General features: G+C 71.5%; 108 protein-coding genes and 4 pseudogenes (2 of these 112 cut by a window edge). 62 read left to right on the forward strand and 50 right to left on the reverse strand.

Translation table 11 applies throughout. The features are described from left to right. Positions 1-1046, forward strand: the 3' portion of a protein-coding gene (locus tag QF037_RS41350; RefSeq protein WP_307034365.1) for a galactose-binding domain-containing protein. 1009 nt of this gene lie to the left of the window's left edge; only the last 1046 of its 2055 coding nucleotides appear in the window; its start codon lies off the left edge, out of view; its stop codon occupies positions 1044-1046. Positions 1047-1066: 20 nt separating this feature from the next. Then, a complete protein-coding gene (locus QF037_RS41355) occupies positions 1067-1666 on the forward strand; it encodes a TetR/AcrR family transcriptional regulator (protein WP_307034367.1) in 600 nt (199 codons plus the stop codon). Here the strand turns inward: QF037_RS41355 and QF037_RS41360 are convergent. Continuing rightward, positions 1663-3042, reverse strand: coding sequence for a Tat pathway signal sequence domain protein (locus tag QF037_RS41360; RefSeq protein WP_307034368.1), 1380 nt, complete (start codon positions 3040-3042; stop codon positions 1663-1665). The genes QF037_RS41355 and QF037_RS41360 overlap by 4 nt on opposite strands. Before the next feature lie 208 nt (positions 3043-3250). On the opposite strand from QF037_RS41360, the gene QF037_RS41365 reads away from it, so the two are divergent. After that, positions 3251-3793: a hypothetical protein gene (locus tag QF037_RS41365; RefSeq protein WP_307034370.1), complete on the forward strand. Its 543-nt coding sequence runs from the start codon at positions 3251-3253 to the stop codon at positions 3791-3793. Here the strand turns inward: QF037_RS41365 and QF037_RS41370 are convergent. Next, positions 3780-5237, reverse strand: coding sequence for a glyceraldehyde-3-phosphate dehydrogenase (locus tag QF037_RS41370; RefSeq protein ID WP_307034373.1), 1458 nt, complete (start codon positions 5235-5237; stop codon positions 3780-3782). The two genes, QF037_RS41365 and QF037_RS41370, sit on opposite strands and share 14 nt — an antisense overlap. Before the next feature lie 152 nt (positions 5238-5389). Beyond that, positions 5390-5803 carry a SpoIIE family protein phosphatase gene (locus QF037_RS41375; RefSeq protein WP_307034375.1) on the reverse strand — a complete coding sequence of 138 codons (414 nt, stop codon included), beginning with the start codon at positions 5801-5803 and terminating at the stop codon, positions 5390-5392. Positions 5804-6271: 468 nt separating this feature from the next. Here QF037_RS41375 and gndA point away from each other — a divergent pair. The 9 genes and pseudogenes from gndA (at position 6272) to QF037_RS41420 (ending at position 14875) form a co-directional block, all read left to right on the forward strand. Beyond that, positions 6272-7712, forward strand: a pseudogene (gndA, locus tag QF037_RS41380) (NADP-dependent phosphogluconate dehydrogenase). A 101-nt stretch (positions 7713-7813) separates the two neighbouring features. Beyond that, complete coding sequence (locus tag QF037_RS41385) at positions 7814-8320, forward strand: MarR family winged helix-turn-helix transcriptional regulator (protein WP_307034377.1); 507 nt, start codon at positions 7814-7816, stop codon at positions 8318-8320. Between the two features lie 148 nt (positions 8321-8468). Further along, positions 8469-10526 (forward strand): xanthine dehydrogenase family protein molybdopterin-binding subunit, encoded by a 2058-nt coding sequence (locus tag QF037_RS41390; RefSeq protein WP_307037626.1) that lies wholly within the window; start codon positions 8469-8471, stop codon positions 10524-10526. Between the two features lie 10 nt (positions 10527-10536). Further along, complete coding sequence (locus QF037_RS41395) at positions 10537-10989, forward strand: (2Fe-2S)-binding protein (RefSeq protein WP_307034379.1); 453 nt, start codon at positions 10537-10539, stop codon at positions 10987-10989. 47 nt (positions 10990-11036) lie between these two features. Next, positions 11037-11510 carry a hypothetical protein gene (locus tag QF037_RS41400; protein WP_307034381.1) on the forward strand — a complete coding sequence of 158 codons (474 nt, stop codon included), beginning with the start codon at positions 11037-11039 and terminating at the stop codon, positions 11508-11510. A gap of 79 nt (positions 11511-11589) precedes the next feature. Further along, positions 11590-13081: pseudogene (locus tag QF037_RS41405) on the forward strand (purine-cytosine permease family protein). Further along, positions 13078-13626 carry a cysteine hydrolase family protein gene (locus QF037_RS41410; RefSeq protein WP_307034383.1) on the forward strand — a complete coding sequence of 183 codons (549 nt, stop codon included), beginning with the start codon at positions 13078-13080 and terminating at the stop codon, positions 13624-13626. The pseudogene QF037_RS41405 and the gene QF037_RS41410 overlap by 4 nt, the downstream one beginning before the upstream one ends. 7 nt (positions 13627-13633) lie before the next feature. Continuing rightward, positions 13634-14290: a hypothetical protein gene (locus QF037_RS41415; protein WP_307034385.1), complete on the forward strand. Its 657-nt coding sequence runs from the start codon at positions 13634-13636 to the stop codon at positions 14288-14290. 177 nt (positions 14291-14467) lie between these two features. Further along, entirely contained in the window at positions 14468-14875 is a 408-nt protein-coding gene (locus QF037_RS41420; protein WP_307034387.1) for an SseB family protein, read from the forward strand. Between the two features lie 167 nt (positions 14876-15042). Here the strand turns inward: QF037_RS41420 and QF037_RS41425 are convergent, their stop codons facing one another. The 10 genes from QF037_RS41425 to QF037_RS41470 form a co-directional block, all read right to left on the reverse strand. Next, the gene (locus QF037_RS41425; RefSeq protein WP_307034389.1) at positions 15043-16029 is read right to left on the reverse strand and encodes an AraC family transcriptional regulator; all 987 of its coding nucleotides are present in this window, start codon (positions 16027-16029) and stop codon (positions 15043-15045) included. Between the two features lie 86 nt (positions 16030-16115). Continuing rightward, positions 16116-17492, reverse strand: coding sequence for an FAD-binding oxidoreductase (locus QF037_RS41430; protein WP_307034391.1), 1377 nt, complete (start codon positions 17490-17492; stop codon positions 16116-16118). Next, positions 17489-18595 (reverse strand): acyl-CoA dehydrogenase family protein, encoded by a 1107-nt coding sequence (locus tag QF037_RS41435; protein WP_307034393.1) that lies wholly within the window; start codon positions 18593-18595, stop codon positions 17489-17491. Before QF037_RS41435 ends, QF037_RS41430 begins: the two co-directional genes overlap by 4 nt. Then, on the reverse strand, positions 18592-19590 hold the full coding sequence (locus QF037_RS41440) for an ABC transporter substrate-binding protein (protein WP_307034395.1): 999 nt from the start codon (positions 19588-19590) through the stop codon (positions 18592-18594). The genes QF037_RS41435 and QF037_RS41440 overlap by 4 nt, the downstream gene beginning before the upstream one ends. A 10-nt stretch (positions 19591-19600) precedes the next feature. Then, a complete protein-coding gene (locus QF037_RS41445; protein WP_307034397.1) occupies positions 19601-20704 on the reverse strand; it encodes an LLM class flavin-dependent oxidoreductase in 1104 nt (367 codons plus the stop codon). Positions 20705-20719: 15 nt separating this feature from the next. Next, positions 20720-21688, reverse strand: coding sequence for an aliphatic sulfonate ABC transporter substrate-binding protein (locus tag QF037_RS41450; protein ID WP_307034400.1), 969 nt, complete (start codon positions 21686-21688; stop codon positions 20720-20722). Continuing rightward, positions 21685-22401 (reverse strand): ABC transporter ATP-binding protein, encoded by a 717-nt coding sequence (locus tag QF037_RS41455; RefSeq protein ID WP_307034401.1) that lies wholly within the window; start codon positions 22399-22401, stop codon positions 21685-21687. Before QF037_RS41455 ends, QF037_RS41450 begins: the two co-directional genes overlap by 4 nt. 2 nt (positions 22402-22403) lie before the next feature. Next, complete coding sequence (locus QF037_RS41460) at positions 22404-23258, reverse strand: ABC transporter permease (protein WP_307034403.1); 855 nt, start codon at positions 23256-23258, stop codon at positions 22404-22406. After that, positions 23255-24094, reverse strand: coding sequence for a sulfurtransferase (locus QF037_RS41465; protein ID WP_307034405.1), 840 nt, complete (start codon positions 24092-24094; stop codon positions 23255-23257). Before QF037_RS41465 ends, QF037_RS41460 begins: the two co-directional genes overlap by 4 nt. Then, entirely contained in the window at positions 24091-24780 is a 690-nt protein-coding gene (locus QF037_RS41470) for an alpha/beta hydrolase (RefSeq protein WP_307034407.1), read from the reverse strand. Before QF037_RS41470 ends, QF037_RS41465 begins: the two co-directional genes overlap by 4 nt. A 338-nt stretch (positions 24781-25118) precedes the next feature. Here QF037_RS41470 and QF037_RS41475 point away from each other — a divergent pair, with 338 nt between their 5' ends. Continuing rightward, on the forward strand, positions 25119-25970 hold the full coding sequence (locus tag QF037_RS41475; protein ID WP_307034409.1) for a LysR family transcriptional regulator: 852 nt from the start codon (positions 25119-25121) through the stop codon (positions 25968-25970). On the opposite strand, the gene QF037_RS41480 is transcribed toward QF037_RS41475, so the two are convergent. Next, the gene (locus QF037_RS41480; RefSeq protein ID WP_307034411.1) at positions 25939-26580 is read right to left on the reverse strand and encodes a TetR family transcriptional regulator; all 642 of its coding nucleotides are present in this window, start codon (positions 26578-26580) and stop codon (positions 25939-25941) included. The two genes, QF037_RS41475 and QF037_RS41480, sit on opposite strands and share 32 nt — an antisense overlap. 164 nt (positions 26581-26744) lie before the next feature. Between QF037_RS41480 and QF037_RS41485 the strand changes: the two genes are divergently transcribed. Next, the gene (locus tag QF037_RS41485) at positions 26745-27158 is read left to right on the forward strand and encodes a nitroreductase family deazaflavin-dependent oxidoreductase (RefSeq protein ID WP_307034413.1); all 414 of its coding nucleotides are present in this window, start codon (positions 26745-26747) and stop codon (positions 27156-27158) included. A gap of 6 nt (positions 27159-27164) precedes the next feature. Here QF037_RS41485 and QF037_RS41490 read toward each other — a convergent pair whose 3' ends face one another. The 7 genes from QF037_RS41490 to QF037_RS41520 all read right to left on the reverse strand — a co-directional run bounded on the left by QF037_RS41490 (position 27165) and on the right by QF037_RS41520 (position 32770). After that, positions 27165-27554: a MarR family winged helix-turn-helix transcriptional regulator gene (locus tag QF037_RS41490; protein WP_307034415.1), complete on the reverse strand. Its 390-nt coding sequence runs from the start codon at positions 27552-27554 to the stop codon at positions 27165-27167. Positions 27555-27606: 52 nt separating this feature from the next. Next, positions 27607-27951, reverse strand: coding sequence for a VOC family protein (locus QF037_RS41495; protein ID WP_171140046.1), 345 nt, complete (start codon positions 27949-27951; stop codon positions 27607-27609). 412 nt (positions 27952-28363) lie between these two features. Then, complete coding sequence (locus QF037_RS41500; protein ID WP_307034417.1) at positions 28364-28588, reverse strand: hypothetical protein; 225 nt, start codon at positions 28586-28588, stop codon at positions 28364-28366. A gap of 3 nt (positions 28589-28591) precedes the next feature. Continuing rightward, on the reverse strand, positions 28592-29623 hold the full coding sequence (locus QF037_RS41505; protein ID WP_307034419.1) for a LacI family DNA-binding transcriptional regulator: 1032 nt from the start codon (positions 29621-29623) through the stop codon (positions 28592-28594). Next, positions 29620-30525: a carbohydrate ABC transporter permease gene (locus tag QF037_RS41510; protein WP_307034421.1), complete on the reverse strand. Its 906-nt coding sequence runs from the start codon at positions 30523-30525 to the stop codon at positions 29620-29622. Before QF037_RS41510 ends, QF037_RS41505 begins: the two co-directional genes overlap by 4 nt. Beyond that, positions 30522-31445, reverse strand: a complete 924-nt coding sequence (locus tag QF037_RS41515; protein ID WP_307034423.1) for a carbohydrate ABC transporter permease — start codon at positions 31443-31445, stop codon at positions 30522-30524. Before QF037_RS41515 ends, QF037_RS41510 begins: the two co-directional genes overlap by 4 nt. After that, positions 31442-32770: an ABC transporter substrate-binding protein gene (locus QF037_RS41520; protein WP_307034426.1), complete on the reverse strand. Its 1329-nt coding sequence runs from the start codon at positions 32768-32770 to the stop codon at positions 31442-31444. The genes QF037_RS41515 and QF037_RS41520 overlap by 4 nt, the downstream gene beginning before the upstream one ends. A 183-nt stretch (positions 32771-32953) precedes the next feature. On the opposite strand from QF037_RS41520, the gene QF037_RS41525 reads away from it, so the two are divergent. The 14 genes and pseudogenes from QF037_RS41525 to QF037_RS41590 all read left to right on the forward strand — a co-directional run bounded on the left by QF037_RS41525 (position 32954) and on the right by QF037_RS41590 (position 46483). After that, positions 32954-34975: a beta-galactosidase gene (locus QF037_RS41525; RefSeq protein ID WP_307034428.1), complete on the forward strand. Its 2022-nt coding sequence runs from the start codon at positions 32954-32956 to the stop codon at positions 34973-34975. Between the two features lie 129 nt (positions 34976-35104). Continuing rightward, positions 35105-36664 (forward strand): glycosyl hydrolase 53 family protein, encoded by a 1560-nt coding sequence (locus tag QF037_RS41530; protein ID WP_307034430.1) that lies wholly within the window; start codon positions 35105-35107, stop codon positions 36662-36664. A gap of 151 nt (positions 36665-36815) precedes the next feature. Continuing rightward, positions 36816-37013: pseudogene (locus QF037_RS41535) on the forward strand (MGH1-like glycoside hydrolase domain-containing protein); the annotation flags it as partial. 126 nt (positions 37014-37139) lie between these two features. Further along, positions 37140-37427 carry a helix-turn-helix domain-containing protein gene (locus QF037_RS41540; RefSeq protein ID WP_307034432.1) on the forward strand — a complete coding sequence of 96 codons (288 nt, stop codon included), beginning with the start codon at positions 37140-37142 and terminating at the stop codon, positions 37425-37427. 45 nt (positions 37428-37472) lie between these two features. Then, positions 37473-38441 carry an SMP-30/gluconolactonase/LRE family protein gene (locus QF037_RS41545; RefSeq protein WP_373463879.1) on the forward strand — a complete coding sequence of 323 codons (969 nt, stop codon included), beginning with the start codon at positions 37473-37475 and terminating at the stop codon, positions 38439-38441. Positions 38442-38500: 59 nt separating this feature from the next. After that, the gene (crcB, locus tag QF037_RS41550) at positions 38501-38956 is read left to right on the forward strand and encodes a fluoride efflux transporter CrcB (RefSeq protein ID WP_307034434.1); all 456 of its coding nucleotides are present in this window, start codon (positions 38501-38503) and stop codon (positions 38954-38956) included. After that, the gene (locus tag QF037_RS41555; protein ID WP_307034436.1) at positions 38953-39333 is read left to right on the forward strand and encodes a DUF190 domain-containing protein; all 381 of its coding nucleotides are present in this window, start codon (positions 38953-38955) and stop codon (positions 39331-39333) included. Before crcB (QF037_RS41550) ends, QF037_RS41555 begins: the two co-directional genes overlap by 4 nt. Beyond that, the gene (crcB, locus tag QF037_RS41560) at positions 39330-39692 is read left to right on the forward strand and encodes a fluoride efflux transporter CrcB (protein ID WP_307034438.1); all 363 of its coding nucleotides are present in this window, start codon (positions 39330-39332) and stop codon (positions 39690-39692) included. The genes QF037_RS41555 and crcB (QF037_RS41560) overlap by 4 nt, the downstream gene beginning before the upstream one ends. Positions 39693-39765: 73 nt before the next feature. Continuing rightward, on the forward strand, positions 39766-40602 hold the full coding sequence (locus QF037_RS41565; RefSeq protein WP_307034440.1) for an undecaprenyl-diphosphate phosphatase: 837 nt from the start codon (positions 39766-39768) through the stop codon (positions 40600-40602). 158 nt (positions 40603-40760) lie between these two features. Continuing rightward, positions 40761-41444: a FadR/GntR family transcriptional regulator gene (locus QF037_RS41570; RefSeq protein WP_307037632.1), complete on the forward strand. Its 684-nt coding sequence runs from the start codon at positions 40761-40763 to the stop codon at positions 41442-41444. Then, a complete protein-coding gene (locus tag QF037_RS41575) occupies positions 41441-42895 on the forward strand; it encodes an amino acid permease (RefSeq protein ID WP_307034442.1) in 1455 nt (484 codons plus the stop codon). Before QF037_RS41570 ends, QF037_RS41575 begins: the two co-directional genes overlap by 4 nt. A 32-nt stretch (positions 42896-42927) precedes the next feature. Then, the gene (locus tag QF037_RS41580) at positions 42928-43944 is read left to right on the forward strand and encodes an asparaginase (RefSeq protein WP_307034444.1); all 1017 of its coding nucleotides are present in this window, start codon (positions 42928-42930) and stop codon (positions 43942-43944) included. A 144-nt stretch (positions 43945-44088) separates the two neighbouring features. Beyond that, positions 44089-45504 carry an aspartate ammonia-lyase gene (aspA, locus tag QF037_RS41585; protein ID WP_307034446.1) on the forward strand — a complete coding sequence of 472 codons (1416 nt, stop codon included), beginning with the start codon at positions 44089-44091 and terminating at the stop codon, positions 45502-45504. A 55-nt stretch (positions 45505-45559) separates the two neighbouring features. Continuing rightward, a complete protein-coding gene (locus QF037_RS41590) occupies positions 45560-46483 on the forward strand; it encodes a glutaminase (RefSeq protein WP_373463880.1) in 924 nt (307 codons plus the stop codon). Positions 46484-46799: 316 nt separating this feature from the next. Here QF037_RS41590 and QF037_RS41595 read toward each other — a convergent pair whose 3' ends face one another. The 4 genes from QF037_RS41595 to QF037_RS41610 all read right to left on the reverse strand — a co-directional run bounded on the left by QF037_RS41595 (position 46800) and on the right by QF037_RS41610 (position 50754). Continuing rightward, complete coding sequence (locus QF037_RS41595; protein ID WP_307034448.1) at positions 46800-47972, reverse strand: D-alanyl-D-alanine carboxypeptidase family protein; 1173 nt, start codon at positions 47970-47972, stop codon at positions 46800-46802. 83 nt (positions 47973-48055) lie between these two features. Continuing rightward, a complete protein-coding gene (rho, locus tag QF037_RS41600; protein ID WP_307034450.1) occupies positions 48056-49195 on the reverse strand; it encodes a transcription termination factor Rho in 1140 nt (379 codons plus the stop codon). A 241-nt stretch (positions 49196-49436) separates the two neighbouring features. Beyond that, positions 49437-50264, reverse strand: a complete 828-nt coding sequence (locus tag QF037_RS41605; RefSeq protein WP_307034452.1) for a class I SAM-dependent methyltransferase — start codon at positions 50262-50264, stop codon at positions 49437-49439. A gap of 88 nt (positions 50265-50352) precedes the next feature. Further along, complete coding sequence (locus QF037_RS41610) at positions 50353-50754, reverse strand: nuclear transport factor 2 family protein (protein WP_307034454.1); 402 nt, start codon at positions 50752-50754, stop codon at positions 50353-50355. 97 nt (positions 50755-50851) lie between these two features. Between QF037_RS41610 and QF037_RS41615 the strand changes: the two genes are divergently transcribed. Then, positions 50852-51574: a class I SAM-dependent methyltransferase gene (locus tag QF037_RS41615; RefSeq protein WP_307034456.1), complete on the forward strand. Its 723-nt coding sequence runs from the start codon at positions 50852-50854 to the stop codon at positions 51572-51574. A gap of 87 nt (positions 51575-51661) precedes the next feature. Here QF037_RS41615 and QF037_RS41620 read toward each other — a convergent pair whose 3' ends face one another. Beyond that, positions 51662-53734, reverse strand: coding sequence for an ATP-binding protein (locus tag QF037_RS41620; RefSeq protein ID WP_307034457.1), 2073 nt, complete (start codon positions 53732-53734; stop codon positions 51662-51664). Between the two features lie 107 nt (positions 53735-53841). Here QF037_RS41620 and QF037_RS41625 point away from each other — a divergent pair, with 107 nt between their 5' ends. Both QF037_RS41625 and QF037_RS41630 read left to right on the forward strand, forming a co-directional pair. Beyond that, positions 53842-54723, forward strand: coding sequence for an MEDS domain-containing protein (locus QF037_RS41625; protein ID WP_307034459.1), 882 nt, complete (start codon positions 53842-53844; stop codon positions 54721-54723). Continuing rightward, positions 54720-55652, forward strand: a complete 933-nt coding sequence (locus QF037_RS41630; protein ID WP_307034461.1) for a sensor histidine kinase — start codon at positions 54720-54722, stop codon at positions 55650-55652. The genes QF037_RS41625 and QF037_RS41630 overlap by 4 nt, the downstream gene beginning before the upstream one ends. On the opposite strand, the gene QF037_RS41635 is transcribed toward QF037_RS41630, so the two are convergent. The 3 genes from QF037_RS41635 to QF037_RS41645 all read right to left on the reverse strand — a co-directional run bounded on the left by QF037_RS41635 (position 55588) and on the right by QF037_RS41645 (position 58699). Continuing rightward, positions 55588-56343, reverse strand: coding sequence for a GntR family transcriptional regulator (locus QF037_RS41635; RefSeq protein ID WP_307034463.1), 756 nt, complete (start codon positions 56341-56343; stop codon positions 55588-55590). The two genes, QF037_RS41630 and QF037_RS41635, sit on opposite strands and share 65 nt — an antisense overlap. A 121-nt stretch (positions 56344-56464) precedes the next feature. Next, positions 56465-57631 carry a serine hydrolase domain-containing protein gene (locus tag QF037_RS41640; protein ID WP_307034465.1) on the reverse strand — a complete coding sequence of 389 codons (1167 nt, stop codon included), beginning with the start codon at positions 57629-57631 and terminating at the stop codon, positions 56465-56467. A 99-nt stretch (positions 57632-57730) separates the two neighbouring features. Continuing rightward, complete coding sequence (locus QF037_RS41645; RefSeq protein WP_307034467.1) at positions 57731-58699, reverse strand: acetylxylan esterase; 969 nt, start codon at positions 58697-58699, stop codon at positions 57731-57733. Positions 58700-58799: 100 nt separating this feature from the next. Here QF037_RS41645 and QF037_RS41650 point away from each other — a divergent pair, with 100 nt between their 5' ends. Continuing rightward, positions 58800-60158: an 8-oxoguanine deaminase gene (locus tag QF037_RS41650; protein ID WP_307034469.1), complete on the forward strand. Its 1359-nt coding sequence runs from the start codon at positions 58800-58802 to the stop codon at positions 60156-60158. Between the two features lie 31 nt (positions 60159-60189). Here QF037_RS41650 and QF037_RS41655 read toward each other — a convergent pair whose 3' ends face one another. The 3 genes from QF037_RS41655 to QF037_RS41665 form a co-directional block, all read right to left on the reverse strand. Then, positions 60190-60777, reverse strand: a complete 588-nt coding sequence (locus tag QF037_RS41655; protein WP_307034471.1) for an Rv1733c family protein — start codon at positions 60775-60777, stop codon at positions 60190-60192. A 119-nt stretch (positions 60778-60896) separates the two neighbouring features. Beyond that, positions 60897-61670: a ferredoxin reductase gene (locus tag QF037_RS41660; protein ID WP_307034473.1), complete on the reverse strand. Its 774-nt coding sequence runs from the start codon at positions 61668-61670 to the stop codon at positions 60897-60899. After that, complete coding sequence (locus QF037_RS41665) at positions 61663-62268, reverse strand: sulfite oxidase-like oxidoreductase (RefSeq protein WP_307034475.1); 606 nt, start codon at positions 62266-62268, stop codon at positions 61663-61665. The genes QF037_RS41660 and QF037_RS41665 overlap by 8 nt, the downstream gene beginning before the upstream one ends. A gap of 151 nt (positions 62269-62419) precedes the next feature. Here QF037_RS41665 and QF037_RS41670 point away from each other — a divergent pair, with 151 nt between their 5' ends. Both QF037_RS41670 and QF037_RS41675 read left to right on the forward strand, forming a co-directional pair. Further along, positions 62420-63346, forward strand: a complete 927-nt coding sequence (locus QF037_RS41670) for a quinone oxidoreductase family protein (protein ID WP_307034477.1) — start codon at positions 62420-62422, stop codon at positions 63344-63346. Then, positions 63343-64080, forward strand: coding sequence for a GNAT family N-acetyltransferase (locus QF037_RS41675; RefSeq protein WP_307034479.1), 738 nt, complete (start codon positions 63343-63345; stop codon positions 64078-64080). The genes QF037_RS41670 and QF037_RS41675 overlap by 4 nt, the downstream gene beginning before the upstream one ends. A 4-nt stretch (positions 64081-64084) precedes the next feature. Here the strand turns inward: QF037_RS41675 and QF037_RS41680 are convergent, their stop codons facing one another. Next, positions 64085-64480, reverse strand: coding sequence for a MarR family winged helix-turn-helix transcriptional regulator (locus QF037_RS41680; protein WP_373463986.1), 396 nt, complete (start codon positions 64478-64480; stop codon positions 64085-64087). A 134-nt stretch (positions 64481-64614) separates the two neighbouring features. Here QF037_RS41680 and QF037_RS41685 point away from each other — a divergent pair, with 134 nt between their 5' ends. Beyond that, complete coding sequence (locus QF037_RS41685) at positions 64615-65400, forward strand: putative protein N(5)-glutamine methyltransferase (protein ID WP_307034483.1); 786 nt, start codon at positions 64615-64617, stop codon at positions 65398-65400. Here QF037_RS41685 and QF037_RS41690 read toward each other — a convergent pair. Together QF037_RS41690 and QF037_RS41695 are read right to left on the reverse strand one after the other, a co-directional pair. After that, positions 65390-66064 carry a hypothetical protein gene (locus QF037_RS41690; RefSeq protein WP_307034485.1) on the reverse strand — a complete coding sequence of 225 codons (675 nt, stop codon included), beginning with the start codon at positions 66062-66064 and terminating at the stop codon, positions 65390-65392. The genes QF037_RS41685 and QF037_RS41690 overlap by 11 nt on opposite strands. Positions 66065-66161: 97 nt before the next feature. Next, positions 66162-68240 (reverse strand): SpoIIE family protein phosphatase, encoded by a 2079-nt coding sequence (locus QF037_RS41695; protein WP_307034487.1) that lies wholly within the window; start codon positions 68238-68240, stop codon positions 66162-66164. A 303-nt stretch (positions 68241-68543) separates the two neighbouring features. On the opposite strand from QF037_RS41695, the gene QF037_RS41700 reads away from it, so the two are divergent. Further along, positions 68544-68906 carry a hypothetical protein gene (locus QF037_RS41700; protein WP_307034489.1) on the forward strand — a complete coding sequence of 121 codons (363 nt, stop codon included), beginning with the start codon at positions 68544-68546 and terminating at the stop codon, positions 68904-68906. A gap of 79 nt (positions 68907-68985) precedes the next feature. Here the strand turns inward: QF037_RS41700 and QF037_RS41705 are convergent, their stop codons facing one another. Both QF037_RS41705 and QF037_RS41710 read right to left on the reverse strand, forming a co-directional pair. Further along, positions 68986-69399, reverse strand: a complete 414-nt coding sequence (locus QF037_RS41705; RefSeq protein WP_307034490.1) for a M20/M25/M40 family metallo-hydrolase — start codon at positions 69397-69399, stop codon at positions 68986-68988. Between the two features lie 10 nt (positions 69400-69409). Beyond that, positions 69410-70153 (reverse strand): M20/M25/M40 family metallo-hydrolase, encoded by a 744-nt coding sequence (locus QF037_RS41710; protein ID WP_307034492.1) that lies wholly within the window; start codon positions 70151-70153, stop codon positions 69410-69412. Positions 70154-70271: 118 nt separating this feature from the next. Here QF037_RS41710 and QF037_RS41715 point away from each other — a divergent pair, with 118 nt between their 5' ends. Further along, a complete protein-coding gene (locus QF037_RS41715) occupies positions 70272-72287 on the forward strand; it encodes an NADPH-dependent 2,4-dienoyl-CoA reductase (RefSeq protein ID WP_307034495.1) in 2016 nt (671 codons plus the stop codon). A 23-nt stretch (positions 72288-72310) separates the two neighbouring features. After that, positions 72311-72859, forward strand: coding sequence for a PadR family transcriptional regulator (locus QF037_RS41720; RefSeq protein WP_307034497.1), 549 nt, complete (start codon positions 72311-72313; stop codon positions 72857-72859). Here QF037_RS41720 and QF037_RS41725 read toward each other — a convergent pair. Both QF037_RS41725 and QF037_RS41730 read right to left on the reverse strand, forming a co-directional pair. Next, on the reverse strand, positions 72847-73371 hold the full coding sequence (locus QF037_RS41725; RefSeq protein WP_307034499.1) for a hypothetical protein: 525 nt from the start codon (positions 73369-73371) through the stop codon (positions 72847-72849). The genes QF037_RS41720 and QF037_RS41725 overlap by 13 nt on opposite strands. Before the next feature lie 166 nt (positions 73372-73537). Continuing rightward, complete coding sequence (locus tag QF037_RS41730; RefSeq protein WP_307034501.1) at positions 73538-74488, reverse strand: fibronectin type III domain-containing protein; 951 nt, start codon at positions 74486-74488, stop codon at positions 73538-73540. A gap of 431 nt (positions 74489-74919) precedes the next feature. On the opposite strand from QF037_RS41730, the gene QF037_RS41735 reads away from it, so the two are divergent. Beyond that, positions 74920-75621, forward strand: a complete 702-nt coding sequence (locus QF037_RS41735; RefSeq protein ID WP_307034503.1) for a glycoside hydrolase family 75 protein — start codon at positions 74920-74922, stop codon at positions 75619-75621. Between the two features lie 2 nt (positions 75622-75623). Here QF037_RS41735 and QF037_RS41740 read toward each other — a convergent pair whose 3' ends face one another. From QF037_RS41740 to QF037_RS41755, 4 genes are all read right to left on the reverse strand, one after another. Next, the gene (locus QF037_RS41740; RefSeq protein WP_307034505.1) at positions 75624-76034 is read right to left on the reverse strand and encodes a PTS-dependent dihydroxyacetone kinase phosphotransferase subunit DhaM; all 411 of its coding nucleotides are present in this window, start codon (positions 76032-76034) and stop codon (positions 75624-75626) included. Continuing rightward, a complete protein-coding gene (gene dhaL / locus QF037_RS41745; RefSeq protein ID WP_307034507.1) occupies positions 76027-76626 on the reverse strand; it encodes a dihydroxyacetone kinase subunit DhaL in 600 nt (199 codons plus the stop codon). Before dhaL ends, QF037_RS41740 begins: the two co-directional genes overlap by 8 nt. Before the next feature lie 47 nt (positions 76627-76673). Beyond that, positions 76674-77666 carry a dihydroxyacetone kinase subunit DhaK gene (gene dhaK, locus QF037_RS41750; protein WP_307034509.1) on the reverse strand — a complete coding sequence of 331 codons (993 nt, stop codon included), beginning with the start codon at positions 77664-77666 and terminating at the stop codon, positions 76674-76676. 111 nt (positions 77667-77777) lie between these two features. Then, positions 77778-78143 carry a DUF6479 family protein gene (locus QF037_RS41755; protein ID WP_307034511.1) on the reverse strand — a complete coding sequence of 122 codons (366 nt, stop codon included), beginning with the start codon at positions 78141-78143 and terminating at the stop codon, positions 77778-77780. 106 nt (positions 78144-78249) lie between these two features. Between QF037_RS41755 and QF037_RS41760 the strand changes: the two genes are divergently transcribed. Next, the gene (locus QF037_RS41760) at positions 78250-78624 is read left to right on the forward strand and encodes a ferredoxin (protein WP_266896596.1); all 375 of its coding nucleotides are present in this window, start codon (positions 78250-78252) and stop codon (positions 78622-78624) included. A gap of 12 nt (positions 78625-78636) precedes the next feature. Here QF037_RS41760 and QF037_RS41765 read toward each other — a convergent pair whose 3' ends face one another. After that, on the reverse strand, positions 78637-79209 hold the full coding sequence (locus QF037_RS41765; protein WP_307034513.1) for a histidine phosphatase family protein: 573 nt from the start codon (positions 79207-79209) through the stop codon (positions 78637-78639). Positions 79210-79496: 287 nt separating this feature from the next. Between QF037_RS41765 and QF037_RS41770 the strand changes: the two genes are divergently transcribed. The 6 genes from QF037_RS41770 (at position 79497) to QF037_RS41795 (ending at position 86603) form a co-directional block, all read left to right on the forward strand. Further along, positions 79497-79718 (forward strand): CbtB domain-containing protein, encoded by a 222-nt coding sequence (locus QF037_RS41770; protein ID WP_046259334.1) that lies wholly within the window; start codon positions 79497-79499, stop codon positions 79716-79718. A 25-nt stretch (positions 79719-79743) separates the two neighbouring features. Further along, positions 79744-80505: a CbtA family protein gene (locus tag QF037_RS41775; protein WP_307034516.1), complete on the forward strand. Its 762-nt coding sequence runs from the start codon at positions 79744-79746 to the stop codon at positions 80503-80505. Positions 80506-80645: 140 nt separating this feature from the next. After that, entirely contained in the window at positions 80646-81827 is a 1182-nt protein-coding gene (locus QF037_RS41780) for an acyl-CoA dehydrogenase family protein (protein ID WP_307034518.1), read from the forward strand. A 10-nt stretch (positions 81828-81837) separates the two neighbouring features. Further along, complete coding sequence (locus QF037_RS41785; RefSeq protein ID WP_307034520.1) at positions 81838-82680, forward strand: oxygenase MpaB family protein; 843 nt, start codon at positions 81838-81840, stop codon at positions 82678-82680. A gap of 57 nt (positions 82681-82737) precedes the next feature. Further along, the gene (locus QF037_RS41790) at positions 82738-84975 is read left to right on the forward strand and encodes a serine/threonine-protein kinase (RefSeq protein WP_307034523.1); all 2238 of its coding nucleotides are present in this window, start codon (positions 82738-82740) and stop codon (positions 84973-84975) included. Between the two features lie 62 nt (positions 84976-85037). After that, positions 85038-86603, forward strand: a complete 1566-nt coding sequence (locus tag QF037_RS41795; protein WP_307034525.1) for a phytoene desaturase family protein — start codon at positions 85038-85040, stop codon at positions 86601-86603. A 203-nt stretch (positions 86604-86806) separates the two neighbouring features. Here QF037_RS41795 and QF037_RS41800 read toward each other — a convergent pair whose 3' ends face one another. Continuing rightward, positions 86807-88564, reverse strand: a complete 1758-nt coding sequence (locus QF037_RS41800; RefSeq protein ID WP_307034527.1) for a serine hydrolase — start codon at positions 88562-88564, stop codon at positions 86807-86809. An 85-nt stretch (positions 88565-88649) separates the two neighbouring features. Here QF037_RS41800 and QF037_RS41805 point away from each other — a divergent pair, with 85 nt between their 5' ends. Beyond that, positions 88650-89759, forward strand: a complete 1110-nt coding sequence (locus QF037_RS41805) for an NAD(P)H-dependent flavin oxidoreductase (protein WP_307034528.1) — start codon at positions 88650-88652, stop codon at positions 89757-89759. Then, positions 89756-91309 (forward strand): acyl-CoA synthetase, encoded by a 1554-nt coding sequence (locus QF037_RS41810; RefSeq protein ID WP_307034530.1) that lies wholly within the window; start codon positions 89756-89758, stop codon positions 91307-91309. Before QF037_RS41805 ends, QF037_RS41810 begins: the two co-directional genes overlap by 4 nt. 99 nt (positions 91310-91408) lie before the next feature. Here QF037_RS41810 and QF037_RS41815 read toward each other — a convergent pair whose 3' ends face one another. After that, entirely contained in the window at positions 91409-93802 is a 2394-nt protein-coding gene (locus QF037_RS41815; RefSeq protein ID WP_307034532.1) for a penicillin acylase family protein, read from the reverse strand. Between the two features lie 107 nt (positions 93803-93909). Between QF037_RS41815 and QF037_RS41820 the strand changes: the two genes are divergently transcribed. Then, positions 93910-95409 (forward strand): acyl-CoA synthetase, encoded by a 1500-nt coding sequence (locus QF037_RS41820; RefSeq protein WP_307034534.1) that lies wholly within the window; start codon positions 93910-93912, stop codon positions 95407-95409. 206 nt (positions 95410-95615) lie between these two features. Here QF037_RS41820 and paaK read toward each other — a convergent pair whose 3' ends face one another. Beyond that, on the reverse strand, positions 95616-96911 hold the full coding sequence (gene paaK, locus QF037_RS41825) for a phenylacetate--CoA ligase PaaK (RefSeq protein ID WP_307034536.1): 1296 nt from the start codon (positions 96909-96911) through the stop codon (positions 95616-95618). Positions 96912-97108: 197 nt separating this feature from the next. Between paaK and QF037_RS41830 the strand changes: the two genes are divergently transcribed. Further along, the gene (locus QF037_RS41830) at positions 97109-97963 is read left to right on the forward strand and encodes an alpha/beta fold hydrolase (RefSeq protein WP_307034538.1); all 855 of its coding nucleotides are present in this window, start codon (positions 97109-97111) and stop codon (positions 97961-97963) included. Positions 97964-98000: 37 nt separating this feature from the next. Beyond that, complete coding sequence (locus tag QF037_RS41835; RefSeq protein WP_307034540.1) at positions 98001-98717, forward strand: alpha/beta fold hydrolase; 717 nt, start codon at positions 98001-98003, stop codon at positions 98715-98717. On the opposite strand, the gene QF037_RS41840 is transcribed toward QF037_RS41835, so the two are convergent. Continuing rightward, the gene (locus QF037_RS41840; protein ID WP_307034542.1) at positions 98695-100449 is read right to left on the reverse strand and encodes a sulfatase; all 1755 of its coding nucleotides are present in this window, start codon (positions 100447-100449) and stop codon (positions 98695-98697) included. The genes QF037_RS41835 and QF037_RS41840 overlap by 23 nt on opposite strands. 145 nt (positions 100450-100594) lie before the next feature. Further along, positions 100595-102205: an acyl-CoA synthetase gene (locus QF037_RS41845; RefSeq protein ID WP_307034544.1), complete on the reverse strand. Its 1611-nt coding sequence runs from the start codon at positions 102203-102205 to the stop codon at positions 100595-100597. Between the two features lie 165 nt (positions 102206-102370). Here QF037_RS41845 and QF037_RS41850 point away from each other — a divergent pair, with 165 nt between their 5' ends. The 11 genes and pseudogenes from QF037_RS41850 (at position 102371) to QF037_RS41900 (ending at position 112409) form a co-directional block, all read left to right on the forward strand. Further along, entirely contained in the window at positions 102371-103171 is an 801-nt protein-coding gene (locus QF037_RS41850; RefSeq protein WP_307034546.1) for a crotonase/enoyl-CoA hydratase family protein, read from the forward strand. Between the two features lie 139 nt (positions 103172-103310). Next, positions 103311-104252: a Zn-ribbon domain-containing OB-fold protein gene (locus QF037_RS41855; RefSeq protein ID WP_307034548.1), complete on the forward strand. Its 942-nt coding sequence runs from the start codon at positions 103311-103313 to the stop codon at positions 104250-104252. Continuing rightward, positions 104249-105292, forward strand: a complete 1044-nt coding sequence (locus tag QF037_RS41860; RefSeq protein WP_307034550.1) for a thiolase domain-containing protein — start codon at positions 104249-104251, stop codon at positions 105290-105292. The genes QF037_RS41855 and QF037_RS41860 overlap by 4 nt, the downstream gene beginning before the upstream one ends. Further along, complete coding sequence (locus tag QF037_RS41865) at positions 105289-106455, forward strand: thiolase domain-containing protein (RefSeq protein ID WP_307034552.1); 1167 nt, start codon at positions 105289-105291, stop codon at positions 106453-106455. Before QF037_RS41860 ends, QF037_RS41865 begins: the two co-directional genes overlap by 4 nt. 107 nt (positions 106456-106562) lie before the next feature. Next, positions 106563-106805 (forward strand): DUF397 domain-containing protein, encoded by a 243-nt coding sequence (locus QF037_RS41870; protein ID WP_307034554.1) that lies wholly within the window; start codon positions 106563-106565, stop codon positions 106803-106805. A gap of 128 nt (positions 106806-106933) precedes the next feature. Next, positions 106934-107869 (forward strand): universal stress protein, encoded by a 936-nt coding sequence (locus tag QF037_RS41875; protein WP_307034556.1) that lies wholly within the window; start codon positions 106934-106936, stop codon positions 107867-107869. Between the two features lie 30 nt (positions 107870-107899). Beyond that, positions 107900-108499 (forward strand): CGNR zinc finger domain-containing protein, encoded by a 600-nt coding sequence (locus QF037_RS41880; protein ID WP_307034559.1) that lies wholly within the window; start codon positions 107900-107902, stop codon positions 108497-108499. 172 nt (positions 108500-108671) lie between these two features. Next, positions 108672-109115, forward strand: a pseudogene (locus tag QF037_RS41885) (ATP-binding protein); the annotation flags it as partial. A 33-nt stretch (positions 109116-109148) separates the two neighbouring features. Continuing rightward, positions 109149-109322 carry a helix-turn-helix transcriptional regulator gene (locus QF037_RS41890; protein WP_307037637.1) on the forward strand — a complete coding sequence of 58 codons (174 nt, stop codon included), beginning with the start codon at positions 109149-109151 and terminating at the stop codon, positions 109320-109322. Between the two features lie 152 nt (positions 109323-109474). After that, positions 109475-109972 (forward strand): hypothetical protein, encoded by a 498-nt coding sequence (locus QF037_RS41895; protein ID WP_266831526.1) that lies wholly within the window; start codon positions 109475-109477, stop codon positions 109970-109972. Positions 109973-110180: 208 nt separating this feature from the next. Then, complete coding sequence (locus tag QF037_RS41900; RefSeq protein ID WP_307037638.1) at positions 110181-112409, forward strand: glycoside hydrolase family 95 protein; 2229 nt, start codon at positions 110181-110183, stop codon at positions 112407-112409. Between the two features lie 54 nt (positions 112410-112463). On the opposite strand, the gene QF037_RS41905 is transcribed toward QF037_RS41900, so the two are convergent. Next, positions 112464-113216, reverse strand: the final stretch of a protein-coding gene (locus QF037_RS41905) for an N-acetylmuramoyl-L-alanine amidase (protein ID WP_307034562.1). 1203 nt of this gene lie beyond the right edge of the window; the window shows 753 of its 1956 coding nt (coding positions 1204-1956); its start codon lies off the right edge, out of view — the gene reads right to left on this strand; the stop codon is at positions 112464-112466.

Below are 113216 nucleotides of genomic sequence, written 5' to 3' on the forward strand. Positions count from 1 at the left end.
CGGAGGCGGACCTGCCGGCGGGCACCGAAGTACCGGAGTACGACGAGAACGCCCAGTGCAACGTCCGCGGGCTCACCGACCTCGGTGAGTACGCCGTCCAGGGCATGATGAAACGCAAGATGATGCTCGAGATCGACCACATGAGCGTCAAGGCGACCGGCCAGGTCCTCGACATGTTCGAGGCCGCCTCCTACCCGGGCGTGCTCTCCTCGCACAGCTGGATGGACCTCAACTGGACCGAGCGGGTCTACTCCCTCGGCGGTTTCGTCGCCCAGTACATGCACGGCTCCGAGGGCTTCAGCACCGAGGCGAAGCGGACCGACGCGCTGCGCGCCAAGTACAACGTCGGCTACGGCTACGGCACCGACTTCAACGGCATCGGCGACCATCCCGCCCCGCGCGGCGCGGGCGCCACGAACAAGGTGACGTACCCCTTCAAGAGCGTCGACGGCGGCTCCGTCATCGACAAGCAGACCGTCGGCTCGCGCACCTTCGACTTCAACACGGACGGCGGCGCCAACGTCGGCCTGATCCCGGACTGGATCGAGGACATCCGGCACGTCGGCGGCCAGGACGTGGTCGACGACCTGTTCCGCGGTGCCGAGTCCTACCTCGACACCTGGGGCGCCTCGGAGCAGCATCAGGCCGGCGTCAACCTGGCCAAGGGGCGTACCACGACCGCGAGTTCGTCCGAGTCCAACCCGTTCACCAGCTATCAGCCGGGGCGGGCCGTGGACGGTGACGGCGACAGCCGCTGGGCCAGTGACTGGAGCGATGACCAGTGGTGGCAGGTCGACCTCGGCTCCACCAACCTGGTCTCGCGCGTGACGCTCGACTGGGAGCGCGCGTACGGGAAGGCGTATCGCATCGAACTCTCCACGGACGGCACCAACTGGCAGACCGCCTGGTCCACCACCTCCGGCGACGGCGGCCTGGACACGGCCAAGTTCACCGGCACACCGGCCCGCTATGTTCGTGTCCACGGCCTCGACCGCGGCACCGACTGGGGATACTCGCTCCACGAGGTCGGCGTGAACAGCGCCTGACGAGCACGGGGGAGCCGCACATGGCACGGATGCCGTCCACCGAACGGCGTCGGCAGCTGACGGAAGCGGCGATCAGGGCGATGGCCCGGGACGGCGTGGCCAAGACCACGACCCGGTCCATCGCCGCCGAGGCGGGCGTCTCCCTGAGCGTCTTCCACTACTGCTTCGACTCCAAGCAGGAACTGATCGAGTCCGTCATCACCACCATCACCGACCACTACGTGATCATCGTGAAGGAGGCGCTCAAGCCCCGGGAGACCCTCGAGGAAACCGTCCGGGCCGGTTTCCAGGCGTACTGGGACCATGTGCGCGCCCACCCCGACGAGCACATGCTGACCTACGAACTCACCCAGTACGCCCTGCGCGAGCCGGGGTTCGAGCAGCTGGCGCGGCGGCAGTACGAACTGTACGGCGAGCTCTACACCGAGCTCATCGAGCAGCTGTGCCAGGACATCGACTTCCGGCTCCGGGTGCCCGTCTCCGCGTTGGCCCGCTATCTGGCCGCCATGACCGACGGGCTCACCCTCAACTACCTGGTACTCGGCGACGAGGGTGCCTGGACCGACATCCTCGACACCGTCACCGCCCACATCGCGGGGCTGGTGTCGGCGGAGGACTAGGCCGTGAGCGGGTTGGACCTCGCGGCGGCCAGCAGGTACCAGGCGGTGGCGCCGGTGTGCAGGTACGGGTAGTAGCCGAACCCGAAACCGGTGTCGAGCGGGCTGCTCGCCGACACGACCCCGGACCTGGCGGCCACGGCCTCGCCGCCGAAGGTCTGGCCGGCGCCCAGCAGGTCCTGGGCCCGTTCGATGGAGGCGATCAGGCGCCGGGCGCGCCTCTCGTCACCGGCGTCCTGGCGGTGGCGCAGGGCGAGCGCCAGATGGGCCGTGCCCTCGAACCACACTCCGTTGCGGTCCGGCCTGGGCTGGCCGTCGGCGATCGGGGCGCTCTCGTTCGCCAGCAGGCTCGCCGAGCTGAAGGTGACGCCCTCGTACGACTGGCCCGCGGGGACCGTGCTGTTGGGGCGCTCGGGCGTGTCCAGCACGGCCAGTTCGGTGGCGGCCCAGTCCAACGAGCGGCCGTACACCGGGGAGTTGAGCGCGAGGTGCGTCCAGGTCTGGGTGTCCTCGGGGATCGGCGACCTGTTGATCGTCGCTCCGTCGTTGGTGCCGGTGTAGAAGAAGCCCCCGTCCGGCTCCCACATCTTCTTGACGAACGCCCCGGCGACCGCACGCCGTTCGCGCCACACCCGGTCCCCGGTGAGCCGGGCGAGCTGACCGAACAGGCCTATCAGGTCGGTGTTGTGCTCGGTCGAGGTGAACGGCAGCTTCTTGTTCGCCCCGTCGACCCCGAACTTGAAACCGCCGAGCGGTTCGTCGGTGCGGCCGGTGCGGTCGATCCACTCGCCGATTCGCACGGCACCGGCGAGGAAGCGGCGCTCCCCGGTCCGCCGGGCCAGCGCGGCGAGGGCGATGCCGGCCCAGGCCATGTCGCCCACGGCGGTACCGGTGAAGCCGAACTGCCAACCCACGTTGGCCTTTCCGTCCGCCCGCACGAACCCGTCGGGCTGGGGGGTGCCGTCGTAGAAGGTGTACGGGCCCACGTTGTAGGCCTGACGGAGCCGGCCGTCGTCGTGGTCGGGGTCGTTGGCCTGTGCGTAGAGAAGAGCGTCGCCGAGTGTTGCCGCGCGGGATCTGCCGGCCTTGGTGTCGCAGGCCAGATTCGCCAGGATCGCGAGGGCGTTGTCATAGGTGAACGCCGTGCTGAACAGGCCGGCCTGGTCGGTGTAGCTCTGGGCGAGGCGGATCGTGCCGTGGTCCGGGTAGGCGTCCATGGCGGCGGCGAGGAAGGCCTGGGCCCGGCTCCGGGCGGAGGCCTGAGCCCGGTCCGCCGCGCGGGCGGTGCCCGAACCGGCGGCGAGGAGGGCCGCGGCTCCGAGTCCGGTTCCGATGAGTGCGCGGCGATTGAACGCGGGGCGGCCTTGGCTGCCGGTCATGGGTCTCCTCGAATCGAAGCGGCGAGCGCGTGTGAGAGCGCTCTCAGGAGTGCGCGCTCATTCTGCTGTCGCCTCCGGACCGGGTCAACGGCTGGGAGAGGTGGAGCAGTTGGGGCGTCAGCTCCAAGGGCGCAGACCAGCCCGGCACCCAGGACTTCGGCACGGCTGTACGCTCCAGGAGCCCACCGGCCGCTGAAAGGGGTCTTCCATGACGACGATCGCGGTGACCGGGCACATCGACCTCACGGCGGAGACCTCCGTCCTGGTGCGCGCGGCCCTGGACGAACTCCTGCGGCGTCACGCCGGCGACGGAGAGCTGGTCGGGGTCTCCTGTCTCGCCAGGGGCGCCGACTGTGCGTTCGCGGAGGCCGTGCTCGCCGCCGGTGGACGACTGGCCGTCGTCATCCCCTCCCGGGACTACCGCCGCGCCCGGGTGCGGCCCGACCACGCCCCCGTGTTCGACCGCCTGGTCGAGGCCGCCGAGGACGTGGTCGTCCTGCCGATCGAGACCGCCGGCCGACAGGCCTACGAGGCGGCGAACAGCGTTCTCGTCGAACGCGCCGACCGGCTCGTGGCCGTATGGGACGGCACTGAGCCCACCGGCACAGGCGGCGGCACCGCCGACACGGTGCTCGAGGCCCGGGCGGCGGGCGTCCCCGTCGACGTGGTGTGGCCCGACGGAGCCGCCCGCACCCGCCGGGAGCGCCGCGAGGGCGCCGCCGACGGGGGTGCCGGGATCAGACCGCCGTAGTCGGGAAGGTGGGGTACTCCACCCCGGAGACGTGCTGGACGACCCGGATGACCTGGCAGGAGTAGCCGAACTCGTTGTCGTACCAGAGGTAGAGGATCGCGTTGTCGCCGTCGACCTTGGTGGCGCCGGCGTCGACGATCGAGGCGTGGCGCGAGCCGACGAAGTCCATGGAGACGGCGTCGGGGGCCGTGGTGAAGTCGATCTGGCGCTTCAGCGGCGAGTTGAGGGAGACGTCCCGGAGGTACTCGAGGACTTCCTCGCGGCTGGTCTCACGGCCCAGGCGCAGGCTGAGGATCGCGATGGACACGTCCGGCACGGGCACCCGGATCGAGCTGCCGCTGATCGGTGCCTTCAGGTCGGGCAGCGCCTTGGCGACGGCCGAGGCGGCACCCGTCTCGGTGATCACCATGTTGAGCGGCGCCGAGCGGCCGCGACGGTCGGCCTTGTGGTAATTGTCCAGCAGGTTCTGGTCGTTGGTGAACGAGTGCACCGTCTCCACGTGGCCGCGCAGCACACCGAACTCGTCGTCCATGGCCTTCAGCGGCGGCACGATCGCGTTGGTGGTGCAGGAGGCGCAGGACAGGATCTGCTCGTCCGGCTTCACGCTGTCGTGGTTGACACCGTGCACGATGTTCGGGACGTCGCCCTTGCCCGGCGCGGTCAGGACGACCTTGTCGATGCCGGGGCGCAGGTGCTGGGACAGGCCCTCGCGGTCGCGCCACTTGCCGGTGTTGTCGATGAGGATGGCGTTCTTGATGCCGTGCGCCGTGTAGTCGACCTCGGACGGGTCGTTCGCGTAGATGACCTTGATCGCGTTGCCGTTGGCGGTGATCGTGTCGGTGGCCTCGTCGACGGTGATCGTGCCCTGGAACTGGCCGTGGATCGAGTCGCGGCGCAGCAGCGAGGCGCGCTTGACGAGATCCTCGGAGGCTCGCCCGCCGCCGCCGCCGCGGACGACGATGGCGCGCAGCCGCAGTCCGTTGCCGGAGCCGGACTTCTCGATCAGCAGGCGGGCGACGAGCCGGCCGATGCGGCCGAAGCCGTACAGGACGACGTCACGGCCCTCGCCGCGCTCGATCTTGTTGGCGCCGGTGGCACCGGCGACGGACTCGGCGGTGAACGCCTCGACCGACAGACCGCGGTCGTCGGCGCGGTAGGTCGCCGCGAGCATGCCGATGTCGATCTGGGACGGGCCCAGGTCGAGGGTGGTGAGTGCCTGAAGGAAGGGCAGCGTCTCGACGACCGACAGCTCCTCGCCCGCGATCTGCCGGGCGAAGCGGTGGGTCTTGAGGATGCTGACCACCGACTTGTTCACCAGGGAGCGGCTGTGCAGCAGGACGGTGACGTCCCGCTCGCGGTGCAGCTTCCCGATGATCGGGATCATCGACTCCGCGATCTCCTCACGGGTCTTCCAATTGGTGAACGAGTCCTCATTGACAGTCACAGATCTATCTCTCGATCGAGCTAGGTGGCGCTCATATGCTAACCCCATGGTCGTTTTACCCCTCGAACGGGGTCACGGCCAGGAGTCGCGCAGCACGCCGTCGGCGACCGGCAGGGGTGCCCCGGCGAGTTCCGGCCGGCACAGGACCAGGGTCAGATCGTCGGCGGGGGCCGTCCGATGTGGGCGGTCAGCCGGGCGTGGAGGGCGCCGAGGGCCCGCTCGGGGAGCGGGTCGCGCAGGGCGCCGACCGCCTCGTCGAGCAGCTGGAAGGGTGTGCCGAGCGGGGGCGCCGACTCGCCGGGTTCCAGCACGTCGAGCCCGGTTCCGACCCGCAGCGGGGCCGGGTGGCCGCAGTTGACGAGCCGGAGCTCGCCGGGCGCGAACTCGGTGAGCACGACGGTGACGAAGTCCTCGGGTCCGAGCTCGGGGGCGAGCCGCGCGTCCAGGTCGGCGGCGAGGGCGGCCGCCGCGAGCCGCGGGGAGTCCAGGTCGTGGCTGCACACCAGGGTGCCGGCGAGGGTCGCGGAGGCGGGACGGAGAAGGGCGCCCTGGGTGGCACGGGCCACCTCCGCACCAGACCGAGGAGCAGGGCGACGCCGCAGACCAGAGCGGTGGGGCGGGTGTCGAGCCGCGTACTGGCCAGGAACGGTCCGACGAGCAGCAGCGCGACGAGATGGTGGACCGTGTCGAACAGCAGGTCCGCTGTCGTGACCAGCAGACAGGCACCCAGCGACGGCAACAGTGACAACGCTGTACGGCGGGACGGCGGCCGGCGTCCCACGGCGCGGGTGGTTGTCCTGTGCGTCTCCCCATCAAGACCTTCAGGCCACGGACGGTGCCACTCTTCCGCCCCCGCCGCCGGGCCCATGCGAAGTGATCGCAACACGCTCCAAAGTGAGCAGGAACTTACGTTTCCGTCCACGGTGGCGGATGCCTCCCGCGCCGGCATCGAGAAGACCGGGCCTTTCACGCGTATCTGCGGGCAAGGGGCCGCGTGCTCCGGGACCACGCCATCGATCCAAGGGACGGACCTCATGAACGCAAGCGCAGCCATCGGCGTCACCGGACCTGGGCGTGATGGGCCGCAACCTGGCGCGGAACTTCGCCCGCCACGGGGTCGCCGTCGCCGTCCACAACCGGTCCGCAGGCCGCACCCGCGCGCTCGTCGAGGAGTTCGGCCACGAGGGCGTGTTCGTCCCGGCCGAGTCGCCCGAGGAGTTCGTCGCCGCCCTCGAACGTCCGCGCCGGCTGATCATCATGGTGCAGGCGGGCGCCGCCACCGACGCGGTCGTCGAGGAGTTCGCCCCGCTCCTGGAGCCCGGCGACATGATCGTCGACGGCGGCAACGCCCACTTCGCCGACACCCGGCGCCGCGAGGCCGCCCTGCGCGCACGCGGCATCCACTTCGTCGGCACCGGCATCTCCGGCGGCGAGGAGGGCGCGCTGCACGGTCCGTCGATCATGGTGGGCGGGTCGGAGGAGTCGTACAGCCTGCTCGGGCCGCTGTTCGAGGCCATCAGCGCCAGGGTCGACGGCGAGCCGTGCGCCGCCCATATCGGCACCGACGGCGCCGGGCACTTCGTGAAGATGGTCCACAACGGCATCGAGTACGCCGACATGCAGCTCATCGCCGAGGCGTACGACCTGCTGCGCCAGGTCGCCGGATACACCCCGGCCGAGATCGCGGGCGTCTTCCGCCGGTGGAACGAGGGTCGGCTCGGCTCCTACCTCATCGAGATCACCGCCGAGGTCCTCGCCCACATCGACCCCGCCACCGGCGCGCCGTTCGTCGACATCGTCGCCGACGCCGCCGGACAGAAGGGCACCGGCCGCTGGACCGTGCAGACCGCCCTCGACCTGGCCTCCCCGGTCACCGCCGTCGCCCAGGCCACCTTCGCCCGCGCCGCCTCCGGCCAGAGTGAACTGCGCGCCGCCTACCGGGGCCTGCCCGGCGGCACCACGCCCCAGCTCAGCCGCACCGAGGCCGAGCGCTTCACCTCGCAGGTGGAGCAGGCGCTGTACGCCTCGAAGGTCGTCGCCTACGACCAGGGCTGGACGATGATCCAGGACGCGGCCGCCGAGTACGGCTGGAAGATCGACCTCGGCTCGGTCGCCCGGATCTGGCGCGGCGGCTGCATCATCCGCGCCTCCTTCCTCGACCGTATCCGCGCCGCCTACGCCGCCGACCAGGATCTGGTGAGCCTGCTCGGCGAGATGGAGTTCGCCATGGAGATCACCGACGCGCAGGTGCCCTGGCGCGAGACGGTGGCCTCCGCCGCCCGCCGCGGCATTCCCGTGCCCGCGATCTCCGCCGCCCTCGCCCACTACGACACCCTGCGTGCCGACCGTCTCCCCGCCGCGCTGCTCCAGGGCCAGCGGGACTACTTCGGCGCCCACACCTACCGGCGCACGGACCGGCCCGGCACCTTCCACACCCACTGGGCGGCGGCGGGGAGGCCTGAGACGTCGGAGTGACGGAGAACCCCGGCCGCATCCCGGCCGGGGGGACTCACGCAGCCGTGACGGGACCCGCGTTTCGTTTTAAAGTTCAAACGAAAGCCGGGTAAGGTGTGGCCATGTCCACGACGCCACGTTGGCTCAACGCCGAGGAACAACGGGCCTGGCTGGCCTACATCGACTTCTCCACGCTGCTCAACGACCATCTGAACCGCCAGCTGCGGCGGGACGCCGGCATGACGCATGCCGACTACAGCCTGCTGGCCCACCTCTCGTCGGCGCCCGACCACGTCCTCGGCATGTCCGAACTCGCCCAGCGCCTCAAGATCACCCGCAGCCGGCTCACCCATGCCGTGAACCGGCTGCGCGAGGCCGGTCTCGTGGACCGGCGCGAGGATCCGGCCGACGGACGCGGGCAGCTCGCGGTACTGACGGACGCGGGGCGGGCCCTGCTGGAGGAGATCGCGCCCGGCCATGTGGAGGCCGTGCGCCGGGCCGTCTTCGACGCGCTCACCCCTGAGCAGGTGCGTCAGCTCGCGGAGATCGGGGAAGCGGTGAGCGACGCTCTGCACCGGGCGGAGGCCGCGGAGACGGACCCGACGGTGCTGCCCTGGCGTCGCCGGTAGGCGCTCAATCCGCGGACCGCTCCGCCCACTTGCCCAGCACCGACCGCCGGGCCCACGCAACCTCACCCCCTTCCACGCCCTCCTATCAGGCACACACAGGCCGTCCACAGAGGAGTGCGCGTTGGCAGAGCTGTCCCGCCGCAGATTCATGGTCTACACACTCGCCGCGTCCACCCTCACCGTCGCCGCCCCCCTCGGCTGCGACGCCTCGCAGGCGGAAGGAGCCACGCGCCCGCGCTCGGACACCGTCGTGACCGGCACCGACGACGAGATGCTCGTCCTGGAGGTCACCCGGGAGAACAGGGTCGTCGTACGGCTGCCGCGCGTCGAGGTCGGCCAGGGTGTCACCACCGCGGTCGCCATGATGATCGCCGAGGAGCTGGACGCCCGCCTCGTCGACGTCGACATCCCGCTCGCCGACGCCCGCAGCCGGGGCAACCAGTTCACCGGCGGCTCCAGCTCGGTGAGTTCGCTCTACGACCCCGCCCGCAACCTCGCCGCCACGGCACGCGCCCGCCTGATCACCGCGGCCGCCCAGCGCTGGCGCCTGCCCCCGCGGGTGCTCCGGACCCGGGACACCATGGTCGTCGCCCCGGACGGACGCGAGGCCACCTTCGGATCGCTGACCGAGACCGCCGCACGGATACGCCGGCCGCGCGTGTCCACCAAGCCCAAACCGGCGTCCCGGCACCGGGTGATCGGGAAGCCGACCACGCGGATCGACGCACGGGACATCGTCACCGGCCGAGCGCGGTACACCGGGGACCTGACGGCCGCCGGGGCCAAGCCGACCGTGGTGGCCCGGCCGCCCACCCTCGGCGGGAAGGTCGTCTCGGTCGACGACCGCGCGGCCCGTGCGCTGCCCGGAGTCCTCGACATCGTCAGAGTCGCCGGGGGAGTCGCCGTCGTCGCGGACTCCTTCCACCACGCCTTCAAGGCCCGGGACGTCCTGAAGATCACCTGGAAGGCGGGGCCGCTCGCGGGGGTGTCCGACGCCCAGATCCGCTCCCGGCTCAAGGCCGCCGTCCCCGCGCTCGGCACTCCGCCGCGCGGATCGACGCAGATCGAGGCCCGGTTCGAGTTCGCGTTCGTCAGCCACGCCCCGATGGAGGTGCTGACCGCCGTCGCCGACGTACGGGCCCACCGCGCCGAGATCTGGTTCTCCTCCCAGACACCCATGGATGCGCGCGACAGCATCGCCCAGGCGGTCGGGCTGCCCGGGTCCGCCGTCAAGGTCCATGTGGTGCGGGGCGGGGGCTCGTTCGGACGTCGGCTGAACCACGACGCGGCGATCGAGGCGGCCCTCATCTCCAAGGCGGCGGGCCGACCGGTGAAGCTGATGTGGAGCCGCGCCGACGACATCCGGCACGGCCGGATGCGCCCGGCCTCCCAGCACCGGATCCGGGCCAGCCACGCTCAGGGCCGAGTCGTGGCCTTCGCCCACGCGACGGCCTCGGTGAGCGAGTCGTACAGCGGGATCACCACCGCCTCCTTCCGCGCGGCCGCCCCGCTGCCCAGCGACAGCGGCCTCTACAACTTCGGGAAGCTGTCCGGGGATTCGGGCTCGGTCGAGCTGGCCGCGATACCCCTCGGCGCGTGGCGTTCCGTCGACTCCGGGACCGTGCGGACGGCCGAGGAGATCGTCGTCGACGACATCGCCCGGGCCCTGGCCAAGGACCCCGTCGCCTTCCGCCGTACGACACTCAGGAGCAAGGCCGTCAAGGCCGTGCTCGACAAGGTCGCGACCGCCGGACACTGGGGCCGCACCATGCCCGCGGGGCAGGCCCAGGGGGTGGCCGTCCACGAGGAGTACGGCTCCTGCGTGGCCTGCCTGGTCGAGATCGACGCCGCCGATTCCGAGCACCCCCGGGTGACCAAGGTGGTCATGGCCGCCGACGTCGGCACGGCCGTCAACCCGCGCGGCCTGGAGGCCCAGCTCATGGGCACGGCCATCGACGGCATCTCCACGGTCCTGCGGGCCGGCCTCCACATCGACAAGGGCGCCGTCCGCGAGGACAGCTACGCCGACTTCCGCTACGCCCGCCAGCGGCACGCCCCGCTCCACTTCGAGGCGCACATCCTGCCCACCGGCGGAGAGCCGGGCGGCGCGGGCGAACTCGGCGTCCCGGCGGCGGCCGGCGCCGTCGCGAACGCGTACGCCCGCGCGACCGGTACCAAGCCCCGCCGCTTCCCGATCGACTTCTGAGAAGGTGCAGATGCCGTCCCACTCCTTCGTCCTCAACGGCAAGCCCGTCACCGTCGAGGCCCCCGCCGACATGCCCCTGCTGTGGGTACTGCGCGACCTGCTGCACGTCACCGGCCCCAAGTACGGCTGTGGCGTCGGTGTCTGCCGCGCCTGCACCAGCCACCTCGACGGCGAGGAGATACAGCCCTGTGTCGTGCCCGTCGCGGACTGCGCGCAGCGGAACGTCACCACCATCGAGGGCCTCGCCGACGGCGACACCCTGCACCCCGTCCAGCAGGCCTGGCTGGAGTGCGACGTCTCCCAGTGCGGCTTCTGCCAGCCCGGCCAGATCATGGCCGCCGCCGCTCTGCTGAAGAAGACGTCCCAGCCCACCGACGCCGACATCGACCGCATCGAGAACGTCTGCCGCTGCGGCACGTACTCCCGCATCCGCGAGGCGATCAAGAAGGCGGCGGACGCCTGACCTCGTGACCAACACCAGGACGCGGTCGTTCCGGTTGCCTGATCCACATGAGGCGCGGACTCACCAGGGCCGCCCTGGTGTTCGCCGGACTCGCGGGCCTCGTCGCCCCCGCCGCCCACGCCACCGACAACGTCCCCTGCCACAGCCCCACCACCAGGGACCTGACCGACCCCCTGAGCGGCCGCCTCTGGCCGCGCACACAGGTCAGGTTCTGCAACCTCCCCCGCGGCCATGTGCCGGTGTACGCGAGCCGCTCGCCCGGCGCCGCCGTCGTCGGCCACCTCGAACAGGGCGGCGCCGCCAACTGGTTCGTCACCGAGATGCGCGGCGACACCTTCCGTGACGGATCCGCCGAGAACCACTGGTGGGGCAGCACCGTGGCGGACAACGGCCGCTGGGGCTGGGTGCCCGAGTTCTCTTTCGCGGGCGGCGAGAACAACGAGGACGACGCGGGCCTGCTGATGCCCGGCGGCTACACCTGCGCCAACACCTGCCCGCCGCAGCCCTTCTGGGCGAGGTGACGCGGGGCACCGGGGTGCTTGACGCCCCGGAGCCACCCACTTAGCGTCACCTCGACATGTACGGACAGGGAGGACGACGATGACGGACGCCCAGGACTCCCTCGACCACAGAGCCAGACAGCTCCAGGTGGAGACACACGGCCTCGACGTGATCGGCGACGCCGAGCGCAAGGGCACACCGCGGACCCTGTTCTGGCCCTGGTTCGGCGCCAACGTCTCCGTACTCGGGCTGAGTTACGGCGCCTTCGTGCTCGGCTTCGGCATCTCCTTCTGGCAGGCGCTGGTCGCCGGGGTCATCGGCATCGTCTTCTCCTTCCTGCTGTGCGGCTTCGTCGCCGTCGCCGGTAAACGCGGCTCGGCCCCGACGATGGTCCTCAGCCGGGCCGCCTACGGGGTGCGCGGCAACCGTCTCCCCTCGGTGATCTCCTGGGTGCTCACCGTCGGCTGGGAGACCGTGCTGTGCGCCCTCGCCACCATGGCCACCGCGACCGTCTTCGGCCGGCTCGGCTGGGGCGGTGGCACCGGGACACAGGTGGTCGCCCTGATCGTGGTCGCCGGGCTCACCGTCGTCGGCGGAGTGATGGGCTTCGACCTGATCATGCGGCTCCAGACCGCGATCACCGTGGTCACGGGCGTGCTCACGATCGTCTACATCGCCCTGGTCGCGGACCACATCCACTGGAGCACCGTCAGCGCCGTACCGGCGGGCTCCGCACAGGAGTTCATCGGCGCGCTCGTCTTCATGATGACCGGCTTCGGCCTCGGCTGGGTCAACGCCGCCGCCGACTACTCCCGCCTATCTGCCCCGCACCTCGTCGAGCCGCGGTGTGATCGGCTGGACCACCTTCGGCGCCTCCGTGGCCCCGCTCCTGCTGCTGGTCTTCGGGCTGCTGCTCGCCGGGTCCTCCAGCACCCTCAACGAGGCCGTCGCCGCCGACCCCATCGGCGCGCTGACCACGATCCTGCCCACCTGGTTCCTCGTCCCGTTCGCCGTCGTCGCCGTACTCGGCCTGGTCGGCGGCGCGGTCCTCGACATCTACTCGTCCGGACTCGCCCTGCTGTCGGCGGGCATCAGGATCCCCCGCTATCTGGCCGCACTCGTCGACGGCGTCCTGATGATCGCCGGCGCCGTCTACATCGTCTTCTTCGCCGACGACTTCCTCGGCCAGTTCATGGGCTTCCTCACCACCCTCGGCGTCCCCATCGCCGCCTGGTGCGGCATCATGCTCGCCGACCTGCTGCTGCGCCGCCGCGACTACGACGAGGGCGACCTCTACCGCCCGCACGGCCGCTACGGCGACCTCGCCCTCACCCCGTTGCTCCTCACCCTCGCCGCCACCGCACTCGGCTGGGGCCTGGTCACCAACTCGGCCGCGAGCTGGCTGGAATGGCAGGGCTACCTCCTCGACCCGCTGGGCCTCGGCGGCAAGTCCGGCTCCTGGGCCTACGCCAACCTCGGCGTCCTCGTGGCCCTCGCACTCGGCTTCCTCGGCACCCTCGCCCTGCGCCGCGGCCACGTCAGGGAGCAGGAGGCGCGGGACCCGAGCCCGGCGGAGGTACCCGCCGTATGACGACCGGCCGACTGACCGTCATCGACATGCAGCACGTCTTCGCCGACCCGGACAGCCCCTGGGCCACGCCGCGATTCGCGCAGGCCGCGGAAGGCGTACGACGTCTGCTGCCGGCCTTCGAGGACCGCGTCACCTTCACCCGCTTCCTGGCCCCGCACGAACCCACCGGCGCGTGGCGCGCGTACTACGAGCAGTGGCCCTTCGCCCTGCGACCCCCGGACGCTGCGCTGTGGCGGCTGACGGACGAGTTCGCCGACCGGGCGCACCACGTTCTGGACGCCCCGACCTTCGGCAAATGGACCCCCGAACTCGCCTCCCTGGTGGGCCAGGAGGGCCGTCTGGTCCTCGCCGGTGTCAGCACCGACTGCTGTGTGCTGTCCACGGCACTCGCCGCCGCCGATGCCGGAGCGGAGGTCGTGGTCGTCGCCGACGCGTGCGCGGGCGCCGACGACGACTCGCACACCAAGGCGCTGTACGTGATGGACCTGTACCGGCCCCTGATCCGGGTGACCACGGTCGCGAAGCTGCTCGAAGGGGTGGGGTGAGACGGGGATGACCGCTCCCGGGCCGGCCGTGACCGCCGATGAGATCCACGCGTATCTGGTCCGGCAGTTGAACCGCGCCCTGCGGTATCCCGAGGGCTACGGGGGCGAGTTGGGGCTGGTGCTGCTGTACGGGCACCTGCTGTTCACGGAAGGGCAGCCCGGCCTCTGGGGCGAGGCTTCGGAACGGCTGCGGGAGAGAGGCGCGTGGACCGCCATCGGGGTCAGGGGCGCGTATCGCGAACTGATTCGGGGTGACGACTCGTCAGGCATGGCCTCGGTGCACGCGGAGTTCGCCCACCGTCGTGGCTGGCTCGAAACGGACCGGGTCCTCGACGCCCGCACGCACCAGGCCCTTCTGGACAGGGCCCGCCAGTGGGCCGACGACGACCGGATGCGGTCGGATGTCCTCGCCGAGTTCGGTCCGCCCTCGGTGCTGCTCGGCGACGACGACCCGCGCTACGGCAAGACGCTCGGCTACGTCAGCGAGGACCCCGACCGGCCGATCGTCTTCTTCCACCTCTGGAACGGAAGCCCGGACGAAGACGCCCCCATGGGGAACCGGGCCTATCCGGAACCGGTGCTGTGGGCCGTGCGCTTCGGCGACGGACCGTTCCGCGACAGCCTCACCTTCACTCCCGAGGGACGCCGACTCCAGCCCTCCTGATCCCCGACGCCGCCACCTACTGGACCCATGCCGGCCCGAGCATGGCCGAGCCACGGTTCCGCCGGGTCGGCTGCTAAGGGAATGCCCGCGTCCGGATCGGGTACGCGAGCAGGGCCGCTCCCGGGGCCGAGTACGCCCCGGGTGGACCGCAAGACCGCCGCTACCAGGGGATTCGCCATGCAGACACCCGCGAACGACAACTCCACCACACCGGCCCGGCGGGCGCTGGACGCGCTCGCCGAGAACACCGAGGACACGGTGGCGCTGGACAGGCTCGCGAGCAGCGATGTCCTCGTCCCCGTGCCCGACGACGCCAGCGACGAGGACGCCGCCGATCCCACGGCGGTGGCGCTTCCCGTGATCGAGCAGCCCGGCGGAGCGCCGGTGGTGCCCGTGTTCACGTCGGAGTCCGAACTCGCCGGGCTGCTGCCCTACGTCTCGCGCTACCGGCTGGTGCCGCTGGGCGCGCTCGCCTCGGAGTGGCCGACGGACGAGCTGACGCTCACCATCGACGCCGCCTCCGAGCACCCGCTCACCCTCACCTCGGAGGGGGTGCGGACGCTGCTGGGCCGGTCGTACGGCTGACTCGGGCGGGTTCGTACAGGCGCTGAGGGGAGGAGCGGCGCCGACTCCGTTCCTCCCCTTGACGCCCACGATCGACGTGCCCCGACGATAGGACCGCACCGGCGGTCCCGTCGCTCCGCGATACGCGGCGACTGTCCGCAAAACGCGGCGGATCGGGGCGGATGGCGTCACGCGCCGCGCAGCGTGTGCGAGGGGGCCTCGCCGAACCGCTCACGGTAGCGCCGCGCGAACCGGCCCAGATGGACGAACCCCCACCGGTGCGCCACGTCGGACACGGTCGTCGACCCCGGCGCCGAGACCCGCAGCTCGTCGTGAACCCGCTGCAGGCGGACGTCGTACACGTACGCCATCGGCGACATGCCGACGTGGCTGCGGAACGCCTCCTGCAGGGTCCGCAGGCTCACCTGCGCGATCCGGGCCAGCCGGGCGGCGTCGTACGTCTCGGCGGGCCGCTCCTGTATGACGTCCATGACCCGCTTGACCGCGGCGGGCCGCATGGGTGGCACGGGGGCCTCCAGTTCCCGGCGGAAGGTGTGGTCGGCCGCCAGCAGCAGCGCTTCGAGCAGGATCTGCTCGATGCGGCCGCGGATGAGCGGACGGCGCAGCAGCCCGAGCGAGGTGTCGTTCTCCAGCAGACTCCACATGGCGAGCTGCGCCCAGCTGCGGCCGGGCCCGCGCAGCACGTCGATGGACGACCCGAAGACCGGCGGGCGGGACAGCGGCCGGTCGAGCAGGGCCTCCAGAGCCTGGTGCAGGGCCCGCTTGTCCAGCTTCACGGCGAGAACCCGGCACTGGGGCGACCAGGCGTCGATACGGACGTACTGGGCGGGATCGAAGAAGACGGCGTTGTCCGTCGTCGCGAACACGACGTCCCCGCGCCCCTGCTGGACGCTGAAACAGCCGCTCAGCGGCACGGCCACGTGGTAGGCGCCCGACGCGGCGAAGCCGGTGCGTATCTCGGTGCCGAAACTGACCTCGCCCACGGTGAGCGATCCGAGTTCGAGCACGCTCAGGCGGGTCGACAGGTCCTCGGCGGGTCCCACGAGGCTCAGGCGCATGTCGTAGTAGTGAGCCGCGAGCGCGTCGTGCGTCGCCTCCAGGGATCGCGTCGCGTAGCTGCTGAATTCTGCGGTCCGGTCCCGCTGAACGGCCACGGCGAGGTCTCTCCCTCCTGCACGGGGTGCTCGCTTTCAGCATGGCCACGCGCGGGAGGAGTCATGCACCGGTCTCTTCCGGTTCCTCACAGGCTCTTCCCAGGATTGAGAATTCCGCGAGGATCGAACACCTCCTTCAGCCGCCGCTGGAGTGCGTGCGCGGCGGGCCCCAACTCGTCGGCCACCCACTGCCGCTTCAGTGTTCCCACCCCGTGCTCGCCGGTCAGCGTCCCGCCGAGCCGCAGCGCCAGCGCGAAGATCTCACCCGCCGCCTCCCAGGCCGCCTCCGGAAGCCGGTCCAGGGACGGGTCCACGACGATGATCGGGTGCAGATTGCCGTCCGCCGCGTGCGCGATGGTGAACACCGGCACGTCATGCTGCGCGGAGATGGCCCGGATCTCCCGCACGGCCTCGGCCAGCCGGGAGCGCGGGACCGCGATGTCCTCGATCAGCGGCCTGCCCAGCCGCTCCAGCGCGGGAAGGGCCCCGCGCCGGGCCGCCAGCAGTGCCTCGGCCTCGGCGGGGTCCTCGGTCGTCTCGACGGTGACGGCCAGCGGTGCGAGCAGCCGCGCGACCGTCGCCGCCTCGGCAGCGGCGCCCGCGCCGTCGCACTGCACCACCAGCAGCGCCGCCCCGCGTTCCGGCAGCGCCGGATCGACGGCCTCCAGCACGGGCCCGTCGACCAGCTCGGCGAGTGCCGGCTCGACGCCGGCCCGGCCGATGGCGTACGACGCCTCGGCGGCCGCCTCGAAGGTGGCGAAGTAGGCGGCGAGCGTGGCGGTGGCCACCGGAACGGGCCGCAGCCGCAGGGTGGCCGAGGTGATGACCGCGAGGGTGCCCTCCGAGCCGGTGAGCAGCGCGGTGAGGTCGTAGCCGGTGACGCCCTTGACCGTACGGCGGCCGGTGCGCACCACCGTCCCGTCGGCCAGCACCGCCTCCAGGCCGAGCACGCTGTCGCGGGTCACCCCGTACTTGGCGCACCGCAGTCCGCCCGCGTTGGTCGCGATGTTGCCGCCGAGGGTGGACAGGGCCGCGCTCGCCGGATCGGGTGCGTACCGCAGGCCATGTGCACGGGCCGCCCGGTCCAGCTCGGCGGTGATCACGCCGGGTTCGACGACGGCGAGCTGGTCGTCCGCCGAGAGCTCCAGGATGCGGTTCATCCCGGACAGGTCCAGGACCAGGGAGCCCTCGCCCGCCGTCGCCCCTCCCGACAGGCCGGTGCCCGCGCCGCGCGGCACCACCGGGACCCGCAGGGCGTGCGCGTGCCGGAGCGTGACGGTCACGTCCTGCGTCCGCCGGGCGTGCACGACGGCGAGCGGCTCACCGTCGGACCGTGCACCGGAGCGGTCGGTGGCGTGCGCGGCGAGCACGGCCGGGTCGGTGGTGAGCCGGTCGGGCGGCAGATCGCGGGCGAGCAGGCCGAGGAGCTGGGCGGAGACGGTGGTCTCCGGGGCAGCGGTCACAGGTCGAGTGCTTTCGTTCCGATGGCGAGCAGGGAGATGTCCGCCTGGGGTGCGTGCACCGGGGCGCACTGGATGTCGCGGAAGTGCCGCTCCAGGGGGTTGCCCCGGGCCAGCCCCGGGTTCCCGAGCAGCCGTACCGCCAGCTCGACGGCCTGTACCCCGTGCCGGTCGGCCAGTACGCGCGCGCCGAGGGCCTGTTCCGGGGAGTATGACGTGTCGCCGGCGTCGAGCTTGGCGGCACCGTCGAACACCAGCTGCTCGGCGGCGGCCAGCAGCACCTCGATCTCCCCGGCGGTCCGCCGGAAGCGTTCCGTACGGGCCACCGGATGACCGAGGTTGGCGGGCACGCGTGTGTGGGCGAACGTGTGGAAGAACGCCTGCGCGGCGCGGGCCACACCCAAGTAGAGCGCGGCCAGCGGGAGATGGAGCGCCGCGCCCGCCCGGTTGTCCTGCTCGGCGGCCCGGCCGTGCGGACCGAGCCCGATGACATGCTCGTACGGGATCTCCACCTCGTGGAACGTCACGTCGTGACTGCCGCTGGCCCGCAGCCCCAACGGGTCCCAGTTCCCGGCGTTCTCGATGCCGGGTGAGCCGCCGGGCACCAGGAACGTGCCCACGCGCGGCTCGGGTTCGTCGGTCGTCGCCCAGACCAGGAACCAGTCCAGCCCCTCCGCGCCGGTCACGAACCGCTTGGTGCCGCTGACCGCCCAGCCGTCGGCGGTGCGCCGGGCACGGGTGGCGGGCAGTCCGCCCCGCGCGGGGGAGCCCAGCTCGGGCTCCACGCGCGCGTGGTTGACGAGAACGGGACGTGCGAACGACTCCTTGGCCACGCGCGCGTACAGCTCCTCCGGCCAGTGCGGCTGCGCGGCCTGGCGGGCGTGGTTGGTGAGCGTCATCGCCGCGATCAGGGCGACGGAGGGATCGCCCTGCCCGAGCCGGTGCAGGATCCGCGCGGTCTCCCGCACGCCCGCGCCCCGGCCGCCGTAGCGCTGCCCGATGGTGGCGGTGAGCAGCCCGGCCTCGTGCGCGAGGCGCAGGGACTCGGTCGGAAAGGCCCCCGACCGGTCGTACGCGGCGGCGAGTTCGGCGATGCGGTCGGTCACAGGGCCTTCTTCAGTTCGGCGTTCAGAGCGGTGCTCCAGAACGACTTGACGTCCAGCTTCGACTTCAGCGCTCCGAGTTCGGTGAACACGTCGGCCACCTTCTGCTGCGAGGCGATGGCGTCGTCGCCGACGGTCCGGGCCTCGGTCGGGCGCTGGGCCTGCGCGGCGACGAGGTCCTTCCTCGCCTGGGCGAGCGGCTGGTGGGTGGCGTCGGCGGTGACCTCGGCGAAACCGTCCAGGTGCCCGTCACGGACGTAGGCGTACGCCTTGGTGATCCGGGCGATCAGATCGGCGGCCGCCGCCTTCTCCACGGGACTCTCCAGCACGCTGTCGCGGGCCGACCAGAGGAAGTTGCCCGACAGGATGTCCTTGCCCGAGCCGACGGTCGTGGCGCCCTGCTGGTGGGCGGTGATGACCGAGGTGCCGTAGGAGGCGAAGGCGTCGATGCTGCCGCCGTTGAGGGCGGCCAGCCCGTCGTTGGGCAGCAAGGGTTTGGCGTCGATGTCGGACCACTTCAGGCCCGCCTGCTTCAGCAGCTCGTACAGGAAGTAGTGGGCGGTGGTGTTCTGGACGTAGCCGACCTTCTTGCCCCTGAGGCCGGCGATGCCGGTCACCTTCGAACCCTTGGGGACGACGACCTCCTGGTTGAGGGTGGCGCCGCGCTGCACGGCGACGACCTTGAAGTTCGGGGTGCCGTCGGCGGCGGCGAAGACCGGGGGGATCTCGCTGGAGGAGGCGAGGTCGAGGGCTCCGGCGCGGATCGCCTGGAGCTGCTGGTCACCGCCCTGGAAGAGACTCCACTTCACGTTGTAGGGGGTGTCGTCGAGGCCGGCGTACTTGAGCACGGCCTCCTCGGTCTTCCAGCCGGTGGAACCGACTCTGAGGGTGACGTCGGCGGGTGAGTCGGCCTGGGCGTCGCCTCCGCAGGCCGCGGCGAACGGGAGCAGTAGGGCGAGCAGGGCGGCGGACGAGCGCAGGGTACGGCGGAACAACACGGGCTCTCCATCAGGCGGCGTGGGTGGTCGTCGTGGCGCGGTGGGCAAGCTCCTGGCGGACCAGCGGCAGGACATGGCGGGCGTAGTCGACGGCGTCGTTGAGCGGGTCGTAGCCGCGGATCGACAGCAGGTCGCAGCCGATGTCGACGTAGTCGAGCAGCGCCTTCGCGACCGTCTCGGGGGTGCCGACCAGCGCGGTCGAGGCGCCGGCGGCGTTGGTGGCGACGGCGGGCGCGGTCCACAGGCAGCGGTCGTGGACCTCGCCGCGCTCGGCGATGTCGAGCAGCCGCTGGGAGCCGACGTTGGCCGGGCGGCCGGTGGTGCGGTAGTGGCGGAGCAACTCGGTGTTCCGCGCCTGGTCCTTGAGGACGCCCAGGGTGCGGTGCGCCTTCTCCCAGGCCAGTTCCTCGGTGGGCGCGATGATCGGCCGGAACGACACCCAGATGCGGGGGCGGGGGCGCCCGGCGGCATCGGCGACCGCGTTCACGGCGGCGATCTGCTCGGCGGTCTCCTTCAACGGCTCGCCCCACAGACCGAAGATGTCGCCCTGCTGACCGCCGACCCGGTACGCGTCCTGCGAGGAGCCGCCGACGGAGATCGGCACGAGCCCGTTCACCGGCTTCACATCCGAGTAGTAGCCCTCGAACCGGAAGTACCTGCCCTCGTGCGAGACCGGCCCGTCGGCCTGCCACACCTTCCGCAGGATCCGGATGTACTCGTCCGAACGCTCGTACCGTTCCGCCTTGTTGAGGTAGTCGCCCTCCCTGCGCTGCTCCTCGTCGCTGCCGCCGGAGATGATGTGCACCGTGAGCCGGCCGTTGCTGATCCGGTCGAGGGTCGCCAGCGCACGGGACGCGTGGGTGGGGAAGACGACACCCGGCCGGTGCGCCAGGATCGGGCGGATGCGCTCGGTGTGCGTGGCGACGAACTGGGCGATCTGGAAGGCGTCCGGCGAGGCCGAGTGGTAGGCGACCAGGGTGTGGTCGAAGCCGCCGTCGTCCAACGCGCGGGCGTACCTGCGCAGATGGTCGGTGTCGAGGCCGGACCTGCCGGCGGCGGCGGGACCGGACGCCCCGGCGTCGGTGTGGACGGCGCTGATGAACTCGACAGGCATGAATGACTCCCGTGACTACTTGAGAAGGGACGTGTCGGACGACTTCGCGACGTCGACGCTCGGGTCCAGCACACCGATGCCGTTCATGAGGTCGGCCACGCCCTGGACGGTCGTGTTGATGTCCGGGGTGATCGGCAGCACCTGGCTGTACGCGGCCGAGGCGAGCGTCTTCGCCACCGACGCGTCGGCGCCGTTGCGCTCCTCGATGGCCTTGGCGTACGCGTCCTGGTGGGTGCTGGTCCACTTCAGGCCCTTGCCGAGACGCTTGAGGAAGTCGGCGAGCGCGGCCTTCTTCTTGGCGTCGGCGAGGGTCTCCTCGGAGGCGTTGACGAAGCCGATACCGCTCACCCGGCCGTCCCCGCCGTCCACGAGGAGCTTGCCGCCCTGCTCCAGGGCGACGGCCTGGTAGACGCCGAAGATCGCCCAGGCCTTGATCCTGCCGGAGGCGAACGCGGCCTGCGCGTCCGTCGGCAGGAGGTACTGGACCTTGACGTCCCGGTAGCTGAGCCCGTTCTGCTTGAGCACATTGGCCAGCAGATACTCCGAGACACTGCCCTTGGCCGAGGACACCACGACCTTCTGGCCCTTGAGGTCCTTCACACTGTCGATGCCGGAGTCCTTGCGGACGACGATGCCGACGTGGGTGCCGTCGTTCTTGAGTGCGGCGACGTTCTTGACCTTCACCCCGCCGCTGAGTGCCTGGAGCGCGGGCAGGTCGGCGGAGTAGCCGGTGTCGGCGGCGCCCGCCTGGACGGCCTGGTACAGCGGGGCGGCGCCCTCGAACTCCGCCCACTTCACCTTGTACTTGGCGCCCTTCAGGGCGTCCGACGCGGCGACGATCGTCTGGAGGGTCTTGGCCTGGTCGCCGATGGTGAGCGTGACCTGCCCCGAGGACGAGGCCCGCGCCTCGGAGTCCGCGCCGCAGGCGGTCAGCGCCAGCAGGGAGGTCATGCTGAGTGCGGCGGCTGCGATTCTGCGGATCACGAGGGGATTCCTTCCAGGGTGTGGGTCACGCCGAGCCAGTTCAGGAGGCGGGCGCGCAGGTTCACGAACTCGGGGGCGGTCAGATCTCGGGGGCGGGGCAGGTCGACGGTGAGCTCGTGGGCGATACGGCCCTCGTCCATCACCAGAACCCGGTCGGCGAGCAGCAGCGCCTCCTCCACGTCATGGGTGACCAGGAGGATCGCGCAGCCGTGCCGCCGCCAGAGTTCGGCGACGAGTTGCTGCACCTTGCCCCGCGTCAGGGCGTCGAGGGCGCCGAACGGCTCGTCCAGGAGCAGGAGTTCGGGCTCGCGCACCAGGGCGCGGGCGAGCGAGACGCGCTGGGCCTGGCCGCCGGAGAGCGTCTTGGGCCAGACGTCGGCCCGGTCCGCGATGCCGACCTCGTCGAGCGCCTTGAGAGCCAGTGCCTTGTCGGGACGGCCGGGCAGTCCGAGGACCACGTTGCGCCATACCTTCAGCCACGGCAGCAGCCGCGGCGACTGGAACGCGGCACTGCGCCGGGCGGGCACGGTCACCTCGCCGCCGATCCCGTCGTCGAGCCCGGCGAGGATCCGCAGCAGCGTCGACTTGCCGCAGCCGCTGTGCCCGAGGAGGGCCACGAACTCGCCCTCGCGGATGTCGAGATCGAGTTCGTGCAGGACGGTGTTGCCGTCGAAGGCCCGCGAAAGGCCCCGTATCTCCACGCTGTTGGGCATCTCTAGGCCTCGCCCTCGAAGTTGGCCCGCCAGGTCAGCAGCCGGCGCGACAGGATCCGTACGGCGAAGTCGCAGGCCAGTCCGAGCAGCGCGTACACGACGAGGCAGAGCACGATGACGTCCGTGCGGAAGTACTGCTGGGCGTTGCTCATCAGGTAGCCGAGCCCCGCGTCCGCGTTGATCTGCTCGGCGAAGACCAGCGCGAGCCATGCGGTGGACAGCGCGTACCGGAGCCCCACGAGTGCCCCGGGCAGTGCGCTGGGCAGGATCACGTACTTGATCAGCCCGACCCGGCCGAGCCCCATCATCCGTGCGGCCTCGACGAGTTGGGAGTCCGTGGAGCGGATGCCGCCGTAGATGTTGAAGTACAGCGGGTACGTCACGCCGAGGGCGACCAGCGCGATCTTCGGGGTCTCCTCGATGCCGAACCAGACGATGAACAGGGGGATCAGGCCCACCCAGGGGATCGCCCGGAACATGCCCATCGAGGAGTCGATGACGTCCTCGCCGAGCCGGAACAGGCCGGCCAGCAGGGACAGGGTGAGTGCCACGCTCGCACCGATCAGGAAGCCGATGGCGGCGCGGCGGCCCGACGCGGCGATGGCGCTGGGCAGTTCACCGTTCCGGGTGAGCTCGACCGCCTGCTTGATCACGTCGACGGGGGAGGCCAGCACGGATTCCGGGAGCAGGCCGGTGGCCGAGGTCAGGAGCCACAGGAGCACGAGTCCCACGGGGCCGGCGGCCCGGCGGACGGAACGCGGGACGGAGAAGCCGCGGCGCGTCTTGGCGGTGCCGCGGATGGTGACACGGGTGGGTGCCTGTGCGGTCGGGGCCACCGTGTCCAGTGAAGCCGTCACGGCTTGTCCCCCTTCACGGCCGGGCGGGACGGATCCGCGGACCACGCGGACCAGGAGCCGGGGAAGAGAGCGGCCTCGAAACCGGCGATCTCCAGCGCGGCGATCTGATGGGCTGCCGTGACACCGGAGCCGCAGTACACGCCGATCCGCGCGGCCGCCCCCACGCCCTTCTCCTCGAACCGCTTGCGCAGCTCGTCGGCGGGAAGGAACGTGCCGTCCGCCGCGAGGTTCTCGCCGGTCGGCGCGGAGACCGCGCCCGGGATGTGCCCCGCCCGGGGGTCGACGGGCTCCACCTCGCCTCGGTAGCGCTCGGCGGCGCGGGCGTCCAACAGCAGACCGGCGTCCGCGAGTTCGGCGGCTCCGTCCGCGTCGGTGACCGGCAGTCCGCCCGGCTCCAGGAGGACATTCCCGGGCTCAGGGTCGGCGGGGACACCGGACTCCAGCGGCAACCCGGCCGCCCGCCACGCGCCCAGTGCTCCGTCGAGCAGCGTCACCCGGGAGACTCCCGCGTGCCGCAGCAGCCACCAGGCCCGTGCCGCGGCGGTGTTGCCCAAGTCGTCGTGGACGACGACCGGTCGGTCCGATCGGATGCCCCACCTGCGTGCGGCGGCCTGGAGGGCGTCGAGCGGCGGCAGCGGATGCCGTCCGCCCTCCGGGCTCGGCGGTGCGGCCAACTCGCTGTCCAGGTCGACGTAGACCGCACCGGGGATGTGCCCCTGGGCGTAGTGGTCGCGGCCGTGCGGATCGCCCAGGGCCCAGCGGACGTCGAGGACGACCGGAGGGTGATCGGAGTCCAGCAGGTCGCGCAGCTCGCTGACCGTGGTCGTGACGCTCATGCCGGTCCCTCCGCGATCACGGGCAGCTCGGGGGACAGGCGCAGCCGCTCGAGGAAGAGCACGACGGTGGCGGCGGCCGTGCGGTGCAGCGCGTCGTTGAGGACGTCGTGGCGGCCGCCGTGGAAGGTCACCAGCCGCACGCCCGAGCCGGCGTAGGCCTCCCGTGCCGTCTCCAGAGGGCTCACCGCGTCGTCGGTGCCGTGCAGGGCCAGTACCGGGACGGTCACCCGGTCGAGACGCGGGGCGGGCAGCCGAGGGTTCTCGGCGAGTGCCCCGCGTCGGAAGGCCGGGTCGGCGGCGAGGCGGCCCTGATGGGTGGGGCAGGCCGTGCGGGCCTCGACCTCCTCCTCCCAACTCCCGGACGTCCAGGGGGAGGTGGGCAGGCCCACGAGGATCAGCGCGTCGGCGTCCGCGGCCAGCTGGACGGCGTAGTGGGCGCCGGTGTCCGAACCGACCACCACCTTCGGGCCCGGCAGCGACTCGTCGGCGAGCAGCTTGGCCGCCTCGTCGAGCACGGACGGATCGGCGGCCGGGTCGCCGAGTGCGCGGACCCGGTAGGCGTCGAAGGCGACTCGGCGGCCGAACCGCTCGTACACACCACCGTGCTCGCCCCGCCCGGACAGCACGATCAGCGTGCCGCGCGCGGCGAGACCTTCGGGTTCGTCCCAGGAGAAGGAAGAGGACATGAGGGGGTAACTCCCGTGTGAAGGCAGCGGAAAAGTCAGGGGAAAAGGGGAAAGGGCAGGCCGGAGCGGCTGTCACGTGTCAACCGGAGGAGAAGCGCGCAGCGTCAGAGGGCAGGCGCGGGTGCTCCGGGGCGATGAGCGGCAGAGGTCAGCGACAACGCGCGCTGCACGCCACGCCGAAGTCGATGACTCGGCGCTGCGTCAGAAGGGCAGCAGTAGCGGTCGCGTGCAACATGCGCCCATCATGACCGCCGGGGACCGAACACGTCCAACGATGATTCCGCATCGAAACCGATCAGGGATCGCGATCGATCGCGGTGAGCGGATACTGTCACGGCATGTCCCGACCCGTCCTCGACATCGTGGCCCTGCGCAGTCTGACCGCGGTCGCCGACTGCGGCGGGTTCCACCGTGCCGCCCAGGCGCTCTCGCTCAGCCAGTCCGCGGTCAGTCAGCATGTCCGCAAGCTGGAGAAGACACTGGGCCGCCCGGTCGTCGAGCGGGAAGGGCGAGGCACCCGGTTCACGACCGAGGGCCGGCTGCTGCTGGAACAGGCGCGCCGCGTCCTCGCCGTCCACGACGAGGCCGTACGCACCCTGCTCGGCTCGGACGGCGACACCGTCACCGTGGGCTCCACCGAGCACGCCGCCGACCAGTTCCTGCCCCGGCTGACCGCCGCCGTTCAGGCGGTGCGTCCCGGCTGCCGGGTCCGTTTCCGCATCGACCGCTCCGCCCGGCTCGTCGAGGCGGTGGAGCGGGGGAGCGTCGACGTGGCGGTGTACGTCACCGAGGCGGCCGCCACCGAGGGCGTCTCCGTCGGCGGACTCCCGCTCACCTGGCACGCGGTACCCGGCTGGGAGCCGCCCACCGCTCCCGCTCCCGTCCCCCTGGTCGCCATCGAGGATCCGTGCGCGATCAGGCGCCGAGCCATCGGGACCCTCGCCGAGCACGGGGTGCCCGCCTCGGTCGTCGGCGACGCCGGCTATCTCGCGGGCGTCCTCGACATCGCCCGCACCGGCCAGGGCGTCGCCCTCCTCGCCGCGGTCGGCCCCGCTCCCGACGGCCTGACCCCGTACAACGGCCTGCCGCCCGTCCCCCCGATCCCCATGAGCGCCCTGGCCCGCCCGGGCGCGGACCCGGCGACCGTGGAGGCCGCCTTCAGCGCCGTACGGGATCTGCTGCGCCCGTGATGCCGTAGTCCCGCATCCCGCCCTCCAGCAGCGAGAACGCCTGGGCGGCGAGCCGGCGTACGTCGGCGGCGAGCGAGGCGGGGTCGTCGTCCGCCAGGACCCGCTCCCGCACATGCTCGATCAGGGCGCGGTGGACGCCGAACAGCGCATCCGCCACCACGCGGGCCGAGATGTCGCCGCCCAGCGTCTCGGCCAGTGCGTCGGCGCAGGTGGCGAGGGCGCGCTGCTCGCGGGAGCGAAGCGCCGTACTGTCCGCGATCAGCCCGTTGACCGTGCGGAGCTGGTCGAGCGCGTCGGCGTCCCCGGCCGCGACCCGTGCCAGCAGTCCCCCGGAGTCCAGCAGCCGCTTCCGGAAGGCGGTGAGGGCGGAGTCACCGGGCGGGCGGGTGCGGACGGCCTCGACGAGCCGCTCCCCGAAGGACTCGAAGCGGGAGGAGAAGAGATCCTCCTTGGTCGGGAAGTAGTTGAAGACCGTGGCCTCGGAGACCTGCGCGGCACGGGCGACCTCGGCCACGGTGACCCGGTCGAAGCCCCGCTCCGTGAACAGCCGCCAGGCGGTCTCGGCGATCCGGTCCCGCATCTGCCGCTTCTTCTGCGCCCGCAGGCTCAAGGACCCCTCCTGTTTAGGGTGACCCTAATATTAGAGCTACCCTAGCATTCTGCGATCGTCCGACAGGCCATGACCAGGAGGTCATCCATGGCGGCACAGACGGCAGCGAACCGGTGGCGGCTCGCCCACCTCCCCATCGGCGGTCTTCAGGAGGTGAAGAGCCGATGACGTCCCGCACTTACCTCAAACCACCCTGGATGCAACGGAACATCGGCAACCGCCTGGCGCCGGTCTTCGGCAGGTCCGTCGTGTCCCGGCTGTCCGTGCGCGGGCGCCGGAGCGGACAGTGGCGCACGGTGCCCGTGGCGGTACTGGAGTACGAGGGGGAGCGGTACCTCGTCTCCTATCGCGGCCTCAGCGACTGGGCCCTCAATCTGCGGGCGGCGCCCGACTGCCGGCTGACCGTGCGCGGCCGTACCGAGGAGATCACGACGCAGGAGGTGCCCGAGTCCGAGCGTCCGGCGCTGATGGCGGCCTATCGGAAGAAGTACGGCGGGATGCCGACGGTCTCCGACGTGCTCACCGCGCTCCCCGACCCCGCCGACCATCCCGTCTTCCGTATCCGGGCCCGCGACTGAGGGGTGTCAGCCGCCCAGCATCCGCTCCAGCGCGTCCCGCTGCAGCGGCAGCACCTCGGCGTGCAGATCGCGGCCCTTGCGGGTCAGCGTCACCCACACACCGCGCCGGTCCTCCAGGCACACGGAACGCTCCACCAGGCCGTCCTTCTCCAGTCGGCCGATGAGCCGGGACAGCGCGCTCTGGCTGAGATGGACCCGGCCGACCAGGTTCTGCACCCGGCACAGGTCGCCCTCGGCGGGCGCCTCGGCCGCGAGGATGTCGAGCACCTCGAAGTCGCTCGCGCCCAGTCCGTGCGGGTGCAGCACCCGGTCGATCTCGCACATCGTGCGCGCGTGCGTCCCCAGGATGTCCCGCCACTGTTCCTCGAGCCGGGAGCCGGCCGCGTTCACTGCCATACACCGCATGTTAATGCGCCTGCATCGACATCCGGCGGGCGGGCGTGAGCGCTCAGCTGTCCTGGGTGATCCCGACCAGGTTGCCGTCCGCGTCCTTCACGGAGGCGATCAGCTTGCCGCCGCCGACGTCCGTGACGTCCTGGAGCAGTTCGGCGCCCGCGTCGAGCAGTGCGGCGAGCCGGGCCCGGATGTCGGTGACGTGCCAGTAGGGGACCGGGCCGGTCATGCCCCGGGAGTGACCGTTCGGGTCGAGGCCCACGTCCTGGCCGGCGTCCTTGAAGCCGACGTAGTAGGGCTCGTCGGCGTAGGGCTCGGTCTCCAGCAGTGCGCTGAACAGGGCCTTCGCCCGAGCGATGTCCTTGACGGGGTAGATGATGGTGTTCAGTCCTGCGGTCATCGGGATGTTCCTCCGTGGGTTCCTTCGTCGGTGGTTTCACCGTAGGACTGGGGAGTGCGAGGCGGCTTCTCCGATCCTGACCGCTTGCCGCGAGGCCGCGCCGGAAGGCCGGGCACGGGAGCAGATCCCCGTGCGAACGGTTCGCCCGCACCGACAGCCCCGCCTTTTTGCCGCACAGCACGGAGGCGACCCGCACGCGCAGCACATGCGGCTCCGGACCGAAGGGCCGGGCGAGTGCCGTCGCCGAGCTGACCGGGCGTTCGCGTCGAGTCCGTCGGCGTCGACCCTGACGAGCGGATGCGCGCCGTCGCGCGAACTCGCTCGCCGAACCGCAGCGGGCGTTGACCGAGGCCCGCAGGGCCCTCGCACCCCGAGCCGACCCGCGCGCTCGTGCACACCCGCGCCGACCGGGTCACCGGGCCGCGCCGCGCGTGCTCACCGCAACCTGCTGCTCGACACGGGCTTCGAGGACGTAAAGGATCGCGCCTTCGTGCTCACCGGGCCGCAGGCGCTCCCGGTGCTCACGGACCTCGCGGGCGTCACGGACGAAGGGCGCGCCGCCGGCTGGAGGGCCGAGCAGCGCGCCCGGGCGGAGAAGGGCCGCTTGTTCGTCGCCGTACCGATGTGGCGGCGGCACCCGTCAGGTCGAGTCGCGCTTGACCAACTCGGTGGGCAGTATGACCGCGGCCGGGTCCTCGCCGCCGATCTGGGCCAGCAGCACCCGGACCATCTCGGCGCTGATGCGGTCATAGGGCTGCCGGATGGTGGTGAGCTGGGGACGGGCGGAGAGGGCGGCCGCCGAGTCGTCGAAGCCGCCGACCGAGACGTCCTCCGGCACTCGCCGTCCCGCTCGCTCCAGCGCTGCCAGCACCCCCTGCGCCATCAGGTCGGAGGCGACGAACACCGCGTCCATGTCCGGGGCTTGGGCCAGCAGCTGTTCGGCGCCCGCCTCACCGCTGGCCCGGCTGTAGTCCCCGGAGGTCACGAGCCGCTCATCGATCTCGATGCCCGCGTCGGCGAGCACCTCCTTGTAGCCGGCGAGGCGGTCGACGCCGCCGGGGGAGTCCAGCGGACCGGTCACGACGCCGATGCGGCGACGGCCCAGCGACAGCAGATGGCGCACCATGTCGCGGGCGCCGTCCCGGTCGTCCGCGGCCACGTAACTCACCTTCGAGCCGGGAACCATGGGCTTGCCGCACTGGACCAGGGGTACCCCCGCCTCGTGCAGTTCCTTGGCGACCGGGTCGGCGGAGTGGCTGGACACCAGCAGCACCCCGTCGACGTGCCCCGCCGTGATGTACCGCGTTATGCGCCGCCGTTCGTCCTCGGTGCCGGCCAGCATCAGCAGCAGCGGGATGTCGTGCGCGGCCAGCGCCTGGGTGCAGGCCCGCAGCAGCACATTGAAGTTGGGATCCTCGAAGAACCGCTCCTGCGGCTCGGTGAGCAGGAAGCCGACCGAGTCCGAACGCCCGGTGATCAGCGAACGGGCGTGCCGGTTGACGACGTAACCCGTCTTCTTGATCGCGGCGTTGACCGCCTCCTGGGCGGCCGGGCTGACGTAGTGTCCGCCGTTGAGGACGCGCGAGACGGTACCTCGTGAGACTCCGGCCTCGCGGGCCACGTCGTGGATCGTCGGCGGTCTGCGCCGACCCCCCGTATTGCTCATGGTCATGACTTTACGGCTCCGGAGAGCAGATCGAGGCTCCAGAACCGCTGGATGACCAGGAAGAGCGCGACGAGCGGGATGATCGCGAGGAACGCGCCGGTGATCACCAGTGTGTACAGGGCCGGGGTGTTGGCGCCCTGCTCCAGCAGCGTGTACAGACCGAGGGTGATCGGGAACTTCTCGTCGTCGCTCAGCATGATGTACGGCAGCAGGAAGTTGTTCCAGATCGCCACGAACTGGAAGAGGAAGACCGTCACCATGCCGGGCACCATCATCGGCAGCGCGACGCGGGTGAAGATCCGCCACTCGCTCGCGCCGTCCATCCGCCCGGCCTCGACCACGTCGGCGGGGACCGCGGCGGCGGCGTAGATGCGCGCGAGGTAGACGCCGTACGGCGACAGGACCTGCGGGAGCAGCACCGAGAGGTACGAGTCGGTGAGGTCGGCCTGGGCCATCAGCAGGTACTGCGGGACGGCGAGGATGATCGGCGGCATCAGCACGCCCGCGAGCAGGACGTTGAACATCGTCTCGCGGCCGCGGAAGCGGTAGGTCGCGAGCGCGTAGCCGCTGAACGCGGACACGACCGTCGACAGGAGGGCGCCCAGAACGGCGTAGAAGGCGGAGTTGGCCATCCACTCCCAGTAGACGCCGTCGCGGTAGGCGCTCAGGTCCTTGATGTTGTCGAGGAATCCCGAGCCCGGCAGGAACGTGAACGTGGAGAACAGCTCCGTGCCGGACTTGGTGGACGCGATCACCACCCACGCCACCGGCAGCAGTGTGTAGAGGGCGCCGATCAGCAGCGTCACCGTCGGGACGAGCGAGATCCGGCGGCGCAGCGGCGGACCCTGGGCCGCGCCCGGCGTGGCGCCCGCGGCCCGTTCGGTCTTGCGGACGGCAAGGGAACTCATCGTGCTGCCTCCTGCTTCTGACGACGGTTCGCGGCCCGCAGGAACCCGAAGGACAGCAGCAGCGTGGCGAGCGCGATGATCACGGCCTGGGCGGCCGCCGCGTAGATGTCACCGGTGCCGAACGCGTCCCGGTACACCTTCATCAGCGGACTCCAGGTCGTGGACACGGAGTTGGTGAGCGGCTTCAGCGTGGTCGGCTCGTTGAACACCTGGAGCGTGGCGATGATCGAGAAGAAGAAGGTCAGCACCAGCGAGGGCGCCACCATCGGGATCTTGATCCGCAGCGCGATCTGCGTCGGGGTGGCGCCGTCCAGCCTCGCCGCCTCGTACACCTCGGCCGGGATGGACCGCAGGGAGGTGTAGATGACGATCATGTTGAAGCCGGTGCCGCCCCACACCGCGATGTTCGACAGGGCGAGATACAGCGGACCGCCGTCCAGCAGGTCCGGCTGCGGCAGGCCCAGCTTCTCCAGCACGTAATAGAAGGGGCTGACGTCCGGCAGGTACAGGAAGCCCCACAGCAGCGCCGCCACGACGCCGGGGATGGCGTACGGCAGGAAGATCGCGAGCCGGGTGAAGGGGGTGAACCGCACCTTGTCGGAGTCGAGCATCAGCGCGAACAGCAGGGCGAGGCCGAGCATCACCGGGACGACGATGCAGCCGTAGCCCAGGACGCGCAGCGCACCGTCCAGCAGCTCGCTGTCGGTGAGGGCGTCCGTGTAGTTCTCCAGGCCGGCCCAGACCTCCGACCGGGCGCCCTTGCCCAGGCCGAGCCCGGAGACATGCACCTTGCGGAAGCTGAGCCACACCGCGTACCCGATGGGCAGCGCGAAGAACAGCGCGAAGAGGACCGTGGCGGGGATGAGGAAGGCGTACGGGGCCCCCTTGACCCCGTACGACTTCCGGCGTGCGCTCGTCACTCGGAGACCCCGAAGCCCTGCTTCTTGAGGTCGGCGACGGTGTCGTCCTGCATCTTGTCCAGGGCGGCGGTGAAGTCCGACTTGTTCTTGGCGGCGGCGCCGAACGCGTCCTTGAAGGTCGTGTAGGCGACGTTCACGTTCGGGCCCCAGGCCGAGGGAGCCGTGGTCTTGGCGATCTCGGAGGCTTTGGCGTAGAAGTCCGACTGGTTGGAGAAGTAGTCCGGCGGGGTGGTGAAGGCGCCGCTGGTCTGGGCGTTCGTGGCGGCCGGGTAGATGCCGCTCTCCTTGGCCAGGGCCTGCAGGGCGGCGTCGTCGGTGTTCAGCCAGGCGGCGAACTTCGCGGCGGCCTCCTGGTGCTTGGAGTCCGTGGTGACGGCGGTGGAGGAGCCGCCCCAGCTGCCGGTCTTGTTGTCGCCCGCGGTCCACTGGGGGAGCGGGGCCATGGCCCACTTGCCCTTGGTGTCGGGCGCGGCGGTGGTCAGGGTGCCGGGCGCCCACACGGCGGAGACCCAGGCGATCTGCTTGCCGGTGTTGAGCGCCTTGTTCCAGGCCGGGGTGTACATCGGCTGGTTGTCGATGGCGCCCTCCTTGACGAGGCCGCCCCAGAAGTCGGCGACCTTCTTGGTGGCCGTGTCGTTGATGCCGACCTTCCACTTGTCGCCCTCGGTGGTCCACCACTGGGCGCCGGCCTGCTGGGCCAGGCCCGCGAAGAGGCCGGAGTCGTTGGCGGAGAACGTGGTGAGGTCGGTGTCCGAGGACTTCTTCTTCAGCGCGCGGGCGGTCTCGGCGAACTCGTCCCAGGTGGTCGGGACGGTCAGGCCGTACTTCTTGAAGAGGTCCTGGCGGTAGTAGAACATCATCGGGCCGATGTCCTGCGGGACCGCGTAGACGGCGTCCGTGCCCAGCGTGGTCTGCTGCCAGACACCGTCGGCGAACTTGCTCTTCGCGTCGCCCACGTTCTTCGATATGTCCGCGAGCGCGTCATTGCTGACCAGGGTCGGCAGCGCCTGGTACTCGGCCTGGACCAGGTCGGGAGCCTTGCCGGCCTTGTGCGCGGTGAGGATCTTGGTGATCAGCGTGTCGCCGGATGCCTGCTTCTTCACCGTGACGGTGATCTGGTCCTTCTTGCCCTGGCCCTTGTTCCAGAGGTCGACGACCTTGTCCATGCCCGGCGTCCAGGTCCAGTACGTGAGCGAGACCGGACCGGAGTCGGCCTCGCTGTCCCCGTCGGACGAGCCACAGGCGGTGAGTGCGGTGGCGCCGAGGGCGACGGCGACGGTGGATGCTGCGATGCGACTGAGCCGGCTGCGCTTTGTGATGGGCACGGATCTCTCCCCTGACCTGGGTCCCCGCCTGCTGCGAGAACCTGCCATGCTTCTGTGAGCGTTCACAGTAGAGAAACATCCCGGACACTTGTCAATGGTTGTTGCCGTGCGGTTATCTTGGCCTCGCACCGCTGATCGGCTGTGTGCACGTTCCCAAAAGATCGACCACAACGGGAGAAATCCATGCCGGAAGCCACCCCCAGGGGCCTCACCAGGCTCGCCTTCGGTGGGGACTACAACCCCGAGCAGTGGCCGGAAAGCGTCTGGCAGGAAGACGTCCGGCTGATGCGCGAGGCCGGCGTCACCATGGTGAGTGTCGGAATTTTCTCCTGGGCGCTCCTGGAGCCCTCGCGTGGGACATACGACTTCGGCTGGCTCGACCGTCTGATCGACCTGCTGCACGAGAACGGCATCCGAGTCGACCTCGGCACGCCCACCGTGGTGCCGCCGGTCTGGTTCTACCGGGCCCACCCCGACGCGCTGCCGGTGTCGCAGGAGGGCGTGCGCTACGAGTTCGGCTCGCGCGGCGCCATCTGTCACAGCAACCCCGACTACCGCGCGGCCGCCACGAACATCACCACCCGGCTCGCCGAGCGCTACGGCGACCACCCGGCGCTGGCGATGTGGCACGTGCACAACGAGTACGGCGTCCCCGTCTCCGCCTGCTACTGCGACTCCTGCGCGGCCCACTTCCGCCGCTGGCTGGAGACGACGTACGAGACGGTCGAGGCCGTCAACGAGGCCTGGGGCACCGCGTTCTGGGGCCAGCGGTACGCGGACTTCGGGGACATCAACCCGCCGCGCCTCGCCCCGACCGTCGGCAACCCGGCCCAAGCGCTGGACTACAAACGCTTCGCCGACGCCACCATGCGCGAGAACTTCGTCATGGAGCGGGACATCCTGCACCGCCTCGTCCCCGGCGTCCCGGTGACCACCAACTTCATGACGGCCCTCAGCCAGTGCGACTCCGTCGACTACTGGGCCTGGGGCCGTGAGGTCGACATCGTCACCAACGACCACTACCTGATCACCGACGGCCGCCGCACCCACGTCAACCTCGCCATGGCCGCCGACCTCACCCGCTCGGTGGCCGGGGGAGCGCCCTGGATCCTCCTGGAGCACTCCACCTCGGGCGTCAACTGGCAGGCCCGCAACCCCGCCAAGGCCCCCGGCCAGATGGCCCGCAACTCCCTCGCCCACGTGGCGCGCGGCTCCGAGGGCGCCATGTTCTTCCAGTGGCGGCAGTCCCGGCGCGGTGCCGAGAAGTTCCACTCGGCGATGCTCCCGCACGGCGGCACCGACACGCGCGTGTGGCGTGAGGTCGTCGAACTCGGCGCGTCCCTCGACTCGTTGAGCGCCCTGAAAGGCACCCGCACCCAGGCCGACGTGGCCGTCCTGTGGGACTGGCACTCCTGGTGGGCGCAGAACCTCGCCTGGCGACCCAGCGAGGACCACGACCCGCGCGAGCGCGCCGACGCCTTCTACGAGGCGCTCTACGACCGCCACCTCACCGTCGACTTCGCCCACCCGGAAGCCGACTTGTCGAGGTATCCCCTTGTCGTCGTGCCCGCCCTCTACCTGATGACCGAGGCGGCCGGGAACAACCTCAAGGCGTACGTGGAGAACGGCGGCACCCTCGTCGTCTCCTTCTTCTCCGGCATCGTCGACGAGCACGACGCGGTGCACGAGGGCCCCTACCCCGGCGCTCTGCGGGACGTCCTCGGCCTTACGGTCGAGGAGTTCTCACCGCTGCTCCAGGGCGAGAACGTGCGCATCACCGGACCCGACGGCTCCGAGCTCAGCGGCGACGTGTGGACCGAGTTCGTGGTGCCGCGCGGCGCGGAGACGGTGTGGACGTACGCCGAGGGCCTGACCGAGGGGCAGCCGGCGGTCACCCGTCACCGCCTCGGCCGGGGCACCGCCTGGTACGTCTCCACCCGCCTCGGCGCGGAGGGCCTCGACGCGCTGCTCGGCTGGGCGATCGAGGACGCCCAGGTCGCGTCGCGTGTCGACCTGCCCCGGGACGTCGAACTCGTGCGCCGCACCGGCGAGTCGGGGACGTACCTCTTCGCGATCAACCACACCGCGTCGGACGCCAAGGTGCCGCTGGAGGTCTCCGGCACCGAGCTGCTGACCGGTGAACGTGCCGCGGGCCGCCTCGAGGTCCCCGCGGGTGCCGTCCGGGTCGTACGACTCGACGGCTGAGCCGGCGCCCCACCGGCCGAACCGACTCCCCTCCGCCCGTGCGAGCCGCTCGTGCCGCGGGCGGAGGGGGCCTTCGCCGGCCCCGGCGAGGAATCCCCAACCCATTTGTCGAAGGGACGACGGACGACGATGTTCCATCCCAGACGCACCCTCCGGGCCCTGCTCCTCCCGCTCACCGCGGGGCTCGCCCTCACTGCCCTGCCCGCGCAGACCGCCCACGCCGCCAGCACGCTCACCAACGGTGGCTTCGAAGCGGACGGCGCGGGCTCGGCAGCCCCGACCGGCTGGTCCGAGTACGGTTCGACCGGCGCCTCGTACTCCGAGTCCGGTGGCCACGGCGGCAGTTACCGCCTCAGCCACTACGCGTCCGCCGCCTACAAGGTGGAGACGTACCAGTACCTGTCCGGGCTGACCAACGGGAACTACACCCTCACCGCCTGGGTCCGCTCCGGCGGCGGGCAGAACTCCGCGTACATCTCGCTGAAGAACTGCGGCAGTTCCGAGCAGCGCACCAACCTGCCCGTCTCCGCCAGCGGCTGGATACGTGTCGTCACCTCCATCGCGGTGACGAACAACCAGTGCACGATCAGCATCAACTCCGATGCCAACGCGGGCAACTGGATCAACGTCGACGACCTGACCTTCGCCTCGGGCTCGACCGGCACGTCCATCAAGGGCTCCGACGTCTCCTCGCTCGCCAAGAGCGAGGCCCTCGGCGGTACGTACAGGACCAGCTCCGGCACGACCGGTGACGCGCTCGCGATCCTGAAGTCCGCCGGACAGAACTACGCCCGCGTCAAGGTCTGGGTGAGCCCGAAGGACGGCTACAACACCAAGACGCAGGTCCTGGCGCTGGCCAAGCGCATCAAGGCGCAGGGCATGAAGCTGCTGGTCGACTTCCACTACTCGGACACCTGGGCCGACCCGGGGGCGCAGACCGTGCCGTCCGCGTGGTCGGGGCACAGCTACAGCCAGCTGAAGACGGACGTCTACAACCACACGTACGACGTCCTCAACGCGCTGAAGGCGCAGGGCACCACGGCCGACATGGTCCAGGTGGGCAACGAGATCAACGGCGGCATGCTGTGGAACGCGGGCTCCACCTCCAACTGGTCGCAGCTCGCCGGTCTGCTCAACTCCGGCTACGACGCGGTCAAGGCGGTCAATTCCTCCACCCGGGTGGCGCTGCACCTCGCCAAGGGCGGTGACCTGACCGGCACCCGCTGGTGGTTCGACAACGCGGTCTCCAACGGCGTGAAGTTCGACGTCATCGGCCTGTCCTACTACGGCTACTGGCACGGTTCGCTCGCCGACTTCCAGACGACCCTGGACGACGCGGCCGCCCGCTACGGCAAGCCGGTCTTCGTCGCCGAGACGGCCTACCCCTTCCGTCTGGACAGCGACGACTCCTTCGAGAACATCATCGACCTCTCCAGCGAACTGGTCTCCGGCTACCCGGCCACGACGGCCGGCCAGACCCGGTGGATGAACGACGTCGCCAGCATCGTGGAGGCCGTCCCGAACGGCCGCGGCCTCGGCGTCTTCTACTGGGAGTCGACCTGGACCGCGGTCACCGGCAACGGCTGGGACCCGACCGACAGCACGTCCGGCAACGGCTGGGAGAACCAGGCGCTGTTCGACTACGACAACAAGGCGCTCCCGGCGATGGCGTGGTTCAGCCACCGGTAGTTCCGTCCTGACAGGTGCCCGGCCGCAGCAGTGCGGCCGGGCACCTTCGCGCAGGCGGTCGGGCGCGGCTGCTTCTCCGTGAGCGGGGTCACCGCGATCCGGTCGATGACCGGGACGGTCAGTTCCCACAGCGGCGACACCTGGACCAGCTGAGGACGGGCTGCGCCGCGCCGGCCACCACCGCCTCGCCGACGAGATCGGCGCCCGCTTCCGGACCCTGTGCGAGACCCACGGCTTCGCCGAGAACTTCGACGCCCTCACCGGCACGGGACTGCGCGACCGGGCGTACACCTGGACCGCCGCCGCGTATCTCCTCCTCGCCGAGAACCACCGCCCGGATCGCCCATAAAGACACAGATTTTCTTCGCAAGTGGGTTCGGTATCGGACAAGACGGGTGAAGTCCGTACACGGTGGCCTGGACTGCGGGACAGTGGGAACACGCGGTACGAGGAGGCCGGTCCGGAGGGGGACGACATGCTGAGAACTCCCGTCAGTGAGCGGCGGCTGGACATTCTGGAATGGCTGAAGGATCCGGCCGCGCACTTCCCGTCGCAGCGTCGCCGCGACCCGACCGAGGACGGCGTCACAGCGGACGCCGTGGCCGCCAAACTCGGGGTGCGCCGCCACGTCGCCGACACCCACCTCGAACTCCTCACGGGCATCGGCCTGTTGCGCGCCAAGCGGATCCGGCGGCGCACCTACTACCGACGGGACGAGGTGCGGATAGCAGAGGTGGCGCGCATGTTCGAGAAAGGCTGGTAAGAAGGGCTCTCGGGCCGCCAAAGGCTCCGAGGCGACGAAGGGCGGATGTCCGTGGAGCGTGCACAGATGCTGGTCCCGCGCAGGTATGTCGCGATCGGCGGCCACGGCCCCGAGGACGTCGTCGCCGACAGCCGGGGCCGCGTGCTGACCGGTGTGGAGGACGGCCGTATCCTCCGCCTCGACGGTCTCGCCGACCCGGCCACGACCCGCGTCGAGGTGCTCGCCGAGACCGGCGGCAGGCCGCTCGGCCTGGAACTCCTCGCGGACGACACCCTGTTGGTGTGCGACGCCGAACTCGGGCTGCTGCGCGTCGACCTGAACACGGGCGTCGTGCGCATCCTCGCCGACTCGGTGGCGGGGGAGCGGCTGCGGTTCTGCAGCAACACCGTCGCCCTCTCCGACGGCACCGTGTACTTCACGGTCTCCAGCCGCCGCTACCCCCTCGACCAGTGGATCGGCGACCTCGTCGAACACACCGGCACGGGCCGGCTCCTGCGCCTCGCACCCGGCAGCGAGACACCCGAAGTCGTCCTGGACGGGCTCCAGTTCGCCAACGGCCTCGCCCCGAGCGGCGACGAATCGTTCCTCGTGGTCGCCGAGACCGGCGCGTACCGCCTGACCCGCCACTGGCTCACCGGCCCGGACGCGGGCCGCTCCGAACCCTTCGTCGAGCACCTCCCCGGCATGCCCGACAACATCTGGCGCGCCGGGCCCGACGGACCGATCTGGGTGTCCCTGGCCGGACCCCGCGTCCCCCCGCTGGACCTTCTGCACCGCGCCGGCCCGGCGGCCCGCCGTACCGCCGCCCGGCTGGCCGTGCACGCCCCCTTCCGTCCCACGGGCACGATCGGCGTCCTCGCGGTCGACGACCACGGCGAGATCGTCCACCACCTCACCCGCCGCCACTCCGGCTTCCGCATGGTCACCAGCGTCTGCGAGGCCGCCGGCCACCTGGTCCTGGGCAGCCTCTGGGAGCGGGGCGTGGCCCTGTGCGAGCCGCCCGCGCCCAAGTGAGCCCGGCGTTACCCTGTTGACGGCCGTGATCAGGCCGTCCAGGCAGGAGACGTACGACCATGACAGCCCCGCAGACCGAGACTCTCCGCGTCCCCACCCCCCGGCAGCCGGTCCTGCGCGGCCAGGGACCCGTGGTCGCCGTGGTCGCGCTCGGCGGTGCCCTCGGGGCCACGGCCCGGTACGCACTCTCCCTGTGGTGGCCCCCGCAGCCCGGCGGATTCCCCTGGGCGACCTTCTGGACCAACGTCGTCGGCTGTGCCGTGATCGGTGTGTTCATGGTGGTCATCACCGAGAGGTGGGCCGCGCACCGCCTGGTCCGCCCCTTCTTCGGCACCGGCGTCCTCGGCGGCTTCACCACCTTCTCCACGTACGCCGTCGACGTGCAGAAACTCCTCGACGCGGGCCACCCCGGCACCGGCCTGGCCTACCTCGCCGCGACCCTGCTCGCGGCCCTCACGGCGGTGTGGCTCGCCGCGACGGCGACCCGCCGCGTCCTGCGGCGGAGGCGACCATGATGAGACTGACCGGCGACGCACTGCGGGTGACCGTGTTCATCGGCGAACACGACACCTGGCATCACAAGCCCCTCTACAGCGAGATCGTGCACCGCGCCCACGCGGCGGGTCTCGCGGGCGCGAGCGTCTTCCGGGGCATCGAGGGCTTCGGCGCCTCCTCCCGGATCCACACCTCACGGCTGCTGTCCCTGAGTGAGGACCTGCCCGTCGCGATCGTCATCGTCGACACCGAGGAGCGGGTCCGGGCCTTCCTGCCGCAACTCGACGAACTCGTCACCGAAGGCCTGGTCGTCCTCGACGGCTGCGAGGTCATCAGGTACGCCGGACGGGGCGAGGAATCCGGCGAATCGGACGCGCACGGTAAGAGGTCGTTGTGAACTGGCTGCTGGTCGTCGCGGGCGCCACGGTCGGTGCCCCGCTCCGCTATCTCACCGACCGCGCGATCCAGTCCCGCCACGACTCGGTCTTCCCGTGGGGCACCTTCGCCGTCAATGTCACCGGCTGTCTGATCCTCGGCCTGCTGACCGGCGCCGCCGGGTCCCACCACCTCCAGCTCCTGCTCGGCACCGGTCTGTGCGGTGCCCTGACCACGTACTCGACCTTCTCGTACGAGACCCTGCGGCTGACCGAGACGGGCGCGGGGCTGTACGCCCTCGCCAACGTGGGCGGGAGCCTGGTCGCCGGTCTGGGAGCGGCGTTCGCGGGCGTGGAACTCGCCCGCGCCGTCTGGGCGTAAGGATCCGGGACACATCGGCGTGTAGTAAGACTGTCCCCGCCGAACCCCCTCCCCGCCGGAAGAACTGGAACCCATGAGCGTCATCAGCGTCGGTCAGGCCGTCATCCTCGGAGCCGTCGAAGGAGTGACCGAGTTCCTGCCCGTCTCCTCCACCGGCCATCTGAAGATCGCCGAGGGGCTCATGAACATCCCCGTCGACGACGACGCCGTCGTCGGGTTCTCGGCCGTCATCCAGGTCGGCGCGATCGCCGCCGTGCTCGTGTACTTCTTCAAGGACATCGTGCGGATCGTCTCCGCGTGGGGCCGTGGGCTGCGGAACAAGGAAGAGCGGTACCACCACGACTACAAGTTCGCCTGGTGGGTCATCTACGCCACCATCCCGATCGTCGTCGTGGGCCTCGCCGCCAAGCCGCTCATCCAGGGCCCGCTCGCCTCGCTGTGGGTGGTCGCGGGCTCCCTGATCGTCGGCAGCGGCGTGATGTGGGCGGCGGACCAGATGGGCCGGCACAAGCGCGGGGAGGACGACACCTCGTTCAAGGACGCGATGCTCGTCGGCAGCTCCCAGATCCTCGCCCTGCTCTTCCCCGGTTTCTCCCGCTCCGGCGCCACCATGTCCACCGCGCTCATGCTGGACCTGGACCGAGTCGCCGCCACCCGCCTGTCGTTCTTCCTGGGCATCCCCGCCCTGACCGGCGCCGGAATCTACGAGCTCAAGGACGCGCTCGGCACCGGCGCGGGGGCGGCCCCGCTGGCCGTCGGCACGGCCGTCTCCTTCGTCGTCGCCTACGCCTCCATCGCCTGGCTGCTGAAGTTCGTGGCCAAGCACTCCTTCAACGCCTTCGTCGTCTACCGGATCGTCGTGGGCATGCTGCTGTTCGGCCTGCTGGCGACGGGTGCACTGAGCAGCTGACCGGACGCCGGTGGGTGTGAGACGGCTTTCACGTCTCACACCCGATGAAATTCTCCATTCGCACGCCTTGACAGCACCCTCCCGGGGCCCGGAGTATCAACTCCGTGAACCTGTCAGACAGCCGGACAGCCGGACAGCCCCCGCGACGCGTCAGTGCCATGGAAGCGGTGCTGGGGTATCTGCGCGGCGCCATCGAGAGCGGGGAGTACGCCATCGGCGACAAGCTCCCCTCCGAGGCCGAGCTCTGCCGCACCCTCGAGGTCAGCCGGCCCGTGCTGCGCGAGGCCCTCAGAGCCCTGCAGACCATGGGCCTGACCGTCTCCAAGACCGGCAAGGGCACCTTCGTCGTCGCCAACGCGGTGGAGGACCCCACCTTCGGCGACTACGCGGCCAGCGACCTGCTGGAAGTGCGCCGCCACGTCGAGATCCCCGTCGCCGGGTACGCGGCCGTGCGCCGCACCCCGGAGAACCTCGACCATCTGGCCCATCTCCTGGACCGCATGGAGCGGGAGACGGACACCACGGCGTGGGTCGCGATGGACACCCTCTTCCATCTCGCCGTGGCCGAGGCCGCCCAGAACCCGGTCTTCCGCCGGGTCATCGAGGAGATCCGTGACGCACTGGCGCGTCAGTCGGCCTTCCTCAACGAACTGGGCGGCCGCCGGGAGCAGTCCAACCGGGAGCACCGGGCCATCGTCGAGGCGCTGATCGACGGTTCCGAGCTCGACGCGGTGGAGGCCATGTCCCACCACCTCGACCGCGTCGAGACCACCCTCACCGACATCGTGCGTTCCCCTGGCAAGGGCACGGACACCCCCACGGAAGGCAACCCCCAGGCGTGAGCGAGCAAAGGCTGCACGACGGCGTGCAGAAACGTTCCGGCCATGTCGATGCCGGAGACGAGGGCTACAGCAAGTCGCTGAAGTCCCGGCACGTCAACATGATCGCCATCGGCGGCGCCATCGGCACCGGCCTCTTCCTCGGAGCCGGCGGCCGCCTCGCCGACGCCGGCCCCTCCCTCTTCATCGCCTACGCGGTCTGCGGAGTCTTCGCCTTCCTTGTGGTCCGCGCCCTCGGCGAACTCGTCCTGTACCGCCCGTCCTCCGGCGCCTTCGTCTCCTACGCCCGGGAATTCCTGGGCGAGAAGGGCGCCTACATAGCGGGCTGGATGTACTTCCTCAACTGGGCCACCACCGGTATCGCCGACATCACCGCCGTGGCCGTCTACACCCACTACTGGGGCATGTTCTCCGACATCCCCCAGTGGGTGATCGCGCTCATCGCCCTCGCCGTCGTCCTCACCGTCAACCTCATCTCGGTGAAGGTGTTCGGAGAGCTGGAGTTCTGGTTCGCCATCATCAAGGTGGGCGCGCTCGTGGCGTTCATGCTGATCGGCATCTTCCTGCTGGTCACCCAGCACGAGGTCGGCGACACCACCCCCGGCCCGGCCCTGATCACCGACCACGGCGGCGTCTTCCCCAACGGTCTGCTGCCCATGCTGCTGATCCTCCAGGGCGTCGTCTTCGCGTACGCCTCCGTCGAGCTGGTCGGCGTCGCGGCCGGCGAGACCGAGAACCCCGAGAAGATCATGCCGAAGGCGATCAACTCGATCATGTGGCGCGTCGGCCTGTTCTACGTCGGCTCGGTCGTCCTGCTCTCGATGCTGCTGCCGTGGAACAAGTACACCGGCGGTCAGAGCCCCTTCGTCACCGTGCTCTCCAACATCGGCATCCCGGCGGCCGGCGGCGTGATGAACCTCGTCGTCCTCACCGCCGCCATGTCCTCGCTCAACTCCGGCCTCTACTCCACCGGCCGCATCCTGCGCTCCATGGCGATGTCCGGCTCCGCGCCCAAGTTCACCGGCGTCATGAGCCGCAGCCAGGTCCCCTACGGCGGCATCCTGCTCACCAGCGGCATCTGCGTCCTCGGCGTCGGTCTCAACTTCGTGGTCCCCGCCGACGCGTTCGAGATCGTGCTCAACTTCGCCGCGATCGGGATCCTGTCCACCTGGGGCATGATCATGCTCTGTCACCTGCTCTTCTGGCAGAAGACGGAGAAGGGCGAACTGAGCCGCCCCGGTTACCGACTGCCCGGATCCCCCTGGACCGAGCTCGTGACGATGGCGTTCCTCGCCTCCGTCCTGGTCCTCATGTACGCCGACGGCGGGGTCGGACGCACCACCGTGCTGTGCCTGCCGCTGATCGCCGGAGCACTCGTCGCCGGGTGGTACGCCATCCGCGGCCGGGTCGCCCGCACCTCCACCGAGACCCAATCCACCGCCGCCGACGCGTGACCTGCGTGGCGCACCCTTAGAAGCAGGAAGTGATGTACAGCAGTCTCGTCGCGGACCCACCCCTGATCCGCGAGCCCCTCCACGCCCCCGTCGCCCACCTGATACGCGGCGGGGTCGTGGAGGGCATCCACTACGGCTCCGTCGTCGTCCTCGGCGCGGACGGGCACGTTCGGTTCCAGCTCGGCGACATCGAGGCGGCGTTCTATCCGCGCTCGGCGCTGAAGCCGGTGCAGGCCGTCGCCATGGTCCGCGCCGGGCTCCCGCTCGACGGAGAGCTGCTGTCGCTGACCGCGGCGAGCCACTCCGGCGAGGAACGTCATCTCGCCGGTGCCCGGCGGATCCTGGAGCTGGCGGGCGTGGGCGAGGACGCCCTGCGCAACGTCCCGGACATGCCGTACGACCCGGTCGTACGCGATGAGTGGGTGCGGGAGTCCCGACCGCCGTCGCGGCTCGCCCAGAACTGCTCCGGGAAGCATGCCGCGATGCTCTACACATGCGTGCTGAACGACTGGCCGCTCGAGGGCTACCTGGACCCCGGTCATCCCCTTCAGCAGGCGATCGCCGAGATCGTCGAGGACCTCACCGGGCAGCGGATCGCCCAGGTGACGGTGGACGGTTGCGGGGCGCCCTTGTTCTCCGTGTCCCTGCACGGGCTTGCCCGGGCCGCCGCGCGGATCACGTCCGCTGCGCCGGGTACGCCCGAGGCCCGGGTCGCCGACGCGATGCGGGCGCATGCGGAGATGGCGTCCGGGGCGGGGCGGGACGTGGCCGCGTTGATGCGGGCCGTGCCGGGACTGCTGGCCAAGGACGGGTTCGAGGGTGTGCAGGTCGCTGCCCTTCCGGACGGGCGTTCTGTTGCTGTGAAGATCGCTGACGGGGCGAATCGGGCGAGGGTTCCTGTCGCCGCGGCGGCGTTGGCGTGGGCCGGGGTCGATCCGTCTGTGCTGGCCGAGTTCCAAGGGGAGGCGCTTCTCGGGGGTGGCCGGGAGGTTGGGCGTGTGCGGCCCGTTCGGTCGCTTGAGCCGGTCGTTGTTTCGGCCTGCGCCTAGGGATCTGCCTCGATTTCTTGTTGTGCGGCTGCGGGCCGGGTGTGGCTGGTCGCGCCCACGCGGCGGTAGCCGCAAATTGATACAGCCCCGCGCCCCTGAAGGGGCGCATCACCCTCAACCTCTCCGAAAGAGGATCCGTTTCTCATGACCGCCGTCGCCGTCACTCGCCGCGAGCACGATCTGCTCGGTGATCGTGATGTTCCCGCTGATGCCTACTGGGGTGTGCACACCCTGCGGGCCACGGAGAACTTCCCCATCACCGGGACGCCGATCTCCGCCTACCCGCATCTCATCGACGCTCTCGCCGCCGTCAAGGAGGCCGCCGCGCTCGCCAATGAGGAGCTAGGGCTGCTGGAGTCGCGGAAGGCCGCGGCGATCGTCGAGGCCTGCCGGGAGATTCGTGAGGGGAAGCTGCACGACCAGTTCGTGGTGGACGTCGTGCAGGGCGGCGCCGGTACCTCGACCAACATGAATGCCAACGAGGTCGTCGCGAACCGGGCGTTGGAGCTGCTGGGGTTCGAGAAGGGGCAGTACCGGCATCTGCACCCGAACGAGGACGTCAACCTCGGCCAGTCCACCAATGACGTCTACCCGACCGCTGTGAAGGTGGCGACGGTGTTCGCGGTGCGTGGGCTGCTCAAGGCGATGGCGGTGCTGCAGGATTCGTTCGCGCGTAAGGCGGTCGAGTTCCGTGATGTGCTCAAGATGGGCCGTACGCAGTTGCAGGATGCGGTGCCGATGACGCTGGGGCAGGAGTTCTCCGCGTTCGCCGTCATGATCGATGAGGATCGTCATCGTCTTGACGAGGCTGCCGAGTTGATCCATGAGATCAACCTCGGTGCCACGGCTATCGGTACGGGACTGAACGCTCCCGCCGGGTACGCGGAGTCGGCTCGCCGTCATCTCGCCGAGATCACCGGGCTGGCGCTGGTCACGGCCGTCAACCTGGTCGAGGCGACCCAGGACTGCGGGGCGTTCGTCCAGATGTCCGGTGTGCTCAAGCGGGTCGCGGTCAAGCTGTCCAAGAGCTGCAACGATCTGCGGCTGCTGTCGTCCGGTCCGCGTGCGGGGCTCGGTGAGATCAACCTGCCGCCGGTACAGGCCGGTTCGTCGATCATGCCGGGCAAGGTGAACCCGGTGATCCCCGAGGTGGTCAACCAGGTCGCCTTCGAGGTGATCGGCAACGACGTGACGATCACGATGGCCGCGGAGGCGGGCCAGCTCCAGCTCAACGCGTTCGAGCCGATCATCCTGCACTCCCTGTCGGAGTCCATCACGCATCTGCGCGCCGCCTGCCTCACGCTCGCCGAACGATGCGTGGACGGCATCACCGCCAACACCGAGGTGCTGCGCGCGAGCGTGGAGAACTCCATCGGCCTGGTGACCGCGCTCAACCCGCACATCGGGTACACGGCCGCCACCGACATCGCCAAGGAAGCCCTCGCCACCGGCCGCGGAGTGGCAGAACTCGTCCTGGAGAAGGGCCTGCTGCCCGCCCAGACCCTCGCCGACCTGCTGCGCCCCGAGGTCGTCGCGGGCACCGGCCAGGCCCTGGCCTGACCCGTCCCGACCCGCTGATGCGCGCCCAGACCGGCCCGGAGGCACAATAGTGATCATGACTTCGTCCATGACCTTCGAGCCGGTCCTGGCACGCATCGCCGAGGAGATCGAACGCACCCCGGGGCGCGGCAGGCCCGCCGACTACATCCCGGCGCTCGCCGCCTGCGACCCGCGCCGCTTCGGCATGGCCGTCGCGGAACTGGACGGCACGGTGTACGGCGTGGGGGACTGGCGCCGGCCGTTCTCCACCCAGTCCATCACCAAGGTCTTCACCCTCGCCCTCGAACTGGCCCGCGAGGGCGACGCGCTCTGGGAGCACGTGGGCCGCGAACCCTCCGGCAACCCCTTCAACTCCCTGGTCCAGCTGGAGTACGAGAACGGCATCCCGCGCAACCCGTTCATCAACGCGGGCGCGCTCGTCGTCACCGACCGCCTCCACACCCGTACCGGAGACTCCGCCGGGGAGCTCCTGTCGTTCCTCCGCGCCGAGAGCGGCAACCCGGGCCTGGACTTCGACGAGGAGGTCGCCGCCTCCGAGTCCGCCCACGGCGACCGCAACGCCGCACTCGCCCACTTCATGGCGGCGTACGGCAACATCGACAACCCCGTCCCGGTCCTGCTCGACCAGTACTTCCGCCAGTGCTCCCTCCTGGCGTCCTGCGCCGACCTGGCCCTCGCCACCTCCTTTCTGGCCCGCCACGGCATCCGCGCCGACGGCACCCGCCTGCTCACCCGCAGCCAGGCCAAGCAGGTCAACGCGGTGATGCTGACCTGTGGGACGTACGACGCGGCGGGGGACTTCGCCTATCGGGTCGGGCTGCCGGGCAAGAGCGGGGTCGGCGGCGGGATCATCGCGGTGGTGCCCGGCCGCTGCACGCTGTGCGTGTGGAGTCCGGGCCTGGACGAGCACGGCAACTCGGTGGCGGGCGTGGCGGCACTGGACAGGTTCACGACGCTCACGGGCCTGTCGGTGTTCTGAGAAGGGGGAAGTGGACCGCGCCGACACAGGCGCGGGGCCGCATCCATGTGCGGCGGACTACGTCTCGAACCAGTCGCTGCAAGGGATCCTGGTCCGGCTGGGCGAACCGGGCCGCGCGTGGTGGGCGGCCGCGGTGCTGGTGACCGCCTGCCTCATCAGCCCCCTCACCTGGGTGCACCACCTGGTGTGGCTGCCGTCGGCGTTCGCCGTACTGATGGCGCGCAGGGCACCCGCGCGTGGCGGGCGCCCCGTACGTGGTGCTGTGCACCGGCGGCGACACGTTCAGTCTCGGTCTGCTGCTGTGGCCGCCGGCCGGTCAACTACGGGGCAGCCACCCGGACTTGGCCCGCAGGACGAAGGCGACAGCGCCCGCACCGAGCCCGGCGGCGCCCGTGATCGCCGCCGTCCGCGACCAGCCGGGCTCGTCGTCCGGGACGACCGCGGCGGTCGCGGGCGCCGGGTCGGGCCCCGGCCGCGGCCGGACCCGCAGCGCGTCCAGGGAACCCACCGGTTCGACGCGCCCCGCCGCCGCGAACCCCCAGTCGAGCAGTGCGCGCGCCTCCTCGTACACGGCGAAGCCTCCGCCCGTCTGAGGGTTCATCACGGTGACGACGAGCCCGCGGCCACCCCGCTCGGCGGCGGCGACGAGGGTGTTGCCCGCGTTGCTGGTGTAGCCGTTCTTGACCCCGACCAGCCCGTCGTAGGGCTCCACGCCGTCGGCGCCGGTGAGCAGCCGGTTGGTGTTCTGGATGTCGTACGACCAGCCGCCGCCACCGGGGAACTTCGCCTCGACCGTGCCGCAGTACCGGGCGAAGTCCGGGTTGTGCAGGCCCGCTCGCCCGAACACGGCGAGGTCGTACGCGGACGAGACCTGACCGGGTGTGTCGTACCCGTCGGGCGAGCGGACGTGGGTGTCGAGGGTGCCGAGCGCTCGGGCCTTGGCCTGCATCCGGGTGGCCGTGAAGCGCCAGCCGCCGCTGAGCCGGGCCAGCACGTGCACGGCGTCGTTCCCGGAGTTGAGGAACACCCCGCGCCACAGATCGGCGACCCGGTACGTCTGCCCTTCCCGTACCCCGACGAGGCTGCTGCCGGCCCCGACGTCCGCCAGCTCCTCGTTCCCGACCTTGTGCCGGATGCCACCGGGCAGGGTGGGCAGCACGGCGAGTGCGAAGAGCGTCTTGAGCGTGCTGGCGGGCGGCAGCTTGCGATGCGCGTCGTGCGCGGCGAGCACCTCCCCGCTCTCCGTGTCGGCCACGACCCACGACAGGGCGGAGACGTCCGGCACCCGGGGTGCGTCCCGGTGCGGGCGGACCTGTGTGCCGGAGCCGTACAGCAGTGCGGGCCGCACGGCCGCGGCCCGCGGGCCGCCGGGCGCATCGGGGTCGGAGCCCGTGCGAGCGGCCGCCGAGAGGGGGGCGAGCGCCAGCAGGCCCGCCGTGCACAGGGCGCAGGCCGACACGGCAACCCGGGAGGTAGATCCGATAGTCATACCGCAAACCTAGGAATGGACCGGCCCTGTACCCCGCTGCCCGGGCCGTGCGGGGCGCCCGAGCACCCGGACGGGGGAGTGGGTCAGCCGCTGGGCAGCGTCGGCAGGACGCGGCGCAGGAACGTCGCGTTGTCCGGGGTCTCGCGCATGCGCTCCAGGAGGGTTTCCAGGCTGGGCTGGCCGTCGCGGGTCTGGAGGGCCCGGCGCAGGCCGCGTACGGCCGTCAACTCGACCGGGGGCAGCAGGAGTTCCTCGCGGCGGGTGCCGGAGGGGTTGATGGCGACGGCCGGGAAGACGCGGCGGGAGGCGAGTTCGCGGTCGAGGCGGAGCTCCATGTTGCCGGTGCTCTTGAGCTCCTCGAAGAAGAAGTCGTCGGCACGGGAGCCGGTCTCCACCAGGGCGGTGGCGAGGATGGTGAGCGAGCCGCCCTCCTCGGCGGCCCGGGCGGCGCCGAAGAACCGCTTGGGGCCGATGAGCGCGGTCGCGTCCACGCCGCCGCTGAGGGTGCGGCCACCGGCGGCGGCCGCGTTGTTGTGCGCCCGGCACAGCCGGGTCAGCGGGTCGAGCAGGATCACGACGTCCTCGCCGTCCTCGACGAGCCGCTTGGCCCGCTCGATCACGAGGTCCGCGAGCGCGATGTGCTGCTTGGGCGTGCGGTCGAAGGTGGAGGCGTACACCTCGCCGCGCACGGAGCGCCGCATGTCGGTGACTTCCTCGGGGCGCTCGTCGAGCAGCACGACCATCAGCCGGCACTCGGGGTGGTTGCCGGCGACGGCCGCCGCGATCTGCTGGAGGAGGACCGTCTTGCCGGTCTTGGGCGGGGCGACGATCAGACCGCGCTGACCCTTGCCCACGGGGGCGATGAGGTCGGCGACCCGGCCGGTGAGACCGGACGCCGGATGTTCGAGGCGGATGCGCTGGCTGGGGTGCAGCGGCGTCAGGTCGTGGAAGTGGCGGCGGCCGCGCAGGTCGTCGGGGGTGCGGCCGTTGATCCGGGCGACCTCGGTGAGGGCGCGCTGGGTGCCGCGCACGCCGTCGACGACGTCGCCCTTGCGCAGACCGTACGTGCGGATCAGCGCGGGGGAGACCTGGAGGTCGGACGGCAGGGGCAGCATGCTCTCGGCGCGCAGCAGACCCTTCCCGTGCGCGTCGATGTCGAGGACGCCGGTGGCGGCGCGGACCGGGAGCTGCTGGACAGTGGGGTGTTCGAGTGTGACGGTCATGGTGGTCGGTCCTTTCGAGGACACAGGGCATGGGACATGCTGAAGGAAGGGGAGTGCCGCGGACTTCGGGAAGGCGGACAGAAGGCCTTCGGGCGGCGGAGAGACACCTCGGAAACGGCGAGGACCGTCGACTGCGAGGTGAGGGGAGAGCCGGTACGACGACCGGCGAACTGAAGGTGAATCGGCACCGGCGCCCAGGACCGGGCGTACACAGGTGCTAACGGGACGGTACCACGGTGGTTCAGCGTGTGGCGAGGAGTCCGTAGAGAAGCGGGATCAGCGGCTCGGGGAGACGCCACCAGCCGGACGGGGTGCGGACCATCTGCGGCCAGCGCGGCCAGGGAAGCTCGTCGCTCTCCCGGAGCCGCCGAATGGCCAGTCCTGCCCCGGTCAACGCATTGATGACCTCGTCTATTCCGTGCATCCACTCATAGCTGTCGGTGGCGTCCGCCACGGCCGGCCCGTCGGTGTAGGTGTGCGTCGCGTCACGGTGCACGGCGTCACCCCTGCCCAGATAGTCGTGCCGGAGCAGCAGCTCGGGCCCCTCACCCGGGGCGGGCTTCGGTCCCAGCGAGTTGAGCAGCGGATGGAACTCGACGAGGTACAACCGCCCGCCCGGACGCAGCAGTTGAGCGACGACACCCGCCCACCGCTCCAGGTCGGGCAGGTAGCACAGCGCACCCTTCCCGGTGTACACGACGTCGAACTGCCGCCCGTCGAGCGCCTCGACGGCGTCGTAGACATTGGCCTGCACGTAGGTGACGTCCAGCCCCGCCTTCGCCGCGATGTCCCGCGCGGCCGCCACCGACGCCGCCGAGAAGTCCAGGCCGGTCGCCCGGGCCCCGCGCCGGACGAAGGCGATCGTCTCGGTGCCGAGATGGCACTGGAGGTGGAGCACGTCGCGGCCGCCCAGCTCGCCGAGGTCGTCCCACTCGAAGCCGGCGAACCAGCGCGCGGGATCGAGATCCTGGTCGAGACCGTAGAAGCGGCTGGCGAGGTGGACGGGGGTACGGGCGTCCCAGTTGGCCTGGTTGGCCCGCATGAACCGCGCGTGCTCGTCGGTGCTCATCAGGCCATCCAACCGGAAGAGCCCGCACCCTGGGCCGCATACCAGCCATTGGCCCCCCGATGGCGGTTCGCGGACGTATGCCGTGACGTCAGGAGGCGGAGCTCGCCTCGGCCTCCTTCGCGATCCGCTCGAACTGGGCGCCCATGGCCTCCGCGAGGGCCTGGGCGCCCGACAACGGCCGCACCATGACCGTGAGTTCGTCGATCAGACCGTCTTCATTGACGTGAATGAAGTCGCAGCCCGTCAGCGCGCGGTCGCCCATCCGGGCGGCGAACACCAGAGCATGGTCGCGGCCGTCGGCCCCGGTGAGCTCGCGCTCGTAGCGGAAGTCCTCGAAGACCCGGGAGACGCCCCGCAGGATCGCCGCCGTGATCGCCTTGCCGGGGTAAGGCTTGAAGACGACCGGGCTGGTGAAGACGACGTCCTCCGCCAGCAGCGCCTCGACCGCATCGAAGTCCCACGCCTCGACGGCCTCACGGAAAGCGCGCATACGACCTCACCTCATAGTCAATTAATTGAATATTCGCGCCCCACGGTATGCCTCGGCCCGCGGCGTGTCCATGGGGGCGCTCCCCTAAGCTGACGCGATGTTCAGCCCAGAAGGCCCGAGCCTCCGCGAACTCGCCGTCCAGGCCCTGTCCTCCGTGGAGCGTGGCTACGACCTCCTCGCCCCGAAGTTCGACCACACGCCCTTCCGGACCCCGGACTCGGTGCTCGACTCCGTCGCGCGGGCGCTGCGGCGGACCGGGCCCTTCGACGCCGGGCTCGACCTGTGCTGCGGCACCGGGGCGGGGGTGGAGGTGCTCGCGCGGGTCTGCCGGGAGAGCGTCACCGGCGTGGACTTCAGTGCCGGCATGCTCGACGTCGCCCGCGAGCGTGAGCGGCCCGCCGGGCCCCGGGTCGACTGGGTCCGAGCGGACGCCCGCGCGCTGCCCTTCCGGCCCGCCTTCGATCTCGTCGTCAGCTTCGGGGCCTTCGGGCACTTCCTGCCGGGGGAGCTGCCGGGACTGTTCGGCCAGGTCCGCTCCGTACTGCGGCCGGGCGGCCGCTTCGCCTTCCCGGTCGTCGCGCCGCCCCGGCCCGGATCGCTCGGCTACTGGATGCTGGGCTTCGACATGGTGATGCGGGTGCGCAACGCGGTCTGGCGGCCGCCGTTCGTCATGTACTACCGGGCCTTCCGGCTGGGGGAGGTTCGTGGGGAGCTGGAGCGCGCCGGTTTCCGCGTCGAGCTGGTGGCGCTGCCCGAGTTCGGCCGCCGGGGCGACGGAAGCCCGCGCGTCCGCATGGTCGTGGCGCGGCTGCCGTACTGAAGGGCGGAGCCGCCGAGCGGGGCCCGCTGCTCGTCGGCTCGGTCCTCGTCCGCAGGTGCGGAGGCCGTCACCGGCGGCCTCCTCGGGCTAGCCCTCCCCGGCGCCGTCTCCGCCCAGCGCCAGGCCGATCGCCGCCTCCGGCCCCAGCTCCCCGCCCTCGCGCACCGCTTCGGCGAACCGGGCGTCGCCCAGGGAGGCGCGCAGCCGGCGCTCGTACTCCCGGTGGAAGACGGTGGTGTCGGGTCTGCCCAGCTGCGGCAGCCCCGCCGTGCGCCACAGGCTTCTGCTGACGCCCAGCAGGCGTGCCGCCAGCTCGTCCTCGCCCCGGGCGGCCTGCGCGGCGACCAGCAGGTCGGCGACCGCGGCGGCGCCGAGCCGGTCGTGCACCCGCCACTTCGCGGTCAGCGCCTCCCGGGCCGGGCGCAGCGCCTCGTCCGGTCGGCCGAGGCCGATCGCGGCGAGCGAGACGAAGAAGTCACCCCAGGCCCGCATCCACAACTCGCCCCGCTTCTGGCATTCCTGGCGCAGCCGTCCGGCGACCGAGGCGCAGCGCTCGAACGCGGCCTGCCCGGCCAGGAGATACGCCTGCAGGGCGAGCGTCATCAGCTGGAAGAACTCGGCGCCGCCGTCGCCCGCCGGGGCCTGCCGGGTGCTCCCGTACAGCACCGCCGAGCGCGCCGACTCGCCCCGCACCGCCAGGCTCGCCCCGGTCAACGGCAGTGCGGGAACCGGGAGATGGCGCTCCTCGGCCAGCCACACATAGGCGGTGCTCACCGATTCGGCGGCCTCCAGGTCGTCCGGTACGAGCGTGACGAGCCGGTGCGCCCACACGGCGAGGGTGTGTTCGGGCCCGCCGCCCTCGGAGGCACGGCGGAGCGCCCGCTCCAGACAGCCCCGGCCCTCCTCCGCGAACCCGCAGGCGAACCAGAAGTACCAGAGGCTGCCCGTGAGTTCGAGCGCGGTCTCCGGCTCGGGCGTCGCCAGGCACTCCTCGACCGCCAGTCGCAGATTGGCGTGCTCCGCGGTCAGCCGCTCCGCCCACATCCGCTGGCCCGGCCCCAGCCACTCCGCCTCGCCCTGGCGGGCGATCCACCGGAAGTAGTCCCGGTGGCGGCGCCGGACCGCCTGTTCCTCGCCGAGCCCGGCCAGCCATTCGGCGCCGAACGAGCGGACGGTGTCGAGCATCCGGTAGCGTCCGGCCACGCCCTCGCCGTCCCGGGTCACGATCGACTTCTCACTGAGCGAGGCGAGCAGTGCGAGGACGTCCTCGGCGCTCAACGGGCCGCCGTGGCAGACGAACTCGGCCGCCTCCACGTCCCAGCCGCCGACGAACACCGACAGCCGGGCCCACAGCAGCCGCTCCAGCGGTGTGCACAGCTCGTGGCTCCAGCCGATGGCCGTGCGCAGCGTCTGGTGCCGGGCCGGCTGTGGCCGGGCGGACGAGACGAGCAGGTCGAAACGTGAGCCCAGCCCTTCCAGCAGCCGTTCGAGCGGCAGGCCCCGCAGTCGTACGGCGGCGAGTTCCAGGGCCAGCGGTATCCCGTCGAGGCGGGCGCAGACCGCCGCCGCATCGGGCCGGTTGGCCTCGGTGAGCGCGAACGACGGCACCGCGGCCGCTGCCCGGGCCGCGAACAGCGCCACCGCGTCGTCCCGTTCGCCCAGCGGCAGTGGCGCCACCGCCAGCAGCTGCTCGCCCGGTACGCCCAGCGCCTGACGGCTGGTCGCCAGGACCCGCAACTCCGGTACCTGGGCCAGGAGTTCCTGCACGACGCGGGCGCACTCCGCCAGGACATGCTCGCAGGTGTCGAGGACGAGCAGCAGCGGCGGTCCGGCGAGGTGCTCGCACACGGCCCCCAGGAGCGGCCGCAGGGTCTGCTCGGTCAGCCGGGTCGCCTGCGCCACGGTGTTCGTGAGCAGGTCCGGATTCCTGAGCTCCGAGAGCTCCACCAGCCAGGTCCCGCCACGGAAGGCCGGCTTCGCGGCGTGTGCGGCGCGCAGCGCGAGCCGGGACTTGCCGACACCTCCCGGCCCCGTCAGTGTCACCAGCCGCGCTGTCCCCAACAGCACTGCGATCTCGGCGAGTTCGAGCCTGCGGCCGATGAACTCGTTCGCTTCGGCGGGAAGGTTGCCGGTCCTGTCGCCCTGCACAGAGGCCGCCATCGTCCCCCCTCACCGCAACCCGACGGTAGGTCACCCTAGCCCCCTGACGGGGAACCGGAATCCGGCGTAGCGTGGAAGTGGTGACGCCCCGTCGAGGGAGGCGCGCGATGGTCCTCGCATCCGCTGTGACGGCCGTGGGCCAGATGCGCCACGGTGACCATCTGCTCCTCGGCTACGACACGGACGAGGAGCGCGAGACCGTCCTCGCCGCGTTCCTGCTCGACGGCCTGGCCAGCGGCCACCGCGGGCTGCTCCTGCCGCCTGCCGACATGCCCGCGGGCGTCGCCCTGTCGTTCCTGGAGGCGCACGGCTGCCAGGTCGACGAGGAGGTCGCGGCCGGCCGGCTGTGCGTCGACGCCCATCTCGCCACCCCCGAGGGGCTGTGGGACCTGGACGAGATGATCCGGCGCGAGGCGCGCCGCGCGGTCGGCGACGGTTTCCTGGGGCTGCGGGTGTGCACGGAGGTCCTGCGCGCGCAGGCGGGGAAGGGGCTCAAGACACTCCACGACAGCGAACTCCTCCTCGACCCCGTGTTCGCCGCACTGCCGGTGCTCGGTATCTGCCAGTACGACAACCGGGTCTTCGACGAGACCGAACTGGCCCCGCTCGCCGGGCTCCACCACGGCCTGGTGGGTGCCGACCAGGTGTGGCGCGACGACCTGCTGACCATCACGCGCACCTTCGCACCCCCCGGACTCGCCCTCGCGGGGGAGGTGGACGACACCAACGTCACCGCCGTCGCCCGCGCCCTGCACGCCGAACGGGCCCGCCCCGCCAGCGGCGCCCGCATCCGGCTCGACCTGCACGAACTGCACTTCATCGACGTCGGCGCACTGCGCCTGCTGGTCTTCTCCGCTCTCGCCCTCTCCGCCGTGGACGGCACCCTCGTCCTGTCGGGAGTAGCCCCGCACATCCAGCGGGTGATGCGGGTGACCGGCTGGGACCGCGTACCCGGCCTGCGCTTCGAACCGGACGGAGACACACCATGACCCGCACACGCTTCGTCCATCAGGCCCTGCGCTACGGCTCGGACACCGAATTCCTCGCCGGCACGGCGGGCTTCGTCACCGAGGGCCTCGACGCCGGCGACGCCGTCCTCGCGGTGGTGAGCCCGCACAACATCACGCTGCTCGTCGAGACGCTCGGCGACCGCTCCCGCGAGGCCGAGTTCGCCGACGCCCATGACTGGCACGACTACCCGTCCCGCACCCTGGGCCGCTACCACGCCTACTGCGACCGGCAGGGCACCGGCCGACGTGTGCGCGTCGTCGGCGAACCCGTCTGGGCGGGCCGCGACGCCTTCGAGACCCGGGAGTGGATGCCCTACGAGTCCCTCCTGAACGTCGCCTTCGCCGGTACGGGCCACTGGATCCTCTGCCCGTACGACACCCGCACGCTGCCCTCCGGCATCGTCCGCACCGCGGCCCGCACCCACCCCGAACTCGCCGACGGAGCAGCCGACTTCACCGGCCCCGCCGACTTCTGCGCGGAGTGCGACGCGCTACGACCCGGCCGCCTGCCCGCGGGCCCGGACGACCTCCCCTTCGCCCGCGGTGGCTCGGCCGCCGTACGCCAGGGCCTCGCCGAGTACGCCCGCCGCGTCGGCCTGCCGGAGCAGCGGACGTACGACCTGGTGGCGGCGGTGCACGAGAGCGTCGTCAACGCCCTGCGCTACGGCGGCGGACGGGGCGTCGTACGGCTGCGCAGCGACCCCGAGTACGTCATCTGCGAAGTCCGGGACGAGGGAGCGCACTCGTCGGCGCCCCGGTCGCCCTTCCCCGGCCATCTGCCGCCCGAGCCGCGCGCCCCGGGCGGCCACGGGATGTGGCTCGTACGGCAGTTGACGGACCTGGTCAGCGCGGATCTGGACCCGTCCGGTTCCGCGGTGCAGCTGTACTTCCGTCGGCCGGCAGCGTGAACTCGTAGACCAGTGCCTCCTGCCGGGCGTCCAGTACGAGGTCGGTGATCTCCAGGGGCCGGGCGTACTGGTCGTGGACGTGGCGGGTGACCCGGACCGAGGGGGTGTCGGCGAGCGGGGTGATGGAGTCGCGGTGGTGCAGGGTCAGGCCCGCCTTGCGCATCCAGTCGTAGGCCCGCCGCAGCTGCGCCGAGGCGTTGCCGTCGGCCCGCCCGCGATACCGGGCGAGCTCCTCGACCTCGGCGAGTGCCACGGTGGAGAAGGAGGTCAGGGCCGTACGCCGGCCCGACTCGTAGCGGTGCACCAAGGTCGGCCGGTGCGGGGCGAGCCCCAGCGCCTCGGCGTGTTCCGGCGGGGGAGTCTCCCAGGTGACGGTCGCCCGGTCGGCCGCACCCGGGCCCGCGGTGTCGGCGCCGACCGGAAAGGCCAGCGTGGACGGAGCCTCGACCGGTGTCGTGGCAAGGGCGGCATGGCTGCCCCGCCGGTCGGTGGCGACCAGGCCGTCGCGGCGCAGCACCTGGAGCGCCTGCCGGACGGTTTCCCTGCTGACCCCGAAGTGCTCGGCCAGCTTCCGCTCACCCGGCAGCCGTTCACCGGGTGGGACGGTGCCGTCGCGCAGCTCGTCGAGCAACTGTGTGGCGATCCTCCAGTACAGGGGCTGGTCCTCGTGCGGGGTGGTGGTGCGGGCCATGCCGCGCCTCCTGTCGGTGACGTGCCGTAGCCGTGCGGGCTCATTGCGCCACCAGATCTAGCATTGGTCTAAACCACGAGGGAAGGGTGGCCCGTGGGATCGACCGAAACCGGCCCACCCGTCACAGGGCCCCGTAGAGGGCGTCGATCAGCGCCATCTTCCGCGGATCGTCGGCGATATGAGGCCCCATCCGGTTCATGACGTAACCGAGGGACACCTCCGCCTCGGGGTCGGCCAGCCCGCAGGAACCGCCGAATCCGTCGTGCCCGAAGGCCTGGGGATTGGGCCCGTACGACGCGTTCGCCCCGCTGAGCCACAGCCCAAGGCCGATCTCGGTCTCGCTCTCGAAACCGGCGCCCAGCACCAGGTCCCGGCAGCTGCCCTGCCCCTCGCGCACCCGCTCGGCGGCCTCCGGCGACAGGATGCGGCGGCCGTCGTACGTCCCCCGCCCCGCGAAGACGCCGTACAGCTGGGACACCGCACGGGCGGTCCCGTGGCCGTTGGCGGCGGGGATCTCGGCGGCCCGCCACCCGGGTGTGTTGGCCTCGGTCGCACCGGCCAACGGGTTGGCCAGCGCGGCCAGCGCGAGGGGTGCCAACTGGCTGAAGATCGCGGCCTGTTCACTGCTCGACGCGGCCGGCGGATGGACCAGCTCGGCCGCGCGCCCGTACTCCTTCTCCGGCAGCCCCACGGTGAAGTCGATGCCGAGCGGCCCGGTCACCTCCCGCTCCAGGAAGGCCCCCGGCAGCAGCCCCGACACCCGCCGCACCACCTCGCCGACCAGGAAGCCGTACGTCAGCGCGTGGTACCCGGACCGCGAGCCAGGCTCCCACCAGGGCTCCGTCTCCGCGAGCCGCCGCGTCGTGAACTCCCAGTCGTAGAGCTGCTCCAGCGAGTGCGGCTCCCGTGGTCCGGACAGCCCGGCCCGGTGCGACAGCAGATGCCGTACGAGCACCTTCTCCTTGCCCGCCGCGGCGAACTCGGGCCAATACACGGCCACCGGCGCGTCGAGGTCCAGCAGCCCCCGGTCGGCGAGGATGTGCGCGCACAGGGCCACCGGCCCCTTCGAGGTCGACCACACATTGACCAGCGTGTCCCGCTCCCACGTCCGGGTGCGCGCGGCGTCCGCCCACCCGCCCCACAGATCCACCACGGTTCGCCCGCCGACCGTGACGGCCACCGCCGCCCCCAGCTCGCCCCGCTCCCGGAAGTTCTCCTCGAACGCGACACGCACCGCCGCGAAACGCTCGTCGCAGTGCCCCTGAACGCGGGCTCCGTGCTCGGACATGGCTGGCCTCCGTCGTCCGCCGAAAGCCCGGACCGCGTCAGTGCGGCCCGGGCCCGATGAACGTACCGACTGGTCGGACTGGAGGGAAGGCCTGGTTCGTCAGAGGTACGAGCGCAGCCAGCGCAGCTTGACGGCCTGCTGGTAGGGGCCGCCGCCCTCGTGGTCGTTGAAGTCGTAGACCTCGATCTCCTTTTCGTCGTGCGCCCAGGCGCTGAACGCGGCGAAGACCGTCGAGGGCGGGCAGGTCTGATCCTCCAGGGCCGTGGAGAAGAGGGCCGGGGCGCGGCCGCGGGCGGCGAAGTGGACGCCGTCGAAGTAGGACAGGGTGCGCAGGGCGTCCTCGGTGCGGCCGCGGTGGGTCTTGAGGAACAGGCCGATCTCGCGGTACGGGTGACGGTCCGTCAACTTCGCGGCGCGGGGGAAGTCGCACAGGAACGGCACGTCCGGCGCGACGGCGACCAGGTCCGGGACCAGACCGCCCACGGCGATCGTGATGCCGCCGCCCTGGCTCGAGCCGAGCACGACCGTGCGGGAGGCGTCGGTCGCGGGATGCGAACGGGCCGCCTCGACGGCGCGCACCCCGTCCGTGAACACCCGGCGGTAGTAGTAGTTCTCGGGTGCGTCGATACCACGCGTCATGAAACCGGGGTACGCGGGCGCCCCGCCTATGGGATCCGCCGTGCCGCCGCCCCCGCCCCACGCGCTGCCCTGGCCGCGGGTGTCCATCACGAAGTGCGCCCGGCCCGTGGACGCCCACAGCAGGTGCTCGTGCGGCAGCCCGCGCCCGCCTCCGTACCCGATGAACTCCACGACCAGCGGCAGCGGTTCGGCGGCCCCGGCGGGCAGTGTCAGCCAGCCCTTCACCGGGTGCCCACCGAACCCCGCGAAGGTCACGTCGTACACCTCGACCGTGGTCAGACCGGTGTCGACGAGTTCGAAACGGGCGTCCAGGTCGTGCTCGCGGGCCTCCTGGAGGGTCTTGGTCCAGAACGCGTCGAAGTCCTCGGGCTCGACGGACGCGCTGCGGTACTCGTGGAGCTCGTCGAGGGGGAGGTCGAACAGGGCCATGCAGGACCGCCTTTGAAGAGGGCCAGTGATGATCACACCGTACGTGTGACGTCCGACGACTCGCCAGGCCTTCGGCCAGGTACCTGTCTACGATGACGCCATGACGTCAGCCGTTGATCTGCTGGTCAAGGACGCCGGACTGCTGGTCGTGGACGGGGATCGGGAGATCCCCGGCGGCTGGGTCGCCGTCACCAATGGTCGGGTCACCGCCGTGGGCACCCCCGGAAGCGAACCCGGGGCCTCGACCACGCTCTCCGCGGCGGGACGGCTCGTCACCCCGGGCCTGGTCAACACGCACCATCACCTCTACCAGAACCTCACCCGCTCCTACGCGCCCGCCGTGAACGGCACCCTCTTCGACTGGCTGACCACGCTCTATCCGCTGTGGGCCGCCCTCGACGAGGAGGCCGCGTACGTCTCCGCGTACGTCGGCATGACCGAGCTGCTCATGGGCGGCTGCACGACCTCCTCGGACCACCTCTACGTCCACCCGCGGCCACGCCTGGTGGACGCCGAGATCAGCGCCGCCCGCGACATCGGCTTCCGCTTCCACGCGACGCGCGGCTCGATGACCCGGTCCGTCGAGGACGGGGGACTGCCGCCGAGGAGCGTCACACAGAGCACGGACGAGGTGCTCGCCGACAGCGAGCGTCTGATCAGGGCCCACCACGATCCGGCACCGGGCGCCCTGATCCGCGTCGCACTCGCCCCCTGCTCACCGTTCTCGGTCACCAAGGACGTCATGACGGCCACGGCCGAACTCGCCGAGCGCCACGACGTACGCCTCCACACCCACCTGGCCGAGGACCACGACGAGGACACGTACTGCCAGGAGACCTACGGCTGCCGGCCCGTGGAGTACTTCGAGGACTGCGGCTGGATGAGCGACCGGACCTGGGTCGCCCACTGCATCTACCCCGACGACGACGAGCTGCGCCGCCTCGCGGCCGCGGGCGTCGGCGTGGCGCACTGCCCCAGCTCCAACATGCTGATCGGCGGCGGCACGGCCCGGGTGCGGGAGATGCGCGAACTCGGCCTGCCCGTCGGCATCGGCTGCGACGGCTCGGCCTCCACGGACCACGCCTCCCTCTGGATGGAGACGCGGAACGCCCTGCTGCTCGGCCGCTACCGCGGCGGCCCCGGTGCGATGACCGCGCGGGACGCCCTCGACATGGCCACCCGCGGCTCGGCCCGCTGCCTCGGCCGCGACGAGGAGATCGGCCATCTGCGCCCCGGCGCCTGCGCCGACCTCGTCGTCTGGGACCTCCACGAGGTCGCCCTCGCGGGCGCGCTCAGCGACCCGGTGGAGGCCTGGCTGCGCTGCGGGCCGGCCCGGGCGTGGACGACGATGGTCGGCGGGCGGGTCCTCGTCGACCGCGCGGAACCCGTGCTGCCGGGGCTGGCGGGGACGTTGCGGGACCACGGGCGGATCGCCCGGCGGATGCAGGGGATGGGCTGACGCGGGACCGCCGGCCGTTCGAGGGGTCGGCTCACGCCCACCGCCACCGCGACCACTCCGGCTCGGTGCGCGCCCACTCCTCCTCCCACTCCGCCAGCCGGTGCCGCGTGGCCACATGTCGTACGGCGGCACGGCCCAGGAGAATCAGAGCGGCCGAGCCGCCCGTGGCGCAGGCGCCCATGGTGAGGGTGTACTGCCAGACGGAGAAGCCGTCCGGGGGCGGCTTGACGTTACGGCCCCGGGAGTCGAACCACACCTCGACCACGTCACCGTCGCGTGTGCCGCCCGGGACCCGCGCCGTGGCGGTCCGCTCGTTCCCGTCCGGTTCCGTCCAGCGGACCGTCGTGAGATACGTGTGCTGTCGGGCACCCTGCATCGTCGGCGGTGAGCCGGGATCCACGCCGACCACCTCGGCCCGCACGCTGTGCCGCTCGGCACGCTGGGACGCCGCGGTCGCCTGCGCCTCGGCACGGGCCCACCCGGCCGCGACCACCCCGGCGAGCGGCGCGGCCACGAGCAGCAGCACGGCGAAGGCCAGCGCCGTCCACGCCTCGACCACGTCCGACCGGCGCCGCAGCGGATTCCGCCGCCACCGCCAGCCGCGCACCCGGGTTCGCATGTCGACCTCCGCACCGCGTACGCCTGCGAGTGCCCGCACAGACCCGGTACCCGCTCACAGCCCCGCTGCACAGGAGTGCCCGGCCGTCTTGCCGTGAAACTGAGGGATGGCGGGGAGGATCAGCCGAACCGTTCGATCCGGATCCGCTCCACCGGCTGTCCCGCCGCGACCAGCAACCGCGACGCGTGCTCCGCGAAGGCATTGGAGCCGCACACATAGGCCTCCCACCCACCGGGAGGCTGCTCGGCCAGGAGCGGCGCCACATGTGCGGCCGCCATACGCCCCACCGGTGCCCCCTGCGGGGCCCTGCGGGTGAAGACGGGTGTCGTCTCGGCGCCGAACTCGCCCGCGTAGATGAGCTCCTCGGGGCTGCGCGCCGACACCAGCAGCCGCAGCGGTACGGACAGGCCCTGTGCCCGGTGGTGCCGCACCATCGACATCAGCGGGACGACCCCGGAGCCGGCGCCGATCAGCAGCGCGGGCCGGTCGCCGGGCCAGGCGAAGAAGCCGCTGAGGGGGCCGCGCACCTCGACCTCGTCACCGGGCTCGGCGACCGTGTGGAACCAGCCCGACACCTCGCCGCCCTCGACATGGTCCAGGGTCAGCTCGATGTGCCCCGCGTCGTCGGGCGCGGACGCGATCGAGTAGTGGCGCTGGGCCACATAGCCGTCCTCGGCGGTCAGCCGCAGCATCAGATGCTGACCGGGCAGATGCCCCGCCCAGGCGGGCACCGCGAACCGGTAGGTGGCGGCGTGCGGAGTCTCCCGGCGGATCTCGGTGAGCCTGGCGGTCTGCCACAGCGCGGCGGCCCGGTTGCTGACGGCGATGCGGCCGGGCACGGCGAACCGCGTCGGGGGAGTGAAGGAAGGCGCTTCCACGGCTTGCTCAGTCACCGGAGTACCTCTGCTCCTCCCACGGGTTGCCCCGCGCGTGATAGCCGTTCTGTTCCCAGAACCCCGGCTCGTCCTGGTCGAGGAGCCGCAGGCCCGCGATCCACTTGGCGCTCTTCCAGAAGTACAGGTGCGGTACGAGCAGTCGTGCCGGCCAGCCGTGCTCGGGGGACAGCGGCTTCCCGTCGAACTCCCACGCGATCCACGCCTTGCCGCCGGTCACGTCGGCCAGCGGCAGGTTGGTGGTGTAGCCGGTGTGGGAGTAGGCGACGACATGGGTGGCGGACCCATGTGGCCGGACCACATCGAGGAAGGCGTCCAGCGAGACACCCCCGAACCGCACCCCGAACTTCGACCAGCTCGTCACACAGTGGATGTCACCCTCGTACACCGAACCCGGCAGCGCGTGCGCCTCGTCCCAGTCCCAGGTGTGCGGTTCCTCGACCAGCCCGTCGACGTGGAAGGTCCACTCGGCCGGCGACAGCTCCGGCGTGACCTCCGCGGACAGCACGGGCCAGTCGTCGCCCGCGTCGTACTGGCCGGGAGGAAGCCCGGCGTTGTGGGCGCGGGGGCGCCCGGTGAAGCCTCGGGTGACGTTCATGGTTCAACCGTACGCTGTGGTCGGCGGTGCTCCGTCCCTGGTCAGGACCGCGATCATTGCGGCCGTATGAACACTCCGCCGCCTGGGGAATAGCTCTTCGCCGATCTTCCTTCCGACTGGTGCCCGGCGCGAGCGAAGGAGAGTGGGAGCCATGCCCAAGGCGTACGTGTTCACGCGGTACGGCGGTCCGGAGACCGAGGCCCTCGTCGAGGTCGAGCGGCCCGTGCCCGGACCCGGACAGCTGCTGGTCGCCGTGCGTGTCGCGGGCGTGAATCCGGTCGACTGGAAGCTGCGGACCGGATACCGCCGGCCCACCGACACCGGCGAGCGCGTGTTCCCCGCGGTCCTCGGCAGCGAGGTCTCCGGTGTCGTCGAGGCGGTCGGCGACGGCGTCGACGGGTTCGCCGCCAGGGACGAGGTCTTCGGCAACACCCTGACCGGCGGCTACGCCGAGTACACCCTGCTCCCCGTCGCCCTGGCCGCGCACAAGCCGGCCGGGCTGGCCTTCGCCGACGCGGCGACCCTGCCCGTGGCCGCCGCGACGGCGTACGACGGGGTGCGCCAGCTGGACCTGTCCACGGGGGCGACCCTGCTGGTCACCGGGGCGGGCGGCGGGGTCGGTGCCGCGGCCGTGCAGATCGCCCGGGCGCTGGGAATCCGCGTGCTGGGCGTCGCGAGCGCGGGCAAGAAGGACTTCGTCGAGTCGCTGGGCGCCGTCCACGTCCCCTCGGGACCGGACTGGTCCGAGCGGGCGCGGGCGGCGGCACCGGACGGCGTCGACGGGGTCTACGACCTCGTCGGCGGCGAGGTGCTGACCGAGGCGGCGAAGCTGCTGACCGACCGGACGAAACTGATCACCGCGGGGGCGTCGGAGCAGGACGTGGAGCGGCTGGGCGGCGCCCGGGTGACCCGGGCCCGTACCGCCGCCGTACTGGACGCCGTGGCGCGGTTGGTGGTGAAGGGCGATCTGGACCCGCATGTCGTGCGGCGCTTCCCGCTCGCCGAGGCCGGCGAGGCGTTGCGCACCGTCGAGGACGGTCATGCGCGCGGCAAGGTCGTGATCGAGGTCGCCGGATGAGCTACGGCACGACACAGACGGGCACGCCCCGCTCCGGCATACCCCACATCCTCGACACCCCCGCGCTCGCCTCCCTGACCGGGCCGCACGCCCACTTCGCCGAGCGCCGCGGACGCGTCGTGCGCTACCCGCTGGACGTCTCGCCCTGGCTGGCCCTGCCGGACGAGCCGGACGCCGACGACTGGGCCGACCTCGCGGCGCTCGCGGGTCCCGGCGCCGAGGTCCCGCTGCCCGGCTACCGGGGCGAGGTGCCGGACGGCTGGGAGATCACGGCCCGCATCGACGGGGTACAGCTCGTCGACGACGGGGTGGCCGCCGCACCGGAACCGGAGGCCGTACGCCTCGGCCCCGCCGACGTGCCCGAGATCCTCGACCTGGTCGAGCGCACCCGGCCCGGGCCCTTCCTGCCGCGCACCATCGAGATGGGCACCTACCTGGGCATACGCCGGGACGGTGCCCTCGTCGCCATGGCGGGGGAGCGGCTTCACCCGCCCGGGTGGACCGAGATCAGCGCGGTCTGCACCGACCCCGCCTTCCGCGGCGAGGGCCTGGCGACCCGGCTGATCCACGCCGTCGCGTACGGCATCAGGGAGCGCGGTGAGACGCCGTTCCTGCACGCGGCCGCCGGGAACACCGGTGCGATCCGGCTGTACGAGTCCCTGGGCTTCCGGCTCCGTCGCAGGACCGCGTTCGCCGCGGCACGGGCGCCGGAACGGCTGGTGGCGGTGTCCTAGACGCTCAGCCCTCCTGCGGGCCCGACCAGGCGTTGTATCGCACGAGGTAGTCGGCGAACCGTGCGAGATCCTCCTCCGGCCAGTTCGCGAGCCGCTCCCGGAAGGCGGCCCGGCGGCTCACGGTGACCTGGGCGAGGATCTGCCGGCCGGTCTCCGTCAGATGCAGCACCTGGACACGGTGGTCCTCCGGGTCCAGGCGCCGCTCGACGAGCGCGGCGCGTTCCAGCGCGGCCACCTGGCGGCTGACGGTGGACTTGTCGAGGGCGTAGTGCGCGGCGAGGTCGGTGGCGCGGCAGCCGTCGCGCTCCTCCAGGTGCCCGAGCAGCGTGTACGAGACCAGCGACAGCTCGGGGTGCATACGGCCCGCCGACGCCCGGGCCCGCCGGGCGAAGATCGTCATCTCGCGCTGGATGCTCTCGACGGCCTCGGTTGCGTCCACGGGACCTCCTCCACGGTTCTCGTTGCATACTACAACTTGCGAGAGTTGGATATGCCAACCATGACAGGCCGTGGGCGGGTAGGGTTGCTGCCTCCATGACTTCCACTTCTGCCTCCTCGCGCGACTTCGTCGTGGCGGCACTGCGCGCCGCGGGCTGCGTCTTCGCCGAGGACGAGGCCCAGTTGCTCCTCGCCGCCGCCCGCACCCCGGACGAACTCACGGCGATGGTGGACCGCCGCGCCGGCGGCGCCCCGCTCGAACTCGTCGTCGGCTGGGCCGAGTTCCGCGGGCTGCGCATCGCCGTGGAACCCGGGGTCTTCGTGCCCCGCCGCCGCACCGAGTTCCTGGTCGAACAGGCCCTCGCCCACGCCCCGGACGCCACCGTCGTCGTGGACCTGTGCTGCGGCTCGGGCGCGGTGGGAGCGGCCCTCGCCGACGCGCTCGGCGGGGCCGAACTGCACGCCGCCGACATCGACCCGGCCGCGGTGCGCTGCGCGGGGCGCAACATCGCCCCCTTCGGCGGCCACGTCCACGCGGGCGACCTCTACGAGGCGCTGCCCGGGCGACTGCGCGGCCGCGTCGGCATCCTCGCGGCGAACGTGCCGTACGTCCCCTCCGACGAGGTCGCGTTCCTGCCCGCGGAGGCGCGGGAGCACGAGCCGCTGGTCGCCCTGGACGGGGGGAGCGACGGGCTGGACGTGCTGCGCAGGGTCGCCGCCGGGGCGCCCGAGTGGCTTGCGCCCGGCGGCTGTCTGCTCGTCGAGACGAGCGAACGGCAGGCGCCCACGGCCGTCGACGCCTTCGCCCGCGCCGGACTGACATCGCGGGTGGTCGTCTCCGAGGAGTGGTACGCCAACGTCGTGATCGGCGTCAGGTCGTAGCGCCGCCGCCGGAGGGGCTCGGCTCGGCCCACCCGCGGTGGCCGTGGCCCGGGAGCCCGTCGCGCCGGCTCTGGGGACCCTTGCGCTCCCAGGTGCCCGCCACGGCATGGGAAGCCGTCCGGGTGCCGCCGTCGGACCGGGTACCGGCCACATGGACCGTCTCGTCCAGCTTCAGGTCGTCGGCCCCGGAACCCTTGGCGCCCTCACGCACGACGGTTGTGTCCGCGTTCACGGTCCACGTCCACCGGACCCCGTCCTCGCTCTTGACGGTCACCCGGTCGCCGTCCACCTTCTCGACGGTGCCGCGCTGCCACACCCGCACGACCCACTCGCCGGTGTCCCGGTCCTTGACGGTCGCCTCGCCGTGCACGGCCCCGCCGCCGGCGCCGAACCTCCAGCCGGGCCCGTGCCGTTCGCCCGGTGCGTGCGGGGAGGAGGAGGGCGAGCCGGAGGCGGCGGGCGTCGCCCCGCCGTCCGGGCCCGACGAGGTGGCGGCGTAGGCGACCACCGTGCCGCCCAGGGCGAGGGCCGTGACCGCGGCCGCCGCGGTCACCGCCCGCCCGCGCACGGACCGACGTCGCCGGCGGTCTCGTGGCGGAGTGTGTTCGCCCGGCCCGACGAGTACCTCGGGCGGTGTCGCTTCCTGATCCGGATCGTGCGTCATGGCTCGCTCCCACCCGGCGTCCCGATGCCACGTCTTGCTGAGATTGTGCGGGGCGGCCGATAAGGAGCGGGTAACGGGTTCCTGTGAATCGGGGCGGTCAACCCGGCGTCTGCGCGCGGGCGATGAGCAGCGCCACGTCGTCGGAGTTGTCCGGCTGGTGCAGTGTGCGCAGCAGGAGGTCGCACACCTCCTCCAGCGGGCGGTCCGGGCCGTCGAGGAGGTCCAGGAGCGCGTCCAGGCGTTCGTCGAGGGGGTGTTGGCGGGTCTCGACGAGACCGTCCGTGTAGAACACCAGCCGGTCGCCGGGTTCCAGGTCGACCGTCGTGGTGGAGAAGGCGACCCCGCCCACACCCAGCGGCGCCCCGGTGGGCAGGTCGAGGAGTTCCGGCTTGCGCCCCGAGCGGAGGCGGACGGGCGGCAGGTGCCCGGCGTTGGCGATCCGGCACTGGCGCTGATGCGGATCGTGGACGGCGTAGACGCAGGTGGCGATGGAGTCCTCGAGGTCCTGGGTGATCCGGTCGAGGTGCTCCAGGAGCCGGGCCGGTTCCAGGTCCAGGGAGGCCAGGGTGTTCGTCGCGGTGCGCAGTCGGCCCATCGTCGCGGCGGCGTTGATGCCGCTGCCCATCACGTCGCCCACGACCAGCGCGGTCTTGCGGCCGTCGAGGGGGATCACGTCGAACCAGTCGCCCCCGACCTCGGCGGTCGCCCCCGCGGGCTGGTAGCGGGAGGCGACCTCCAGGCCGCCCGTCACCGGCGGATGGCTGGGCAGCAGACTGCGCTGGAGGGTCAGGGCGGTGTCGCGGGCGTTCTGGTACCAGCGGGCGTTGTCGATCTGCACAGCCGCACGGGACGCCAGCTCCCGGGCCAGCAGCAGGTCGTCCTCGCTGAACGGCAGCGGATTGCGGGTGCGTTTGAGGTCGAGGGCGCCGAGCACCTCGCCGCGCGCGATGAGCGGCACGGCCAGATACGAGTGGACGCCCGCGCGGGCCAGCTGTCCCGCCGCCTCGGGGGAGCGGGCGATGCGGGGCAGGTCGGCCTCCGCGACCTCGGCCACCATGACCGGCTGTCCCGTGCGCACGCACTCGGTGACCAGACGGTCGGCGCCGTACCGGGCGACCTGTCCGGGCGGGTCGGCGGCGCTGAGGGCCTCCGAGGGGTGGTCCGCCTGGACGGCGAGGGCACGGATCACGGCCGGCTCGGTGGGGCCGAGGATGCTGCGTCTGCCCTCCATCACCGCGTCCAGCAGATCCACGGCGGCGATGTCGGCGAGCTCCGGCACGGCGACCTCGGCCAGCTCACGGGCCGTGCGGTCCAGCTCCAGAGTGGTGCCGATACGGGCGGAGGCGTCCGCGATGACGGCCAGGCGCCGCCGGGCCGCTTCCGCCGCGACCGCCGCCCGATGCTGCTCGGTGATGTCCACCACCGAGACGGCGACGCCCAGCACGGTGCCGACCGCGTCCTCCAGCCGGTACAGCGAGACCGACCAGGCATGGTCCTCGTCCGGGTCGGCCGGGGTACGGCCCAGGGTGTGCTGGTCGACGAGCGGGCGACCGGTCTCCAGTACCCCGCGTGCCGCCGCCTCGACGCCTTCGACGTCGATCTGCGGCAGGACCTCGCCCATGGTCCGGCCGATGTGTTCCTCGGCCGGGACGCCGTTGAGCCGTTCGAGTTCCGGGTTGACCGTGACGTACCGCAGATCGGTGTCCAGGACGGCGAGCCCGATCGGGGACTGGGAGATCATCCGCGTCGACAGCGCCACGTCCCGTTCCAGGCCGCGCACGGTGTTCTGGTCGGCCGCGAGCCCCAGCGCGTACACGTCCCCGCGGTCGTCGAGGAGGCGCATGTTGCGGAACTCCACCAGCCGCGTGCTGCCGTCCTTGCGCCGGATCGGAAAGGCACCGGCCCAGCCCTCGCCCGTGACCATGACGTCGGCGAACAGCTTGACGACCAGGTCGAGGTACTGCTCATGGACCATGATCCGGGCGGCGAACTGCCCGAGCGCCTCGCGTGCCGAGTAGCCGAACAGCTCCTCGGCCTGCGGACTCCACAGCACGATCTTCCCCTCGGCGTCCAGGACGACCGAGGCCACGCCCAGCACGTCGAGCAGTCCGCTGGGCCGTACCGCCCCGCGCACCGGCCCGTCGCCCTCGGCGACCGGAGACCCGGTTGCACTCATCGCACGCACCGCCTTCGACCGTCCACACGGCACGTCGTCCCCCGTGCCGACTCCCCTGTTGTACCGCGCTCAACCGTCGCCGGGGCGCCTGCGGCGCCCTCCTCCACCATCCCTCAACACGCCGGAGAACGTCCGGCGACGTTAGCAGCACGGCACCTCCGCCCTTTGGTCTGCGCATGATCAATACGCCGGGAGCCGGGGTCTTCACTGGTCCCGTCGACGCAGTGGTGCTTTTCTGGGATGTGGCGCGGTTCGCGGGGAACCCGTGGTTACCGCGCCATCGCCACGAGAGGAGCCATCGTGATGGACCGATCGCATGAGGAGTCCGTCTCCATCGAGATCAGCGGATGCAGCAAGGAGGACGCCCGGATCGTGTTCGACACGCTGTCCACGTGCTTCGAGTCCGACCGGGGCGCCGACGAGGTGCCGCAGCAGCTGCACGAGACACGGCCCATGGTGTGGCTCGGGACGTTCGAGGTCACCGACGCGCGCGCGTGCCCGCCGCCCGCGAGGCTGTCGTCCTCCGTGGAGGCCGACGCGCAGGGCGGCTACTGGGCCATCGAGCGGTTGCGCACCACGCTGGACTCCATGTTCACGGTGCGTGATCTGTCCTCGGCGTCCGGGGACCAGGAGCGGGAGCTGCACGTTCGTCTGGAGGGCCGCTGAATCGGAGTGCCGCGGACGGGCCGTCGTCTGACTGCGGGCCGGTCGGGGCTTGTCGCGCCCGCGCGGCGGAAGCCGCATGTCAAAGACAGCCCCGCGCCCCTTCTGAGCGCGTTGCCGGGCCGTCGGCCAGGAGGCCTGACACCGTCTCGCGGTAGACGGCGAGCACCGTCGGCAGGTCCGCGAGACACGCGCGTTCGTCCGTGCCGTGCAGACCCTCGTACCGCACGCCGAATCCCGCCGTGGCCGGGATTCCCTCCGCCGCGAGCAGATTGCCGATGTTGGAAGGCCCCGCCGTCTTCGCCCGGACCGTCAGCCCCGCACGGGTGGCCGCGTCCAGGAGCGCGGCGGCGGGCTGCTCGTCCTCGGCGAGACGGAAGGGCGGCCAGGAGGCCACCGGAGTGACCGTGGCCGGTGTGCCCAGCTCCGCCGCAGCCGCGCGGACCAGGGCCTCCGCCGCCCGCGCGTCGAAGGTGGGCGTCGTGCGGATGTCCACGCCCACCTCACTACCGGTCCGGCACCACCGAGAAGCCCTCGCCGCCCCGGATCGAGGTCACCGTCAGCTTCGGCGGCAACGGGAACTCCCCGTGGGCACCCGGCAGTTCGCTCTCCTCCAGGAGCCGTACGAGCCGCGCCGCACGGGACACCGCACCCGGCGTCGTACGCCTCGATCCCGAGTGCCCCGACTCCGCGTGCACCGCGATCGTCGCCCGCCAGAACCCCCGCCCGCCGACCACCACCTCGTCCGGCCCGGGGTAGCCGATCATCACCCCCGCAGGGCGCACCGCCGCCGGATCGGCGAGATAGGCGCGGGCGCCGCCGAAGCCGCCGGTGTGCTCGTCGACGTCCAGCAGGACCGCGAGCCCGCCGCGGAACGTACGGCCGTGCAGCTCCGCCGCGATGGCGCAGAACATCGCCGCCGCGAGCTTCGAGTCGGCCGCTCCCCGCCCCCGCAGCCAGCCGTCCACCACGTCCCCGGAGTCCGGCGGGAACGACCAGGCGCCCTCGTCGCCGTAGGGGGCGGTGTCCACGCAGGCGTCGAGCGCCCACCAGCGTCCGGGCAGGCCGCCCGAGACCTCCACCAGCAGGCCGGTGCAGGTGCCCGCGTCGTCGTACAGGCGTCGGTGCGGCAGCTCCCGAGAGGTCAGCCAGCCCTCCAGAACGCCCAGGACGGGGGCGTAGTCGTCGATTCCGCCGCGGCTCGGGCGGCGGATCAGCTGCTGGGCGAGTTCGACGATCTCCGCGGTCATGGGGCCACTGTGCCCGAGGGTGTCCCGTGTCACGCACCCCCGATTATGCAACTAGTTGCAAAAGGCGCCCGCCGTCCTCTACAACAGAAGCCACGACACCCGCCCACGGAGGGGCCCCATGAGCCGTTACCCGCACCTGCTGAGCCCGCTGGACCTGGGCTTCACCACGCTGCCCAACCGGGTCCTCATGGGCTCCATGCACGTCGGCCTGGAGGAGGCCGAGCGCGGCTTCGAGCGGATGGCGGCGTTCTACGCGGCACGTGCGCGTGGCGGAGTGGGCCTGATCGTCACCGGCGGCATCGCGCCCAACGAGGCGGGACGGCCCTACGACGGCGGCGCGAAGCTCACCACCGAGGCGGAGGCCGAGCAGCACCGGGAGATCACCGAGGCCGTGCACCGCGAGGGCGGCCGCATCGCGATGCAGATCCTGCACTTCGGCCGGTACGCCTACCACGAGGGACTCGTCGCGCCGAGCCCGATCCAGGCGCCGATCAGCTGGTTCCCGCCCCGTGAGCTCACCGACGCCGAGGTCGAGCAGACCATCGACGACTACGCCCGCGCCGCCACTCTGGCCAGGCAGGCCGGCTACGACGGTGTCGAGATCATGGGCTCCGAGGGTTACCTCATCAACGAGTTCATCGCCGCGCAGACCAACCACCGCACCGACCGCTGGGGCGGATCGTACGAGAACCGCATGCGGTTCCCGGTCGAGATCGTGCGGCGGGTGCGCGAGGCCGTCGGCGAGGACTTCATCATCATCTATCGCCTGTCCATGCTGGATCTCGTCCCCGGTGGCTCCACCCACGACGAGGTCGTCACGCTCGCAAAGGCCGTCGAGGCGGCCGGCGCGACCATCATCAACACCGGTATCGGCTGGCACGAGGCCCGCATCCCCACCATCGCCACGTCGGTGCCGCGCGGCGCCTACACCTGGGTGACCAAGAAGCTCATGGGCGAGGTCGGCATCCCCCTCGTCACCACCAACCGCATCAACACCCCCGAGGTCGCCGAGGAGTTGCTCGCCGACGGGTACGCGGACATGGTGTCCATGGCCCGCCCGATGCTCGCCGACCCCGACTTCGTCACCAAGGCCGCGGCGGGCAAGCCCGAGGCCATCAACACCTGCATCGGCTGCAACCAGGCCTGCCTCGACCACACCTTCAGCGGTCAGATCACCTCCTGCCTGGTCAACCCGCGCGCCTGCCACGAGACCGAGCTGGTGCTGTCGCCGACCCGGCTGCGCAAGCGGGTCGCGGTCGTGGGCGCGGGCCCGGCCGGACTCGCCTGTGCCGTGAGCGCCGCCGAACGCGGTCATGACGTGACGCTCTTCGACGCCGCGAGCGAGATCGGCGGCCAGCTCAACGTCGCCCGCCAGGTCCCCGGCAAGCAGGAGTTCGACGAGACCATCCGCTACTTCCGCCACCAGCTCGACCGGCACCACGTCGACGTGCGGCTGAACACCTGGGTCGCCGCCGCGGACCTCGCCGCCTTCGACGAGGTCGTCGTCGCCACCGGCGTCACTCCGCGCACCCCCGACATCCCCGGTGTCGACCACCCGAGCGTCGTCGGCTACCTCGACGTCCTGCGCGACCGCGTTCCCGTCGGCCGGCGGGTCGCCGTCCTCGGCGCGGGCGGCATCGGCTTCGACGTCGCCGAGTTCCTCACCGACGGCGGCGACAAGGCGCACGAGGACCCGGCGACGTACTTCCGCCTCTGGGGCGTCGACATGGACCACACCGGCCCCGGCGGACTCGTCGCCCCCGAGCGCCCCGCCCCGCCGCGTACCGTGCATCTGCTCCAGCGCAAGACCACCAAGGTCGGCGCGGGGCTCGGCAAGACCACCGGCTGGATCCACCGCACCGAACTCAAGCACCGCGGCGTCACCATGGTCCCGGGCGTGCGCTACGACCGGATCGACGACGCCGGACTCCATGTCACCGTCGGCGAGGAGAGCACGGTCCTGGAGGTCGACACCATCGTCCTGTGCACCGGACAGGAGCCGCGCCGCGACCTGTACGAGGCGCTGGTCGCCGCCGGCGTGAGCGCCCACCTCATCGGCGGCGCCGACGTGGCCGCCGAACTGGACGCCAAGCGGGCCATCAAGCAGGGCACCGAGGTCGCGGCCGCCCTCTAGGGTGCCGTCCCTAGGATGACTCCGTGTCACTCCCGCACGCGATCCTCACCGCCCTGCTGGAAAGGCCGTCCTCGGGGCTGGAGCTGACCCGCCGTTTCGACAAGTCGATCGGCTACTTCTGGTCGGCGACGCATCAGCAGATCTATCGCGAGCTGGGAAAACTCGAGGCGGAGGGCCACATCCGGGCCCTTGCGCCGGAGCAGCCGGCCCGTGGGCAGAAGAAGCGGTACGAGGTGCTGCCGGCGGGCCGGGACGAACTGGCCCGCTGGACCGCCGCGTCCCAGGACCCCAAGCAGTACCGCGACAGCCTGTTCCTGCGGCTGCGGGCGGCGGCCGTGGTCGGCACCGAGGGCATCGAGGCCGATCTGCGCCGCCATCTGGAGGTGCACGGCAAGCTGCTGGCCGAGTACGAGGAGATCGAGCAGCGGGACTTCCCGCCCGGGAAGGACAGCCCGCAGGACCGGTTGCAGCACCTGATCCTGCGGGCGGGTATCGACCTGGAGACCTTCTGGACGGGGTGGCTCACCCACGCGCTGGAGGAGTTCGCCGAGCTGCCCGATCAGAGCCGGTAGGGCTTGGCGCGACGGCGCAGGAACCAGACCGCCGCGATCCCGCCGATCCCGACGAGGGCGGCGCCGACACCCAGGGTGAGCGGACCGTAGTCCTCGGCGGCACCGCCGAGGCCGCCCATGACGCCGCGCGACGGCGAGGCCGTGGCGGAGATCGTGGGGGTGGTCGTCGTCGAGACGATGACCGACTGGGTGCCCGCCGTGCTGTTGTTCGCGCACATCACGATGACGGTGTAGGTACCGGGGCTCACGTTCGACCAGGCGGCCGACTGCAGGGACGTCGTCCCCGACAGCGTCACCTGACGGCCTTGAGTGAAGTTCGCCTGGCCGCTGTTCAGGAGCGAGGCGGTACCCCAGCTGCCGTTCACCTGGCTGCAGGCACTGGTCGTGACGGACACCGTGGATCCGGTGGTGCTGACGGAAATCCCCGAAGCCGCGGCCGCCGGTACGGCGGCCAGCGCGACGGCGGCGGCAGCGGTCAGGCCGGAGCGGAGGAGAAGCTGAGTAGTACGCATGGACTGCCCTCCGGCGGCACGGTTGGCGGTACATCCGTAGCGCCGCCGAGGTCGGGAATCGCCCGTGCGCCTCAGGGGCAGCCAACGTGCCCGCGGCCCGGCGCGCACCCGGACCGCCTCCGGGCAGGTGACGGATTCCTTCGTACGGCCCAGACGAGAGGTGCCGTCACGGCTCCCCGGCGCCGGTCGTCACCGTCCGCTCCGCCGAGAATCCGCCCCAGGTCCCGTCCGGCAGCCTGGCCCGGATCCGCACCCGCTGGGTGACCCCGTCCTCCCGGCCCGCATAGAAGCTGTACGTCGCCCGGCCGCTCGGCGGGTTCCCGCCGAACACCAGGGAGGTGGCCGGACGGCCGTCCAGGTGGACCTGGTACTCCGTGACCGTGCCGTCCGCGCGCGGCGGGACCCAGGAGAGGTCGAGGTAGTACGCCCCGTCGTCGCCGAGACGCGTCGCCGCGCGGAAGCCGGTGGGTGCCGTGCCGCGACCGTCGTCGGTGCCCGGCGCGGTGGTGAGGCGGACGGTGCCGCTCGCCGGGGAGACGTTGTCGGCCGCGTCCCGGGCGCGCACGGTGAAGGCGTAGCGGGTGCCCGGCCGCAGCCCCGTCACCACCGTCGCCGTCTGGTTCCCGCCCACACTGTGGATCTTCGTGGCGCCCTGGTGGATGTCGTACGACAGCACACCCCGGTCGTCCGAGGACGCGGACCAGGACAGCTGGACGGCCCGGCTGCCGATCACCCGGCCCTGCGGCCTCCCGGGCGCTGTCGGCGCCGAACCGTCCGCCGTCACGGCCGCCGGAGTGGCGGCGCGGACCTCCCGGCTGCTCGGGCCCACCTGCCCGTCGGTGTCCCGAGCCCGCACGGTGAAGACGTAGGTGGTGGACGGCCTCAGCCTGGTGACGTCCACCATGTGCTCGGAACCCGGTACCTCCTTCACCTTCGTGGTGCCCTGATACACCTCGTAGGCCGTGACGTCCCCGTCGGTCGCGTTCCACATGACGTGCACGCTGGTCGCGCTGCCGGCCGCGGCGGTGATGCCCACGGGTGCCGCGGGGAGGCGGCGGGCCTCGCCGTCACCGCTCCAGGCGCAGGAGGCGAGCAGCGTGAGCACTCCGCAGAGCATTGCGCAGAGTGCCCCGCGGAGCGCTCCGGGGGGTGCGAAAGCACGGCGCACGGACGGCCTCCCCGGGGAGGATATTGGTCCGGACTAATATGGCGCCGTCGGCGGGAGAACATCAAGAGGGCCGTCGTGGGTGAGCGGACGGAACGGTTACGTATGCTGAAGCTCCTCACGGTCGAACTTCCCTTGAGGGATCGGGAGTTCGTGCCGTTGGCGCGGGCCGCTGTCGTCGCTGTTCCCGCGCCGGACGCGGGCGGCCGGGCGGCCGGAGCCGACGCGGGCTCAGGCGCCCGGCCCCTGTCGCCAGTTCGGGGACATGTGCCGCCGACCAGGGGATGTGCACCGTCCGGCCCCCTATCGGTGGCCGCTTGATCGGAACGGCAGCAGATTTGGCTGAGTGTCCGTCAATGTCCCCCAGGAGAGGGTCCCCCATCGTGCGTGTCCAGTCACTGACGCTGGTCGCGGCAGGCGCCGCCCTGCTCGCCGCTCCGACGATGTCGCCCGCTGTCGAGCCGACGGCCCGGCAGGAGCCGGTGGCCGCTCGGCACGAGGGCGACGTCCGGGCCGCCGATCTGCTGGCCAAGGTGCGTGACTGCGCCCAAATCTCCCGCGGCCGGTACCGCAGCGACGACGGCCGGCCCGCGACCGTCCCCGTCTGCGGCACCCGGGAGGCCGTCTTCTGGAAGGCGGACATGGACATCGACTGCGACGGTCGACCGGGTCTGCGCTGCAACCGCGGTACCGATCCGTCCTTCAGCGCCGCCGCCGCCTACCAGCAGTCCGACGGCCGCCAGCTGAACGCCGAACGCCTTCCGTACATCGTCGTGCCCACCCCGAGCGCCATCTGGGACTACCGCGCGAGCGGCGTCCGCGGCGGCTCGGTCGCCGCCGTCATCCACCGGGACCGGGTGCAGTACGCGGTGGTCGGCGACGTGGGCCCGCGCGACATCATCGGCGAGGCCTCCTACGCCAGCGCCGAGGCGCTCGGCATCGATCCCGACCCTCGCGTCGGCGGCACGGCCTCCGGGGTCACTTACATCGTCTTCAAGGACTCGCAGGTGAAACCCATCGAGGACCATGCCGCCGCCGTCGCGACGGGGGAGCGGCTGGCCCGCCTCTTCGTGCGCGGCAGCTGACCTCAGGTCTTGCGGTAGGTGTACGCCTCCGCGGCCGCCGCCTCCACCGCCGCCAGGTCGGCGCCCGTCGCCGCGGTGACCACCGCCGCCACCGCGCCCTCCACGAACGGGGCGTCCACCAGGCGCGTGTCGTCCGGGAGTTCGTCGCCCTCGGCGAGCAGCGCCTTCACGGTGAGCACCGCGCTGCCGAGATCGGTCAGGATCGCGACCCCGGCACCGCGGTCCACCGAGGCGGCGGCCGCGGCGATGAGCTCCGAGCTCGTGCCCAGCCCGCCGCCCTCGGTGCCGCCCGCCGGCGCGACGGGTACCGCGACACCAGGGCCCGCCAGCCCCTTGGCGAGCTCCGCCACCGACGCGGCCACGTCCGCGCTGTGCGAGACCAGCACGATCCCGACGAGCTTGCCGTCACTCACCGTCGGCCTCCGCGAGCCCGGCGATCAGCAGAGCGGCCGAGGTGGCCCCGGGATCCTGGTGCCCGATGCTGCGCTCACCGAGATAGCTCGCCCGCCCCTTGCGGGCCTGCAACGGCGTCGTCGCCAGCGCGCCCTCCTCGGCGGCGGCCCCTGCCGCGACGAAGCCGTCGCCCAGCGCGTCCACAGCCGGCACCAACGCGTCGATCATGGTCTTGTCGCCGGGCGCGGCACCACCCAGCGCCATCACCGCGTCCACTCCGGCCCGAAGCGCCTCGGTGAACCGGTCCTCACTCACCTCCGCGTCCTCCCCGAGCGCCTTGCCGGTCCGCCGCAGCAGCGTGCCGTACAGCGGCCCGGACGCCCCGCCGACCGTCGAGATGAGCTGCCGTCCGGCGAGCGTCAGCACCGCACCCGGCGTATCCGGCGCCTCCTTCTCCAGCACCGCCGTCACGGCGCGGAACCCCCGCAGCAGATTGCTGCCGTGATCGGCGTCCCCGATGGGCGAGTCGAGGTCCGTCAGCCGTTCCGCCTCACGTTCGACGGACGCGGCGGTCGCTGTCATCCAGCGGCGGAAGAAGTCGGCGTCGAGCACTGGATCTCCTTGCGTGATAGGTGCGTTGACTGCTCGTTGCCGTCGGCTCACATGCCCCAGCGCAGCCCCGCGGTCTTCACCGGCTCGTCCCACAGTCGCAGGAGTTCCTCGTCGATCTGGCACAGGCTGACCGAGGCGCCCGCCATGTCGAGGGAGGTGACGTAGTTGCCGACCAGTGTGCGGGCCACGGCCACGCCCCGGGCGGTGAGCACCCGCATCACCTCGGCGTTGAACCCGTACAGCTCCAGCAGCGGGGTCGCTCCCATGCCGTTGACCAGCAGCAGGACCGGGTTGCGCGGGTTCATGTCCTCCAGAATCGCGTTCACCGCGAAGTCGGCGATCTCGCCGGAGGTCATCATCGACCGCCGCTCCCGGCCCGGCTCGCCGTGGATGCCGATGCCCAGTTCCAGCTCCCCGTCGGGCAGGTCGAAGGTGGGGCTGCCCTTGGCGTACGTGGTGCACGCGCTCAGCGCGACGCCGAAGCTGCGGGAGTTCTCGTTGACCTGACGGGCGATCGACTCCACCCGCTCCAGCGGCTGGCCCTCCTCCGCCGCGGCGCCCGCGATCTTCTCCACGAACAGGGTGGCGCCCGTGCCGCGCCGCCCGGCCGTGTACAGGCTGTCGGTGACCGCCACGTCATCGTTGACCAGCACCTTGGCGACCTGGATGCCCTCGTCCTCGGCGAGTTCGGCGGCCATGTCGAAGTTGAGGACGTCACCCGTGTAGTTCTTCACGATGAACAGCACGCCGGCCCCGCTGTCCACGGCGGCCGCCGCCCGCACCATCTGGTCCGGGACCGGGGACGTGAACACCTCACCGGGGCACGCCGCCGACAGCATGCCGGGGCCCACGAAACCACCGTGCAGCGGCTCGTGCCCGGAGCCGCCGCCGGAGATCAGCCCGACCTTGCCGGCCACGGGGGCGTCCCGCCGTACGATCACGCGGTTCTCGACATCGACGGTGAGTTCGGGATGGGCGGCCGCCAGGCCTCGCAGGGCGTCCGCGACGACGCTCTCCGGGACGTTGATCAACATCTTCATGGAGGACCTCCTGGTGGCCGAAACGCTGCTCCTGGCAGTATCGGTGTTCAGAAGGCCCGGGTCACGGGGGCGAAGGGGCCCCGGTGCGTCATACAGCGTGCGGTGCGGGGGTCAGCGGCCGCCGGGTCCGCCGCTGCCGAAGGAACCGCCACTGCCCTCGCTCCACTGGGGCCGTTCCTTCTCCGGGCCGGTCCGGCTGGGGGAATTGCCGAACGCGGGCGACTCGTGCGGGGTCATCCGGTGATCGCTCCGGGGCACCTCGTCGGGCTCCCGGTTCTCCACGACCTCACGGACGGGGCCGCCCTCCGGCAGCCGTGGCTGCTCCTCGGGGGTCGGCGGCGGGAGCTCGCGGCGCCGTAGGCGGGAACCCAGCCAGAAGGCACCGATCAGCAACGTCACGACCACGACACCAGCGACGATCAGCCCGACGCCGACAGCGCCGCGGCCCGCGGCCACGTCCATCCATGCAGTAGTCATGGCACGCGAGTACCCCTCGCGTGCCGCATGAACCACAACCGAAAAACCGGCCGCACCCCTGGGGAACACCGGGTTTGACACGATCCAGCGCGGCTACCCGCGCGGTGTGACAACGACGACGACGCAGCAGGAGCTCTTCCGATTCCTGGAGGACCGCTTCGCGTGTGCGCAGGCGTGCACCGAGTGTGCCCGGGCGTGCGCGCTGCGGGCGAGCCTCGTGGATCCGGACGGGACCGAGCAACAGGAACTCGTACGACGCAAGGGCATCATGTGCGCGGAGGTCTGCGACGCGACCTGCCGGCTGCTGTCCGAGCAGAACCGACTGGACGAGAACGGCATCCGCGTCCAGCTGGAGTGGTGCCGGACCGTGTGCCTGGAGACCGCGCACGCCTTCGACGGGCTGCCGGGCGGCGAAGAGGGCGCGAAGGCCTGCCGGACGTGCGCGCAGGCCTGCACGGACTTCATGGTCACACTGCACTGACCAGGTCCGGCCTCAGCCTCGGCCGAGGGGGTGCCCCAGGCGTACGTTCCAGCGCCCTGCCCGGCCGCTGAGCTCGACCGCCGTCAGCGGCGGGACGTCCGTACGCCAGAACGCCGACTCCGGTGCGCCGAGCGCCCGGACGACCGCCGCGCGCACGATCTCGGGCTCGGCCACGGCGACGGCGAGCCCCTCGTCCTGGGCCACCGTGTCCAGCCACGAGCCGACCCGGTCGCACACCGCGCGCACCGATTCCCCGCCGTGCGGCGCGGAGTCGGGGTCGGACAGCCAACGCGCCAGCGCCTCCGGCTCCTCGGCGCTCACCCCGGCCAACGTCGAGCCGCGCCACCGTCCGGCGTCCAGAGCCGACAGCAACACGGCGTCCGTGGCGTCGAGTCCGAGCGCGGCGGCCGTCTCGCGGCAGCGCACGGTGGGGGAGCAGACGACCCGTTCCGCCACCGGGAGCGAGCCCGCTGCGGCCTGGGCGAGGCGGCGGCCGGACGCGTCGAGGGAGCAGCCGTCATCGAATCTGGCCTCCCGCAGCGCCTTGGTGACCGCCGGTGAGATCAACGTCACTCGGCTCGTCATACGCCCGTTCCCCCGCTCAACAGCCCCTCCAAGATCGGTACTTGACGGGCCGAACGGCCCTCGGCGGGCGCTCGGGGTGCTCCCGTGCGCTCTTGGCCGCACCTCTCCCACGCGGTACCGTCTCGTCGATATCGACGACGGTTCGGTGGAAGCCGGTGGGATTCCGGCACGGTCGCGCCACTGTATGCCGGGAACGCCCTTCGGGTGCGGGCCGGGTGAGTCAGACCCGCCCCGTCGTCCTGTGCACCACTGACACGGGACGCGAGTTCCCCCAGGAGGTACCTGCCATGGCGCAGTCCGTCGCCCCGCCGACCACCGGTTCCACCGCGGTACCAGCAAAACTCCCGATCGGCGCCATCGCCCCCTGGGCGGTCTTCTTCGGCGTTGTGATGCTGGTCCTGCTCTACTTCGTCGGCGCCGAACAGGGCGCCACCTCCCTCATCTCCGGTGAGGGGGTCCATGAGTGGGTGCACGACGCCCGCCACCTGCTCGGCTTCCCCTGCCACTGACAGCGACGAGGAAGCCCTCCTGCGCATGAACTCCGCAACTGTCAGAAACCTGCTGGTCCGCGGCATGCTCGCGGGCCTCGCCGCAGGGCTGGCCGCCCTCGTCGTCGCGTACTTCCTGGGCGAACCGCGCGTCGACCGGGCCATCGCCTTCGAGGAGGCCCACGCCCACGAGCACGGCGGCGAGGAACTCGTCAGCCGCACCCTGCAGTCCACCGCGGGCCTGTCCACCGGCGTCCTCGTCTACGGGGTCGCCTTCGGCGGCATCGCGGCGCTCGCGTACTGCTTCGCGCTGGGCCGGATCGGTCGCTTCGGGCCGCGCGCGAGCGCGCTGCTCCTGGCGGCCGCCGGACTGGTCTGCGTCTACGTCGTCCCGTTCCTGAAGTACCCGGCCAACCCGCCGGCCGTGGGCGACCCCGACACCCTCGACCAGCGCACCGCGCTGTTCTTCCTGATGATCGTGCTCAGTGTGCTGCTGGCGATCGGGACGGTCATCCTGGGCAAGCGCCTCGCGCCGCGCCTGGGCAACTGGAACGCCACCGTCGCGGCGGGCGCGTTCTTCGTCCTCGCGGTCGGTCTGGCGTACGCCTTCCTGCCGTCGTTCAGCGAGGTCCCGGAGCACTTCCCGGCCGGCCTCCTGTGGCAGTACCGGCTTGCCGCCCTCGCTGTCCAGGTGACCCTGTGGACCTCCTTCGGGCTGGTCTTCGGGCTGCTGGCGGAGCGGCTGCTGGCTCCGAGGACGGCTGCGGAGAAGGCCGCCGGCGCGCGGCCGGCTCCCGTGGCCCACTGAGCGGTTCAGGCGTCACCGCACCGACGAAAGGGCCCCCGGTACTCCGGGGGCCCTTTCGTGTGCCCTCGCCATTCCCAATTTCTGGAACACGTTCTACCGTGTGCGCCGACAGGACCGGTCCCGGGGAGCCTGGAGGCGCCGTGCATCTCGAATACACGCCCGAGCAGCAGCGGCTGCGCACCGAACTGCGCGCCTACTTCGCCGAACTGGTGCCCGAGGACTCGCTCGCCCGCCACGGCGACCGGCGGGAGCAGAAGCGCTACTACCGCGACATCATCCGGCGGCTCGGCGCGGACCAGTGGCTCGGCGTGGGCTGGCCCAAGGAGTACGGCGGACGCGGGCTGAGTGCGATCGAGCAGTTCATCTTCTTCGACGAGGCCGCCCAGGCCGGTGTGCCGCTGCCGCTCATGGCACTGAACACCGTCGGACCGACCATCATGCAGTTCGGCACCGACGAGCAGAAGGCGTACTTCCTGCCCAAAATCCTCTCCGGCGAGATCGACTTCGCGATCGGCTACAGCGAGCCCGACGCGGGTACCGACCTGGCTGCGCTGAAGACGCGCGCGGTGCGCGACGATGGGGGAGAGTACGTCGTCAACGGCCAGAAGATCTGGACGACCAACGGCGACACCGCCGACTGGGTCTGGCTCGCGACCCGTACCGACCCGGCCGCCCCGCCGCACAAGGGCATCAGCATGCTGCTGGTGCCGACCACCGACCCCGGCTACTCCTGCACCGTCATCAACACCCTCGCCGGTCACGACACCACGGCCAGCTACTACGAGGACATCCGCGTCCCCGTCACCCGCCGCGTCGGCGCCGAGAACCAGGGCTGGCGGCTGATCACCAACCAGCTCAACCACGAACGCGTCACCCTCGCCGCCCACGGCACCATGGCGATCCGCGCCCTGCACGACGTCCAGCGCTGGGCCATGGAGACCAAACTCGCCGACGGCCGCCGCGTCGTCGACCTGCCCTGGGTGCGCCGCCTTCTCGCCCGGACCCACACCAGGCTGGACGCCCTCAAGCTCCTCAACTGGCAGATGGTCAGCGCGGTCCAGGACGGCACGCTCACCCCGCAGGACGCCTCCGCGGTCAAGGTGTACGGCTCCGAGGCCCGCCGCGACGCCTACGCCTGGCTGATGGAGATCGTCGGCGCGGCGGGCGCCCTGAAGGAGGGTTCCGCGGGCACGGTGCTCCACGGGGAGCTGGAACGCGGCTACCGCTCGGCCGTGATCTTCACCTTCGGCGGCGGCAACAACGAGATCCAGCGGGAGATCATCTCGTGGATCGGTCTGGGGATGCCGAGGGTACGGCGTTAGCCTTCGTGACATGGGTGATCCCGGACTGTTCACACCGAAGTCGGTGACCTGGCAGATGCACGGCGACCCGATGATGTGGGTCGCCGGTGTCCGCGCGCTCTATTTCCAGGCCCTGCACCCGCGTGCGGTGCGCGGGGTCATGCAGAACTCCGACTTCCGCAAGGACGCCTGGGGCCGGCTGCTGCGTACCGCGAACTTCGTCGGCACCATCAGCTACGGCACCACCGAGGCGGCGGAGAAGGCGGGGGCTCGCGTCCGGAAGATCCACACCATGCTGTCGGCCGTCGACCCGGACACGGGGGAGCGGTACGGCGTCGACGAACCCGAGTTGCTGCTGTGGGTGCACTGCGCGGAGATCGACTCCTATCTGGGGGTCGCGCGCCGCTCCGGATTCCGGCTCACCGACGAACAGGCCGACCGCTACATAGCCGAACAACGGGTCAGCGCCCGCCTGGTGGGCCTCGACCCGGACGCCGTACCCGCCGACCAGGCCGAGCTGGCCGCGTACTTCGAGAAGGTGCGCCCCGAACTCGCCGTCGGGCCCGAGGCACGCGCCGTGGACGACTTCCTGCTCCGCCCGCCGACGCACCCCGTCCTCATCCCGGCGCGCGAGGTGCTGTGGCGGCGCGTGGCACAACTGGCGTACGCCGCTCTGCCGCCGTACGCCCACGAGCTGTACGGCAGACCGGCCCCGAAACCCGCCACCGTCACCCGCCAGTTGCGTGCCACAGGCACCCTTCTGCGCTGTGTCCCCGCACGTCTACGCTGGCAACTCCCGCCCAAACACATCCTCCGGGCCATGTCACGGCTCGGCCCCGGCTCCCGCCCGGCCCCGTACAAAGTGGGTGGATAGCTCGCCATACTGGACGGGCCAGGGGCGGGGCGAGACCATCGGGGGCGATCGCAGCAGATGGGGGACAGCAAGCTGATCCAGGGCCGCTACCGGCTGCTCGATCTGATCGGGCGCGGCGGCATGGGCGAGGTGTGGCGGGCGCGCGACGAGTCGCTGGGCCGTCGTGTCGCCGTGAAGTGCCTCAAGCCGCTGGGTCCGTCCCATGACCAGTCCTTCACCCGGGTGCTGCGCGAGCGGTTCCGCCGGGAGGCCCGGGTGGCCGCCGCTCTCCAGCACCGCGGGGTCACCGTCGTCCATGACTTCGGGGAGTCCGACGGGATCCTCTACCTCGTCATGGAGTTGCTGGAGGGCCGCAACCTCAGCCAGCTCCTGGAGGACAACAAGCATCACCCGCTGCCCGTCGGGGACGTCGTGGAGATCGCCGACCAGGTGGCGGCGGCCCTCGCCTACACCCACCAACAGGGCATCGTGCACCGCGACCTGAAGCCCGCGAACATCATGCGGCTCACCGACGGCACGGTGAAGATCTGCGACTTCGGCATCGCCCGCCTCGGCCACGACATCGGCTTCACCTCCCGCCTCACCGGCACCGGCATCGCCATGGGCACCCCGCACTACATGTCGCCCGAGCAGATCGGCGGCTCCGAGGTCGACCAGCGCAGCGACCTGTACTCGCTGGGGTGCGTGCTGTACGAGATCGCCACCGGGGTACCGCCGTTCGACCTCGACGACGCCTGGGCGATCCTCGTCGGCCACCGCGACACCCCGCCCCGCCCGCCGCGCAGCCACCGCGCGGAAGTTCCCGCGTACTTCGAGAAGATCATCCTGGACCTGCTGGCCAAGCTGCCCGAGCAACGCCCGCACGACGCCCGCGAGGTGGGCCGCCGCATCAGCCTGGGGCGTACGACACCGACGTACGTGCCCACCGTGGTGACACCCCAGCCGACCCTCAGGCCCGAGCCCGCCGCCCGCGCGGCCCGGCTGCCGTCCTGGACCCGCGGCATGACCACCGGCCACAAGGCCACCGGTGCCGGCCTCGCCGCCACGCCACCGGACGCCGGGGCGGGGCTCACCGGTGAGTGGATCCCCCGGCCCGCCACCGGACGGCAGGTCGGGGAATCCGGCCCCGACGACCCGGCCGCCCCGCCCCCGGAGGCCCTCACCGCCCTGACCGGACGGCACAACGCGGGGCTCAGCCTGGGCCGGCTGGGCCGCTGGGCGGAGGCCGGCGAGGTGCACCGCGCGGTGGCCGCCGAGCGCGAGCACCTGCTCGGCCCCGACCATCCGGACACCCTCGCCAGCCGCTACGAGGTCGCCTTCACCCTCAGCCGCACCGGCCGCGCCGACGACGCCCTGCGCGAGTACAAACACGTCGCCCGCAGCCGCAGTCTCTCCCTCGGCCCGGACCACCCCGACACCCTCGCCGCCCGCCAGGAAATGGCCTATGTGCTGGGCCAGTTGGGCCGCCACTTCGACGCTCACCAGGTCTACACGTCCGTCCTCGCCGCCCGTGAGCGCACGATGGGCGCCGACCACCCCGACGCCCTGCGCTGCCGTCACAACCTCGCCTTCAACCTCAGCCGGCTCGGCCGTCTGGAGGACTCCTATCGCATGGCCTGCGACGTCGCGGCGGCCCGCGCCCGCGTGCTGGGCCCCGCCCACCCCGACACCCTGGTCACCCGCTACGAAGTCGCCTACGCGCTGGGCCAGTTGGGGCGCTGGCCGGAAGCCCTGCAGACCTACCACGAGGTCGCCGAGGCCCGCGCCCAGGCGCTCGGCCCCGACCACCCCGACACCCTCGCCGCCCGCTACGAGGTCGGCATCAGCCTCGGCCGCCTCGGCCGCAGCACGGAGGCGCTCCAGCTCTACCGCGACCTGATCGACGACCGCACCCGCGTCCACGGCCCCGCCCACCCCGAGACCCTCCGCGCCCGCCACGGCCTCGGCGTCAATCTCGGCCGCCTCGGCCGCTGGGAGGAGGCCCTCGCCGAGTCCCGCGACGTGTGCGCCCTCCGCGAGCGCGTCCTCGGTCCGGAGCACCCCGACACCCTGGTCAGCCGCCGCGAGGTCGCCGTGGGCCTGGGCTGGCTGGGCCGCTGGGCCGACGCCCTCAGCGAGTACCGCAGAGTCGCCGCCGCCCGCGAACGCGTCCTCGGCGCCGACCACCCCGACACCCTCGCCAGCCGCAACGACGAGGCCCACTGCCTGGAACAGCTCGGCCGTGGCGCCGAGGCCGTGGAGCTGTACCGGAGGGTGGCGGTGCTGCGGCAGCAGCGGGCGTCCCAGGGACCCTGACCCCGTCGCCGTACCGCCGTACACCCCTGGCCGCCGGTGATCATCGCGTGTTACGAAGAGACATGCCTGCACTCGAGGGACACACGTACGACGCCGTGATCGTCGGCGGGGGTCACAACGGCCTCGTCGCCGCCGCCTACCTGGCCCGGGCCGGACGCTCCGTCCTGGTCCTGGAACGCCTCGACCACACCGGCGGCGCCGCGATCTCCAGCCGGCCCTTCACCGGCGTCGACGCACGGCTGTCGCGCTACTCGTACCTGGTCAGCCTGCTCCCGAAGAAGATCGTCCGGGATCTGGGCCTGACCTTCCGGGTCCGCAAGCGCACCATCTCCTCGTACACCCCCGTCGAACGCGACGGACAGCCCACCGGCCTCCTGGTGGGCGGCGGCGAGCGACGCACCCGCGAGGCCTTCGAGCGCCTGACGGGCGGGAAGCGCGAGTACGAGGCCTGGCGGCGCTTCTACGCCATGACCGGCCGCGTCGCCGAACGGGTCTTCCCGACCCTCACCGAACCGCTGCCCACGCGGGACGAGCTGCGGCGCCGGGTGGACGACGAGGAGGCCTGGCGGGGGCTGTTCGAGGAGCCGATCGGCGTGATGGTGGAGGACCGTTTCGCCGATGACCTGGTCCGGGGTGTCGTCCTCACGGATGCCCTGATCGGCACCTTCGCCGACGCCCACGACCCCTCGCTGAAGCAGAACCGCTGCTTCCTGTACCACGTGATCGGCGGCGGCACCGGTGACTGGGACGTCCCCGTCGGCGGCATGGGCGCCCTCACCGACGCCCTGGCCGCCGCCGCGCGCGACGCGGGTGCCGTCATCGCCACCGGGCACGAGGCGGTGCGGATCGCCACGGACGGTCGTATGGCGGAGGTCGCGTTTCGGACGGCCGAGGGGGAGGGGACGGTGGCCGCCCGGCACGTCCTGGTGAACGCCTCCCCGCAGGCCCTGGCGGACCTGACCGGCGATGAGCCGCCCGCCCCCGCGGAGGGCGCGCAGCTCAAGGTGAACATGCTGCTCAAGCGGCTGCCCCGGCTGCGGGACAGCGCTGTCGACCCGCGCGCGGCGTTCTCCGGCACCTTCCACATCGCGGAGGGGTACGAGCAGCTCGCCGCTGCCTATGACCAGGCAGCGGCCGGTGAGCTGCCCGCGGCCCCGCCGTCGGAGATCTACTGCCACTCGCTGACGGATCCGACGATCCTCGGCCCGGAGCTGGTGGAGCAGGGGTACCAGACGCTGACGCTGTTCGGCCTGCACACGCCTGCGCGGCTCTTCGAGGAGGACAACGACGGCGTCCGCGAGGAGCTGGTGAAGTCGACGCTCGCCCAGCTCGACGCCCAGCTCGCCGAGCCGCTGGCCGACTGTCTGGCCGTCGACGCGGAGGGGCGGCCCTGCATCGAGGCGAAGACGCCGCTCGATCTGGAACGGGATCTGCGACTGCCCCGGGGGAACATCTTCCACCGGGACCTGTCCTGGCCGTACGCCCAGGAGGGGACCGGGCGGTGGGGCGTGGAGACGCGGCACGGGAACGTGCTGCTGTGCGGGGCGGGTGCGGTGCGTGGGGGCGGGGTCAGTGGGGTGCCGGGGCACAATGCGGCGATGGTGGTGCTGGAGGGGGCCGGGGGTTAGGTGGGGGTTGGGTGCCAGGAGGGCTTGAGTGGGTAGCGGGCGGTCAACTGTTCGTAGTGGGACCGGACTTGTCGGACCGGTCTTGACGAGGAAGTCGGCCCGGCCGGTCCCGATGGCTCGGACAGTTCCGCACAGCAGGACCGGGCTGCCTTGAGAGATCGCCTGCGACGCCTTCTGCCTGAGCGAGTCATCGACGGACGCGTTCAGTCGGCGGCCGGCACCCATCCCACGGCGGCGATCCGTTCGGCGTCACTCGAGCGTGCCTCGTCGAAGAGGAGGCCGTCGGCGGCGCCCACGCGCAGTCCGTCGACGTACGCTCCACGGCCCACGTACAGCCGGTCGGTCGTGTACCGCCAGCGCAGGGTCAGTCGAGGGTGCGCCGGCAGATCCGCCGTGAGCCGGTGCCACACACGGCCCGACCAGCCGGTGACCGTGCCCGTCGGGTGCGTCTCGGCGGGTCGTGTGGTCGTGAACGGGACCGGCTGCCAGGTCGCCCCGCCGTCCGTCGTCGCCTCCAACGCGAGGGCGTCCGACTGAGGTTCGGTGTCCCACCACAGTGCGCACCGCAGCCGAGCGCCGCCGGACGACGTGTCGAGGGCCGGCAAGGTGAGCGTGGCCGTCGTGGCGCTCGCCATGCCGGAGAACCAGGCGCTTCGGCCGTACCGCGGGCGTACCGGAACAGCGCGTGCCAGGTTGTTCGCGGCGGCCACCCGAGGAGCGGAGCCGGAGCGCCAACTCCGCGCCGGGTGCACCGAGTTGCCCAGCACGATCAGAAAGGAGTCCGTCGTCGGGTCGAGGACCAGCGACGTGCCGGTGAAGCCCGTGTGCCCGGCTGTGCGCGGTGTCGCCATCGCGCCCATGTACCAGTGCTGGTAGAGCTCGAAGCCGAGCCCGTGTTCGTCCCCCGGGAACGCGGTGTTGAAGTCGGTGAACATCAGTTCCACGGACTCGCGACGCAGGATGCGGGCCCGGCCGTAGGAGCCCCCGTTGAGCAGCGTCCTGCCGAGGACCGCCAGGTCCCAGGCGCAGGAGAAGACGCCCGCGTGGCCCGCGACTCCGCCCAGGCTGAACGCGTTCTCGTCGTGCACCTCACCCCACACCAGTCCTCGGTCGAGGCCGGACCAGGGCTTTCGTGCGTCTTCCGTCGCCGCGATCCTCGGTTTCCAGGAGGTGGGCGGGTTGTAGCGGGTGCGACGCATGCCGAGCGGGGCGGTGATCTCGTCATGGAGGAGTGTGTCCAGGGTGCGGCCGGTGATCTTCTCCAGGACCAGTTGGAGGGAGATCAGGTTGAGGTCGGAGTAGAGGTACTTCGTGCCCGGCGGGTTGAGCGGTGCCTCGTTCCAGATGAGCTGGAGCTTCTCCTCGTACGTCGGTGCGTTGTAGAGCGGGATCCAGGCGCGGAACCCCGAGGTGTGCGTGAGGAGCTGACGGATCGTGACGTCCTGCTTGCCCGCGCCGGCGAACTCCGGGAGGTACGCGGCGACCGTGCCCTCCAGCTCCAGCGCGCCCCGCTCGATCTGCTGCACCGCCAGGATCGAGGTGAACAGCTTGGACACCGAGGCCAGGTCGAAGACGGTGTCCTCGGCCATGGGGATCCGGTCCTCGGGCGGGAACTCGACGCCGGTGTCGGTCTTCTCGTCGTATGCCGAGTAGCGCACCGCCATGCCGATCGGCCGGTGCAGCGCCACGGTGTCGCCGCGTCCGGCGAGCAGCACGGCCCCCGCGTACCAGGGGTGCTTGGGGGAGGGGGCGAGGAACGTCTCCGCGTCGGTGACGAGTTGGCGCAGATGGGCGGCGAGGAGGCCGGCCTGCGCCGGGGTGCCGTGGCGCAGTGTGCTGCGGCTGGTGGACGCGGCCGCGAGCCCGGCGGGGAACGGGGCGATGGCCAGCGCGCCCCCCAAGGCAAGGGATCTTCGGGTGATGTGACGGCGGGTCAGTCCGGGGGACACCTCATCAGTCATCGTGGAACTCTAACCCGGCGACCGAATCTGACGGAGCATCAGAAAACCCCTTCCGTCCTCCGGAGGACTGCGGCATCCTGCGCCCATGCAGACGGAGCTGAGCAAGAAACTGGGAGTCGAGCACGCCATCTTCGGCTTCACGCCGTTCCCCGCCGTCGCTGCGGCCATCAGCCGGGCCGGCGGCTTCGGCGTGCTCGGCGCGGTCCGCTACACCGCCCCCGACGACCTCAAACGCGACCTCGACTGGATCGAGGCCCATGTCGAGGGCAGGCCGTACGGGCTGGACGTCGTCATGCCCGCCAAGAAGGTCGAGGGGGTGACCGAGGCCGAGGTCGAGGCCATGATCCCCGAGGGACACCGGCAGTACGTCAAGGACACCCTGGCCAAGTACGGCGTGCCCGAACTGGCCGAGGGGGAGGTGTCCGGCTGGCGGATCACCGGGTGGATGGAGCAGGTCGCCCGCACCCAGCTCGACGTCGCCTTCGACTATCCGATCAAGCTGCTCGCCAACGCCCTCGGCTCACCGCCCGCGGATGTCGTGGATCGCGCCCATGACCGGGGCGTGCTCGTCGCCGCGCTCGCGGGCAGCGCCCGGCACGCCGTCAAACACAAGGAAGGCGGCATCGACATCGTCGTCGCGCAGGGCTACGAGGCCGGCGGACACACCGGCGAGATCGCCTCGATGGTGCTGACCCCCGAGGTCGTCGACGCCGTCGACCCGCTGCCGGTACTGGCCGCGGGCGGCATCGGCAGCGGACGGCAGGTGGCGGCCGCGCTGGCGCTCGGCGCCCAGGGTGTGTGGCTGGGCTCGCTGTGGCTCACCTGCACCGAGGCCGAGATGTCCTCGCCCGCGGTGACGCGGAAGCTGCTGGAGGCGGGCTCCGGCGACACGGTCCGCTCGCGCGCCCTGACCGGGAAACCCGCACGCCAGCTGCGGACCGAGTGGACGGACGCCTGGGACGACCCGAACGGCCCCGGCACCCTGCCCATGCCCCTCCAGGGCCTGCTCGTCGCCGATGCCCTCACGCGCATCCAGAAATACGAGGTCGAGCCCCTGCTCGGCACCCCCGTCGGACAGATCGTCGGCCGGATGAACAGCGAACGCAGTGTCCAGGCCGTCTTCGACGACCTCACCCGCGGCTTCGAGCAGGCCGTCGACCACGTCAACCGCATCGCCGGAAGGAGCGGCCAGTGACGAGCACACCCCCGCCCGGCTTCTGGGCCCAGGCCACCGCCGACCCCGACCGCACCGTCCTCGTCGCCCCCGACGGCGAGAAATGGACCGCCGGCCGGCTGCACGCCGCCGCCAACCGTCTCGTCCACGGTCTGCGCGCCGCCGGCATGGAACGCGGGGACGCCTTTGCGGTCGTCCTGCCCAACGGCGTCGACTTCTTCACCGCCCATCTCGCCGCCACCCAGGCCGGGTTCTACCTCGTCCCGATCAACCACCACTTCGTGGGCCCGGAGATCGCCTGGATCGTCGCCGACTCCGGCGCCAAGGTCTTCCTCGCCCACGAGCGCTTCGCCGGCCCCGCCCGCCAGGCCGCCGACGAAGCGGGCCTGCCCGCCACCCACCGGTATGCGATCGGCGAGGTCGAGGGCTTCCGCCCGTATGCCGAACTCCTCGAAGGACAGCCGGAGTCGGCGCCCGAGGACCGCACCCTCGGCTGGGTCATGAACTACACCTCGGGCACCACAGGCCGCCCCCGCGGCATCCGCCGCCCGCTGCCCGGCAAGCTCCCCGAGGAGGCCTACCTCGGCGGCTTCCTCGGCATCTTCGGCATCAGGCCCTACGACGACAACGTGCACCTCGTCTGCTCGCCGCTCTACCACACGGCGGTTCTCCAGTTCGCGAGCGCGTCGCTGCACATCGGTCATCGCCTGGTGCTGATGGACAAGTGGACGCCCGAGGAGATGCTCCGGCTGATCGACCAGGAGCGATGCACCCACACGCACATGGTCCCGACCCAGTTCCACCGCCTGCTGGCGCTGCCGGAGGACATCAGGGCGCGCTACGACGTCTCCGCCATGCGGCACGCCATCCACGGCGCCGCGCCCTGCCCCGACCATGTGAAGCGGGCGATGCTCGACTGGTGGGGCCCCTGTGTGGAGGAGTACTACGCGGCCAGCGAGGGCGGCGGCGCCTTCGCCACCGCGGAGGACTGGCTGAAGAAGCCGGGCACGGTCGGAAAGGCCTGGCCCATCAGCGAGTTGGCGATCTTCGACGACGACGGCAACCGGCTGCCGCCCGGTGAACTGGGCACCGTGTACCTGAAGATGAACACGGGCGGCTACTCGTACCACAAGGACGAGACGAAGACGAAGAAGAACCGCATCGGCGACTTCTTCACCGTCGGTGATCTCGGCCTCCTCGACGAGGACGGCTATCTCTTCCTCCGCGACCGCAAGATCGACATGATCATCTCGGGCGGGGTCAACATCTATCCCGCCGAGATCGAGTCCGTCCTGCTCCAGCACCCCGCCGTCGCCGACGCCGCCGCCTTCGGCATCCCGCACGACGACTGGGGCGAGGAGGTCAAGGCGGTCGTGGAACCGGCCCCGGGCCACGAACCCGGACCCGACCTGGCCGCCGACGTCCTCGCCCACTGCGCCGGCCGGCTCGCCGGCTACAAGTGCCCGAAGACGGTCGACTTCATCACCGAGATGCCTCGCGACCCCAACGGCAAGCTGTACAAGCGACGGCTGCGGGACCCGTACTGGGAGGGCCGCGTCCGCCAGGTGTGAGCCCCTGCAACAGGGGCTCCCCGAACCCCACGGTGTCGTCCGGCTCTCACCGGAGAGCTGGACGACACCGGGTCCGGCTACGCCCTGACGGCGTGGGACTCAGCGTTCGCGCACATGGACCACTTTCAGTCCGGGCGACGTCAGGATGTCGCGCTCACAGAAGCGGGACGTCACCCACTTCTCCTGGGAGTACAGCCGGGTCTGGTCGCTGGAGTGCGGTGCGTTCGGGTTCGAGGACTGGGAGTACGACAGGAGGGTGCGGGCCACCGGACAGCGGCTGCCGTCCCAGCCGACCGCCTGGATGTAGCTGGAGCCGGTGGTCACCTCCGTGTAGCCCCCCTGAGCCGGGTCCCACACCGGCTCGACCTTGTTCCAGATGCCCAGGAACTCGGTGCCGCCCGAGACCGCGATGCGCTGACCATTACGTACGACGAACTGGTGCTGTCCGAGCGGGGAGTTCAGCGCGATGCCCGCCGCCCGCAACTCGGAGACCGCGTCCGCGAGGGCCGTGGCGAAGGCGGGCGCCGCCGTGTTGAGGGTGTTCGGTGTGTGCACCGGGTCGGCGGCCGAGAACGGCACCTTCCACAGCTGGGCCGCCGGGATCTTCCGCCACAGCCGGTCGAAGAGCAGCGCGCCCCGGCTGTCGGTGTTCACCGTACGGTCCCATGCGGCGAGCACCCCACAGGCCCCGCTGACATCAACGGCTGTGCCGTCACTGCCCGTTGCCGTACCTCCCGGCAGCGCCGCGCACGCCTTCGCCGCGTCGGCCGCGGCCAGGTCGCCCGCGGGCACCCGGTTGGCGAACTGCTGCGCCTGCAGATCCCGCACGGTCAGCCGACCGCGCTGTGCCATCGCCGACACGTCCTCGATCGCGCCCCGGGTCCGCAGCGAGCGCTGTGTGCCGATGGTGCCGAAGACCCGCTCGTACCCGGTCAGCGGCCGGTCGGCGTTGGCGAGCCAGGCGCTGTCGTTGGAGTTCTCCGCGTACGCGGCGTCCGTGAGGGTCGGCATCTTCGCCGGACCGAAGACGCCCGGCTGCACGGCGTCGGGATCGGAGCCGAGCGCGCAGTCGGCACGCGAGCCGTCGAGGATCGCCAGCCCGGCGGAGGGATAGGTGACCTTGCCCAGGGGCGTGGAGCAGCGCTGGGCCAGCTCGTCGGTGATGCGGGGGAGCACCTGGGACTGGGTGAACAGGGTGTGGCCGCCCGAGTCGGCGGCGACCGTGTTCACCCACGGCAGGCCCTGTGTGCGCCGGAGCGAGCCGAGGACCTCCGCCGTGGAGCGGGCCTGGCTGAAGCCGAGGGCGGTGTCGGAGCCGCGCAGGTTGGCGGAGTTGGGATCGTTGAGGGCGTACGCCGTCGTGCTGGACCAGGGCAGGGGCAGCGAGGCGCCGAACGAGGTGACCACGGGCCCGTACCGGGTCCACCACTGCGTCCGTGTCACCGGGGCTCCGTCCTTCACCCGGACGGTCACCGTGCGCTGGGTCATCTTCTCCGGCCTGCCGTCCACGAGGTACGCCGTGGGGTTGGCCGGATCCAGCGTCAGCTGGTGGAGGTTGAGGGGGACGCCGGTCGCGACGGTGTGGCTCCACGCCACCTTCGCGTTGTGACCGATGGAGACCGTCGCGGAGCCGAGCAAGGAGCCGCCGGAGACGTTGAGTTCGCCGGGGATCGTCTGCTGCGACTGCCAGAAGCGACGGCCGCCCTGCCAGGGATAGTGGGGGTTGCCGAGCAGCAGTCCGCGGCCGTTCGCGGTGGTCGTGCCGCTGAAGGCGACGGCGTTGGAGCCCATGTCGGCGGTGTCGGCGGCCAGCAGTTCCCGGGCCGCCCGGGCGGTGTCCTGGGCGTCAGGTGCTGCCGTGGAGGTCGTGGTGGGCGGCTGGGCGGCGGTGATGCCGTCCACACCGCGCCCCTGCCCGCCGAGGACGGCGAGCGCGAAGCCGCGCGCGGCCACGTCGAGGGCCGTCACCGGGCGGACCCAGGCGGCGCCCTTGCAGGCGGGGTCGGTGACGCGGTTCTGCTCGAGCCAGGCGTTGTAGCCGGCCGCGAAGCCCCGCATCAGGTCCTTCGCCTGGCGGCTCGGCCCCCGCGGCGCCGGTTCGGCGAGCAGCTTCTCGACCGTGCGCGCCTCCCGGACGCCCTGGAAGTAGAGGTCGCTGGAGAGGTTCCTGGCGGCCGAGGAGAGCGAGAAGTCGGGTGCCGCGTCGGGCCCGAAGAACCGGGAGCGTTCCCCGCGCACGGTCACGAAGCCGTCGGCGAGCGTGCACACCTGGTCGGCGGCCTGCGCCCATCCGGTGCCGAAGCCGAGGTCCGTGTAGTTCCTCGCGAGGATGTGCGGGATGCCGTACTCGGTGTAGCGGATCGTGGCGGACAGGCCGCCGTGCGAGGGGTGCTGCTGACGGTTCTGGCCTTCGGCCGCGGCTGCCGGCAGCGCGGACGCGGCGGTGAGCAGGGCGACTGCCGCGACGAGTATGCGTCTGAGGCGGGTGCGCATCGTGCCTCCCAACGTCATTGAGGGAAGGGGCGGTTGAGCGTACCAACGGGTATGTGTCCTGGACCCGTGCTTGACCTCCCGCGGTGCGGGACCGAGGATCATGTGTCATGACGCCTGGACACGGCAGCACGGTTGACGGGGTGCTGCGGCGCAGCGCCCGGCGCACCCCGGCACGGGTCGCCGTGGAGTACGGCGACCGCTCATGGACGTACGAGGAACTCGACGAGGCCGTGTCGCGCGCGGCGAGCGTCCTGCTCGCCGAAGGCCTGACGCCGGGCGACCGGGTCGGCGCCTTCGGCCGCAACTCCGACGCCTACCTCATCGCCTTCCTCGGCTGCGCCCGCGCGGGCCTGGTGCACGTCCCCGTGAACCAGCACCTGACCGGCGAGGATCTGGCGTACATCGTTCGCCAGTCGGGCAGCGCACTCGTCCTCGCGGATCCGGACCTGGCTGACCGCCTCCCCGATGGCGTACGCACCCTGCCCTTGCGTGACGCGGACGACGCGCTGCCGGCCCGGCTGGAGTCGGCGCCCGTGTACGACGGGCCCGAACCGCGCAGCGAGGACCTGGTCCAGCTGCTCTACACCTCGGGCACGACGGCGCTCCCGAAGGGCGCGATGATGACGCACCGCGCCCTGGTGCACGAGTACCTGAGCGCCATCACGGCACTGGACCTGAGCGCGGGCGACCGTCCCGTGCACGCCCTCCCGCTGTACCACTCGGCGCAGATGCATGTGTTCCTGCTGCCGTACCTGGCGGCCGGGGCGACCAACATCATCCTCGACGCGCCCGACGGCGACCGGATCCTCGACCTGATCGAGGAGGGCCGCGCGGACAGCCTCTTCGCGCCGCCGACGGTGTGGATCGGCCTGTCGAACCGCCCCGACTTCACCACCCGCGATCTCGGCGGACTGCGCAAGGCTTACTACGGCGCGTCGATCATGCCGGTGCCCGTCCTTGAGCGGCTGCGCGCACGACTCCCCAAGCTCGCCTTCTACAACTGTTTCGGGCAGAGCGAGATCGGCCCGCTGGCCACGGTCCTGGCCCCGGACGAGCACAAGGGCCGGATGGACTCGTGCGGCCGCCCGGTGCTCTTCGTCGACGCCCGCGTGGTCGACGAGGAAGGCAAGGAGGTCCCCGACGGCACACCGGGCGAGATCGTCTACCGCTCACCGCAGTTGTGCGAGGGCTACTGGGACAAGCCCGAGGAGACCGCCGACGCCTTCCGCGACGGCTGGTTCCACTCCGGCGACCTCGCGGTCCGCGACGCCCACGGCTACTTCACGATCGTCGACCGTGTGAAGGACGTCATCAACTCCGGGGGCGTACTGGTCGCTTCACGCCAGGTGGAGGACGCGCTCTACACCCATGACGCCGTCGCCGAGGTGGCGGTGATCGGTCTGCCGGACGAGCGCTGGATCGAGGCCGTGACGGCCGTCGTCGTCCCCCGCGCAGGGGAAGAGGTGGAGGAGGCCGAACTCATCGCTCACGCACGCGAGAAGCTCGCCCACTTCAAGGCGCCGAAGCGGGTGCTGTTCGTGGACGAGCTGCCCCGGAACGCGAGCGGGAAGATCCTCAAGCGGGAGCTCAGGGACCGGTTCGCCTAGGCCCTGTCGTCACATTCCCGTCGTCCGCCCGAAGGGCGGGCCCCGCGGCGTCAGGTGCGTGCTCTCGGCGTGCCGGGCACAGGCCCTCGTACTGGTTGTACGTGGGTTTGTGCCCGGTGCGGCGAGTGGGGGCCCCTCCCACGCCCTCAAGGCAGTGGGGGAGCGTGCATGGCGTCGCGGGGCAGGCGGGAATGTGACGACAGGGCCTAGCGGGGGCGCAGGTCCACGATCCGGCGGATCTTGCCCACCGACCGTTCCAGCGACTCGGGTTCGACGATCTCGACGGTGACGGAGACGCCGATGCCGTCCTTCACGGCGGCGGTGATCGCCGACGCGGCCGCTTCCCTCGCCTCGGGGGTGGCACCGGGGCGGGCCTCGGCACGTACGGTGAGGGCGTCGAGGCGGCCTTCGCGGGTGAGGCGGAGCTGGAAGTGCGGCGCCACGCCGGGCGTCCGCAGGACGATCTCCTCGATCTGGGTGGGGAAGAGGTTCACGCCGCGCAGGATCACCATGTCGTCGCTGCGGCCGGTGACCTTCTCCATGCGGCGGAACACGCGTGCCGTGCCCGGCAGCAGCCGCGTCAGGTCCCGGGTCCGGTACCGGACGACGGGCATCGCCTCCTTGGTGAGCGAGGTGAAGACCAGCTCGCCCTTCTCGCCGTCCGGCAGCACCCCACCGGTGACCGGGTCGACGACCTCGGGGAAGAAGTGGTCCTCCCAGATGTGCAGCCCGTCCTTGGTCTCCACGCACTCCTGCGCCACCCCCGGGCCGATCACCTCGGACAGCCCGTAGATGTCGACCGCGTCGATCGCGAACCGCTCCTCGATCTCCCGGCGCATCCGCTCCGTCCAGGGCTCGGCACCGAAGACGCCGACGCGGAGGGAGGTGCCGCGCGGGTCGATGCCCTGGCGCTCGAACTCGTCCAGGATCGTCAGCATGTACGACGGGGTCACCATGATGATGCCGGGCTTCAGGTCCTGGATCAGCTGGACTTGACGGGCCGTCATGCCACCGGACGCGGGGATGACCGTACAGCCGAGCCGTTCGGCGCCGTAGTGGGCGCCGAGCCCGCCGGTGAACAGGCCGTAGCCGTAGGCGACATGGACGATGTCGCCCGGCCGCGCACCCGCTGCACGGAGCGAGCGGGCCACCATGTCGGACCACAGGGAGAGGTCCCCGTCCGTGTAGCCGACGACCGTCGGGCGCCCGGTGGTGCCGCTCGACGCGTGGATACGGCGGACGCGGTCCTGCGGTACGGCGAACATCCCGTACGGGTAGTTCTCGCGCAGGTCGGCCTTGGTGGTGAAGGGGAAGCGGGCGAGATCTCCGAGGGACCGGCAGTCGTCCGGACCGACCCCCGCCTTGTCGAAGGACTCCCGGTAGAACGGCACATGGTCGTACGCGTGCCGCAGAGACGTCCGCAGCCGCTCCAACTGGAGTGCTTTCAGCCCCTGTTGGTCGAGTCGTTCCCCCGCGTCCCACAGCTCCGTCGCGTCCGCCACCGGAACGTCTCCTTCACCAACCACGGCAATACGGGCGACCGATCATTCGGTCGAGATGCTGAGGATCAGTAATCCAGGCCACCGGCGATCAAGCAAGGGGTCGGCCCGCACTTTCTCGACGCGTCGGTTCCGCATCGACCGGGCTCCGGGAGGGAACTCCGTTGCGACGCGGACGCGGGACGGTGAGGATCGGCGCCATGCCGACCTTCACCTCGTACGACGGGACCGAACTCGCCTACCACCTGAATGGTGAGGGGCCGCCCCTCGTCGTCCTGCCCGGCGGACCCATGCGTGCCTCCGTCTACCTCGGGGACCTGGGCGGCCTCGGCGCGCACCGGCGACTCGTCCTGCTCGATCTGCGGGGCACCGGAGCCTCCGCGGCCCCCGCCGATCCGGCGACGTACCGCTGCGACCGGCTCGTGGACGACGTGGAGGCACTGCGGGTCCACCTGGGACTGGCGGAGCTGGATCTGCTCGCGCACTCGGCCGGCGGCAGTCTCGCCATGCTGTACGCCGCCCGGTATCCGACGCGGGTACGGCGGCTGGCGCTGGTCACGGCCGTTCCGTGGGCGCTGGGCATGCCGGTGACGGACGAGGACCGGCTGGCCGCGGCTCCGCTGCGCAAGGACGAGCCGTGGTTCGAGGAGGCGTTCCCCGCGTTCGCGGCCTCGCTCGACGGGACCGGCGGGTACGACCCCGTGTTCGCGCCCTTCTTCTACGGCCGCTGGGACGAGGCGGCCGCGGCCCACGACGCGCGCGGGGACGAGGAGTTCAACGACGAGGCGGGAGACGTGTACGGATCGGCCGGCGCCTACGACCCGCCCGCCACCCGGGAGGCGCTCGGGCGGCTGGATCGTCCGGTGCTCGTGCTCGCGGGGGAGGTCGACAACGCCCCCCGGCCCGAGCTCGCCCGCCGCGCCGCGGACGTGTTCCCGCACGCCGAGCTCGTCGTGCAGCCCGGTGCCGGGCACTATCCGTGGCTGGACGACCCGGAGTGGTTCGTACGACGGATCGTCACGTTCCTCGGAGCGCCTCTGCCCTCGGCAGAGTAGAAGCGTCGTCCGCCGCGCCCCGGATACGTTGCCCGGCATGGACATCCTCACGGCCAACGGCATCACCCTCGCGTACCGCACCTGGGGTCCCGAGGACGCGCCGCCCGTCCTCCTGCTGCACTCCCGGGGCGCCGACGGCGCGGACTGGACGCCGATCGCCGAGCAGCTCGCCGCAGGACCGCATCCGCGCCGGCTGTACGCCCCCGACCTGCGCGGTCACGGACGCAGTGACTGGCCCGGCACCTATGGGCTCGAGGAGATGCGCGACGACATCCGGGAGTTCCTGACCGCTGTCGGCATCGCACGCACCGACCTGATCGCCCACTCTCTGGGCGGCCTCGTCGCTTGCCTCCTCGCCCAGCAGGCACCTGGTCTCGTACGCCGCCTGGTCCTGGAGGATGTACCCGCGCCCCTCCCGCTCGACCCGCCCCGGCCGCCCGCCGTACGCCCCGACGGTGATCTGCCGTTCGACTGGGCGATGATCCGGGCGACCGACGGCCAGCGGAACGCCCCCGATCCTGTGTGGTGGGACCACATGGGGCGGATCACCATGCCCACGCTGGTGGTGGGGGGCGGGCCGAACAGTCCCATCCCTCAGGAGCAGGTCGCCGCCGTCGCCGAGCGACTTCCCGACGCGCGGCTGGTGACCGTCGACGCCGGGCATCTCGTGCACGAGACGCGACCCGAGGAGTTCCTGGCGGTCGTGGAACCCTTCCTCGCCGGACGGGCCGTCACTTCGCGTACGCCGTCATGAACCGGTCGCGGAACGTGTCCATGCCCCACTCGGGCGCGTTCCCGGCGGGCTTGAGCCCGTCCGTCCACCCCCAGTCGGCGATCCGGTCGAGAATCTTCGGGTCGCGGGCGACGATCGTGATGGGCACGTCCTTGTTGGTGTCGCCCCCGGTGACCGTCGGGACGGGCTGGTGGTCACCGAGGAAGACGAGGACCGTGTCGTCGTCGCCGTAGCGCTCGACCCACTCGGTCAGGCTCTGCAGCGAGTACTCGATCGCCTTGCGGTACTCCGTGCGCACGGACTTGGAGCTCTTCCAGACCTCCTTGGGGTCCGTGCCCTCCTTCTTGATCTGCTCGAAGACCGAGCCGTCACCGAGCTGGTCCCAGTCGACCATGCGGGCGATGGGGGACCAGGGGTTGTGGCTGGAGGCCAGGATGATCTCCGCCATGATCGGGTCGCGGTTCTCCTTGCCGTGCTCCAGGCGCTCGAAGGCCTCCAGGCTGAACTGGTCGGGCACCGGCGTCCAGCTGAAGTAGGGACCGTTGTAGCCGAGGTGCGTGGAGTCGTAGATGTGGTCGAGGCCGAAGTACTTGCCCTCGGGCCAGGCCTTGCGCACTCCCGGCACGATACCGACCGTGCGCCAGGCGCCGGTCTTCTGGAAGTAGCTGGTCAGGGTCGCGCGGTCGCCACCGGTCAGGCTCCGGTAGCGCTGCTGGTTCTTGACCCACAGACCGGACAGGAACGTCGAGTGGGCGAGCCAGCTGCCGGCGCCCGTCACGGGCGAGCGGAGCCAGCCGCTGCGCGAGGCGAAACCGGCGGCCTTGAGCCTGCTGTTGCCCTGCTGGAGGGCCGCGTCGATCTGCGGGGCCATCGCCGGGTCGTCGATGGCGACCCGGCCGTAGCTCTCGATGAAGGTGAACAGGACGTCCTTGCCGCGCAGCCCGGTCAGCAGCTGGTCGGGCGGGGTCTTGGAGAAGGCGTCGACGGTGGCCTTCTTCTCGAACTCCTGGGCGTCGAAGATGCCGTCGCGCACCTGCTGCACCCGGTTGGCGACGAACTGGGTGTTGCCCTTGGTGGCGAAGGGGACCCCGCCGAACTGCACGCCCAGCGTGAAGCAGACGATCCACACGATGCCGAGGACGAGCGTGCTGCGCAGCGCGACGGGACGGTGCCGGACCAGGAGGTTCGTCAGCCGCACCACCGAGAGCGTGCACAGGGCGAGGACGGCGACGGCCAGCACGATGGCCCCGGTCACCGCGAGCACCTGCCCCGAGCGGCCGAACGACTCCCTGACGAAATCGGTCGCGTCGTCCAGCAGGATCCAGTCGAAGACCAGGTCGAAGGGGCGGGCCAGGGTCTGGCGGAAGCCCATGTCGAGGAACTTGACGATGGTGAACAGCCCGATGAGCACGCCCGAGACGACGGCCGTGACGCGCCGTGCCCGCCTCGGCAGCGCGAGGAGCAGGCCCGCGAGGAGGATCGCCTCCACGGGCAGGCGCAGGAACGCCTGGACGTTCATCCGGTCGAGACGGTTGGGCATGAGCAGCGCGCCGAGCACCAGGGCGGCGGCCAGGACGGTCGTGCCGATGGTCACGCCGCGCGCGGTACGGGGGAAGCGGGTCCGCCAGCCGAACCAGCCGGGCTTCTCCCTGACCTCCCCGACCGTCTGCTGCCCCGTCTCCTGGGCTTCCGTCTCCGCACCGCCCTCGGCGGCTTCCGGCAGCTGACGAGAGCGAGGTGTGAAGAGCGACACCCGGCGGTCCTTCCGTACGGTCTTGCGATGGCATGCCAACAGGGCCCTGTGACCGAGCCTGCCACCACCAGTACGTCCGCACGTCACCTTCGGTTCAATCCCACGGGACCGAAACCGAGGAAAAGCCGGGGAAGGGGCCGGTGGATCACCCGTCCGCCCGCACCGCCACCTCCCGTGCCCACCGGTAGTCGGCCTTCCCGCTGGGAGACCGCTGGATGGAGTCCTCGATCACCAGCTGGCGCGGGATCTTGTACCCCGCGAGCCGACTGCGGCAGTGCGTGCGGATGTCGTCGAGGGACGGCCGGGGCGCGCCCTCGCGCAGCTGTACGACGGCTGCCACATGGTGGCCCCACGTGGTGTCCGGCACCCCGGCCACCAGTGCGTCGTACACGTCGGGATGGGACTTGAGCGCCTGTTCGACCTCTTCGGGGTACACCTTCTCGCCGCCGGTGTTGATGCACTGGGAGCCCCGGCCGAGGACGATGACGACGCCGTCCTCGTCCACGGTCGCCATGTCGCCGAGCAGCACCCAGCGCTCTCCGTCCTTCTCGAAGAAGGTCTCCGCGGTTTTGCGCGGGTCGTTGTAGTAGCCCAGCGGCACATGGCCGCACTGCGCGACGCGGCCCACCTCGCCGACGGCGACCGGCTCGTGCGTGGCCGGATCGACCACCTGCGTACGGGAGTTGACCCGCACCCGGAAGCCGCGCTCGGGGCCGGCGTCATCGGTGGCCGTGCCGTTGAAGCCGGACTCCGAGGAGCCGAAGTTGTTGAGCAGCATCACGTTCGGGACGAGCTCCAGGAACTGCCGGCGCACGGTGTCCGACATGATCGCCCCCGACGAGGACACGCTGAACATCGACGAGGTGTCCGTGCCCTTCATGGGGCCCTTGAGGGCGTCGATCAGCGGCCGCAGCATCGCGTCCCCGACCAGGGACATGCTGGTGACCTTCTCCCGCTCGATCGTCCGCAGTACGTCCTCGGGTGAGAACTTGCGGTGCAGTACGACCCGTTGGCCGAAGTTGAAGCCGATGAAGGCGGTGAGCGTGGAGGTGCCGTGCATCAGCGGGGGAGTGGGGAAGAAGGTGATCCCCGAACCGCCGGCCGCGACCCGCTCGGCGAGCTCCTCGGGCTTCTTCACCGGCTCGCCGGTCGGCGCCCCGCCGCCCATCCCCGAGAAGAACAGGTCCTCCTGGCGCCACATCACCCCCTTGGGCATCCCGGTGGTGCCGCCGGTGTAGATGATGAACTGGTCGTCGCCGGAGCGCTGCGGGAACCCGCGCTCGGGGGACCCGGCGGCCTCGGCGTCCGTGAAGGCCACGGCGTCCACGCCGGGCACGGGGTCGCCCACGCGCACCAGGTGGCGCAGCTTCTCGGTCAGCGGCAGCGCGGCGGCCACCCGGTCGGTGAGCTCCGCGTCGAAGACCAGGCCCACCAGATCGGCGTCCCGGTAGAGATAGACCAACTCTTCCTCGACGTAGCGGTAGTTGACGTTCACCGGCACGGCCCGGGCCTTCAGGCAGCCGAGCGCGACCTGGAGGTACTCGATGCCGTTGTACATGTGCAGCCCGACGTGCTCACCCGGCCGTATCCCGCTGTCGATCAGATGGTGACCGATGCGGTTGGCCGCCGTGTCCAGCTCCGCGTACGTCAGCCGGCGCACCGCACCCGTGCCGGGGACGTCGATGTACACCAGCGCCTCGCGGTCCGGGACCACGTCGACGACCGACTCGAACAGGTCGGCAAGGTTGTACTCCACCGCTCCTCCTGACCTCGCTCCGCACCGGTTGCCGGTCATCAGAGCAAAGGGCGACCCAACTGTGAAGGCTCCGCGCGAAGAAATCTGACTGACTGTCAGAAAACTCTTGAAGAGCCCGGGCCGCTCCTGCAACCTGTTCTCGTTCTTTGAGAGGGGAGATGGGCGATGGGTGGCACGGAACACCTCACTGTGCAGCGCGAAGGCGCCACACTGGTGCTCACACTCAACAGGCCGGAGGCCAAGAACGCGCTCTCGCTGGCGATGCTCGTCGGCCTGTACGACGGCTGGGTCGAGGCCGACGCCGACGACTCGGTCCGCTCGATCGTGTTCACCGGCGCGGGCGGCTCGTTCTGCGCCGGCATGGACCTCAAGGCCCTGGCCGGCAAGGGCATGGAGGGAGAGCAGTACCGGGACCGGCTCAAGGCCGACCCCGACCTGCACTGGAAGGCGATGCTGCGCCACCATCGCCCGCGCAAGCCGGTGATCGCCGCGGTGGAGGGCCACTGCGTGGCCGGTGGCACCGAGATGCTCCAGGGCACCGACATCAGGGTCGCGGGCGAGTCGGCGACCTTCGGCCTGTTCGAGGTCAGACGCGGGCTGTTCCCGATCGGCGGCTCCACGGTCCGCCTCCAGCGCCAGATCCCGCGCACCCACGCCCTGGAGATGCTGCTCACCGGCCGCCGGTACAGCGCCCGCGAGGCCCTGGACATCGGTCTGATCGGACACGTGGTCCCCGACGGCACGGCACTGGCCAAGGCCCTGGAGATCGCCGAACAGATCAATGCCTGCGGTCCGTTGGCGGTCGAGGCCGTCAAGGCCTCGGTGTACGAGACCGCCGAGATGACCGAGACCGAAGGCCTCGCCGCCGAACTCAAGCGCGGCTGGCCCGTCTTCGACACCGCCGACGCCAAGGAAGGGGCCCGCGCCTTCGCGGAGAAACGACCGCCCACCTACAAGCGAGCGTAGCGCCCGGCTGGGTGCGGCGGTTCGGACACCGCGGGCCGTCAGTGGCCGGTCGCGCGCACGCGGCGGAGCCGCAGATGTCACAGCCTCGCGCCCCTCCCGGGCGCGAGCCACCCACCCCGCTCCGAAGGAGGCAACCCCGATGCCCGCAGTCCTCAAAGCTCCACTCGTCGTCGAATTCCCCTTCACCCGCTCCCTCGGCCCCGTCCAGAGCGCGTTCCTCACCGGCCTGCGCGACCGCGTCGTCCTCGGTGTGAAGACCGGCGACGGCCGCACCCTCGTACCCCCCGTCGAGTACGACCCCGTCACCGCCGAGGAGATTCGCGACCTCGTCGAGGTCGCCCCCACCGGCACGGTCACCACCTGGGCCTGGAACCACGAACCCCGCCGCGGCCAGCCCCTCTCCTCGCCCTTCGCCTGGGTCCTGGTCCGCCTCGACGGCGCCGACACCGCTCTCCTCCACGCCCTCGACGCTCCCGGCCCCGACGCCGTGCACACCGGCCTGCGCGTCCGCGTCCGCTGGGCCGAGGACCGCGTCGGCGCGATCACCGACATCGCCTGCTTCGAGCCGTACGACGGCGACCCGGCCGAACCGGCCGGCCACAGCGGCGCGTTCGAGGACCCGGTCACCGGCATCGTCGCGGCCGCCCGCCTCGACTACGTCTACTCGCCCGGACGCGCCCAGAGCGCCTACATCAACGCCCTCTCCGAACGGCGCAACGTCGGCGAACGCTGCCCGTCCTGCCGCAAGGTGTACGTGCCGCCCAGGGGCGCGTGCCCCACCTGCGGCGTCGCCACCTCGGAACAGGTGGAGGTGGGACCGGGCGGCACGGTCACCACGTTCTGCATCGTCAACATCAAGGCGAAGAACCTCGACATCGAAGTGCCCTACGTCTACGGCCACATCGCCCTCGACGGAGCCGGGCTCGCACTGCACGGACGCATCGGCGGCATCCCGTACGACCAGGTCCGGATGGGCCTGCGCGTCGAACCGGTGTGGACGCAAGGGGGCCGCTTCCCCGACCACTACCGGCCCACGGGAGAACCCGACGCGGACTACGAGACGTACAAGGAGCTGCTGTGACCAGGGACATCGCCGTCGTCGCCTTCGCCCAGTCCGACGTCCTGCGCACCACCGAGGAACAGTCCGAGGTGGAGATGCTCATGCCGGTCCTGCACGACGTCCTGGACCGGACCGGCCTGAAGACCGCGGACATCGACTTCACCTGCTCCGGCTCCTGCGACTACCTCGCCGGCCGCGCCTTCTCCTTCACCCTCGCCCTCGACGGCGTCGGCGCCTGGCCGCCGATCTCCGAGTCGCACGTCGAGATGGACGGCGCGTGGGCGCTGTACGAGGCCTGGACCAAACTGCTCACCGGGGACGCGGACACCGCGCTCGTCTACTCCTACGGCAAGTCCTCGCCCGGCTCGCTGCGCGACGTGCTGACCCGGCAGCTCGACCCGTACTACGTGGCCCCCCTGTGGCCCGACTCGGTCGCCCTCGCCGCCCTCCAGGCGCAGGCACTCATCGACGCGGGCGCCACCGACGAACCGGCACTGGCCGCGATCGGTGCCCGCAGCCGTGCCGTCGACAACCCGCGCGCCCAACTCAAGGGACCCGTCCCGCAAGGGGACTACGTCGTACGGCCGTTGCGCACCGGCGACTGCCCGCCGATCGGCGACGGAGCGGCCGCGGTGGTGCTCGCGGCAGGGGAGCGGGCCCGCGACCTGTGCACGCGCCCCGCCTGGATCCGCGGCATCGACCACCGCATCGAGGCACACGCCCTCGGCGTCCGCGACCTGACCGACTCGCCCTCCACCCGCCTCGCCGCCGAGAAGGCGGGCGCCTTCGAACGGCCCGTCGACACCGCCGAGTTGCACGCGCCGTTCAGCTCCCAGGAGATCGTGCTGCGCAAGGCACTGAGGCTGGACGACGACGTCCGGGTCAACCCGTCCGGCGGGGCACTCGCCGCCAACCCGATGATGGCCGCCGGGCTGATCCGCATCGGTGAGGCCGCCGCCCGCATCCATCGAGGCGAGTCCGACCGGGCCCTCGCGCACGCCACCTCCGGCCCCTGTCTGCAACAGAACCTGGTCGCCGTACTGGAAGGGGATCCGCGATGAGCAAGGAGCCCGTGGCCGTCATAGGCATCGGTCAGACCAAGCATGTCGCCGCCCGGCGGGACGTGTCGATCGCCGGGCTCGTACGGGAGGCGGCGCGACGGGCCCTCGACGACGCCGAGTTGGACTGGGCCGACATCGACGCCGTCGTCATCGGCAAGGCGCCCGACTTCTTCGAGGGCGTCATGATGCCGGAGCTGTATCTCGCGGACGCGCTCGGCGCGGTGGGCAAGCCGATGCTGCGGGTGCACACGGCGGGCTCGGTGGGCGGTTCGACGGCACTGGTCGCCGCGGGGCTCGTCGCGGCCCGCGTGCACGGCACCGTCCTGACACTGGCCTTCGAGAAGCAGTCCGAGTCCAACGCCATGTGGGGCCTGTCCCTGCCGATCCCCTTCCAGCAGCCCCTGCTGGCCGGGGCGGGCGGCTTCTTCGCCCCGCACGTACGCGCGTACATGCGGCGCAGCGGCGCGCCCGACACGGTCGGCTCGCTGGTGGCGTACAAGGACCGGCGCAACGCGCTCAAGAACCCGTACGCGCATCTCCACGAGCACGACATCACCCTGGAGAAGGTCCAGGCCTCGCCCATGCTCTGGGACCCCATCCGCTACTCCGAGACCTGCCCGTCCTCCGACGGGGCCTGCGCGATGGTGCTCTCCGACCGGGCGGGGGCGGCCCGCGCGCCGCGCCCGCCCGCGTGGATGCTCGGCGGTGCCATGCGCAGCGAGCCGACGCTCTTCGCGGGCAAGGACGCGGTCTCGCCGCAGGCCGGAAAGGACTGCGCGGCCGATGTGTACCGGCAGGCGGGCATCGCCGATCCGCGCCGGGACATCGACGCCGTGGAGATGTACGTGCCGTTCTCCTGGTACGAGCCCATGTGGCTGGAGAACCTCGGTTTCGCCGACGAGGGCGAGGGCTGGAAGCTCACCGAGGCGGGAGTGACGGAGCTGGACGGCGATCTGCCCGTCAACATGTCGGGCGGCGTCCTGTCCACCAATCCCATCGGCGCCTCCGGCATGATCCGCTTCGCGGAGGCGGCTCTGCAGGTGCGCGGGCAGGCCGGGGAGCACCAGGTGGAAGGCGCCCGCAGGGCGCTGGGACACGCTTACGGCGGCGGATCGCAGTTCTTCTCGATGTGGCTCGTGGGGTCCGAACCCCCCGATGCGTGAATTGCCTCCCGGAAGGTCACCGAAAGGTCCCCCCTCACGTGGCCTGTCGGCACTCGGAGTCGATCGCTAGGCTGACCGCGGACGACGCAATCGGGAGGAGCACGGACGTGGCCGAGACCACCATCCAGCAACAGCCGCTCATGGGCTGGGACAAGCCCGAGCTGGACCTCACCAGCGCCGACTGGCACTCCAGCAGCCGTGGCCTGGGGGATGTCCAGATCGCCTTTGTCGAGGGTTTCATCGCGATGCGCAACAGCGGCCGCCCGGAGAGCCCTTCCCTGATCTTCACGCCTGCCGAGTGGGGCGCGTTCGTGTCGGGCGCGCGGGAAGGGGAGTTCGACCTCACGTGAGGTGACGGGCCGATCCGGCGGTGTTTCACCTGTTTTTCCGGACACGCGACCTTGAGCAGCCCGCCGGGGCCGGCGTCTGAGCGACGCTGGCTGCCGGGGACAGGTCGTTCTCCGGAGGTGAGGAACCCATGAGCACCCTGCCGGTCATCGCGGCGGTCGACGGTTCGGACGACAGCCTGCGCGCCCTGGACTGGGCCCTCGACGCCGCCCGCAGGCGCCGGGCACCGTTGCGGGTGGTCCATGTACGGCAGTACGCCGCGTGGGCCCGGCCCGACGTCCTGACCGCCGGTCCGCCGGAGCCGGACCAGGACTCGGTGCTGGACGAGGCGCGCACCCGGGTGGCGGAGATCGCCGACCCGCCGGCGACCGAATATCTCGCGCTGGAGGGCGCACCGCCCGCGCTGCTGCCCGAACTGGGCTCGACCGCCCAGCTGTTGGTGCTCGGCTCGCGGGGGCGTGGTGGCTTCGCGAGCCTGCTGCTCGGCTCCAACGGCATGGCCGCCGCGCGCGACGCGGAGTGCCCGGTGGTCGTGGTGCCGCGGCCGGGTCGTGATGGGGGCACCTCCCACGCCTTTCGGGCAGTGGGGGAGGACTCGCAGCCGCCCGCCGAACCGGGACCGCGTGTGGTCGTCGGCCTCCAGGCCGACAGCCCCGACGAGACCACGCTCGCCTTCGCCTTCGCCGAGACCGCCCTGCGGGGTGCCCGCCTCCAGGTCGTCTCCGCCTACCAGTGGCCGCTCCAGACATGGGCGATGCCGGGCGAGCTCGTCCCCGTGATGATCGACCAGGACGCCGTCGAGAGAGAGACCCGCACGCTGGCCGAGGGCTTCCTCGCCCCGCACCGCGAGCGGCATGCCGAGGTACGGGTCGATCTCCATGTGGCCCCGGGTGACGCGGCCGGGCATCTCGTCGGGGCCTCCGAGGACGCCGAGCTGGTCGTCGTCGGCCGGCACCGGCGCCGGCTGCTGGCGCCTGCCCGCATGATGGGCTCGGTGACGCAGGCGGTGCTGCTGCACGCGGCGAGCCCGGTGGCGGTGGTCCCGCCGGAACCCGGGAACGCCTAATGGGTGAGATGGTCGCCTATCATTAGGTCCATGCAGGACTCGACCGACAGGGACACCCGCCTCGCCCTGGACCTCGCCCTCACCGTCCGCCATGACGGGCACGGGGGCGTGGCCGATGACCTGGGCGAGCCCGCCGGGCTCACCGCATGGGTGCGGGCCCACCCCGACGTCGTGCCGAACGCCGCCGCGTACGAGGCCGCAGACGCGGAGCTGAGCGCCGTACGAGAGCTGCGCGCCGCCGTCCGGGCCCTGTTCGCCCGCGCGGTACGCCCCGGAGAGCCGAGCCCCGCCGACGCCGCGCGGCTGCTGCCCGCACCGCAAGCCGTCGAACTGCTCAACGCGGCTGCCGCTCGCACCCCCACCGTCCCCGTTCTGCGATGGTCCGACGGCTCCGGACCCTCCGTGCGGCGTCGGGCGGTGCGCGGCGAGGGAGAACTGACGGCGGTCCTCGCGCAAGCCGTGATCGGCTTCCTCACGGGCCCCGACCGGGAGCGGTTGCGCGCGTGCCACGCGCCGCGCTGTGTGCGGTACTTCATCAAGGAGCATCCGCGGCAGGAGTGGTGCAAGCCGGCTTGCGGGAACCGGGCCCGGGTGGCCCGGCATCATGAGCGGCACAAGGGGAGCGCCTAGCCGCGCACCGTGGAGAGTCGGACCGATCAAGGTCGACGCGTTCGAGGTGACTTGAGCGGAGCCCGCCGACAGGGGCTCGCGCCGCCCGCCGGAAGCGTACGCTGAGGTGCCTGTAGGTCACGCTGCGCGCCCGCTCCCCGCGTGGGTGTACCACCGTGGCAGGGGGCGCACCATGGGCCGGCGCAGCACCAGGAGCAGCAGGACGCTTTTCGAGCGTGAAAGTGAACTCGCCGCCGTGGACGAGGCGTTGGGCGAGCTCACCGGTCTGCGCGCGGACGGGTCGGAGTCGGCCGGCCGGCCTCGCGGCGCGCTGCTCGCCTTCGCCGGAAGGGCAGGGATCGGCAAGACGACCCTGCTGGCCGAGGTCCGCCGGCGTGCCGCCGCACGGGGCTGCACCGTGCTCTCCGCGCGCGGCGGGGACCAGGAGCAGCGCGTCGCCTTCCACGTGGCCCGGCAACTTCTGCAACCCCAGCTCGCCGACGCGGCGGAGACCGATCTCCGGGCCCGGCTGGGCAGTTGGTACGACATCGTCGGCCCGGCCCTCGGACTGTGCGCGCCCACCGGCGGAGCCCCGCCCGATCAGCAGGGCCTGCGGGACGGACCGGACGGGGTGCTCCCGCGTCGCCTGCACAGCACGGACACGGACACAATGACGACTCGCGAACGCACGGCAGCCACCATGACGGCCGAGGGCCTCACCCAGCGTGAGATCGCCGACGGGCTGGGCATCGACGAGCCGGCGATCACCCGCCTGCTCTCGGCGGTCTACCGAAAGCTGGGCACCGACCACAGTGGACTGGCGGCGGCTCTCGAACCAACGTAGCGCCCCACCCACCAAGGGGCGCGGGGCCGTGTCGATGTGCGGCTCCGCCGCGTGGGCGCGACCAGCCCCCACCCACCCGCACCCGGATATCGACCGAAGCACCCCAGGACCGCACGTGCCCATCGCCGAACGGCACCCCGTACCATGGGCGCATGTCGTTCCTCCGCCGCCGCAGCGCAACTCCCGCCGGCCCCGACTTCGACGTCCTGGCCATGGACCCGGGCGACTGGCCCGGCAACCTCGGCGCCGGTCTGCTGCCCGCCCCCGACGGCACCTGCCAGGGTGTCTTCCTGCGCTACGACCTGTTCGGCGGCCGCGGCCCCGCGATGATCATCGGCAACCTCCCCGAGGGCTCCCCGGCCCGGGAGCTCGCCGAGGGCGAGGTCCCCTTCGAGGTGGCCCAGCTGCTGATCGCGCTGGAGAACGAGGAGGAGGTGAGCGTCGTAGGCGCCGAGGACGTGCCGGTGATGCAGGGCGACAACCTCCTGGTGGTGCGGCGCCTGAAGCTCTCCGAGGGCCGGATCTCCTGCGTGCAGTTCGACCGCAGCGACAATGTCCTGGTGACCATCGCCGCGTGGGACCGCCCGATCACCGACGATCTGTACGCCCTCCTGAAGCCGCTGCCGGCGGAGCTCTTCCAGCAGGGCTGACCCCGACCCCTCCCGGTTCGGGATTCCGCACGCCTTGTCATGACCCTTGTCGCCAAGTCATCGGACCTCTAGCGTCAAGGTCATGTCGTATGAGATCACTCGAAGAACGACGTTGAAGGCTGCGGCAAGCTGTACCGGTGCGCTCGCGTTAGGGGCCGGTGTCGGTGAGGCGGTCGCTGATTCCTCCGATGTATCGGGGCAGCCGTTGGTGCTCTGGTACGCCACCCCCGCCACCGACTGGGAACGCGAAGCCCTCCCCATCGGCAACGGCGCACTCGGCGCCATGATCTTCGGAACCCTCGCCTCCGAACGGCTCCAGTTCAACGAGAAGACCCTGTGGACCGGCGGCCCCGGTTCGGCCCAGGGCTACGACCACGGCAACTGGCGCGATGCCCGCCCCGGCGCCGTCACCGCCGTCCAGGACGATCTCGACGCCCGGACCACCCTCGACCCCGACGCGGTCGCCGCCCGCCTCGGCCAGCGGCGCGTCGGCTACGGCGCCCACCAGACCTTCGGCGACCTCCACCTCGACCTCCCCGGCGCACCGGCCACCACCCCGGACGACTACCGCCGCGAGCTCGACCTCGACAAGGCCGTCGCGTCCGTCACGTACACCCACCAAGGGGTACGCCACCGGCGGGAGTTCTTCGCCTCCCACCCCGACGGCGCGATCGTGGGCCGGCTGAGCGCCGACCGGCCCGGCGGCGTCACCTTCACCCTCCGGTACACCTCGCCGCGCGCCGACTTCACCACCACCGCGGCCGACGGAACCCTGACGGTGCGGGGCGCACTCGCCGACAACGGTCTGCGCTTCGAGGCGCGGATCCGGGTCCACAGCCAAGGCGGCACCCTCAGCTCCCGCACTGACGGCACCCTCACCGTGACCGGCGCCGACAGCGCCTGGTTCGTCCTGGCCGCGGGCACCGACTACGCCGACACCTACCCCGGCTACCGGGGCGCGGACCCGCACACCACCGTCACCCGGACCGTCGAGCAGGCGGGCACCGACCACCAGGCGCTCCTGCGCCGCCATCTGCGCGACCACCGCGCCCTGTTCCGCCGGGTCGCCCTCGACATCGGCCAGGAACCGCCCGCGGACGTCCCCACGGACCGGCTGCTGTCCGCCTACACCGCCGGCCCGACCGCGGCCGACCGCGCCCTGGAAGCCCTCTTCTTCCAGTACGGCCGCTACCTCCTCATCGCCTCCTCACGCCCCGGCTCCCTGCCCGCCAACCTCCAGGGCGTCTGGAACCAGAGCACCTCGCCCCCGTGGTCCGCCGACTACCACGTCAACATCAACCTGCAGATGAACTACTGGCTCGCCGAGGCCGCGAACCTCGCCGAGACGACGGAGCCCTACGACCGTTTCGTCGAGGCGCTGCGCGCCCCGGGACGCCGCAGCGCACAGGAGATGTTCGGCTCGCGCGGCTGGGTCGTGCACAACGAGACCAATCCGTACGGCTTCACCGGTGTGCACGACTGGGCGACCGCGTTCTGGTTCCCCGAGGCGGCGGCCTGGCTCACCCAACAGCTGTACGAGCACTACCGGTTCGGCGGCTCCACGGCCTACCTCCGCACCACCGCCTACCCGGCGCTGAAGGAGGCCGCCGAGTTCTGGCTGGACAACCTGCGCACCGATCCGCGCGACGGCACCCTCGTCGTCACGCCCAGCTACTCGCCGGAGCACGGGGACTTCACGGCCGGCGCGGCCATGTCGCAGCAGATCGTCCACGACCTGTTCACCAACACCCTCGAAGCGGCCCGGATCCTCGGCGACTCACCCGGCTTCCGCCGCCGACTGGAAGAGACGCTCGGGCGGCTCGACCCCGGCCTGCGCATCGGCTCCTGGGGACAACTCCAGGAGTGGAAGGCCGACCTGGACGATCCCGCCGACGAACACCGGCATGTCTCCCACCTGTTCGCCCTCCACCCGGGACGCCAGATCGAGCCCGGCAGCCGGTGGGCCGAGGCGGCCAAAGTCTCCCTCACCGCGCGCGGCGACGGCGGCACCGGCTGGTCCAAGGCGTGGAAGGTCAACTTCTGGGCCCGGCTGCGCGACGGCGACCACGCCCACCTCATGCTCGGCGAACAACTCAGACTCTCCACCCTGCCCAACCTCTGGGACACCCACCCGCCGTTCCAGATCGACGGCAACTTCGGTGCCACGTCGGGGATCGTGGAGATGCTCCTGCAGAGCCAGCACGGCGTGATCGAGGTACTGCCGGCCCTGCCCGCCGCCTGGCCCGACGGCTCGGTCCGGGGACTGCGGGCCCGCGGCGGTGCCACCGTCGACGTCGAGTGGGCCGGCGGCCGGGCGACCCGGATCGCGCTGACGGCGGCACGGACACGTGAACTGGCCCTACGCAGCGACCTGTTCTCAAGCGGCGAGCTGACGTTCAAGGCGGTCGCGGGCCGCCACTACACCTGGAAGGCCTGAACCTCCGCGACCGCCTCTCACCGAGGAGTGGCACCGCCGACTGCCGGACGCTCCCTACCGGGAGACCTGCACGTCGACGTCGGCCGCCCGCACGAACGCCACCCGGTGACCGAACTGGATCTCGTAGTAGAGATCCTTGCCGACCACGACCTGGTGCGAGTCCGTGGTGAACGTGACCGCGTAGTAGTACTCACCCGGCACCTTGTCGCCGACCACGTACTTCTGGCCCCTGGGCAGTTTGTACGGCAGCGGCGACACCGCCTGTGCGGGCACTCCCGCCGGGTACGCGGAGGCCTCCGGGTAGGCGCGCCCGTACACCGGGACGCTCTCCACGCCGGCCTTGGGCGTCACCACCTGGCCCTTCGCGCTCACCGCGGCCGGGTCCTTCCCCGGGTTCTGGAACCAGGCCTTCTGACCCAGATACCAGATCGCCGTCCAGTCTCCGTCGCGCCCGGCGACCGCGTACTGCTGACCGGTGGAGACCCGCGAGGAGATGTCGTTCACCCCGGTGCCCGGCACCGTGCCCAGACCGATGTCCTTGATCAGGGGGTAGGTCGTGCCCGGCCCGGAGTACAGACGTACCTCGCTGGAGCCGTGCGCCGCACACGGCTCGCCCTTGGTGACGCAGCCCGTGTACTCCGGCTGGTTGGCCGCGTAGTCGGGCCGGATCGTCACCAGCGCGGCCTGCTTGCCGCCGGTCGCCTTGAAGGGCCGGCCGAGCAGCTCGAAGTAGTGCCGCCAGTCCCAGTACGGCCCGGGGTCGGTGTGCATGCCGCCGACGGTGGCCGTGGTCGGGCCCGGCACATT

The sequence above is a fragment of the Streptomyces canus genome (assembly GCF_030815415.1).
GTDB classification, from domain to species: Bacteria; Actinomycetota; Actinomycetes; order Streptomycetales; family Streptomycetaceae; genus Streptomyces; species Streptomyces canus_F.

Coding starts and splice junctions, on each gene's coding strand:
- QF037_RS41355 (WP_307034367.1), top strand. CDS start 1,067: ATGGCACGGATGCCGTCCACCGAACGGCGTCGGCAGCTGACGGAAGCG.
- QF037_RS41455 (WP_307034401.1), bottom strand. CDS start 22,401: ATGCCCAACAGCGTGGAGATACGGGGCCTTTCGCGGGCCTTCGACGGC.
- QF037_RS41855 (WP_307034548.1), top strand. CDS start 103,311: ATGCCCGCAGTCCTCAAAGCTCCACTCGTCGTCGAATTCCCCTTCACC.
- QF037_RS41470 (WP_307034407.1), bottom strand. CDS start 24,780: ATGTCCTCTTCCTTCTCCTGGGACGAACCCGAAGGTCTCGCCGCGCGC.
- QF037_RS41415 (WP_307034385.1), top strand. CDS start 13,634: ATGACCGCTCCCGGGCCGGCCGTGACCGCCGATGAGATCCACGCGTAT.
- QF037_RS41895 (WP_266831526.1), top strand. CDS start 109,475: ATGTCGTTCCTCCGCCGCCGCAGCGCAACTCCCGCCGGCCCCGACTTC.
- QF037_RS41835 (WP_307034540.1), top strand. CDS start 98,001: ATGGACATCCTCACGGCCAACGGCATCACCCTCGCGTACCGCACCTGG.
- QF037_RS41875 (WP_307034556.1), top strand. CDS start 106,934: ATGAGCACCCTGCCGGTCATCGCGGCGGTCGACGGTTCGGACGACAGC.
- rho (WP_307034450.1), bottom strand. CDS start 49,195: ATGACCGTCACACTCGAACACCCCACTGTCCAGCAGCTCCCGGTCCGC.
- QF037_RS41815 (WP_307034532.1), bottom strand. CDS start 93,802: ATGCGCACCCGCCTCAGACGCATACTCGTCGCGGCAGTCGCCCTGCTC.
- QF037_RS41395 (WP_307034379.1), top strand. CDS start 10,537: ATGCCGTCCCACTCCTTCGTCCTCAACGGCAAGCCCGTCACCGTCGAG.
- QF037_RS41715 (WP_307034495.1), top strand. CDS start 70,272: ATGAGCCGTTACCCGCACCTGCTGAGCCCGCTGGACCTGGGCTTCACC.
- QF037_RS41645 (WP_307034467.1), bottom strand. CDS start 58,699: ATGGCCCTGTTCGACCTCCCCCTCGACGAGCTCCACGAGTACCGCAGC.
- QF037_RS41530 (WP_307034430.1), top strand. CDS start 35,105: ATGTTCCATCCCAGACGCACCCTCCGGGCCCTGCTCCTCCCGCTCACC.
- QF037_RS41615 (WP_307034456.1), top strand. CDS start 50,852: ATGTTCAGCCCAGAAGGCCCGAGCCTCCGCGAACTCGCCGTCCAGGCC.
- QF037_RS41510 (WP_307034421.1), bottom strand. CDS start 30,525: ATGAGTTCCCTTGCCGTCCGCAAGACCGAACGGGCCGCGGGCGCCACG.
- QF037_RS41850 (WP_307034546.1), top strand. CDS start 102,371: ATGGGTGGCACGGAACACCTCACTGTGCAGCGCGAAGGCGCCACACTG.
- QF037_RS41675 (WP_307034479.1), top strand. CDS start 63,343: ATGAGCTACGGCACGACACAGACGGGCACGCCCCGCTCCGGCATACCC.
- QF037_RS41565 (WP_307034440.1), top strand. CDS start 39,766: ATGAGCGTCATCAGCGTCGGTCAGGCCGTCATCCTCGGAGCCGTCGAA.
- QF037_RS41680 (WP_373463986.1), bottom strand. CDS start 64,480: ATGACGATCTTCGCCCGGCGGGCCCGGGCGTCGGCGGGCCGTATGCAC.
- QF037_RS41570 (WP_307037632.1), top strand. CDS start 40,761: ATGGAAGCGGTGCTGGGGTATCTGCGCGGCGCCATCGAGAGCGGGGAG.
- QF037_RS41670 (WP_307034477.1), top strand. CDS start 62,420: ATGCCCAAGGCGTACGTGTTCACGCGGTACGGCGGTCCGGAGACCGAG.
- QF037_RS41525 (WP_307034428.1), top strand. CDS start 32,954: ATGCCGGAAGCCACCCCCAGGGGCCTCACCAGGCTCGCCTTCGGTGGG.
- QF037_RS41555 (WP_307034436.1), top strand. CDS start 38,953: ATGATGAGACTGACCGGCGACGCACTGCGGGTGACCGTGTTCATCGGC.
- QF037_RS41620 (WP_307034457.1), bottom strand. CDS start 53,734: ATGGCGGCCTCTGTGCAGGGCGACAGGACCGGCAACCTTCCCGCCGAA.
- QF037_RS41890 (WP_307037637.1), top strand. CDS start 109,149: ATGACGACTCGCGAACGCACGGCAGCCACCATGACGGCCGAGGGCCTC.
- QF037_RS41445 (WP_307034397.1), bottom strand. CDS start 20,704: ATGCCTGTCGAGTTCATCAGCGCCGTCCACACCGACGCCGGGGCGTCC.
- QF037_RS41635 (WP_307034463.1), bottom strand. CDS start 56,343: ATGGCCCGCACCACCACCCCGCACGAGGACCAGCCCCTGTACTGGAGG.
- QF037_RS41820 (WP_307034534.1), top strand. CDS start 93,910: ATGACGCCTGGACACGGCAGCACGGTTGACGGGGTGCTGCGGCGCAGC.
- QF037_RS41540 (WP_307034432.1), top strand. CDS start 37,140: ATGCTGAGAACTCCCGTCAGTGAGCGGCGGCTGGACATTCTGGAATGG.
- aspA (WP_307034446.1), top strand. CDS start 44,089: ATGACCGCCGTCGCCGTCACTCGCCGCGAGCACGATCTGCTCGGTGAT.
- QF037_RS41865 (WP_307034552.1), top strand. CDS start 105,289: ATGAGCAAGGAGCCCGTGGCCGTCATAGGCATCGGTCAGACCAAGCAT.
- QF037_RS41700 (WP_307034489.1), top strand. CDS start 68,544: ATGGACCGATCGCATGAGGAGTCCGTCTCCATCGAGATCAGCGGATGC.
- QF037_RS41655 (WP_307034471.1), bottom strand. CDS start 60,777: ATGCGAACCCGGGTGCGCGGCTGGCGGTGGCGGCGGAATCCGCTGCGG.
- QF037_RS41785 (WP_307034520.1), top strand. CDS start 81,838: ATGGGTGATCCCGGACTGTTCACACCGAAGTCGGTGACCTGGCAGATG.
- QF037_RS41590 (WP_373463880.1), top strand. CDS start 45,560: ATGACTTCGTCCATGACCTTCGAGCCGGTCCTGGCACGCATCGCCGAG.
- QF037_RS41650 (WP_307034469.1), top strand. CDS start 58,800: ATGACGTCAGCCGTTGATCTGCTGGTCAAGGACGCCGGACTGCTGGTC.
- QF037_RS41580 (WP_307034444.1), top strand. CDS start 42,928: ATGTACAGCAGTCTCGTCGCGGACCCACCCCTGATCCGCGAGCCCCTC.
- QF037_RS41365 (WP_307034370.1), top strand. CDS start 3,251: ATGACGACGATCGCGGTGACCGGGCACATCGACCTCACGGCGGAGACC.
- QF037_RS41805 (WP_307034528.1), top strand. CDS start 88,650: ATGCAGACGGAGCTGAGCAAGAAACTGGGAGTCGAGCACGCCATCTTC.
- QF037_RS41495 (WP_171140046.1), bottom strand. CDS start 27,951: ATGACCGCAGGACTGAACACCATCATCTACCCCGTCAAGGACATCGCT.
- QF037_RS41795 (WP_307034525.1), top strand. CDS start 85,038: ATGCCTGCACTCGAGGGACACACGTACGACGCCGTGATCGTCGGCGGG.
- QF037_RS41730 (WP_307034501.1), bottom strand. CDS start 74,488: ATGCTCTGCGGAGTGCTCACGCTGCTCGCCTCCTGCGCCTGGAGCGGT.
- crcB (WP_307034434.1), top strand. CDS start 38,501: ATGACAGCCCCGCAGACCGAGACTCTCCGCGTCCCCACCCCCCGGCAG.
- QF037_RS41505 (WP_307034419.1), bottom strand. CDS start 29,623: ATGACCATGAGCAATACGGGGGGTCGGCGCAGACCGCCGACGATCCAC.
- QF037_RS41685 (WP_307034483.1), top strand. CDS start 64,615: ATGACTTCCACTTCTGCCTCCTCGCGCGACTTCGTCGTGGCGGCACTG.
- QF037_RS41775 (WP_307034516.1), top strand. CDS start 79,744: ATGAACTCCGCAACTGTCAGAAACCTGCTGGTCCGCGGCATGCTCGCG.
- QF037_RS41755 (WP_307034511.1), bottom strand. CDS start 78,143: ATGACTACTGCATGGATGGACGTGGCCGCGGGCCGCGGCGCTGTCGGC.
- QF037_RS41485 (WP_307034413.1), top strand. CDS start 26,745: ATGACGTCCCGCACTTACCTCAAACCACCCTGGATGCAACGGAACATC.
- dhaK (WP_307034509.1), bottom strand. CDS start 77,666: ATGAAGATGTTGATCAACGTCCCGGAGAGCGTCGTCGCGGACGCCCTG.
- QF037_RS41360 (WP_307034368.1), bottom strand. CDS start 3,042: ATGACCGGCAGCCAAGGCCGCCCCGCGTTCAATCGCCGCGCACTCATC.
- QF037_RS41640 (WP_307034465.1), bottom strand. CDS start 57,631: ATGTCCGAGCACGGAGCCCGCGTTCAGGGGCACTGCGACGAGCGTTTC.
- QF037_RS41690 (WP_307034485.1), bottom strand. CDS start 66,064: ATGACGCACGATCCGGATCAGGAAGCGACACCGCCCGAGGTACTCGTC.
- QF037_RS41390 (WP_307037626.1), top strand. CDS start 8,469: ATGGTCTACACACTCGCCGCGTCCACCCTCACCGTCGCCGCCCCCCTC.
- QF037_RS41695 (WP_307034487.1), bottom strand. CDS start 68,240: ATGAGTGCAACCGGGTCTCCGGTCGCCGAGGGCGACGGGCCGGTGCGC.
- QF037_RS41420 (WP_307034387.1), top strand. CDS start 14,468: ATGCAGACACCCGCGAACGACAACTCCACCACACCGGCCCGGCGGGCG.
- QF037_RS41880 (WP_307034559.1), top strand. CDS start 107,900: ATGCAGGACTCGACCGACAGGGACACCCGCCTCGCCCTGGACCTCGCC.
- QF037_RS41725 (WP_307034499.1), bottom strand. CDS start 73,371: ATGCGTACTACTCAGCTTCTCCTCCGCTCCGGCCTGACCGCTGCCGCC.
- QF037_RS41770 (WP_046259334.1), top strand. CDS start 79,497: ATGGCGCAGTCCGTCGCCCCGCCGACCACCGGTTCCACCGCGGTACCA.
- QF037_RS41385 (WP_307034377.1), top strand. CDS start 7,814: ATGTCCACGACGCCACGTTGGCTCAACGCCGAGGAACAACGGGCCTGG.
- QF037_RS41610 (WP_307034454.1), bottom strand. CDS start 50,754: ATGCGCGCTTTCCGTGAGGCCGTCGAGGCGTGGGACTTCGATGCGGTC.
- QF037_RS41410 (WP_307034383.1), top strand. CDS start 13,078: ATGACGACCGGCCGACTGACCGTCATCGACATGCAGCACGTCTTCGCC.
- QF037_RS41830 (WP_307034538.1), top strand. CDS start 97,109: ATGCCGACCTTCACCTCGTACGACGGGACCGAACTCGCCTACCACCTG.
- QF037_RS41765 (WP_307034513.1), bottom strand. CDS start 79,209: ATGACGAGCCGAGTGACGTTGATCTCACCGGCGGTCACCAAGGCGCTG.
- QF037_RS41790 (WP_307034523.1), top strand. CDS start 82,738: ATGGGGGACAGCAAGCTGATCCAGGGCCGCTACCGGCTGCTCGATCTG.
- QF037_RS41475 (WP_307034409.1), top strand. CDS start 25,119: ATGTCCCGACCCGTCCTCGACATCGTGGCCCTGCGCAGTCTGACCGCG.
- QF037_RS41800 (WP_307034527.1), bottom strand. CDS start 88,564: ATGACTGATGAGGTGTCCCCCGGACTGACCCGCCGTCACATCACCCGA.
- QF037_RS41710 (WP_307034492.1), bottom strand. CDS start 70,153: ATGACCGCGGAGATCGTCGAACTCGCCCAGCAGCTGATCCGCCGCCCG.
- QF037_RS41400 (WP_307034381.1), top strand. CDS start 11,037: ATGAGGCGCGGACTCACCAGGGCCGCCCTGGTGTTCGCCGGACTCGCG.
- QF037_RS41605 (WP_307034452.1), bottom strand. CDS start 50,264: ATGAGCACCGACGAGCACGCGCGGTTCATGCGGGCCAACCAGGCCAAC.
- QF037_RS41545 (WP_373463879.1), top strand. CDS start 37,473: ATGTCCGTGGAGCGTGCACAGATGCTGGTCCCGCGCAGGTATGTCGCG.
- QF037_RS41465 (WP_307034405.1), bottom strand. CDS start 24,094: ATGAGCGTCACGACCACGGTCAGCGAGCTGCGCGACCTGCTGGACTCC.
- QF037_RS41490 (WP_307034415.1), bottom strand. CDS start 27,554: ATGGCAGTGAACGCGGCCGGCTCCCGGCTCGAGGAACAGTGGCGGGAC.
- QF037_RS41595 (WP_307034448.1), bottom strand. CDS start 47,972: ATGACTATCGGATCTACCTCCCGGGTTGCCGTGTCGGCCTGCGCCCTG.
- QF037_RS41630 (WP_307034461.1), top strand. CDS start 54,720: ATGACCCGCACACGCTTCGTCCATCAGGCCCTGCGCTACGGCTCGGAC.
- QF037_RS41625 (WP_307034459.1), top strand. CDS start 53,842: ATGGTCCTCGCATCCGCTGTGACGGCCGTGGGCCAGATGCGCCACGGT.
- QF037_RS41665 (WP_307034475.1), bottom strand. CDS start 62,268: ATGAACGTCACCCGAGGCTTCACCGGGCGCCCCCGCGCCCACAACGCC.